Source organism: Brenneria alni (assembly GCF_003666245.1).
In the GTDB taxonomy this organism is placed as follows: Bacteria; Pseudomonadota; Gammaproteobacteria; order Enterobacterales; family Enterobacteriaceae; genus Brenneria; species Brenneria alni.
The window spans coordinates 115,344-208,280 of record NZ_MJLZ01000002.1; the positions used below are offsets into that span (position 1 = coordinate 115,344).

Genomic DNA, 92,937 nt, shown 5'->3' on the forward strand with positions numbered 1-92,937 from the left:
TCGAGTGCGTATTAAAAAAGCCTCCTTGCTTGAAAAGCATGGCTAATGGCCAGGGAGGCATTAATTCAGCAAAAGCATTTATCGACACTGGATTACGTGGCGCTTTTAATAAATCGGATTTAAGTCATTTGCTGGTGTGGCCAGAAGCGGTACAGCAGTAGCGCAATCAAGAACGTCACCGGCGCGGAAAACGATTGCAGTACGGCACTGCCGTGCATCAGTGTAATACCTGCGGCCACGCTTAAAAACCAGGCGCTAAGTCCACGCAGGCTAAAGGTTTGTTCGGTATATTGAGGCGACGCCTGACTGGCAGGAAAAATGTGCCCCAGCGCCACACCGACCCAGGCCACCACGAATACGCCCTGATAAGCCAACGCTTGCAGAATGTAGGCAAAAATATCCGCCAGCATCAGCACATAAACCACCGCGCCGACAATGCACGCCCATACGATTTTGCGACAGCGGATACGGAACAAGCGGTCGAAAAACACCTGCATATTCACCGTCGCCAGATAGTAATTGGCGGTATTGATGCGTGTCTGAGTGACCCAGACAAACAGCAATCCCCATAACCCCAGTAAGTTCAGAATCGCCACCACCACCGCGACTTCACTCACGTCCCCCTGATGCTGAAAGTTGCTGACCAGATAAATACCGGCCACGCCGTTGAGCAGGAAGGTGATCAGATAGAACGGCATACCAAAGTTAAATTGCGCGTGATAATTGCTGTCTTTCTGTTTACCAAAGCGGGCGTAGTCGAAGGTATACATCATCAAGATCCACACCCCCATATAGTAAGTGAAGCAGTTCCACCAGCCGTATGCCGGGGGGATTGCGGGCCAAAATCCAGCCATTGCGGCTGATAGCCATAATGGTTAATCGCCACCAATACGGTGATCAACAGGCCAATCAGATAGAATGGCAGCAAAACGCCGTTACATCATTTGCTGACGATCGCCGCCATGAACCACCAGTTTCGCCAGCAGGGAGTCGTAATAAGGCGGGATGCGATAACCGCTGAACAGGTGGCTATCAATACGGATCCCATCACCCTGCGGCCATACCAGCTTTTCCACCACGCCAGGGCAGGGGAAAAAATTGCGATCCGGATCTTCGGCATTGATGCGCATTTCGCAGGCGTTGCCACTGAGGGTAATATCTTGCTGACGCAGGCTGAGTTTTTCGCCCCGTGCAATACGCAACATCCATTGCACCAGATCGACGCCGGTAACCATCTCCGTCACCGGGTGTTCCACCTGAATACGGGTGTTCCACCTGAATACGGGTGTTCATTTCAATGAAATAGAATTCACCGGTATCCCCATCAAACAGATATTCCAGCGTACCCGCTCCGCGATAACCCAACTGTTGCGCCAGTTGCAGGGCGCTATGGCAAATGGCTTCGCGCTGAGTAGGGGAGAGCGCCGGCGATGGCGCTTCTTCAAATATCTTCTGCCGCCGCCGTTGTAATGAGCACTTCCGCTCATACAGATGTATGGCTCGTTCACCGTCACCGAGTATTTGCACTTCAATGTGCCGGGCATGTTGAATAAAACGTTTCAGATACACATCACCACAGCCAAACGCGGCGTTGGACTCGTTCTGCGCAATGGGGAACTCACGCGTCAGTTCCGCCGCATTGGCGGCGATACGGATACCTCGTCCCCCGCCTCCCGCCGCCGCTTTAATCAACAGCGGATAGCCAATCTCTTCTGCGCAGCGCACGGCTTCATCAATGTTGCCCAACGCGGCGGCAGAACCGTGCACCACCGGAACGCCCGCCGCCTGCGCGGTACGCCGGGCAACGGCTTTGTCTCCCATCATGCGGATGGTTTGCGGCGTGGGGCCGACAAACAGTAACCCTGCCTGTTCAACCGCCTGCGCAAAGTCAGCATTTTCAGAAAGGAAACCATACCCTGGATGCAGGGCATTGGCGCCGCAGTAGCGGGCTCCCTGGAGCAGCGCATCAACATTCAAATAGCTTTGATCTACTGTGTTTTCAGTAACGATCGTTTTCCTCAATGAAAACGGCTGCATCCGGTGCGGGTTGCCGATAAAAAATACCGGGTAAAGGAGAGTAAACCTCATATTCTTTCATCTCAAAATTCCCTTATATTTTTTACTCTGTTGGATAAGAAATTATTCTGGCTGGCGATTTAACCTTAATATCAGCATCAGTAAGCTGTTCGCGTGTGGTTTTAATTAACGTCAGCGCCCCCGGCGTATCACTATGAATACAGACCGAATCAAATACCACGGTAATGTCGTCACCTTCAACGGTACGGACTTTCCCTTCCTGACAGGCGCGTAAAACTTTCTGCGCCACCCGCTCAGGATCGAGCGGGCCAACCCGGCGGGTAAACACAATCGACCCGCTGCGGTCATAATCCCTGTCGGCGTAAAATTCACAAATAACAGGGTGTTGCTGTTTTTTTTGCCGCCTGCCATACCGCAGAGCCATGCAGGCAGAACAGCAACAAATCAGGTGTCAATGCATGTAGTGTTTCCACAAATATCTGTGCGGCGGACTGATCCCGCGCAAGGTGCATATACAGTGCGCCGTGCGGTTTATATGTTGTAACGGTAATTGATGAAGACTGGCGAATTCACGCAAGGCACCTAACTGATAAATAATGTCATTAGTCAATTCTTGCGGTTGAATATTAATATGACGTCGCCCGAAACCCAGGGTGTGCTCCAATCGCCAACCATGATATTTTGCCAGTTCAATTGTCCGGCTCATGGTATTGGGGTCGCCAGCATGAAAGCCGGTGGCAATATTGGCGGAACTTATATAAGACATGATTTCCTTATCAACATTATCGCCTATTATCCACGGACCGAAATTCTCACCCATATCGGAATTCAGATCGATTTCATATTTCATAATTATTTCTTATTTGTGATGGCTTTGTTTAAAAATAATATAGAGTGAATTTTTTCCATTCGGAAAGACGTATTTTCAGATGGCAGAATATCTGAAAAACAGAATCCTTAAACAATAAGAGAACGATATGATTACATTGCGTCAGATCCGGTATTTTGTGGCAACCGCCGAGATGGGGCAAATATCTCAGGCCGCCATTCACTTGAGTATTTCACAGTCGGCAGTCACCACGGCTATTCAGGAGTTGGAAAGCATGTTGGGAAAACCGCTCCCTGAAAGATACCGTACACCCGATGAGCGTCGGCCTGGCCTGGCACCGTGACGCTGAATTTACCCCGCCGATGCAGGCTATTCGTGAATATTTCCGTAATGCCTTTCTGACACCACAGCTTAATTTTTCACGGCGCTGAATAGAAGCGCTTTCCCACTAACCGCTCACCCGGCGATTCTAACCGCTTATCACGCTATTTTACCGGCTAGCGGAATACCGATAGCCCGTCTCCAGAGGCTGACGTAATGTCCTGCCACTTGGTGATGGTTCGGTAGAACACGATGACAGTTCATTTTCACTTATCCGCAATGTTGTCACCGATCTGGCAGGTACGTTGGCGCAGGCCTGCCTGTTGCTCAGTGTACTGTCACCGTTGCCGTATTCGCATCATTCCCATTTATCTGACCCTATACGTAATGACCCACATACCGCGCAAGTTTTTTAATAAACATCAAAATCAAATGATTATGAATTTTTAATGAAGGATGTCTTATGAAGAGCAACACCATTCTTAAACACATCCCCTGGCTGATCCTGGGGATCATCGGGGCGGCTTGCCTGGGCGTAGTCGCACTACGCCGTGGCGAGCATGTCAGTGCATTATGGATTATTGTCGCGTCCGTCGCCGTTTACCTGGTGGCTTATCGATACTACAGCCTGTATATCGCGCAGAAGGTAATGAGGCTGGATCCGACCAGGGCGACGCCAGCCGTGGTAAATAATGACGGCCTCAATTATGTTCCGACTAACCGCAACGTGCTGTTCGGCCATCATTTTGCCGCTATCGCCGGTGCGGGGCCGCTGGTTGGGCCGGTATTGGCGGCGCAGATAGGCTACCTGCCGGGTACGCTGTGGCTGCTGGGCGGGGTGGTGCTGGCCGGGGCGGTGCAGGACTTTATGGTGCTGTTCCTGTCCACGCGCCGTAATGGCGCCTCGCTGGGTGAAATGATTAAGAAGGAATTGGGGCGGGTGCCGGGCACCATCGCGCTGTTCGGCTGTTTCTTAATTATGATCATCATCCTGGCCGTATTGGCGCTGATTGTGGTGAAAGCGCTGGCGGAAAGTCCGTGGGGCGTGTTTACCGTCTGCTCCACGGTGCCAATCGCCCTGTTTATGGGCATCTACATGCGTTATCTCCGCCCCGGACGCGTGGGCGAAGTATCGGTCATCGGTATTGTGTTGCTGGTGCTGTCTATCTGGTTTGGCGGCATTGTAGCGCACGATCCGTACTGGGGACCGGCGCTGACCTTTAAAGACACCACCATTACCTATACGCTGATTGGCTATGCCTTTATCTCTGCCCTGTTGCCGGTATGGCTGATTCTGGCGCCGCGTGACTATCTGGCGACCTTCCTGAAAATCGGGGTGATCGTCGGTCTGGCTATCGGCATCGTTATCTTAAACCCGGATCTGAAAATGCCAGCGGTCACGCAGTTCGTCGACGGCACCGGCCCGGTATGGAAAGGTACGCTGTTCCCCTTCCTGTTTATCACCATTGCCTGTGGCGCCGTTTCCGGCTTCCATGCATTGATTGCGTCCGGCACTACGCCGAAACTGCTGGCTAATGAAACCGATGCGCGTTTCATTGGTTACGGCGCTATGCTGATGGAGTCGTTTGTTGCGGTGATGGCGCTGGTTGCCGCTTCTATTATCGAACCCGGTTTATATTTCGCCATGAACACCCCGCCGGCGGCGCTGGGTATTACCATGCCGGATCTGCACAGATTGGGTACGGCTGACGCGCCGATGATTCTGGCGCAGTTGCAGGATGTATCCGTACAAGCGGCGGCGGCGGTCAGTTCATGGGGCTTTGTGATTTCTCCTGAGCAGATCCTGCAAACGGCGAAAGACATTGGCGAACCTTCGGTTCTGAACCGTGCCGGTGGCGCACCGACGCTGGCGGTAGGGATCGCGCACGTTTTCCACCAGATCATTCCGGGCGCGGATATGGGCTTCTGGTATCACTTCGGTATCCTGTTTGAAGCGTTGTTTATTCTGACCGCGCTGGATGCGGGGACGCGTGCCGGACGCTTTATGTTGCAGGATTTGCTGGGCAACTTTGTGCCATTCCTGAAGAAAACCGACTCGCTGGTGGCCGGGATCATCGGTACTGCCGGGTGTGTCGGCCTGTGGGGTTATCTGCTCTATCAGGGCGTGGTGGATCCGCTGGGCGGCGTGAAGAGCCTGTGGCCGCTGTTCGGCATCTCCAACCAGATGCTGGCTGCCGTGGCGCTGGTGCTGGGTACGGTGGTGTTAATCAAGATGAAACGCACCCAATATATCTGGGTAACGCTGGTGCCGGCGATTTGGTTGTTGATCTGCACCACCTGGGCGTTGGGGCTTAAACTGTTCAGCGATAACCCGCAATTGGAAGGTTTCTTCTATATGGCGAACATGTTCAAGGGCAAAATTGCTGAAGCTGGCGCTGACTTAACCGCACAGCAGATTGCCGACATGAACCATATCGTGACGAATAACTATACCAACGCCGGTCTGAGCATCCTGTTCCTGATCGTGGTGTACAGCATTATTGCTTACGGCATCAAGGCGGCATTGGAAGCGCGTAAAGTGTCCGAGCGTTCGGATGAAGAAACGCCTTATGTGCCGGTGCCGGAAGGCGGCGTGAAACTCTCTTCCGGCCACTAAGCCGGCGATATCGCCCGTCGGATTTCGCGAGGCCGCCAACACGACCGAGCTGTGAAAGATGACGGGCACAAATACCCCCTATAATATATAAATGTTATGCGGGGTATTTTTTTATAAAACGGCCGATGGCCCGGAGGTGATTATGTTCGGTAATCTGGGAAAGGCGGGCAAATATTTAGGCCAGGCGGCGCGTATGCTGGTTGGTATGCCCGACTACGATACCTATGTCGCGCATATGCAGACCAATCATCCGGATAAGCCGATGATGACTTATGAAGAATTTTTCCGCGAGCGCCAGCAGGCGCGCTATGGCGGCGACGGCAAAGGCGGAATGCGCTGCTGTTAGCCAATGGAGCAGTTATGACTCAACCACTTTGTGTAACCATTTTGTCTGGGTTTCTGGGCGCGGGTAAAACCACTTTATTGCGGCATATGCTCAATGCCGACCACGGTTATAAGATTGCCGTTATTGAAAACGAATTTGGCGAAGTACCGATTGATAATGCGCTGATTGGCGAACGGGCAAGCAAAATCACCACCCTGAGCAATGGCTGCATCTGCTGTAGTCAGGCCAATGAACTGGCTGACGCGCTGCTGGATTTACTGGACGGCATTGACGACGGTTCGCTGGATTTTGATCATGTGGTGATTGAGTGTACCGGTATGGCCGATCCCGGCCCGGTGGCGCAGACCTTCTTTTCCCATGAAGTTATCTGCGAACGTTTTGTTCTGGATGGCATTATTACGCTGGTGGACGCGGTACACGCCCCACAGCAGCTTGATCAGTTCACCATTGCACAGTCACAGATCGGTTATGCCGACCGCATTCTGCTGACCAAAACCGATATCGTGGGTGAAAACGAGGCGTTGATCCAGCGTCTTCAACGCATTAATGCCAGAGCGCCGGTTTATCCCGTGGTGAACGGGGACATTGATTTAAGCGTCTTGTTCAATATTGAAGGTTTTATCCTTAACGATAAGCTGGCGGTGAAGACGCCGGTGTTTCGCTTTATCGCGCCAGCGCAAAATAATATCCAATCTATCGTTGTTCATCTTGATACGCCGGTTGAACTTGCCGCCGTGTCCGATCTGATGGAAAGTTTCCTGGTGAATCACGCCGATAATTTATTGCGTTACAAAGGCATTCTAGCGATTAAAGACGACGCGCGCCGTCTGCTGTTTCAGGGCGTGCAGCGGCTTTACAGCGCCGACTGGGACAGAGAATGGCGGGATGATGAAGAAAGAAAAAGCGTATTGGTTTTCATCGGCAGGGATCTGCCTGAGCAGGATATACGGGATGGTTTTGCCCGTCTGGCTGAGTGATGCCTGCCTGGATTTTCCTGGCTGCCCAAAGGGCAGCCTCAGACCATTGACAAACCGATTCGCTTATCCACAGGATTCAACCTTCATGTTTGGCAATGTCTGCGAAGGTGGCTTGCAACAGACGGGCTAAATCCTCTGCCGCCAGTTCGATATCCAGCCCGCGCTTGCCGCCGGAAATAAAAATGGTGTTGAACTGTTGCGCGGTTTCGTCAATCACCGTCGGCAAGCGTTTTTTCTGCCCCAGCGGGCTGATCCCGCCCACCAGATAACCGGTTACCCGTTGAGCAATGGCAGGATCGGCCATATCGGCTTTTTTGGCCGCCAGCGCACGGGCTACTTTCTTTAAATCCAGCATCCCGGCGACCGGCGTCACCGCCACGGCAAGGTTCCTGGCATCGCCATTCAATGAAACCAATAGCGTTTTGTAAACCTGCTCTTTGTTAAGTCCAAGCTTTCTGGCCGCTTCCTCGCCAAAATTAGTTTCGTCGCTGTCGTGGTGATAGCTGTGTAACGTAAATGCGGTCTTGTTTTTCTCAAGCAGTTTCACTGCGGGTGTCATGATTCCACTATTCCTTACGCGATGTTTCGCTCAATTTGCCTGTAATAATGCCGGGAGGTTGTCATCACCATATAAATGCAACGCCCCGACTGCAACCACATAGTTTCCCGGCGGCAGGGCCTTGAGTTGCTGCTGCCAGCGGCGGTTGCGCTGGTTCATCAGCAGGTTGGTCATTTCATTACTGAAGGTGGCGGGGATGCGCGGGGCCAGCTTGCCGGGTTTGCTGTCCAGCCACCAGCCCACCATAGTTTGCAGCAGCCGGGCATTGGTATGCCAGTGCCTGATGGTATCTTCCAAAAGCGGCAGACCGCCTTGTGGCAGTTGTTGCAACAAATCGACCTGCGTTTGCTGCCCCTCAAGCTCAATGATGTTCAGCCCCTGCGCCTTTGCCGCGTTAATCAACTGATAGTCGATACCGTAATCCGGGCGCAGCCCCAGCAATTGAGCCTGGCGGGCCTGTAGCATCAGGGCGGCCTGCCAGGCGGGAACGTGGTCAATGTTGCTTTGGCTGAAGGACAGCGTTGCGCAGATTTGCTGTAACTGACGATAATCTTGCGGGCTGAGGCGTTCCGAAAGTAGCGGTTCAGACGCCGTATGCGCAAAAGGCGAAGCGGTATCGGAGATATCGGCTTCGACGATTAATGCCGTCGCCCGTTGTAACTGTTTAAGCAATTCATCGGGCAGGGGAGCCATATCCATGCTGCCCATATGGATACTGCCAACCAGATGAAACTGGCGCTGATCCGCCAGTTGAACATCCACCGCCGGATAGGCGTAAGTCAGCGGCGAGATAAACCCAAGGAAAGTCGCAATTCGACGCAGCAGTTGCCCCATAGATCCTGTCTCCTGATATCAAGCGTTCTATGCTAAACGTTAAGCGGGACAAGTTGTACTGCTGATCGGATGAAAAATGCCGATGCCTGTCAGAACAGGCAGCGGCTTTATCGCGCTTTCGGCTTAAAACGCAGCAGGCGATTGGCGTTGCTGACGACGGTGATAGACGACAGCGCCATCGCGGCGCCTGCCACCACCGGGCTTAACAATGTTCCGGTCAGCGGATAGAGTAAGCCTGCCGCAATCGGGATACCCAGTGAGTTATACACAAAAGCGCCCAGCAGGTTCTGTTTCATATTGCGCAGCGTGGCGTTGGAAAGTTCCAACGCATCGGCCACGCTGTGCAGGCTGTGGCGCATCAGCGTAATGGCCGCGGTTTCGATAGCGATATCACTGCCGCCGCCCATAGCGATCCCCACATCGGCCTGCGCCAGCGCCGGGGCATCATTGATACCGTCACCAATCATCGCCACGCGTTTTCCCTTTGCCTGAAGCGCCTTGATGGCCTCTGCTTTGCCATCCGGCAATACGCCGGCAATCACCTGATCGATACCCGCCTCTTTGGCTACCGCTCTGGCGGTCAGCGGGTTATCACCGGTTAACATCACCAGTTGATAACCTTGCCGATGCAAGCGTTGCAGGGCAGTCACGCTATCTTCGCGCAGGGGATCGTGAATGGAGAACAGCGCGGCAATATGCCCGTCAGCCGCCAGTAATACTGGCGTGATGCCACGTTGCGCCTGTTCATTGATCAATGCTTCTGCCGCATCGATAGCAATCTGGTGCTGTTTCAGCAGCGCCGGGTTGCCGAGCAGCAACGATACGTCACCACTCTGTCCGCTGACGCCCAGACCGGGTAAGGTGCGGAACTGATTGATCGGCGCGAGGGTCAGGCCTTTCGCCCGACTGACGATCGATCTCGCCAGCGGATGGTTTGCCCCCTGTTCCAGCGAGGCCGCCCAGCATAGCGCCTGATGTTCTGTCACTGCGCCAAAGGTGTGCACCTCTATCACGCACGGCTGGCCTTCCGTCAGCGTGCCGGTTTTATCGAACACCAGAATATCCAGCTTGCTGGCCTGCTGTAAGGCATCGGCATCCCGTACCAACACGCCAAGTTCGGCCGCACGGCCTACCCCGGAAATAATCGACATCGGCGTGGCCAGCCCAAGTGCGCAAGGGCATGCGATAATCAGTACGGTGGTGGCGATCACCAGCGTGTAGACAATTTGCGGCGGCGGGCCGACAAAGAACCAGACAGCGCCGCTGATGATGGCGATAGCCACCACCACCGGCACAAACACGGCGGAAATGCGATCCGCCAGTTGGCCGATAGCCGGTTTACTGCTCTGCGCCTGCCTGACCAGACGGATGATGCGCGACAGCGTCGTCTGGTTGCCGATGGCGTCCGCACGAAACAACGCGCTGCCATCAGTAACCAGCGTACCGGCGTGCACCGCATTACCGCACGCTTTTTGCTGGGGCAGCGGCTCCCCGGTCAGCATCGCTTCATCTACCCACAATTCCCCCTGTAGGATCTCGCCGTCGACGGGAATACGGTCGCCGGTGGTCAGGCGTAAGGTCATGCCGGATTGTACATCAGACAGCGGCAGCGTTTTCTCTCCATCCTGAGTGATAACGCGGGCGGTGGGCGGCGTGAGATCCAACAGTTTTTCCAGCGCACGTGACGAGCGCTGGCGGGCGCGCTGTTCCAGTGCGTGACCGAGGTTGATTAAACCGATGATCATCGCGCTGGCTTCATAATAAAGATGGCGGGCGGGCATCGGAAACATATCTGGCCACAGATTGACGGTAATGGAATAGAGCCAGGCGGCGCCGGTGCCGAGTGCAATCAACGTATCCATTGTGGCGCCGCCATTCTTCAGGCTGCGCCAGGCGTTGCGGTAAAAATGGCCGCCGGCGAAAATCATGACGGCCAGCGTCAATGCGCCGATAACCAGCCACGGCGTGCGGCTTTCGGGCGTCAGCGTCATACTGCCGCCCATCACCCCCCACAGCATGAGCGGCACCCCCAGCAGCAGACCAAGCGCGGCTTGCCACTGAAAGCGCCGGATGCTTTGTTGTGCGGTTTGTTGCTGACGAGCGCGGCGTTGGTCTTCATCCTGAATGATTTCAGCACCGTAGCCAGCCTGTTCAACAGCGGCAATCAGCGCGGCATGTGCGGCATGTCCGCTCACCAGCGCACTACGTTCAGCCAGGTTAACCCGCGCCTGCGTCACGCCTTCGACGCCCTGTAGCGCATTCTGTACGCGATTGACGCAACTGGCGCAGCTCATACCCTGAAGCAAAATCTGTACGCTATCATCTTCAACGGAGGTAGCCGGAAAATCATTCTGGGCCGCTGGCAGCGTTTCCGGCGTGGTCGCTACCTGTGCCAGCGGCTCAGTTTTTGGGTAATCCGCCTCCTGTGATACGCTGGCCTGATAGCCAGCCTGTTCAATGCAGTCGATCAGCGTCTGTGCTGCTGCTTCACCAGTGACTCTGGCATAATTCAGCGTGACGTCTGTCTGTACAACATCCGGCAGCGCCTCCAGCGTTTTTTTAACCCGCTGCACACAATGCCCGCAGGTGAGTCCTTGCAATGACAAAACGGTAGTTTGCGACATGATAATCTTCTCCTGTGATCACAACCGATGGCCAAATACGTTGACCGACTGCCTGATTTCGACTAGTTATTAAGCAGGTTAAACCTTCCATCAAGGGGAAGGTCAAGGGGGAAATGATGAATATCAGCGATGTCGCCAAAAAAACCGGTCTCACCAGTAAAACGATTCGCTTTTACGAAGAGAAAGCGTTGCTGACCGCGCCATTACGTTCTGAAAACGGCTACCGCAGTTATAATGCTCATCATATCGAGGAACTGACTCTGCTGCGTCAGGCTCGTCAGGTTGGGTTTACACTGGATGAGTGCCGGGAACTGGTGGCGTTGTTTAACGATCCTTTACGGCACAGCGCGGATGTGAAAGCCCGTACCATGCAAAAAGTAAAGGAAATTGAAGTACATATTGAAGAGCTAAAAGAGATGCGCCAGCGTTTGCTGGCGCTGGCGGAACAATGTCCGGGAGACAGCGGCGCGGATTGCCCGATTATCAATAATCTTGCCGGTTGCTGTCATTCAGAGACGGCGACTCCCTTGAACGACGCGCCGCATGTTAAAGCGTAATCGGGCGCACGTGCAGCGTAATGCCTTCAACGGCGACCACTTCAATCTGCGTTCCGGCAGCCAGATCCTGTTCTGATTTAACCCGCCAGGTACTGTCGCCAATTCTGACGCGGCCAAAACCGTCCACCACGGGTTCGGTCAGCGTGGCGCGCAGCCCGACCAACTGCTGCCCACGCTGGTTGAGTGTAGACGGCGGGCGGGCAAGCGTTCGCTTACGCAGCCAGTACCACCACAGCAAGGCGGTGACAATGGTCAGCACGGCAAACACCATACCCTGCCACGGCCATGCCATTGGCGCCAGCCAGACCAGCAGCCCAACCAGTACTGCGGAGATCCCGCTCCATAACAGGTAACCACTGGCGCCTAGCATCTCAGCCGCCAGCAGCAGGCCGCCGAGCGACAGCCAGAACCAGTGCGCATTTTCCATCACCAGTTCAATACCCATTATTGACTCCGATTATTTTGGCTATCTTTAATCAACTCGGTAATGCCGCCGATGGCGCCCATCAGGTTGCTGGCTTCCAGCGGCATCATGATGACCTTGCTGTTGGTGGAGGAACCGATCTGTTGCAGCGCGTCGGTATATTTCTGCGCCACGAAATAGTTGATGGCCTGAATGTTGCCCGCCGCAATAGCCTCAGAGACCATTTTTGTCGCCTGCGCTTCAGCTTCTGCCGCACGTTCACGCGCTTCGGCTTCTAAAAAGGCAGACTGACGCTGGCCTTCCGCTTTCAGGATCTGCGACTGTTTCTCCCCCTCGGCGCGCAGAATGGCGGCCTGACGAACCCCCTCGGCTTCAAGAATATCGGCACGTTTGTTACGTTCCGCTTTCATCTGCGCGTTCATTGCCGCAATCAGCTCGGCAGGCGGGCGCACGTCGCGGATCTCAATACGGGTAATCTTGACGCCCCACGGGTTGGTCGCTTCATCGACAATATGCAGCAACCGGCTGTTGATACTGTCGCGCTGGGAGAGCATTTCATCCAGCTCCATCGAACCCAAAACCGTACGAAAATTAGTCATGGTGAGATTAACTATCGCCTGTTCCAGGTTGCTGACTTCATAAGCGGCACGTGCAGGATCGATAACCTGAATGAAGCAGACCGCATCGATCGCCACGTTGGCGTTGTCGCGTGAAATGACTTCCTGCGACGGGATATCCAGCACCTGTTCCATCATATTGATTTTGCGGCCAATACGATCCATGAACGGCACCACCAGATTAAGCCCCGGCATCAGGGTTTTGGTATAGCGGCCAAAGCGCTCAACGGTCCATTGATAGCCCTGCGGTACGATTTTAATGCCGGACCAGACGAGGATTAGCGCCACGAAGATGACAACGGGAATGAACGTTAGCATGACATTACCTTCTCTTTAGTATTTTGACTATTTTAGTGTAAGTGATTGAACGCGGTATGGAGAGTGTTTTTACCCGGGAGTGTGCGCTAAAGATGAGGATCGTAATGCAGCGGTATGTCGGCAAAGACCGAATGGATGGATATCCATTCAGTCGATAAGTGATAACTAGCTCTTTTGATACGTTCTGTAACTCTCTGACAGCGACTCCATGTGTGAAATCAGGGTATCCGTTTTGGCAATAAGATCGTGGTGTGGGCCGTTGTACTCTGGGTTCAGTTTGCCTCTTTGCAACTGATCGATGATAACGTTGGCGTTGTTGGTTGCTTGATAAATATCTCTGTTAAGTTGCATGGCATCGTTGGCGAATTGTTGAATAATTGGATCGGGTGATTTGGCCGCGCGGTTAGTCGCCAACAAGGATAATGATTTTTGTAATTCACTTAATTCATTCAGGTTTTTGTTAATTCTGTCGACGGTTCCCTGTGCTTTCTGCTGGGAACCGGAAGCGCCTGCGGAAGAACTGGAAGAGGTATGTGAACTTGAACTGATATATGGAATTTTCATCAGTAACTGACCTTATAATGTTGTGAATGAAAAGTGTTTGCGGTTAATAAACTGAATGCATTTAGATGACTAGTGCGCGGTAGTATTGATGAGTAGCCCTAAACCGTCGGCAGTTCCCTCAAAGACCAGGTTATCTTTATTTCATGCTAATCATGGAACCGTCACAGAACGGATTTTCAGCCCATCACATCGATCCCCCCGATTAAAACGCAGTAAGTGGAAAGCCGACAGCCAGGAAACTTTGATAAGTTTGATAAGTTTGTCATATTAGACAAGTTTGAAAAGTTTCTGTTACGGTGATTCTGCGCAATCGACTTGCTTCATTCTTGGTCTATATCCGGCGATGCGCCCGTGCTATGGCAATGGCGTCTCTGGAATGCTGTTAATCAGGAGTATGTGATGAGCCTTTCACCTGCAATAAACAAGACACCGACGACCGCTTCCGCGTCGCCACCGGTTGCTATCTCTATGAGAGGCGTAAAAAAGCAGTTTCTCGATCACGATGAAAACGTGGTGGACGTGATTAAAGACATCTCAATTGATATTTATCACCACGAATTTATCAGTATCGTCGGCCCCAGCGGATGCGGCAAAAGCACCATGTTCAATATGATTGCCGGCCTGTTGGCGCCTACCGCCGGTGAAATTCAGGTCTTTGATCAATATTACGCCATTCCCAAGAAAGGCCGGGTGGGTTACATGCTGCAAAAGGATCTGCTGTTTCCCTGGCGCACCATCCTCGATAACGTCTGCCTGGGTCTGGAAATCAGCGAAGTGCCGAAGAAAGAACGTCATAAACGGGCGATGGACTACCTGGTGAAATATGGTCTGGGGGATTTCGCCCATGCCTATCCCGCCACGCTTTCCGGCGGGATGCGCCAGAGGGCCGCACTGATCCGCACGCTGGTGATCGATCCGGACATCATTCTGCTCGATGAGCCGTTCTCCGCGCTGGATTATCAAACCCGGTTGGTGCTGGAAGAAGAGATCCTGTCGATTCTTAATGAATACGGCAAAACGGTGGTGCTGATCACGCACGATATCGGCGAGGCCATTTCCATGTCCGATCGTATCGTGGTGATGTCGCAGCGGCCTACGTGGAATAAAAAGACCTATGACGTTGGTCTGGCCAAGCAACACGGTTCTGCTTTAGGCGCCCGGAAAGATGCGCGCTATCAACAATTTTTCGATGCGATATGGGCCGACATGGATATTCAACTGGGAGGCAGGCTATGAATACGCCAATTACCGCTGCGGATAAAAACCGTTCCCGTTTGTCGGCCCTGAGCCGTCGGCGCAAAAAGAAGTTTCAGTCTCTGCTGAAAGATAATAGCTGGCGGGCGCTGATCCTTATCGCAATCGTGGCGCTATGGCAGTACGGCGTAGACGCTGGCATGGTTAATGCTTTTCTGATGGGCTCCCCAGTGGGGATTTGGCATGAGTTTGTCCGGTTGCTGGCGAACGGTGAACTGCTGACCAATACCTATTTCACGGTCTACGCCACGGTGATCGGCTTTGTGCTGGGCAGTCTGATGGGGTCGTTGTCCGGGCTGCTGCTGTGGTATTCCCCGGCGCTGGCGCGCATCCTCGATCCGTTTTTTATTGCCCTGAACGGGCTGCCGAAAATCGCGCTGGCTCCGATCATTATCATTTGGTTCGGCTCCGGGCTGTTTTCCAAAATCGCCCTGGCATTTATCGCCACTTATATCGTGGCGCTGTTGTCAGCGTGGCAGGGAACGCACCAGATTGATGACAATCAGGTGAATTTGATGCGTTCGCTCGGCGCTAATAAGAATCAGATTTTCCGCAAAGTGGTGATCCCGTCCACGCTGCCGTGGATCATCTCCGCCTTCCGTCTGAACATTGGTTTCGCGCTGATTGCCGATATCGGCGGGGAATTTATCTCCTCTGATTATGGTCTGGGCAAAATGATTTTCGTCGCCGGTAACCTGTTCAACCTCAATGTGGTGTGGGTCGGCGTCTTTACCCTGTTGTTTGTCGCTATTGTGCTTTATCTGCTGGTTATTCAGTTACAGCGTTGGTTGCTGCCCTGGGAACGCCAGTCCGTTAATCGTTAGTCGTGCCGTTCGCTTGTTCCGTAACCCATTAATCGAAGGAATTCAACAATGAATAAATTTGTTTCATGGCTGTGCGCCGCTGCCTTTACCCTTGGCTCCGCTGGCAGCTTTGCCGCTGATGGCAAGGCCGATCGCGTGCTGGTAACTGAGGCGTTTCACTCGTTGCTGTATCTGCCGGTCTATGTGGCAAAACATCAGGGAATATTCGCTCAGAATCAGATTGATGTGGCGACAATCCGATCGGCTGGTTCCGGCCCCACTGCGCTGGCGGCCGTACTGTCCGGCGAGGCACAGTTCTCGGTTCACGGCCCTGAACATGTAGGATTTGCTCAACAGAAAGGCGGCGCAGCCAAGGCTGTCAGCGCCGTCGCCAACAGCGCGCCGGTGTGGATACTGGCCAAGCCGGACTTTACCTTTAATTCGCCTGCCGATCTGAAGGGGAAACGCCTGGTTTCCGGTCTGGCTCCTGGCACGTCCAACACGCTGCTGCTGCGTTTGCTGCAACAACATGGGTTGGATGCCAAGAAAGACGTCACGATTAACGAAGTCCAGAATGGATCGGAACTGGGGCCGTTGCTGGCCGGCAGAGCGGATGTGGCGGTGGTTTATGAGCCTCAGGCCGATCAGGGGGTAGGGCAGGGGCTGAAGGTGATTTATGACTTTACCCGCGACTACCCGGAATATGCTTTCTCCACCATTAATACTTCAGAGAAAACCATCACCGACAATCCGCAACTGGTCGCACGTTTCGTCAAATCCATCAACCAGTCGCTGGCCTTTATTCACCAGCAGCCTGATGAAGCGAAAAAGGTGGCCCGTCTGGAGTTCGCCTCCCTGGACGCCAAGGTGGTGGATGCGGCGGTGCAGCGCATGATCGACAGCAATGTCTATCCCGCTAACGCGGTTATTTCTCCTTTGGCATTCACAACCGCTATCGATATCCAGAAATTCGTCGGCAATATCACGCAGGATATGCCTTATGAACAGGTTGTCGATGGTCAGTTCGCCAGCAAACCCTGATAAGGAAAAGCTTTATGAAAAACACGTTGGATCATTCGCCTTTTGCCACTATCGCCGCCACCCGGCGAATGTTGGCGGAGCGTAAAGTTTCGCCTGGGGAGTTGCTGAGTCATTTTCTGGCCCGTATCGATGAGCGTGATGGTCAGATCAACGCCTGGCGCTATCTCGACCGGGACGGCGCCAAACGGCGGGCGGCGGAGCTGGACCGGCAGATGGCGGCGATTGCTTGTAAGCCAGCGCTATTTGGCATTCCCTATGGCGCCAAGGATATCTTCCATACCCGCGGGCTGCCCACCGAGGGCGGTTCCAAAGTCTGTCAGGGGATGATCTCCAGCGAAAATGCCAGCGTTATCGATAGGCTTGATGAGATGGGCGCGTTGCTGCTGGGCAAACTGACGACGACGGAGTTCGCCAATTTAGGCACGCCGCCCGAGACGGGCAACGCCTGGAATCCTCAGCATACGCCCGGCGGCTCCAGCAGCGGTTCTGCCGCCGCGCTTGGCGCACGTATGGCGCTGATGACGCTGGGAACGCAGACTGCTGGGTCACTATCCCGTCCGGCGGCGTTTAACGGGGTCACAGTGCTGAAAGCGACCTATGGGCGCATCAGTAAAGCCGGGGTTATCCCCGCCAGTTGGTCGTTGGATCATGTCGGCGCTTTTACTCACACGGTTGAGGATGCGGTACTGGTGTATAACGCGCTGTCAGGCCCGGACTCACGGGATGAGGCCACCCAGCCGCTGGCTTACTCGCCGCTGCAATTAAGGGAGAAGCACGATTATACTGTCGGCATCGTGGCACATCCGTGGTTTGCCGACGTGGATGATGAAATCGGCGTTGCCTGCCAGCGGGCGATGGATGAACTGGCCGGACGCGGCGTTCAATTGCAACGTATCGGGTTGCCGGAAAGTTTCGATGCGGCCTGTCAGGCGCATCAGATTGTAATGCAGGCTGAATGCGCCGCCTATCATCGTCTTAATTTCCTGAAAACGCCTATGTTGTTCGGCGCCTATTTACAGGAGTTCCTGCAACAAGGCCTGGCTGTTTCCGCCCATGAGTATCTGCAAGCCCAGCAGACTCGGGCTCGTTACCGCGCAGAGCTGGCGGCGTTGTTTGATGGGGTGGATATCCTGATGACGCCCGCCACGCCGACGCTGGCGCCGTATAGCCTGGCGCTTACCGGTTCGCCGGCGTTCAATATGCCGTTTACCAACGCCGGGGTGCCGACGCTGACGCTACCGGTCGGTTTTTCCCGTTCGGGATTGCCTATCGGTATGCAATGGGTTGCCCGACACGGTAATGAACAGGCGTTGGCGGATCTGGGATTGTACTATCAGCAGATGACCGACTGGCATCGCTATTTACCTCCGGTCTGCTATCAATGAAAATAAACCGCCCGCCAGTCAATGCGACGGGCGGAAGATAAGTGCTCCGGGCAGTAGGGTGGTTTTTTCCGGTTAACCAGGATGGCGTGTTATGTACGATAAATTATTGACGGTTTCTGATGCGGCGAAAATGCTGGGGATCTCCGCCAGCACCTTGAGGCGTCTGGAGGAAAATGGCGAGGTGAAAACCTATGGCCTTAAGGTGGTTTACACCCCCGGCGGCCAGCGGCGCTATCTGGCCGATGAAATCCAGCTCATTTATTCACAGACCGGGTTTGCCAGTAAAATCGGTTTTGGCTCGAAGGCGGCGGTTCTGATACGGGACGTGACCTATGCCTTTATGGATTCGGGCTCCACGCTGGCGATCAATACGTCGTTTAATAAAGCTGCGCTGCGTCAGTTGCTGGAACAGGCCAGGCAACATCAATTGCCGACGGTATTCAGCCGTACGATTTATCAGGAAGAGCACCACTTTTCCCGTATGTGGGGGAAAAAGTTCTCCTCTATCACGGCGCTGACGGAGGATGCCTACCTTAATCAGATTGATGCGGAGCTGGAAGGTATCGCCTTCGATCGGATGCAATCCACCTGTTATATCTCCGATTTGCACGGCCACGATCTGACGACGTGGCTGAAACGGCAGGGCGTGGATACGCTCATTCTGGGCGGGGTAACCGCTAGCGGCAGTTTGCGCGCCACAGCGATTGAAGCGTTCCAGGATGGGTTTCACGTGGTATTACCACGCGAGATTGCCGGTGATAGAAGTCAGTCCGTGTTGGATTTTACGCTGTTGGATCTCAACGCCCGTTATGCGGATGTGCTTGGCATTGACGAGGTATTCGGCTGGCTGGCCGAACAGCCGGTTGCGGCGCAATCGGAGCAGGCGTAACACCTCGCGCCGCCTTACATATCCAGTTCAATATCGTCCAGCGGCATACAGCAGCAGGGCAGGATTTCGTCTTGCTGAATGCAGGCCAGCGGTGTCTGACGGTAGGCCACCTTGCCCTTGAGCAAGCGGATACGGCATGAACCGCAATAGCCGGAACGGCACTGATATTCGACGTTGACCCGATTAAACTCCAGCACGTCCAGCAGTGAGCGCCCGGCATCTGAGCAGGCGAACTGCGCACCGGATGTGCGCAGTGTAATGGTTGATATGGTCATGACTACAGTTGGAAATCACTCAGGTCATCGGCATTGATTTCGGAATCAATCTGGCCCACCAGATAAGAACTGACTTCCACTTCCTGCGGGGCAACCTGTACGTTATCGGAAACCAGCCAGGCGTTAATCCACGGAATAGGGTTAGTGCGTGTTGTGAACGGTAGCGCCAGACCCACCGCCTGCATACGAATATTGGTAATGTATTCAATATACTGGCACAGGATATCTTTGTTCAGGCCAATCATCGAGCCATCACGGAACAGGTATTCAGCCCACTCTTTTTCCTGCTGGGCGGCGAGTACGAACAGGTCGTAGCACTCTTGCTGACACTCTTGCGCAATGCCAGCCATGTCCGGATCGTCATTACCTGATCGCATCAGGTTCAGCATATGTTGAGTACCCGTCAGGTGCAGGGCTTCATCACGGGCAATCAGCTTGATGATTTTGGCGTTGCCTTCCATCAGTTCACGCTCGGCAAAGGCGAACGAGCAGGCAAAGCTGACGTAGAAACGGATCGCTTCCAGCGCGTTAACGCTCATCAGGCACAGATAAAGTTTCTTTTTCAGCTCATACAAATTGACGGTTATGGTTTTACCATTCACCTGATGGGTGCCTTCACCCAGCAGGTGATAGTAGCTGGTCATTTCGATCAGTGTGTCGTAGTAACCGGAAATGTCCTTGGCACGTTTGAGGATCTCTTCATTGGTGACGATGTCATCAAACACCAGTGACGGGTCGTTAACAATGTTACGGATAATATGGGTGTAGGAACGTGAGTGGATGGTTTCTGAAAACGCCCAGGTTTCCACCCATGTTTCCAATTCTGGAATGGAAATCAGCGGTAGCAGCGCCACATTCGGGCTACGACCCTGAATGGAATCCAGCAAAGTCTGGTATTTCAGATTGCTGATAAATATGTGTTTTTCATGATCAGGCAACGCCTGGTAATCGATACGATCACGGGAAACATCAACCTCTTCCGGACGCCAGAAAAAAGAGAGTTGTTTCTCAATGAGTTTCTCAAAAATTTCGTATTTTTGCTGATCGAAACGAGCAACGTTAACCGACTGACCAAAGAACATCGGTTCAAGGAGCTGGTCGTTTTTATTCTGTGAAAAAGTGGTATAAGCCATTGTTCTCTCCAAAAAAATGCCGGGAGCATTTTTTAACGCCGCTTGCGGCGGCCCGAAAGGGGGCGGGCAGGGATAGCCCGCCATAAAAAAATGCCGGGAGCATTTTTTAACGCCGCTTGCGGCGGCCTGCCATAAAAGTATTAAGCTGCCATTACAGCCTCAGACCATTGACAAAGCTCTTTACTAGGGAGAGCGTACTGAGGGGTCGTAGCGGCGTAAGCCGCCGGAGCGCCCCTCGGTACGGTAGGCCCGTGTATCTCAGGCTTACAAGCGGCTTTGTCAGAACATTAGGCTGCCATTACAGCCTTAATACGGGCTTAAATCTTACAGGCTCCGCCTTCGCAACCGTCGTCCTGCGATTCTGCCAACAGGTCGCCCTGCGCATCTTCCGCACCATCACGGGTGTTTTGGTAGTAGAGCGTTTTTACGCCGAGTTTATACGCTGTCAGCAAATCTTTCAGTAATTGCTTCATCGGCACTTTGCCAGACGCAAAACGAGACGGATCGTAGTTGGTATTGGACGAAATCGCCTGATCGACAAATTTCTGCATTAAGCCGACCAGTTGCAGATAGCCATCATTGTTGGGCATTTCCCACAACAGTTCGTAAGCGTCTTTCAGCGTTTCATATTCCGGCACCACCTGACGCAGAATACCGTCTTTAGACGCCTTGACGCTGATGTGACCACGCGGCGGCTCAATACCATTGGTGGCATTGGATATCTGCGAAGAGGTTTCAGACGGCATCAATGCGGACAACGTCGAGTTGCGCAGGCCGTGTTGTTTAATCTCGTGACGCAGCGTTTCCCAGTCGTAATGCAGCGGTTCGTTACAAACCGCGTCAAGATCGCGTTTGTAAGTATCAATCGGCAACACACCCTGCGAGTAGGTGGTTTCGTTGAACCACGGGCAGGCGCCTTGCTCACGCGCCAATACGTTAGAGGCTTTCAGCAGATAATACTGAATGGCTTCAAACGTTCTGTGGGTCAGGTTGTTGGCGCTGCCGTCGGAATAGCGCACGCCGTTTTTTGCCAGATAGTAGGCGAAATTGATCACGCCGATGCCCAGGGTACGACGCCCCATCGCGCCGCGCTGGGCGGCTGGGATCGGATAGTCCTGATAATCGAGCAGGGCATCCAGTGCGCGAACCGCCAATGTCGCCAGTTCTTCCAGATCGTCAAGGCTGTTGATGGCGCCGAGGTTAAAGGCGGATAGCGTACACAGCGCGATTTCGCCGTTTTCGTCGTTAACGTCTTCCAGCGGTTTGGTGGGCAAGGCAATTTCCAGACACAGGTTGGACTGACGAACCGGGGCGATTTGGGCGTCAAACGGGCTGTGGGTATTGCAGTGATCCACATTCTGGATATAAATACGACCGGTTGAGGCGCGTTCCTGCATCATCAGGGAAAACAGCTCCACCGCTTTAATACGCTGCTTGCGGATGCCGTCATCCTGCTCATATTTCACGTACAGGCGTTCAAATTCCTCCTGATCGGCAAAGAAAGCATCATACAGCCCCGGTACATCGGACGGGCTGAACAGCGTGATATCTTCGCTTTTAACCAAACGCTGGTACATCAGCTTATTAATCTGTACGCCATAGTCGAGGTGACGGACGCGGTTGCCTTCCACGCCACGGTTGTTTTTCAGCACCAGCAGACTTTCCACTTCCAGATGCCACATCGGGTAGAACAGCGTGGCCGCTCCCCCGCGCACACCACCCTGAGAGCAGGATTTCACTGCCGTCTGGAAGTGTTTGTAAAAGGGAATACAGCCGGTATGGAAGGCCTCGCCGCCGCGGATCGGGCTGCCCAGTGCGCGAATGCGACCGGCATTGATACCGATACCGGCGCGCTGGGAAACGTATTTCACGATAGCGCTGGAGGTGGCGTTGATGGAATCCAGGCTATCGCCGCATTCGATCAGCACACAGGAACTGAACTGACGGGTCGGGGTACGCACGCCGGACATAATCGGCGTCGGCAGCGAGATTTTGAACGTGGAGACGGCATCATAAAAACGCTTTACGTAATCCAGACGGGTTTCACGCGGATAGCCGGAGAACAGGCAGGCCGCCACCAGAATATACAGGAACTGGGCGCTTTCATAGATATCGCCGGTCACGCGGTTCTGAACCAGATATTTCCCTTCGAGCTGCTTAACCGCCGCATAGGAAAAATTCATGTCGCGCCAGTGGTCGATGAACGTATCCATTTCGGCAAACTCTTCCGGGCTATAGTCTTCCAGCAGATGTTTGTCGTATTTACCCATGTCGACCATTTTGCTGACGTGAGCCAGCAGTGCAGGCGGTTCAAACTGACCGTAGGCTTTTTTACGCAGATGGAAAATGGCCAGACGTGCGGCCAGAAACTGGTAATCCGGACTTTCACGGGAGATCAGATCCGCTGCCGCTTTAATGATGGTTTCGTGGATATCCGCAGTGCGGATGCCGTCATAAAACTGAATGTGAGAGCGCAGTTCCACCTGAGAAACAGAGACATTGTGCAATCCTTCCGCAGCCCAGGTAATGACCCGGTGGATTTTATCCAGATTGATTCTTTCTTTACTGCCATCGCGCTTGGTAACGAGCAAGCTCTGGTTCATGTTGGGATTTACCTGTGGGTGAAATAAAAATGCCCCTGTTTATTCACGATCCTGCTGTGGTTAACTCTGTGCATAAATACTACATATAGGGGATTTTTGATAAAGGAATCACTATATGGTGAGTATTGTAGTTAGGATTCTTTTAAGAACAAGAGTTGATTTTGGCGTGAAATTAAGGTTCTGAAACGCCGTGTTTTACTTAGGTCTTGTTTTGTAAGGGCTGAAGACGATGTCAACAATCTGGAAAAAAAAGAAAATCTGGATAAGACGGCGATTTTCTCGTCGATGGGAAGAAATTGCGCAACAAGGTGTTACGCAATGTTTAAGATTATTCTTAATTGGCAGGATTGGCAGGATTGGCAGGATTGGCAGGATTGGCGGATTGCGTATGCAACATATAGTTCACATCCACATTCGAACCGAGTTTAAAGCGGTCTGTCAGCGGGTTGTAGTGTAATCCGATGATGTGCTTTTCGTGCAGCGGGGTGGCGTCAATCCAGCCAATCAGTTCGGCAGGGCGGATGAACTTTTTAATATCGTGCGTGCCACGCGGTAGTATCTTCAGAAGGTATTCGGCGCCGACGACGGCCATTATCCAGGCTTTGGCGTTGCGGTTAATGGTGGAGAAGAAAACATGGCCGCCCGGTTTAACCAGATTTGCACAGGCCTGAACCACTGATTGCGGGTCGGGAACGTGTTCCAGCATTTCCATACAGGTAACGACATCATATTCACCGCTGTGCGCCTGAGCGTGCGCCTCGACGGTTTGCTGAATGTAATTCACCGCCATACCGCTTTCCAGCGCGTGTAAACGGGCCACCTGCAACGGCTCGGCCCCCATATCCAGACCGGTGACATCCGCGCCTTCCCGCGCCATGCTTTCGGCCAGAATGCCGCCGCCGCAGCCCACATCCAGCACTTTCTTGCCAAACAGCCCTTCGGTATGCTGCGCAATGTAGCCCAGCCGCAGCGGGTTGATGCGGTGTAATGGTTTGAACTCGCCTTCCAGATCCCACCAGCGTGAAGCAATGGCTTCAAATTTGGCAATTTCCTGCTGGTCGACGTTCGGTGTTTGATTTTCTGCATTCATGTGCAATCACGACCTTTGGTTATCTTCGTCTCCCGCGAGTATATCGTCAGCGCCTGCGATGTTATAGCGATCATCGATTTTCTAATCTTGCGCTTAAGCGACCATCCCTGGTTGATTGGCAGGAGTTTCCCCCGAAACTGCGCTTTGTGATATACTTTTCCACCTTTTGAACTCGGGTAGATGCATAAATAGAGGGATAGCGGCTCCATGAGCGACCTTGCCAGAGAAATCACACCGGTCAACATTGAAGAAGAGCTGAAAAGCTCGTATCTGGACTATGCCATGTCCGTTATTGTCGGGCGTGCGTTACCAGATGTTCGTGATGGACTAAAACCGGTACATCGTCGCGTACTGTACGCGATGAGCGTATTGGGGAACGACTGGAACAAACCGTATAAAAAATCAGCCCGTGTTGTCGGGGACGTGATCGGTAAATATCACCCGCACGGCGACGCCGCCGTTTATGAAACCATCGTGCGTATGGCGCAGCCGTTCTCACTGCGTTACATGCTGGTTGACGGGCAGGGCAACTTTGGTTCAATTGACGGCGACTCCGCTGCGGCAATGCGTTACACCGAAATACGCATGTCGAAAATTGCCCATGAACTGTTGGCCGACCTGGAAAAAGACACGGTTGATTTTGTGCCGAACTATGATGGCACGGAGCAAATTCCTGAGGTCATGCCAACCCGCATACCCAACCTGTTAGTCAACGGGTCTTCCGGTATTGCCGTCGGGATGGCGACCAACATTCCACCGCATAACCTGACGGAAGTGGTGAACGGTTGTCTGGCCTATATCGACGATGAAAATATCAGCCTTGAAGGGTTGATGGAGCACATTAAAGGGCCGGACTTTCCGACCGCCGCCATCATTAATGGCCGGCGTGGTATTGAAGAGGCGTACCGCACCGGGCGTGGCAAAATTTATATTCGCGCCCGCGCCGAAGTGGAAACTGACGCCAAAACCGGGCGTGAAACCATTATCGTGCATGAAATTCCTTATCAGGTGAACAAAGCGCGCCTGATTGAAAAAATTGCCGAACTGGTGAAAGACAAGCGTATTGAAGGCATCAGTGCGCTGCGTGACGAGTCCGATAAAGACGGTATGCGCATCGTCATTGAGATTAAACGTGACGCGGTGGGTGAGGTGGTGCTGAACAACCTTTATTCCCAGACTCAGTTGCAAACCTCTTTCGGCATCAACATGGTGGCGCTGCATCAGGGCCAGCCGAAAATCATGCCGCTAAAAGATATTCTTTCAGCGTTTGTGCGCCACCGCCGTGAAGTGGTCACTCGCCGGACTATTTTTGAACTGCGTAAAGCCCGCGATCGTGCGCACATTTTGGAAGGCCTGGCGATTGCGCTGGCGAATATCGATCCGATCATTGAATTGATTCGCCGTGCTCAGTCACCGGCGGAAGCAAAAGCCGGATTAATTGCCCAATCATGGGCGCTGGGCACGGTTTCCGCCATGCTGGAGCGTGCGGGTGATGACGCCGCACGCCCTGAATGGCTGGAGCCGGAGTTCGGTATCCGCGAGGGGCGTTACTATCTGACAGAGCAACAGGCTCAGGCGATTCTGGATCTGCGTTTGCAGAAACTGACCGGTCTGGAGCATGAAAGGCTGCTGGATGAATATAAAGAGTTGCTGGCGCAGATTGCCGAACTGCTTTATATCCTGGAAAGCCCGGAACGTCTGATGGAAGTGATCCGCGAAGAGCTGGAAGCCATCAAAGCGCAATACAGCGACGAACGTCGTACTGAAATCACCGTTAATACCGCTGACATCAACATCGAAGATCTGATTAATCAGGAAGATGTGGTCGTGACCTTGTCGCACCAGGGCTACGTTAAGTATCAGCCGCTGAGTGACTATGAAGCGCAGCGTCGTGGCGGGCGGGGTAAGTCAGCGGCGCGTATTAAAGAAGAAGACTTCATTGATCGTCTGCTGGTGGCCAACACCCACGATACGATCCTGTGTTTCTCCAGCCGTGGCCGTCTGTACTGGATGAAAGTTTATCAGCTACCGGAAGCCAGCCGTGGTGCGCGTGGTCGCCCCATCGTTAACCTGTTGCCGCTTGAACCGGATGAACGCATTACGGCGATCCTGCCGGTGCGGGAATACGAAGAAGGCCGCCATGTCTTTATGGCAACCGCCAGCGGCACGGTGAAGAAAACCGCACTGACTGAATTCAGCCGTCCGCGTAGTGCCGGTATTATTGCTGTTAATCTGAATGACGGTGATGAACTGATTGGCGTCGATCTGACCGACGGCAGCGATGAAGTGATGTTGTTCTCGGCGGAAGGGAAAGTGGTTCGCTTCTCTGAAAGCGCGGTTCGCTCTATGGGCCGAACGGCAACCGGAGTTCGCGGCATCAATCTGCAAGGCGAAGATCGTGTTGTTTCCCTGATCATTCCACGCGGTGAAGGGGATATTCTTACGGTTACGCAGAACGGCTACGGCAAGCGTACCGCCGTCAGCGAATATCCAACCAAGTCCCGTGCCACCAAAGGGGTCATCTCCATTAAGGTGAGCGAGCGGAATGGTAAAGTTGTCGGCGCCGTTCAGGTCGATGCCGCCGACCAGATCATGATGATCACCGATGCGGGAACGCTGGTTCGTACCCGTGTTTCTGAAGTCAGTATTGTGGGGCGTAACACCCAGGGCGTTACGCTGATCCGTACGGCAGAGGATGAGCATGTGGTTGGTCTGCAACGTGTTGCTGAACCGGTGGAAGATGAAGAGTTGGACGGTGTCGTGCCGGTTGACGGTGAAATTGCCGAAGACGACGACGTTGCCGACGACATCGATACCGATGATGACGTGGCGGAAGACGACGCATAAACTTAGGGTAAATGTCAGGCCAGCGTGTGATGCGCTGGCTTTTTTTATGCAGTATAGGTAGTGTGTACGCAGGTTTGCGCATCTTTTTCGGCTTTCTTAAGTCCAACGGTATCCACTTGAAATATCTCGCCTCTTTCCATACAACCTTAAAAGTTTCCCGTTATTTGTTTCGGGTGCTGGCAATGATGCTGTGGGTGCTCGGCGCGCTGATATCCGTTTTTTATATCAGCAAGATACTAAATGAAAAGGAGTCGGAACTGCGCCAGGAGTATAACCTGAGTTTTGATCAGTCTCAGGGGTATATTCGTCACGCCGCCGATATTGTTCGTGAGCTTAAATATTTAGCCGCCAACCGGCTGATGAACTCTGCCGGTATTCAACGTCAACCGACAGATGACGATCCTGCGTTATCTATTTATCCGTTATATCCCGGTGCAAATTGTTCGGTTAATTACGGGGAAAGTAATACTCCCTTGGCGTTGTTAAATGATTTTTTTTATGGCTGGCGTGAAAATTTTTCTGCGGTATACGACCTTAATCGGGTTTTTTTTGTTGGCGGCGATCGTCGGTGTATGGTGGATTTTGGTATCCGCAACCCGTCGCTTGACCGCGATAACCTGCTTAAAAATGTTCAGGATCGCTTTCTGGAGCAAAAAAATGCCGTCCAGTCAGTCGTGCGGGATGAAACCGTTTACTGGATTACGCCGGCATCAATACCGGATGTCGGTTATTTGTATGCCCTGACGCCAATTTATGCCGGTAATAAGCTGGAAGTGATTATGGGGATTGAGCAGACAATCCGCCTTGATGATTTCGTGACCTTAGGGAAATTCCCGATAAGTGTAAAGTTGCTCAATCAATATAACCAGACTGTTTTGCAGTTTTCTGAGGGGGCTGGTCGCTACACCTCTTCTGTGAGCAATTATCCGGCAGACCATAATTACTTTGGTTACGTGAATGGCTATGATGAAATTATTCTGAAAAAAAACCTGCCGCCCACCTCTTTCAGCATCGTTTATTCGCTGCCGCTAAAAGTATTACTGTCCCATATTGGTACGCTGATCGTTAATATGGTGGTGCTTAACGCACTGTCTGCCATATTGCTGTTTGTGCTTGCATGGCTCTTTGAGCGGAAAATGTTGTTGCCTGCTGAAGTCAATGCTTTCCAGTTAGGAGAAAACGAACAGTTCAATCGCAAAATTGTGGCATCTGCGCCTGTGGGTATTTGTATTTTGCGGATCAATGACGGCACCAATATTCTCAGTAATGAGTTGGCGCATAATTACCTGAATTTGCTTACCCATGAGGATCGTCTGCGTATTACCCGCATTATCTGCGAGCAGCAATCTAAATTTGTCGATGTGATGACCAGCAGAAACCATCACCTGCAAATCAGCTTTGTACACTCCCGTTATCGTAATGAGAACGTGGCAATTTGTGTGCTGTTGGATGTCAGCGCCCGTGTCAAAATGGAAGAGTCGCTACAGGAAATGGCCAATGCCGCGGAACAGGCGAGCCAGTCTAAATCGATGTTTCTGGCAACGGTAAGCCATGAATTGCGCACGCCGCTCTATGGCATTATCGGTAATCTGGACTTGTTACAAACCAAAGCCTTACCCAGGGATGCGAACCGTCTGGTTGCGGCGATGAATAATTCATCCTCGTTACTGCTGAAAATTATCAGCGACATCCTCGATTTTTCCAAGATTGAATCTGAACAGTTGAAAATTGAATCCTGTGAATTTGCCCCACATGAGGTCATCAGCCATATCACCAGTAATTACTTACCGCTGGTGGTGAAAAAACGTCTTTCGTTGTACTGCTTTATTGACCCGAATGTGCCGGTGAGCCTGTCTGGCGATCCGGTGCGTTTACAACAGGTTCTCTCTAATCTGTTGAGCAATGCCATCAAATTTACCGATACCGGATGCATTATCTTCCAGGTGGGCTGTCGAGATGGTTACCTGGAATTCCAGGTGCGTGATACCGGGGTGGGGATCCCGTCCCGCGAAACCGTGAAACTGTTTGATCCGTTCTTTCAGGCGGGGAGCGGCGTTCAGCGTCATTTCCAGGGCACGGGGCTTGGGCTGGCCATCTGTGAAAAATTGGTCAACTTAATGGATGGCGATATCACCATTGAATCAGATCCTGGGTTGGGCAGTCTGTTTGGTATCAGGCTTCCCCTCTATAAAGCACGTTATGTCCCGGTGGCGATTAATGCCGGTTTGCAGGGAAAAAGGTGCTGGCTTATGGTGCGCAATGCTCGGTTGGAGTCTTATCTGCTGGCGCTTTTATCGGCGCACGGCTTACAGGCTTGCCGCTATCAGCGCCAGACGATCGCCATAGATGATGTGATCATCAGTGATTATACGGTTTCGCTGGCATTTGAGGTGCGGGCGCATATTTTGATTAGTGGTTCGCATACCGGATCAGCACAGGAAATCCGCCACGGACATTGGGTGCATAGCACCTCTACGCCACATCATTTGCCTGATTTGTTGGAGAAAATTTACCGCTCGGATACCAATGACACATCGCATTCAACACTCTCAACACCGTTGACCAATTATGGCCGTATCGAGAATGGCGACATCATGATTCTGGTGGTGGATGACCATCCGATTAACCGGCGTTTGCTGGCGGATCAGCTTGGATCGTTGGGATATAAGGCGATGACGGCCAATGATGGTGTAGATGCATTGAGCGTATTGAGTAAAAATAAAATTGATATTGTGCTGACAGACGTCAACATGCCGAATATGGATGGTTACCGATTAACCCAACGGTTACGTGAATTAGGGCAGACTTTCCCGGTTATTGGCGTTACGGCGAATGCGCTGGCGGAAGAAAGGCAGCGCTGTTTACAGTCGGGTATGGATAATTGTTTATCAAAACCGGTGACGCTGGATATCTTGCAGCAGACATTGTCTGATTACAGTAATACGGTGCGTCAGGCCAGAGAGGCTTCAGCAACCTGAATGCCCTCGACTGGTAAGGGGCAGGGGCTAACCCATTGAAGATTTTGTCTCACTCCCCCCCTGAGAAGGGGAGGGAGTCTGTCATGGGGTTTTACTCACTCTTTTTCTGTTTGCGTTGAGTTGCCGTTAACCGAAGAGAGGTAGTTCAGCAGCGCAATATCGTTATCCACACCTAATTTTGTCATGGCGGATTTTTTCTGGCTGCTGATGGTTTTGATACTGCGGTTAAGTTTCTTGGCAATTTCGGTTACCAGAAAACCTTCGGCAAATAAGCGTAAGACTTCGCTTTCTTTCGGCGACAGGCGTTTGTCGCCATAACCGCTGGCGCTGATTTTTTCCAACACTTTGGAAACGCTGTCCGGCGTAAACTTTTTACCTTTCTGCAAAGCGGCCAATGCCTTGGGTAAATCGGTCGGTGCGCCCTGTTTTAGTACAATACCTTCAATATCCAAATCCAGCACGGCGCTCAGAATGGCCGGGTTATTGTTCATGGTCAGAACAATAATCGAGAGGTGTGGGAAATGACGTTTAATATATTTAATTAAAGTAATGCCATCGCCGTATTTATCTCCCGGCATCGACAAATCTGTGATTAAAACGTTGGCGTCCAGTTTCGGCAGGTTATTGATCAATGCTGTCGAGTTTTCAAATTCACCAACCACATTGACCCATTCAATTTGTTCAAGCGACTTTCTGATGCCAAAAAGGACAATAGGATGGTCGTCGGCAATAATTACGTTTAGGTTACTCATCGTTTAGGTTACTCATAGGTTGGCTACCTTGCTGCATCCCTTCTCCGTTCAAGTCGCTGGTGTGTTGGCTGCGCTTACTTACCCGAATCACTTCTGATGTAAGCTCATCGGGATTCGCCCGCTTGCCGCTTTCCTGCACCTTGAAATCTACTGGATGCAATAATGCACTGACAAATCCTCCAATTTCATGGAGGTTATTTTCGATCTGTACACTGTCGTGCGCGGTAATATGCTGTTCAAGCTGCTCACACAGTTGTTTGCCGGGATGCAGGTTTAACATGGCAAACACGCCTTTCAGCCGATGTGCCGTTTGTGCAAGTGACAAAAAATCGCCCTCTTGCGCCTCAGTATACAGTCTCTTTAAATCATCCGGTACTGTCTCAACAAACAGGGCATAATAATCACTTGATGCCAGTTGGTCGGCGTAAAAGCCGATATCGTGACTATCCCCTGTCGGCGCCGTATCCACTGGCGTTTCCAACTGTTGCTCAATCAACTTAAGCAATGCTTCCAGCAATAGCTGGCTGATATTATAATTCACCCGCAACCGATCGGGCCCCAGAGGAATTAACGCGGTATCATCGCCACTGAGCAATATAGAAGAGTTCGCCGTTCTTTGCGGATCGTCCGTGATGCACAGGTCTGCTTGTTGATTGATCTGACGGTCATCAACAAGCAGATAGTTGGCCCCCCAGCCAGTAAGCAGATGGCTGACAATGTGCCGTACTTCATCTGACGTGATATCCAGCAATACAGTGATGCCCTCCAGCAGTTTCTCTTCTTCAACCGGGAGGGCTTCCGGCTCCAGTTTTACCGTCAGAATATAGTGTGTTCCAAGCCCGGTTTTACTGTGGATATTCAACTTGCCGCCAAGTTTATGGCAGAGCTTATTGCACAGGAATAGGGTCAATCCTGAATTTTGACTGAAGCGATCGGATGTTGTTGGATTTAAAAAGGGGTAATTAAGATTATCCTGCTCGCTTCCCGCTATATCGGCGCCGGTATCGCTGACCCGAACAATCAGTTTTTCTGGCGCATTGCTATCATGATCGACGGAAACCGTAATCTTGCCGTAGTCGGTATTGGTAATCGCATAATTTAGCAGCAGCGACAGTATTTTTTTCAGCAGTTCACTATCGCCCAGATAGGTTTGATTAATATCCAGTTTGTAGTGATTAATCAGGCAAAGCCCTTTTTGATTAATTCTTGGCAATAGCTCCAGTAATAGATTATCGACTATTGCCAATGGGGAGAAACTGTCGTTGGCAGGCTTCCATTCCTGCGTTTCCAGTTTTTCCTGCAAAGCGATATTCTCCAACAATTCAAGGGACTGGCCTGCCTCTGTCAAGAGTTGCTGAATGATCTGCTGTTGTTCGGCAATATCATCGGTATGGCGAATGGAAAGTATATTTTGACGCAGAGAAAGCAGCGGCTGTTTGAATTCATTGAGTAGATTTCTGAACAGATGTCTCCTGGCCTGGACATTTTTCTCATATTCACGCTGGGCCAACTGAAGCTTTTTATTAACCAGAATCTCTTTATCCTGTTCACGCAGCAGAAATAGACAATAGTCCGGTGAATATTGACTGCGGAACTGACGTATTTCATACATCTCATTATTCACCGTGACCTGAACAACGCCCTGATGCTCATCGGCCATATTAGTGATTTTTTGCAGACTGAGATGTGGCAACAAATTCTCTGCCTGCTCGTTCTGCATAATAACTTTGTTGCTGCTAAAGTCATAAATCAGTATGCCCAGAGGAATTTGACCAAGCGCTTCATCATAGATATTTATCTGCTTGCGCAGGCGTTGTGATAAATCTTCGCCAGGGTGAGCATATTTGTGACGGAAAATATAAAAGCCGGAAAGGGTCAGGATCAGTAATGCCAGATTCAGTAATAGCAGCCAGACATTATTATGCAGCATATCAATGACCAGCGATTTTATTGGGATCTGGAACACCATTTTTACCGGTGCATTGACCAGCTGAGAAGATATCTCAAGCAATGAACCATTCAACTGGGCAACGGCCATATCTTCATTACTGTTATTGGTGTCAAGACCGGTTGGCGTGTCTTGCCGCAGAATGAAGTTTTCACGCGGCATATTGTCTGGGATCAAATCGTCAATAGGTAAATCGAAAGCAATAATGGTTGCCAGATGACCGGGCTGATTAAATGTGGTGCGCAGGGTGAAATAATAATCGTTGTAAAAACGCAGCTTACGGATAGGGGAGAAACTTTCACGCTCGTCTAATACATTAGCCTGTTGCAGCATTTCTGTCCGGCGCGCTTCGGCAATCGCGGTGATATAACTGCCCCGAAACTGGGATGAGATGTCTTTCAGCGTCTGGGTTGAAATCATCGTCAGACTGTTATCGATGCCGTTAAGATAGTACATGGAATAGACATCGTTTTCCGCGCCCCACAGAATGTCCAGATAGCGTGATATTTGGCGTACGGAATTTAAGGTCGCTTTATCATGTTGGCCGAATATCAGGGCATCGGTTTTTTGACCGTTTTTCTCCACGTAAAAAACATTCGGCATCAGATTAATGGAGTTTATATTAGGCTCACTGGCAGGCGTATCGCCATTCAGATTGCCATAAATCTGATAAGTAAAAAAACGATAAGTATCGATGCGTTTTTGTACACCCCGAGCAATATCCGTTAATGCGTGTTTTTTATATGTCAGCCAGTTACTGAGGTAGTTATAGCCAAGCATGCCGGTTATAAGGAGCAATAGCATGATAAACAGGGCAAAATAACGAATTATTATTGCGGGCATTGATTAACGCTCCTGATTAACGGATAACAGCACGCGCACTGGCGCTGACAAGCAATAATAATAGCGCGACGCAGCCAAATGCCACCGCCAGGCTACTTGCCTGCGCGATAAAGCCCAGTAGCGTCGGGCCAACCAGAATACCAGCGTAACCGACGGTAGTAATAGAGGCGATAGCCAGATTCGCCGGCATGATTTTTTGATTACCCGCTGCACTAAAAAGGATAGGAACCACGTTTGATGCGCCGATCCCTACCATCACGAAACCCAGAATAGCCGCCGCCGCGTGGTCGATGCTAATGGTCAACAGCAGGCCCAATGCCGCGCACAGGCTGCCGCCGGTAAGGATGGCATAACGTCCCAGCGCATTGACGATGCGATCGCCATTCAGTCTGCCCACCGTCATCGCGACGGAAAACGCCGCATAGCCGATACCTGCCTGCGCACTGTTCAGGTTGCGCTCTACGGTTAAAAACAGCGCGCTCCAGTCCAGTATGGCGCCCTCGGCCAGAAACATAATGAAGCACAGCAGACCGATAAACATCACCCAGCCGCGTGGGATCACAAATAGCGGGCCGCCCTCAGCCTGATTGGTGGTACGCAGCAGATGACGTTGCGCCAGAGACAGCAGCATCAGGAACAGGGCGACAATAATCAGAATCGCCGCCACGGGGGACAACCCCAACCACAGCAGAACGCTGACGCCACCTGCGCCCGCTATCCCGCCAATGCTGAAAAATCCGTGAAAGCCGGACATCATTGCCCGGCCACTGGCCTGTTCAACAGTGATCGCCTGAATATTCATTGATACGTCAATCATGCCGATGGTCGCGCCGAAAAAGAACAGTGTGATCGCCATCAGCGGCAGCGTGTCTGCTTGTGTCAGCATAGGCAACACCAGACAAAGCAAGGCGCTGGCCAGTAATATCACGGTTCGGCATCCCAGTTTGCTGGTTAACAATCCGGTAAGCGGCATTGCCAGTAACGAACCTATGCCAAGAGCAAGCAACAACATCCCTAATGAAGCGTCACTGATTGCCAGGCGATTTTTGACAAAAGGCACCAGCGGCGCCCAGGAGGCCATAGCAAAACCCGCGACAAAAAAAGTGATGCGCGTGGCTGCCTGCGCCTTTCTGCCTGGCTGTTGTTGTTTTATGCCGGATTCTTCAGAATTCAGTGTGGTACTCATAACCTGAACGACACTACCTAATGGACGTTATAAGGGCTTCTTTCTACCATAATTGCGTTGCTGAATCGAAGAGTTCGTGACTTCAAGCCGTCCGATGGCCGGATTATCAGATAAGGGAACGCAAGTTGTGTAAAAGATGAGCGGCGAGTTATCCGCTTTATCCTGCATAACCTCTCACCCACAGCGCCTTTTTTTCCCGTATAATCCCGTGCTTTACGTTAGGATACCGGGGTTACGGTGAAACAGCTTTCCGACCTGTTGCGGCATATGCAGCAGGATTTGCGCCAACCACAGCCTGCAAGCGCTGGTTTCAGACAGATAACACGTTCATTGACTATCAGCGAACCGTCTGAACTGTTGCCGTGGCTGGCAACACAACCCGTCTATCCGCAGTTTTACTGGCGGCATCGTCAGGAAAGTGAAGAGGCGGCGGTTTGTGGGCGGGTGTGTGGTTTTCAGCATATTCAGGCTGCCGAAGCGTTTCTTTTGCAGCAAGGTTGTGGCCGCAACGTGCGGATCTGGGGGATGAATGCCTTTAACCAGACACCCGGAGAGAGAGGACCGGCCGTATCTCCCAGCTATCTTTTTTTGCCTCGCGTCGAGTGGCGGCGGCAGGGCAATAAACTTAGCCTGCAAATTAATTTATTCAGTGAAACCTCATTACAGCAGGATGCGGATGAAGCGTCGGCATTCGTCAATTTGCTGCTGCCGGGGCGTCCACTGTTACCCTTGCAGGCCGAAATTAGAACGGTTGATCATCTGCCGGATCGCCAGAACTGGATCAATCTGCTACAGCAGACGCTGCTGGATATTGCCGCCGGGGAGCTGAAAAAGGTCGTTCTGGCAAGAGCAACGACGTTAACTCTGAAACAGCCGTTGCCGGCAACAACCTTGATGGCGGCCAGTCGTGCGGCCAATCACCATTGTTTTCATTTTATGCTGGCGCATGATGCCCGGCAGGCGTTTCTCGGTTCCAGTCCTGAGCGGCTTTATCGTCGCAAGGATACGCAGCTCGAAACCGAGGCGCTGGCAGGCACGGTGGCGAGCGATAAAGATGAGAGTAGGGCCGCAGCCCTTGCCAATTGGCTAATGAAAGATACGAAAAACCAGTGCGAAAATAGACTGGTGGTGGAAGATATTTGTCAGCGCTTGCGGCAGTCGGCATTATCACTGAATGTGATGCCGCCGGAAATTGTTCGTCTGCGCAAAGTGCAGCATCTGCGTCGTACCATTCAGGCGGTGCTGAGGGAAAGGTCAGATGTCGTTTGTTTCAATAATTTGCACCCCACAGCGGCGGTGGCCGGTTTTCCCAGAGCTGTTGCCCGTCGTTTCATTGCCGGGCATGAGCCGTTCGATCGCGGCTGGTATGCCGGTTCCGCCGGTTATCTCTCCCGCCAGCAGTCAGAGTTTTGTGTGGCATTGCGTTCGGCTGAAATCAGCGACAATGTCTTGAAGCTGTATGCCGGTGCCGGAATTGTGGCCGGTTCTGATCCAGAACAGGAATGGCAGGAACTGGAAAATAAGGCTGCCGGGTTAAAATCCCTGTTAGAGGGTGATATATCATAGTTTTGTTTTATGTCTGTTGTGCCCGGCGACGCTTTATATCAAAGTCGGCACTGTGAAAAAATATCATCATTACAAAAATCTGCCACCTAGAGCTGTTGAGTGAAGAATGTCAACAAGTGTATTTAATCGTCGCTGGGCCATGTTGCTGCTTGAAGCGTTGACCCGTCATGGTGTCCGCCATATCTGTATCGCGCCCGGCTCCCGTTCGACTCCGCTGACGTTGTCGGCGGTCGAACATGGCGCGCTGATTTGCCATACCCATTTTGACGAACGGGGATTAGGGCATTTGGCTTTGGGGTTGGCAAAAACCGCCCATGAGCCGGTGGCTATTGTGGTGACATCCGGCACGGCGGCGGCGAATCTTTATCCGGCGATCATTGAGGCAGGGTTGACCGGCGAGCGCCTGATCGTGCTAACAGCCGATCGGCCTCCCGAATTGATTGACTGTGGCGCCAATCAGGCTATTCGCCAGCATGGGCTTTATGCGTCCCACCCCATGCTGGCGCTGAATCTGCCGCGGCCTACGCCGGATATTCCGGCCCGCTGGCTGGTTTCTGCGCTGGATAGCGTCATGTCTCGGCTTACTCAGGGTGTGTTACACATTAATTGTCCGTTTGCGGAACCGTTATATGGCGATGATGATGGAGCCGTTTACCGTGACTGGCTGATGACGCTGGGCGACTGGTGGCAAAACCGCGAACCCTGGCTGCGTGAAATGCAACAGACAAGGTTAGTGGTTCAGCCTGACTGGGATGAATGGCGGCAAAAGCGCGGCGTGGCGATTGTCGGGCATGTCAGCCCGCAACAAGGGGCGCAAATTGCGCAATGGGCGAGCACACTTGGCTGGCCGCTGATTGGTGACGTGTTGTCGCAAAGCGGTCAGCCGTTACCCTGTGCCGATGTCTGGCTGGCATCTCCTGCGGCGCTCGAACGGCTGCGACAGGCTGAGATTGTGGTGCAATTTGGCGGTACTCTAACCGGGAAACGGCTGCTGCAATGGCAGGAACAGTGCCGGCCACGGGAATTTTGGCTGGTTGATGCGCTGCCTGGCCGTCTGGATCCGGCTCATCATCGTGGTCGCCGTCTGATTGCCGATATCAGTGACTGGCTTGCCGCGCACCCGCCCCTGGCGCAAGTTCCCTGGGCTGACGATCTGATCGCGGTCGCCCATCATACCCAACAGCAGGTTATAACCTATCTGGCACACCGTTTTGGTGAGGCGCAACTGGCGCACCGGATACCTGAACTGCTGCCGCCGGGAGGGCAGTTGTTCGTCGGCAACAGTCTGGTGATTCGCCTGATTGATGCGCTGGCGCAGCTACCGGCGGAATACCCGGTGTACGGCAACCGGGGAGCCAGCGGCATCGACGGGCTAATATCCACACTGGCTGGCGTTCAGCGAGGAAATAACAAGGCTACGCTTGGGATCGTGGGCGATCTTTCCGCATTGTACGATCTTAATGCGTTAGCGTTGCTGCGCCAGGCGCCTGCGCCGCTGGTGTTGATCGTAGTTAACAATAATGGCGGTCAGATCTTCTCATTGCTGCCGACGCCAGCAGAGCAGCGGGAAGCATTTTACTGTATGCCGCAAAATGTAGAATTTGGTCATGCGGCGGCGATGTTCGGCCTTAACTATGTCCGGGCCGACAATTGGCAGCAGATAGCCGATTCCGTCGCCAGTTGCTGGGATCGCGGCGGCGTCACGCTGCTGGAGGTGGTGGTGCCGCCGAAAGAGGGCGCCCAAACGCTGAACGCGTTAGTGTCGCAGGCGGCGGCGTGGTAATGCTGCACTGTCGGAAAATCACCCAGGCGGGCGTTTCTTCCTCACGGCCCTGGCTGGTGTGTTTGCACGGTCTGTTAGGCAGCGGTGAAGACTGGCAACCGATAGCGCCTTTTTTCCATGACTGGCCTTTACTGCTGGTGGATTGGCCAGGACACGGCGGTTCGCTCGGCGTGACGTCCAGCGGTTTTGCCCAGGTCAGCCAGCAGTTAACCGCCGCGCTGCAACAGCAGGGCGTTGAGAATTATTGGCTGCTGGGGTACTCGCTGGGTGGCCGTATTGCCATGTATCATGCCTGTTACGGGCAAAATAAAGGCATGAGAGGGTTGCTGGTGGAAGGGGGAAACCCCGGTTTGACGCAGCCGCAATGGCGTGAAGAGCGCCTATTACATGATGCCCGCTGGGCGCGGCGTTTTCGCCGTGAACCGATAGACGAGGTATTGAACGATTGGTATCAACAGGCGGTGTTTGCCGATCTAAACGCGGTTCAGCGCGCCGGACTGGTTGCCCGGCGCTGCCATAATCATGGCGCGGCGGTGGCGGATATGCTGGAGGCCACCTCACTTGGCCGGCAGCCCTGGCTGGGAGATAAACTCCGGCAACTGGCTTTCCCTTTTGCTTATCTGTGCGGCCTCGAAGACGCTAAATTTCAGACGCTGGCCGAGCAGCATAACTTGCCGTTATTGAGTGTGGCTCAGGCCGGTCACAATGCGCATCAGGCGAATCCGGCGGAGTTTGCCGCACGGATACTTTCTTTTATTTCGTCCCCCGTTAAGGATTAATCATTATGCTTTATCCCAGTGAAGAACTGCTTTACGCCCCGGTAGCATGGCACGATTGCAGCGGCGATTTCGTCGATATTCTCTATCATAAATCCACTGATGGCATCGCCAAAATCACCATTAATCGTCCTCAGGTGCGCAATGCGTTTCGCCCGCAAACGGTGAAAGAGATGATCCACGCCCTGGACAATGCCCGCCACGACGACGGTATCGGCGTTATTATCCTGACCGGCGCTGGAGAGAAGGCATTCTGTTCCGGCGGCGATCAGAAAGTGCGTGGCGATTACGGCGGTTATCAGGATGACAGCGGCGTGCATCACCTGAACGTGCTGGATTTTCAGCGTCAAATCCGTACCTGCCCCAAACCGGTGGTGGCGATGGTGGCGGGCTACTCCATCGGCGGCGGACATGTGCTGCATATGATGTGCGATCTGACTATCGCGGCGGAAAATGCCATCTTCGGCCAGACTGGGCCGCGTGTCGGGTCGTTTGACGGCGGCTGGGGGGCATCTTATATGGCGCGTATCGTCGGACAGAAAAAAGCCCGCGAAATCTGGTTCCTGTGCCGTCAGTACGATGCCGCGCAAGCGCTGGATATGGGGTTGGTCAATACCGTGGTGCCGTTGGCCGAGCTTGAAAAAGAGACGGTGCGCTGGTGTCGTGAAATGTTGCAGAACAGCCCGATGGCGCTGCGTTGCCTGAAAGCCGCGCTGAATGCCGACTGTGATGGACAGGCGGGTCTGCAGGAGTTGGCCGGTAACGCCACCATGCTGTTCTACATGACCGACGAAGGGCAGGAAGGCCGTAATGCCTTTAATGAAAAACGCCAGCCCGATTTCAGTAAATTCAAACGGAACCCGTAATGCGCCAGGTTGAGGTTTATCGCTACAGTGTGCCGATGGAAGCCGGGGTGGTGCTGCGTAATCAGCGTCTGAAAACCCGTGATGGCCTGATCGTTGTTCTGCAACAGGCCGGGCGGCAGGGCTGGGGCGAGATAGCGCCATTGCCTGAGTTCAGTGCGGAAACGCTGGCGCAGGCCGAATCGGCAACCCTTGAACAGTTACAACGCTGGGTGGCGGGCGACGCGCTGGCGGATGACCTTCCGCCATCCGTCGCTTTTGGCCTGAGCTGTGCTCAGGCTGAACTGGATCAACGTTTGCCAGAGGCGGCGGATTATCGCAAAGCGCCGCTGTGCAACGGCGATCCTGACGAGCTGTTTGCCATGCTTGAGGGGCTGCCGGGTGAAAAGGTCGCTAAAGTCAAAGTCGGGCTGTATGAAGCCGTGCGAGATGGCATGATCGTCAATGTCTTGCTGGAGGCCTTGCCGAGCCTGAAGCTGCGGCTGGATGCCAACCGTAGCTGGACACGCGCCAAAGCCGATGGTTTTGCCCGCTACGTTGCGCCCTCGCTGCGTTCGCGTATCGCTTTTCTGGAAGAACCCTGTAAAACCCGTCAGGAATCCCGCGAGTTTGCGCGGGAAACCGGCATCAATATCGCCTGGGATGAAAGCGTGCGTGAAGCCGATTTTCAAGTTGAAGCGGAGCCGGGCGTCAGCGCCATTGTGATAAAACCGACGCTGGTCGGCAGCCTTGCGCGCTGTCGGCAACTGGTTCAGCAAGCCCATCAGGCTGGGTTGAGCGCGGTTATCAGCTCCAGTATTGAATCCAGTCTGGGGTTAACTCAACTGGCGCGGTTGGCGCACTGGCTGACGCCGGAAACAATCCCAGGTCTGGACACACTGGATTTGATGCAGGCTCAGGTGGTAAGGCGCTGGCCGGCAAGTCAATTACCGCTATTGACGTGCGATCAACTGGAACGGATATGGCAATCCTGAGCGATTGGCCCTGGCATTACTGGGCCATGCACGCGCCGCAGCGCGTCGCGTTGATTGAAAACGATACCTGCTGGAACTGGCGGCAGGTGGCCTGCCGGGTGGATCAACTGGCGGCCAGTTTTGCGCAACAAGGCGTGACGCCGGGTTGCGGCGTGGTGCTGCGCGGCAAGAACAGTGTGTCGATGCTGCTGTGTTATCTGTCGCTGTTACAGTGCGGCGCCCGTTTGTTGCCACTGAATCCGCAACTGCCTGAATCGTTAACCGACTCTCTGCTGTGTTCGCTGGATGTCGCCTGCGGGCTGTGCCTGAACGGGCAACCGTGGCCGTCAGGCGTGGTTGCATTGCGGCATAAACCCGCCGAACGATTGCCTGCTTGCCCCCCTGCGCTGCGCTGGCAGGCAGCGCGGCTGGCTACGCTGACGTTAACCTCTGGTTCGAGTGGAATGCCAAAAGCCGCAGCGCATACCTTTGCTGCTCATCTTGCCAGCGCGCAAGGCGTATTGCAGATGATGGCTTTCGCCGCCGACGATAGCTGGCTGCTGTCATTACCGTTGTTTCATGTTTCGGGGCAAGGCATCGTGTGGCGCTGGCTGGCCTCTGGCGCCGCCATTGTTGTGCGCGTCAATCAGCCTTTGGCATCTGCACTACAGGGCTGCACCCACGCCTCATTGGTGCCGACCCAGCTCTGGCGGCTGTTATCGCAAAACAGGGTGCCAGCCACGCTGAAAGCGGTATTGCTGGGCGGCGCGACGATCCCGCAGGCATTAACGCGTCAGGCCGAGGATCGCGGCGTGAGCTGCTGGTGCGGGTACGGCTTAACCGAACTGGCGTCAACGGTGTGCGCCAAGCGCGCCGATGGACGGGCTGGCGTGGGGCTGCCGTTGCGCGGGCGGGAAATTCGTTTGATGGGTGAGGAAGTGCTGCTGCGCGGCAGTACGCTGGCTTGCGGTTACTGGCGCGACGGGCGGCTTTTTCCGTTGGTTGACGAAGACGGATGGTTTCACACCCGCGATCGCGGCAGCTTCAAGGACGGCGAGTGGCACATTCTGGGACGTCTGGATAACCTGTTTTTCAGCGGCGGCGAAGGTATTCAACCGGAAAATATTGAGTCCCTGTTATTGACGCACCCTGATGTTCAGCAGGCCTGTGTGGTGCCGGTTGATGATGTGGAATTTGGTCAGCGTCCCGTTGTGGTAATCGAAATAACAGGAACAACCGTGCTGGATGATATCCGGGACTGGCTGTTGCCGCAATTAGCGGGGTTTCAGCGTCCGGTCGCCTATTATCGCCTGCCGGAAGCATTGAAAACCGGCGGGATTAAAATCTCCCGCCAACAGGTAAAAACGTGGGTTGATAGCCTGATCGATAAGAAAAATCGTGAGGGGTGACCTCACGCCTGCCCGATTATCTGCCCAGCGCTTTCGCCACGCCTGCGCCATAAGCAGGATCAACGAGGTTGAACAATGCGATCTGACGATCCTGAATAAATTCAGGCACCTGAGAAAGTTCACCGGCGATGCGCTCGAACATGCGCTGATGTTCTTCTTCACTCAGCAGATTAAACAAGGCCCGTGGCTGGCTGTAATAGTCGTTATCCTCACGGTGATTCCAGTGATCGGCGGCGCCTTCCAGCGTTAACGGCGGTTCGCTGAAATCAGGCTGTTCCTGGAATACGCCAAAACTGTTGGGTTCATAAGTCGCGCCGTTGCCGCTGTTGCCGTCAATACGCATCGCGCCGTCGCGGTGATAGTTATGGAACGGGCATTTCGGCGCGTTAACCGGGATCTGGTGATGGTTAACCCCCAACCGGTAACGTGCTGCATCACCATAGGAGAACAGACGGCCTTGCAGCATTTTATCCGGTGAAAAACTGACACCGGGAACGGTGTGCGCCGGGTTAAAGGCGACCTGCTCCACTTCGGAGAAATAGTTATCCGGGTTGCGGTTCAGCTCAATAAAACCGACATCGATCAGCGGATAATCACCATGCGGCCAGACTTTGGTCAGATCGAACGGATTGTAGGGAACCTGTGAGGCTTCCGCTTCCGGCATGATCTGTATCTGCAAGTTCCAGCGCGGGAAATCACCGTTTTCGATGGCGTCGAACAGATCGCGCTGTGAGCTTTCGCGATCTTTACCAATCAGCGCTTCCGCTTCGTCATCCATCATATTTTCGATGCCCTGCTGGCAACGGAAATGGAATTTCACCCAGAAACGTTCATTGAACTCGTTGATAAAACTGTAGGTGTGGCTGCCAAAACCATGAATGTGACGGAAAGACTTGGGCAAGCCCCGGTCGCTGAAATCGATCGTCAATTGATGCAGTGATTCCGGCAACTGGGAGAAGAAATCCCATTTGTAAACCGGATTACGCAGGTTGGTGCGAGGGTCGCGTTTGACAATGTGGTTGAGATCGGGAAACTTTAGCGGATCGCGCAGATAGAACACCGGGGTATTGTTACCCACCAGATCCCAGTTGCCCTCTTCGGTATAGAATTTCATGGCGAAACCCCGGATATCCCGTTCGGCATCGGCGGCGCCGCGCTCACCCGCTACGGTAGAAAAACGCAGGAACATATCGGTTTTTTTGCCTATTTCAGCGAAAATTTTCGCACGGGTATAGCGGGTGATATCGTGGGTGACGGTAAAGGTGCCGTAAGCGCCGGAGCCTTTGGCGTGCATCCGTCGTTCTGGAATGACCTCACGATCGAAATGCGCCAGCTTTTCCAGAAACCAGACGTCCTGCATTAACATGGGGCCACGCCGTCCGGCGGTTATGACATTGTTATTATCCACAACCGGCGTACCGGCTACGGTTGTCAGTTTTTTCTTGCTCATCATTGCTTCCTTAATATTATCGCTATAGGTATTTACCTTAAATACTATTGTTCATTATGTGGTTTTTAGGCAAATAGGCGGCGCTTATCATTATTAATATTAGCGGCGTGACAAAAGCCGCTTGCAGCGGCCCGAACACACTTACGGCTTGAAAGACGGCGGGTATAAATAACGTTTTAAGATAACGTCGTACTGGAGTACCTATATGATTCGCGTAGAATCGGCGACGATGCCAACCTGTGTTTGCAGGTGCGTTAATAATTGCTTTGAAGGAAATTAAAAATGAAAAAGTTTGTGATTGCCTGTGCGGGAAGTTTGCTGCTTGCAGCATCCTCTGTGTACGCCATTGGCATTTCCGGGGAGGCCGGGCGTGACTACGCAGGCGCAAATGTTGGTTTTGGCCTGCTGGTTCCTGGGCTATCCGGTAATGTCAGCTATGCTCATGGCGATAATAATAACGATGTTTACGGTTTCGGACTGGGCTACGCTATCCCGGTTGGGCCACTGAAAGTAACGCTTGGCGGCAAGGCGCTGTATCTGAATCAGGATCGCGGCTCAGACGGTCATGCGCTGGCGCTGGGCGGTGGTCTGCAATGGCCCATCAACCGTTACTTTTCCCTTTATGGCGAAGGCTATTACTCACCGGACGCGTTCTCCAGCCATGTAGATTATTACGTTGAAGGAAAGGCGGGCGTTCGCTGGCAGGTCTTTGGCCCATTAAATGTGGATGTGGGTTACCGCTATATCAATATGGCTGGCGAGAACGGTCGTTCAGATAACAAACTCGCGGATTCCGCCTATATTGGCGTGGGTCTGAATTTCTGATTGCGGGCAGGATAACCATCACGGGATCGGATGTTGTAACGGGCGCGAGCGATCGCGCCCGTTTGCCATTAACAGGGGTGAAAAATGCTTAGGGTCGAGATGTTATGTACCGGCGATGAAGTGCTGCATGGTCAGATTATTGATACCAATGCGGCCTGGCTGGCGGATTATCTGTTCCAGCAGGGGTTGCCGATGACCAGTCGTATGACGGTGGGGGACGACCTCGACGCGTTGGTCACTGCCATTACCCAGCGTAGCCAGATTGCCGATATCCTGATTGTTAATGGCGGGCTGGGGCCGACCAGTGATGACCTCAGTGCGCTGGCGGCGGCCACCGCAGCCGGAGAAGGATTGGTTGAACATGCGCAGTGGCTCGCACGGATGGAGGCCTTCTTTACAGAGCGTGGCCGGGTTATGGCGCCCAGCAATCGTAAGCAGGCGCAGATTCCCGCCAGCGCGGAAATGGTCGATAATCCGGTCGGAACGGCCTGTGGTTTTGCATTGCGGCTAAATAAGTGTCTGATGTTTTTTACTCCGGGCGTACCTTCCGAATTTAAAGTTATGGTGGATCAGCAAATCATGCCGCGTCTGCGCGATCGTTTCGCTATCGCCCAACCACCGCTGTGTTTGCGTTTAACCACCTTCGGGCGTTCGGAAAGTGACCTCGCCAGCCAGTTGGATGGTTTGGTTCTTCCTCCGGGCGTGGTGCTGGGCTACCGCTCCGCTATGCCCATTATTGAGCTGAAACTGACCGGGCCTGCCGCACAACAGGCGGCGATGGAACAGCTTTGGCAACAGGTTCGCATGGTAGCAGGGGAAAATGCGCTATTTGAAGGAACGGAAGGACTCCCTGTGCAACTGGCGCGTCGACTGGTTGAACGCGATCTGCAACTGGCGGTGAGTGAACACTTTACCGCTGGCCTGCTGAACTGGCAGTTGCAATCGGCAAAGACGCCGCTGGCAGGGGGCGAGTTACTGGCAAAAACAACCTCGCAGGATTTGCCTCAACTGGCCGCTTATACCCGTCAACTGGCGGAACATCACCAGGCTCCGCTGGCGCTGATGGTGGGCGCCAGGCAAAACGATCGTCTGGCGATTGCGTTGCATACGCCGCAAGGCGCTTTTGCACAGGCGATAGAGTTTAACGTGGCGCGTTATAGCTTGCAGACGCATCAGGAAGTGGTGGCGATGCTGGCGATGAATATGCTGCGCCGCTGGCTGAATGGCTGGCCGGTATATGGCGGCCACGGCTGGATCCCGGTGCTGGAGACGCTGGGCTGATTATTTTGTCATTCCCGACGCGGCACTGGCTTGAGCAGCATTCATGCTGCTCATGCGCGGGGCCGCTCACCTCAGCGCAATTTCTCATGCCATGGGGTGAACGGCATAAAAACTAAATTTATATTTAATATCAGTATCTTACATATAAAAATACAAACAAGATATTTTTATGGGGAACCCTCAGCACCTGCTCGGGGATAACAGTGTCGACCGGCGTCAATACAACAGCGAGTAGAGCTGGCGACGGTATCGGGCGGCAAGGGCGTCGCCGGTGCCGAGGGCGGCCATGATATCCATCAGCGTCTTGCGGGCGTTGCCTTGCGCCGCGCCCAGATCTTTTTTCAGAAAGCCCATCAGCAGCTCAAGCGCTTCTTCGTTACGCCCCACCTGATGCAATTGTAACGCCAGTTGAACAGCCAGTTCCGCATTCTGCGGGTCGGTTTCCAACTGTTGTTGCAACTGCTGAATCTCCGGGGTGTCGGCGGCCTGCTTCAATAATTCAATCTGCGCCACCAGACTGTGGTAGCGGGTATCCTGATCTTGCAACGGGATGGTCGTCAGCACGGCTTCCGCGTCTTCACTGCGGTTTAGCTGAATCTGAATCTCTGCCAGCATCAGGCCAATGTCGCTGCGTTGTTGGCTAAGTTGCCAGGCGTCTTTCAGCAACACCAGCGCTTCCGGCAGTTTGCCTTCCTGAATCAACTGTTGAGCTGCGGCGACTTTTAGTTCTTCTTCTTTCGGCAGTACACGCTGCAACAGCTCACGAATAGCGTCTTCCGGCTGCGGCCCCTGGAATCCATCCAACGGCTGGCCGTCTTTGAATAGATAAACGGTTGGGATTGCGCGCAGGCCGAATTGCGCCGCAACGCGTTGCTCGGCATCACAATCCACTCTGGCAAGGACAAATTGGCCGGCGTATTCCTGCGCCAGTTTATTCAGCACCGGCTCCAGTTGCTGGCAGTGCTGACTACGCGCCGACCAGAAGTAAAACAGCACCGGCAGCGACGCAGACTGTTCCAGAACCTGATGCAGGTTGGATTCGTTGATATCAATAATGTTGGCTTGTTGTTCTAGCATGGGGTTCTCTCTCATCCGTTTTAACTTAAAGTGGGGGCGGAATGCGCCGCTTCAAGAACGGGTACGTAATAGATTATCCAGATAGCGTCCGGGCAGCAGACGACGTAACCATGATAAACTGTGTGCAACCAGCGTCACCGGGTAGCGAAGTTTGGGCCGTGAACTCTCCAGCGCATGATGCAGTTTAGGCAATACGGCTTCCGGTGGCAGCGTAAAGCGTTTGGCAATACCGGGATTGGTGACGGGCTTATCTGTCCGGGTCTGGTTGACATTTTCGGTGAAGCGGGTGGTGAGTGGGCCGGGTTCGATCAAACTGACGTGCAAACCGCTGCCGTGAAGTTCCATGCGCAGCGCATCCGACCAGGCTTCAAGCGCGAATTTACTGGCGGCATAGGCGCCTCGTCCTGGCGTGGAAACCAACCCCATCACCGAACTGGTTTGAATAATGCGGCCTTCACCGTGCGGCAACATGGCAGGCAGCAGCAACTGCGTCAACTGATGCGTACCAAACAGGTTACTGGAAAACTGATGCTCCAACTGTTGGCGCGAGATATCGCTTAACGGCCCGTATAAGCCATATCCGGCGTTATTGAACAAGGCGTACAGGCGGTTGCCGGTTAGCTCAATCACCTCGGCGGCGGCTCTTTCAACGCAGTCGGCGTCATCAAGGTTAAGCGCAATGCCTTCCAGACCCAGCGTCGCCATACGAGCGACATCATCGGGACGACGACAGGCCGCCAATACGCGGTAGCCGCGTTTTTGCAGATCCTGCGCCGCAATCAAACCAATACCGCTGGAACAACCGGTAATCAACACCGTTTTTTGCATAACTTTACCTAATTCAAAAGCCCGGTTTATCAAGACTCATGCTTAACTAAGGGAGCCAGTTGCTGCGCCATCCAGTCAGCAATAAACGGTTGGGCGTCGCGGGTAGGGTGAATGCCATCCTCCAGTATCCACGTCGGTTTAAGATACACCTGCTCCATAAAAAACGGCACCAGGGGAATTGCAAACTGTTTTGCCAACCGTGGATAGATATTGCTGAATGACTCTGTGTAGCGTCGGCCATAATTGGTTGGCAGGCGGATTTGCATCAGCAGCGGTTGGGCTTTCGCCTGCGTGACCAGCGTAATGATTTTAGCCAGATCCTGTTCGATGTTTTGCGGCGGAAAGCCCCGCAGCCCATCGTTGCCGCCAAGCTCGATCAGTACCCAGCGTGGCTGATGCTGTTGCAATAACGCCGGAAGACGCGCCAGTCCCTGGGCGGCGGTGTCGCCGCTGATACTGGCGTTAATGACTTTTGCGCCTTCCGGCAGCGCCTGCCATTTCTGATTCAGCAAGGCCGGCCAGGCGTTGGCGGCAGGCATCTGATAGCCCGCGCTGAGGCTATCGCCCAGTATCAGTAAAGTATCCGCCGCGAAAGCGCGTACACTGAATAATCCCAGAAGCAAAAGGATGAAAACATGTTTGCAAAGACCCGTCCGGCGAGTGCTGTGCCAACCCATATTGTAACCACGAAAAACATTCTTGAAGTTCATCATCTTAGTAAACACGTTGGTCAAGGGGAACATCGGCTTTCCATCCTTACCGGAGTTGAGCTGATTGTCAAACCCGCACAGACCATTGCCCTGATTGGGGAGTCCGGTTCCGGCAAGTCAACCCTGCTGGGTATTCTGGCCGGTCTGGATGACGGTAGTGAGGGTGAGGTCAGCCTGATGGGCGAACCGTTAAACCAACTGGACGAAGAGGGTCGTGCCGCGCTGCGAGCCAGAGATGTGGGGTTTGTTTTTCAGGCGTTTATGCTGGTGCCGACGCTGAATGCGCTGGAAAATGTCCAGCTACCGGCTTTGCTGCGCGGCGAAAGCGACAGTCACAGCCGGGGACAGGCAGAACAATTGTTGCAACAACTGGGGTTGGGCGGGCGCTTGCATCATCTTCCCGCCCAGCTTTCCGGCGGAGAGCAACAACGGGTAGCGCTGGCGCGGGCTTTCAGCGGGCGTCCCAAAGTGCTGTTCGCCGATGAACCGACCGGTAATCTGGACCGCAAAACCGGTGAGCGGATCGTCGATCTGCTGTTTTCCCTTAACCGTGATTACGCCACGACGTTGATTCTGGTCACCCATGATGAACAACTGGCGGCGCGTTGTGAGCGGCGTTTGCGGCTGGTGGACGGTAAATTGCGGGAGGACGCATGATCTGGCGGTGGTTCTGGCGTGAATGGCGCTCTCCCTCATTATTGATTGTCTGGCTGGCATTAACGCTGGCGGTGGCCTGCGTACTGGCGCTGGGCAATATCAGCGACCGGATGGAAAAAGGGCTGAGTCAGCAAAGCCGTGATTTTCTGGCGGGCGATCGGGTGCTGCGTGCGGCGCGCCCGGTGGATGAGGCGTGGCTTCAGACGGCGCAGCAACAAGGATTGACGTTGAGTCGGCAGATTTCATTTATGACCATGACCTTTGCCGGAGATACGCCGCAACTGGCGCGTGTCAAAGCCACCGATCAACGCTATCCGTTATACGGTGATCTACAGACGCGACCGCCTGGGCTGAAAGCGGAGGAGGGAACCGTACTGGTCGCCCCGCGCTTGCTGGCGCTGCTGGGGTTAAAGGTCGGAGATAGTCTGGAGGTGGGCGACACGTCGCTGCGTATTAACGGCGAACTGATTCAGGAACCTGATTCCGGTTTTAACCCGTTTGATACCGCGCCGCGTGTTTTGATGAATCTGGCCGATGTGGAAAAAACCGGCGCCATACAGCCCGGTGGCCGCATCACCTGGCGCTATATGTTTGCTGGCAGTGAGCAACAAATCAGCGAATTCAGTGACTTCATCGAGCCGCAATTAAAACCCGATCAGCGTTGGTATGGCATGGAGGATTCACAAGGCGCGCTGAGTCAGTCGTTGCAACGTTCACAACAGTTTCTGTTGCTGTCGGCGTTGCTGACGCTGTTGTTGTCTATCGCTGCGGTCGCCGTCTCTATGGGGCACTATTGCCGCAGTCGTTATGACCTGGTGGCAGTGTTGAAAACGTTGGGCGCCGGGCGTCAGGCTTTGCGGCGGCTGATTGTCGGGCAGTGGCTGTCGGTGCTGGGGCTGGCGGCGCTGTGCGGCAGCCTTGCCGGGCTGGCCTTTGAAGCGCTGCTGATAAAAATGCTGGCCCCGGTTTTGCCCGCCGCGCTACCGGCTTCGGGACTGTGGCCGTGGTTGTGGGCGCTGGGGTCGCTGATGCTTATTTCATTGCTGGTCGGGCTGCGTCCTTATCGTTTGCTGCTGGCGACACAGCCGCTGCGAGTATTACGTCAGGATGCGGTGGCGAATGTCTGGCCGTTACGCTACTACTTGCCAGCCGTGCTGGTCATTGTAGTGGGGTTGCTTACCGTACTGTCCGGCGGCAGTTCCCTGTTGTGGTCGTTGCTGGGCGGCATGGTCGTGCTGTCATTGTTATTGGGGGTTATCGGCTGGGGTGGATTGTTGCTGCTGCGGCGTTTGACGGTTAAACAACTGGCGATGCGGCTGGCGATTAACCGCTTGTTGCGCCAGCCGTGGTCAACACTCAGCCAACTGGCGGCCTTTTCGCTGTCGTTTATGCTGCTGGCCCTGCTGTTGGTGATGCGCGGTGATTTGCTGGAGCGGTGGCAACAACAACTTCCGCCGGGCAGCCCGAACTATTTTCTCTTAAATATAACTGCGGAGCAGGTTCCGCAAGTGAAAACGTTCCTTGAGCAGCATCAGGTTAAGCCGGAGCTGTTCTATCCCATCATCCGGGCGCGACTGACGGAAATTAATCAGCAGGTGGCAACGGAAATCATTCATGAGGACGATCCGGGCGGCAACACGGTAAACCGTGAGCTGAATCTGACCTGGATGAATGGTATACCGGAACACAATATTCTGGTTGAGGGGCAAGCGCCTAAAGCGGGTGAAGTCTCGATGGAAGAGAAAGAGGCCAAAGAGATGGGGATTAAGATCGGTGATACGCTGACTTTTACCGGGGATACGCAGCCATTCAGCGCTAAAGTCACCAGTTTCCGCCGGGTGGATTGGGAGAGTTTGCGCCCGAACTTTTTCTTTATCTTCCCCGCCGGGGCATTGGATAACCAGCCTCAGTCCTGGCTGACCAGCTTTCGGTATGACGGTGATGAGAAGATGATCACTCAGTTGAACCGCCAGTTTCCAACATTGAGCGTGATGGATGTCGGCAGCATTCTGCGTCAGGTTGGGCAGGTATTGCAGCAGGTGAGTCGGGCGCTGGAGATTATGGTGATTCTGGTGCTGTTCTGCGGCGTGTTGCTGCTGCTGGCGCAGATTCAGGTTGGGATGCGCCAGCGCCGACAGGAACTGATGGTGTACCGCACGTTAGGGGCCGGGATGCGTTTATTGCGTACCACCCTGTGGTGTGAATTCGCCGTATTGGGGCTGGTGGCCGGTATTGCCGCCGCTATCGGTGCGGAAGCGGCGCTGTGGCTGTTGCAGAGCCAGGTTTTCAATTTCCCGTGGCAGCCGAATCTGCTGATGTGGGGTGCGTTGCCGTTGTCAGCGGCGTTGTTGCTATCGCTGTGCGGCGGCTGGCTGGGGCTGCGCTTACTGCGCGGCAAAGCACTATTCCGGCAGTTCGCCGGGTAGGATAAGAGGCCGGAGGCGGCGGCCTCTCTACGGTTATTGACTGATTGGGCCGCCAGGGGCCGGGCCACCCGTCCCCGTCACGGTTTTGTGTTTCGCCAGATATTGCTGCTGGAAAATGCACATGCGGATGGTATTGCGGTACTCGCCGTTGATGAAGAACTCGTGGATCAGCTCGCCTTCCACTTCAAATCCCAGCTTGCTGTAAATGTGTATCGCCCTGTTATTTTCCTTATCGACAATCAAATACAGCTTATACAGATTCAGCACCGAAAAGCCGTAATCCATCGCCAGCTTCGCCGCCTCGCTGGCGTAGCCTTGTCCCTGATAGGCGGGATCGATAATGATTTGAAATTCGGCCCGGCGGTGAATATGGTTGATTTCCACCAACTCCACCAGCCCGACTTTGGTCTGCTCATGTTCGATGATAAAGCGCCGTTCACTTTGGTCGTGAATGTGTTTGTCATACAGGTCGCTAAGTTCAACAAAGGCTTCGTAGGGTTCTTCAAACCAGTAGCGCATAACACTGGCGTTATTATCCAACTGATGGACAAAGGTTAGATCGTCCCGTTCCAGCGGTCGTAACCGAACGGTATTGCTCGTACCAGACATGGTTAATCCTTAATTGATGAAATAATCAGACGCTATCCTGTTTTGGTCGGATAGCGCCAGCAAAAAATATGACGTAGCGAATTATAGAGGCTGGAAGAATAGGCAACCGTCGATTTCTTAGCGTAACGGGACGCCGGAGAATGGTGCACCGCGCTGTTCTGCTGACTCAGAACAGCGCGGTGGACGATTAGAAATCTACGCTGGCGCGCAGCACGAACTGGCGCGGTTCGCCGATGGCGACACGCAGGTTGTTGCCGCTGGATGGATAATAGGTTTTATCGAACAGATTCTTCACGTTGAGTTGCCATTTCACCTTATAGCCATTAAGCGGCAGGCTGTAAGCCACAAACGCGTCGGCCACCGTGTAATCATCCAGATAGAAACTGTTTGCCGCATCACCCGTACGACGGCCTACGTAACGCGCCCCAGCGCCGGCACGCAGGTTATCACCCGATTTGATCCCGATGGCGCCGAAATCCTGAGTCAGAAACAGCGAAGCGGTATGACGCGCCGCGTTGGTCAGTTCATTGCCGTTATTTTTCGGGTCAGCCGTTACACGGGCATCGGTATAGGCGTAGGAGCCGATCAAACTAAGCGAATCGGTCAGCTTGCCGGCCATATCCAGCTCAACGCCCTGCGAGCGTACTTTGCCAGCAGTGCGCGTCACCGTATCTCCATTGCTGTCGAGTTCATCAACCATCACATTGCGCTTTTCGATATCAAATAGCGCCAGGTTGGCGGTAATCCGATTGGGAAGATCCAGTTTAGCGCCAATCTCGTAGGATTTGCCGATTTCCGGCGGCAGCGCGTCGATTTGCGACCCAATTGATGAGTTGGGCTTAAAGGATTCGCTATAGCTGGCATAGAGCGAGGAGTAAGAGGTCAGACTATAAATCACTCCTGCGCGCGGCACGACGCGATTGTATGAACTATCGGTATTGGTCTTGAATGGACGCCCTTTGCCCGCCATTACATCAAAGCTGTCATAACGCAGGCCACCCAGCAGTTGCCAGCGATCGTTGAGGCGAATCACGTCCTGCATAAAGAAGCCGGTGCTGTCGATATTTTCCCGATGATCACTGTCCGATGCGATCACATTGGTGGACGCAGCCAACTGACCGTACACCGGATTATAAATGTTAAAATCCGTTCTGTTATTCGTCCCCCGGATCATATCGCTACGGAAGGTGCGATCGGCCTCATAATCAAAGCCAAATAGCAGTTGATGGTTGATGCTTCCCCAGTCAATGTCGCCGTTGAGCGTAAGCTGAACCACTTGGGTTTGCGCGTGCGCATAGCCTGTGGCGTCGGGGCGGCGGGTTAATATCCCGCTATCGGGATTATAGCTCATCGCCCGCGCCTGATTATCGCTATAACGGTTGCGGTTATAGGAGTAGGTCAGGCTGCTTTTCCAGCGGTCGGTCAGGTTGCGATCAACCTGCATGGTAATACTGTCCTGATCGCCGCGAGTGGCGTTGTAATGCTCATCGAAACGGCGCTTGCGCGGGGTATTCACCGGCTTGCCGGTATTGGTGTCGATGACGGTGCCGCGATCGAACGGCGTCAGGTATTCCATATGTTCATAGGCGACACGTATTGTGGTGTCTTCGCCGTACCACATCAGGGATGGCGCAATGGTGGTTTGACGGTTGCGGCCAAAATTACGCCAGTAGTCGGTTTCATCGTGATCGACCACCATACGGTAAGCCAGCCCGGAAGCGCCCAGCGGCCCGGTTACATCCAACTGGCCGCCGCCGCCGTTAAAACTGCTGCCCCAGCCTTCAACGTGCGTCTTTTGAACTAATTCTGGTTTTTTGCTGATGATATTAATCACGCCGCCGGGTTCGCCCATGCCATACAACATCGACGCCGGGCCTTTCAGCACTTCGACGCGTTCGCTGGTCGGGGTGAAGTTACGGGCCTGAATCGAACGAACGCCGTCACGAAAGATGGAGCCGTCGCGGTTGTCGCCAAAGCCGCGTTTGATCAGCGCATCCTGAGTGCCGCCGAGCGTGTTGGATTGGGTAATGCCACTGACGTTATACAACGCTTCATCTATATTACGTACCGCACGGTCTTCAAGCACCTGTTTGGGCACTACATTGACCGCCTGCGGCACGTCAAGCAGCCGGCTTTCGGTACGGGTGCCGGTAATGGTTTTATGCGGCTGATAGCCGGTTTCGGTCTGCGATTGTTCCCCTGCGCTTGCGATAACTTCCAGCGTGTCATTTGGGGCTTCGGTCGCCGCCTGAATACTGAAAGGCAGCAGCGCCAGTAACGGCCAGCCGTTACGTGGTGATTTGTTACTCATGTGCAAGTTGACTCCAATAGGTCCCTGAAAAATTAATAGGTAAAAACTTCTGATAAAGTTCTTGTAGTGTGTGTTGCGGATCGAGTTCGGCAAACAGGTCGGGATAGAGCGCTTTGGCGAACATCTCTACCATCACCACGTGGTAGGGACTAAGGTAAAAGTTGTGCCACATACTCCATGCCCGTCCTTGTCGCACCGCCTTAAGATGAGACAAAATAGGGTCCTGACGTATCAGTGCGCTGAAGCTGCCCTGTGCCTGCTGTTGATTGACCGACGGGCCAAGCATCAGGCTGGAAACACGTTTGCCTTGCGGCCCGGCCATGCCGGTGGTGATGTAAACATCGGGGTTGGCGGCCAGTACCCGTTCCGGGCTAAGTTCGCCATACACGCTGCTGATGGTTCCGGCGGCAATATTTTCCCCACCAGCGAATCTCAGCAGATCACCCAGATTGCCGCCGACGGCGGTGGTGCAGCAGGTATCGCGGCGGCCAAGGTGCAGGTGCAGCATCACCGTGGTCTTTTTGCCCTGATAGCGGGCAATCCGCTGGCGAACGACCTCCATGTGTTGCTGATAAAAGGCGCTGAAAGCGGCAGCCCGCTGCGGCTGGTTCAGCACCTCCCCCAACAGCCGGATACTGGGTAAGGTGTTATTGAGTAAATCAACGCGTAAATCGACATAGATAACCGGAACGCCCGCGCTGGCCAGCGTCTGTTGCAGTTGGTTTTCATTGTCGGCGCCTTTGGCCAGACGCGGCAAAATAACCAGATCGGGCTTTAACGGCAGTACGATTTCCGCGTTCAGACTGTGCAAATTGCCGTTGCCTAACTGCGGGATCTGGCCGATTGACGGAAATTTTTCCGTATAGCGTTGCCAACTCTGCGCATCGTAACGCGCCATATCTCCCGGCCAGCCCACGACGTGTTTTGCCGGATTTCCCGGCTCAATCAAGGCCAGCGTATAGAGCATACGGCTTTCGCCGAGGATGATGCGCTGCGGGTTGTCCGGGATGTCGACCTGACGGCCAAGAATATCAGTGACGGTTTTTGCCAGTGATAAGGGGCTTAGAAGGGATAGAAGAACGAGTATGACAATACGCATGATTAACTCTGTAAAAAATTAGCGCACAAAGATAATCATTATCATTGTTATTTTCAACTGACTGTAAGCAGGGTTAATTCGCGCTGGCGATAGATAGCTTTATAGAACTGAAAGTTAAGGTTAATTAAATAAATAATAAAAGGGAAAGGCGGTGGAAAACGCAGAAGTGACAATCATGTTACGGTTAGTCTTAATATAAGATTATTCCTATAGCAAGTGAAAATTTCACGGCCAGGCGATATGATATGACACGGAAATCGCCTTACAAGGAAAAAGGGAATGAGAGCACACCATCAGGCGGAGAATAAGCATCAGGGCCTTGTTACATCCGACACTGGTCAAAAGTCAGGCCGACTGATTGTGCTGGGCTGTGCTTGTGACGGGGTGGATCTGTCTGAATGCTGTCAATCCTCGCTGACGCTGGTACGCTGCGCCACGTTGGAACAGTTGCCGGAACCTGACGGTAACGGCGATCTCTTGTTTACCTCTCTAAGCTGGATGAGCGAACTTGCAGCCGCGCAGCGTGATGAACTGTCGCGCTACGGGCGCGTTGTGGCCGAGTGGATTGCTTTTACCGATGGCTCGAGCTGTATCGGTGCGCAGCTCAATTGGCAAAGGGAAGGCGTCGGTTATTTTTTCCCTGTGCTGCAAAATCGGGAAGAGCTAACGCTGCTGCTTGACACGCTATGCCCTCAACGGATCTGGTGCAAAAAAGACGCCAGGGCCGCAGACTCAGGCAGCTTGTTGCAATCCATACTCGATCACCTGCCAGCCGGCGTATTCTGGAAAGATCCCGCCTCGCGCTATCTTGGCGCGAACCGCCATTTTACCCGTGATATCGGGCGAGACGATCCGAGCGAACTCATCGGACGCGATGATTTTGAACTGATTGAACCAGCGCTGGCCGAGAAATTTCGCCAGGACGATCTGGCGGTGCTGAACAGTGGGCAGCCCAGGATGAATTCCCTTGAGTCTGTCGAATTGCAAACAGGCGGGCGGCGTTGGTTAAGCGTGAGCAAGGTTCCGCTGCGTGATGCGCAGGGCGGACTAGCCGGGCTGCTGGGCTTGTACCTTGATATCACCCGGTTCAAGGAGGCGGAGCGGGAACTGATCGAGAGCGAAGCGCGTTTCCGTTTCTTTTTGGATAACGTAGACGAAGGGGTAGTGGTGTTCGACCTGCAGGGCATCATCGTTGATGTCAGTTCGCGCTGGCTTGAGTTGTTCCGCTGCCGGCGCGAGGAGGCCCTCGGTCAGCCGGTTCTCGATTTTACCAGCCCGATGGCCGTGCCTATGGCCACACAGTTGATTGGTGAAAAGTGGTCTGAATCCTATGAATCCGAAATGCTTAGAAAAGACGGCACGACTTTTCCGGCCATTGTGCGCGGCAGAGATCAAGATTTTGGTGGCCGGGGTCTGCGTCTGACGACCATCCTTGACATCACCCGGCAGAAAGAAGGGGAGCGGGCGCTGAAAACCGCCAAGATTGAAGCGGAACGCGCCAATCAGGCTAAATCAGAATTTCTCTCCAGCATGAGTCATGAGTTGCGTACGCCGATGAATGCCATTCTGGGTTTTTCTCAAATTCTGGCGTTCGATGAGCGCTTGAACGACGATCAATTAGACAATGTGACTGAAATCCTCAAGGCCGGTCGACATTTGCTGGGGTTGATCAACGAGGTGCTTGATCTTGCCAGGATCGAATCCGGCGCGGTGACGCTGTCAATCGAAGCAGTGGAACTCTCTGAACTGATCCGGGATTGCCGGCAACTGATCCAACCGTTGGCTACGGACAGGCAAATATCCCTGTGTCTGGTGGTTCCTGAGGGGCTGGCGGTCAGCGCCGATCGGATTCGCTTCAAACAGGTGCTGCTCAATCTGTTGTCCAATGCCATCAAATACAACCGTACCGGGGGTGAAGTGTGTATCGCTCTGGAAACGCGGGGAAAATGGTTGCGCATTGCCGTTGTCGATACCGGCAACGGCATTGCCCGCGAGCGCCTGAACGAGTTGTTTCAACCCTTCAACCGGCTTGAGGCGGAGCATAGCACTATTGAGGGAACCGGCATCGGTCTGGTGATCACCCGCAAACTGACTGAAGCCATGGGGGGAAGGATTGGTGTGGAAAGCGAGCCGGGTAAAGGGAGTAGTTTCTGGGTGGAGTTGCCACTGACCGACCTGGCGGCGCAAGAACAGGAAGTGAGGAAAGCGACGCCTGATTTTATGCCGTTAACCCGCAGCCAACAGCAACATTGTATCCTGTATATCGACGATAATCCGGTGAATCTCAAGTTAGTGGCGCAGATTCTGGATAAGTTGCGCCGCATTCAACTGGTAACGGTGCACACCCCCGAGTTGGGGATCGAGTACGCTATTGTGCACCGCCCTGATTTGATTTTGCTTGATATCAATCTGCCGGGCATGGATGGCTATGAAGTACTGGAGGTGCTTAAGTCTGATGTCCGGTTACGGCATGTTCCGGTGATTGCCGTATCAGCCAATGTGATGCCAAAGGATATTGAGCGCGGCATGGCGGCAGGTTTTGATGATTATCTGACCAAACCGTTGGATATTGGCCGGTTTTTGACCAGTATCGACGCTCATCTGTACCATGACAAAGGGAATTTACACCATGATGAACAAGCATGATGATGCACGTATTCTTATTGTTGACGATGAATCGGCCAACCTTAAGGTGCTGGAAAAACTGTTGGTCAGTGAAGGTTATTATCGTCTGGTCAGCGTTCAGGATCCGCGGTTGGTGCTGCGTAACTATCTTGAAGCCCGCCCGGATCTGATCCTGCTGGATATCAATATGCCGAATCTTGACGGCTATCAGATTATGCAGCAGTTGAAAGCGCTAAACGATCCGCTGTTGCCGCCGATCATGGTGCTGACGGCGGAACATGGTCGTGACAGGTTGTTGAAAGCGCTGGGGGTCGGGGCGCGGGACTATGTCAGTAAACCTTTCGATCGCACCGAACTGCTGATGCGGGTGCGTAATCTGCTCGATGCCCACCTTGCTCACCGGCTAATGTATGAGCAAAAAGATGTGCTGGAAAAGATGGTTCGCTTGCGTACCCGTGAACTGCTTGATACGCGCTTGCAGGTGGTGCGTCGTCTTGGGCGGGCGGCAGAGTATCGTGACAGCGAAACCGGCCAGCATATTATGCGTATGAGCCATTCCTCGGCATTGCTGGCGCGCCAGATGGGGTGGAGTGAAAGTGATATTGAGCTTATTTTGCATTCGAGCCCAATGCATGATGTCGGAAAAATAGGTATTCCAGACGCGATCCTGCTCAAACCCGGCAAACTTGATGCCGCTGAATGGGATGTTATGCGCCAGCACACCGTTATTGGCGCCGAATTACTGGCTGGCGATGATTCCATGCTAATGGTGATGTCGCGTGAGATAGCGCTGACGCACCATGAAAAATGGGACGGTAGCGGTTATCCCCGTGGCCTGTCGGGCGAAGATATTCCGCTGTCAGGCCGTATTGTCGCCGTGGCGGATGTATTCGATGCGCTGACGTCCGTGCGGCCATATAAACAGGCCTGGTCGCGGGAACAGGCCATTGCCTATATCCAGTCAGAATCAGGTTCCCATTTCGATCCCGACGTTGTCAGCGCTTTTATGAATGTTCTGGACGATGTGATAAGAATTCAGAACACCTATCGTGAACTTGTGTGAGGGTTAAAAAAAGAACGCTGCCGTCGGTTCGGCATGGGAGATAATGCTGTGGCGGGGTAAAAGTCGTAGATGCACACCCTGGCTGGTTATCGGTATGGGTGTGCAATATAAGCCATTATTCAGCGGCATAACCCTGGGCAGGGATCCGCACGCCATCCAACCAGGCCTGATTGTCCCGCATGTTCAGCCGGCCAGAAAGAAACCAGCCAACCACCATCGGGTAAATGGCGTGTTCCTGTGTCTGGACGCGTATCTTCAGGCTTTCTTCCGTATCATCGGTGAAGACAGGGACTTTGGCCTGTAGGACTATCGGCCCGCCGTCCAGTTCGTCGGTTACAAAATGCACTGACGTGCCATGCACCGCATCACCGCTTTCCAGCGCTTTACGATGGGTGTGCAGACCGGGGTATTTAGGTAACAACGAGGGATGGATATTGAGCATTTTACCGGCGAACTGCGCGACAAAATCGGGGCTGAGAACCCGCATATAGCCTGCCAGTACGATAAGCGCCGGTTCATATTGTTCTATTTCCTGCGCCATCGCCGCGTCATAGGCGGCCCGATCGGCAAACCCTTCCGGGCTAATGGCATGTACCGGTATATCCGCATCCTGAGCAAGCTGCAAGCCGTGGGCTTCAGGATTGTCGCTGAACACGGCCGCCAACTTTCCTTTAATACGCCCGCGCTTGCAGGCGTCTATCAACGCCTGCAGGTTGCTTCCTTGTCCTGATATCAAAATAACGAAATTTTTCATCAGCTAATGACCACTGTATCTCCGGTATCGGTGTGGTTAATGATACCGATTTTCCATGCCGTTTCGCCACTGCCGTTTAGCAGAGCAACGGCCTCATCTGCCTGTGCGGCCGGCAGCGCGATGATCATACCCACGCCACAGTTAAAAGTACGATACATTTCGTGACGGCTGACATTACCCGCCTGTTGCAACCAGTCAAAGACCGCTGGCCACTGCCAGCTCGATTCGTCAATCGTTGCCTGCATACCTTCTGGCAGCACGCGTGGGATATTTTCCCAGAAACCGCCGCCCGTCAGGTGAGAAATGGCGTGAACTTCAACCTTTTCAATCAGTGACAGAATTGACTTAACGTAGATTTTAGTCGGCGCCAGTAAGTGATCAGCCAGAGGTTTTCCTTCCAGCTTAACCTGAGCCGGGTCAGTTTTGCTGACTTCCAGAATTTTGCGCACCAGAGAGTAGCCGTTTGAATGGGGGCCACTGGAAGCAAGGGCAACCAGCGTGTCGCCCGACTGCACTTTGCTGCCGTCAATGATTTCAGATTTCTCGACCACGCCAACACAGAAACCGGCAACGTCATAATCTTCGCCGTGATACATGCCCGGCATTTCCGCTGTTTCGCCCCCCACCAGAGCACAACCGGATTGCTTACAGCCTTCTGCGATACCGGCAATCACGCTGGCGGCGGTGTCGACATCCAGCTTGCCCGTCGCGTAATAATCCAGAAAGAATAAGGGTTCAGCGCCTTGAACCACCAGATCATTAACGCACATGGCGACCAGATCAATACCAATGGTGTCGTGACGTTTGAGATCCATTGCCAGACGTAGCTTGGTGCCGACTCCGTCAGTGCCGGAAACCAGGATCGGTTCACGGTATTTTTGCGGTAAGGCGCACAAGGCGCCGAAACCACCCAGACCACCCATGACTTCCGGGCGGCGGGTCTGTTTCACTACACCTTTGATGCGGTCTACCAATGCATTGCCAGCATCAATATCCACGCCTGCGTCTTTATAGCTGAGAGAGGTTTTGTCGGTCACTGCGGAGTCCCCACGGAGGTTACAATTTGTGGTTAAAAACAAGGGTGGTTAAATATTGGAGCGCGCTAATTCTAACAGCGAGAGCAAACGTTTGCGAGTAATGTGTCGTCGCGCTTCCATTTTTCCTTCTACCCGCCACCTTTCAAGTTGTCCCTTTCCCGCACCTCGAAATCTATTGGCTGCATCACGCGTGGGTTGATCTGGATCAGGCTTAATCGTATGCCTCTGCGCCAAAAAAGCGGTATAATCCGGCGATTTTTTTATGGTGGGCGTCCTGCCCGCCACCCTGCGGGCCGTCACTTCGTGACGTTAAAAAACGCTCCCGGTGTTTTTTTTATGGCGGGCGTCCTGCCCACCACCTGCGGGCCGCCGCAAACGGCGTTTTTTTGACCGTCCACTTTCTAGGGAGAATACTGATGAAGATCGTTGAGGTAAAGCACCCGCTCGTCAAACATAAACTGGGACTGATGCGTGAGCACGATATTAGTACCAAACGTTTTCGTGAGTTGGCTTCCGAAGTGGGAAGTTTGTTGACTTATGAAGCAACAGCTGGCTTGGCGACTGAAAAAGTGACCATTAATGGTTGGTGTGGCCCGGTTGAAGTCGATCAAATCAAAGGCAAAAAAATTACCGTTGTGCCGATCCTACGCGCCGGTTTGGGGATGATGGACGGCGTGCTGGAAAATGTGCCCAGCGCCCGTATCAGCGTTGTCGGTATCTACCGTAACGAGGAGACGCTGGAACCTGTGCCGTACTTCCAAAAGCTGGTTTCTAATATTGAAGAACGGATGGCGCTGGTGGTTGACCCGATGCTGGCCACCGGCGGTTCAATGATTGCCACTATCGACCTGCTGAAAAAAGCGGGTTGCCGCAGCATTAAGGTACTGGTGCTGGTTGCGGCTCCCGAAGGGATTGCTGCGCTGGAAAAAGCGCACCCGGATATCGAACTCTACACTGCGGCGATCGATAAAGGCCTCAATGAACAGGGTTATATCATGCCGGGCCTGGGCGACGCGGGCGATAAGATATTTGGTACCAAATAACCGCCAGGCTGCAAATAGCCACTTTACAGAGGATACAAAGATGACTCGTCGCGCCATCGGGGTAAGCGAACGTCCACCCTTATTACAAACCATCCCACTGAGCTTCCAACATCTGTTTGCGATGTTTGGCGCCACCGTATTAGTACCAATTCTGTTCAAAATTAACCCGGCTACCGTACTGTTGTTTAACGGTATTGGTACTTTGATCTATTTGTTTATCTGTAAAGGGAAAATTCCCGCCTATCTGGGATCCAGTTTTGCATTTATTTCGCCGGTATTGTTGCTGTTGCCTCTGGGCTACGAGGTGGCGCTGGGCGGCTTTATTATGTGCGGCCTGCTGTTCTGTCTGGTGGCGCTGATCGTCAAAAAAGCAGGTACAGGCTGGCTGGATATCTTGTTCCCCCCGGCGGCGATGGGGGCGATTGTTGCCGTTATCGGTCTGGAGCTGGCTGGCGTGGCTGCGGGCATGGCCGGGTTATTACCTGCTGACGGCGCGTCTGTAGATAGCACCGCGGTGACGATTTCACTGGTTACGCTGGTGGTGACGATTTTGGGCTCAGTGTTGTTTCGGGGTTTTCTGGCCATTATCCCGATCCTGATTGGCGTGCTGGCGGGTTATGCGCTGTCATTTGCGATGGGTGTGGTGGATTTTGCGCCGATCGGTCAGGCGCACTGGTTTGCACTACCGACGTTTTATACCCCGCGTTTTGAATGGTTTGCCATTCTGACCATATTACCGGCTGCGCTGGTGGTGATCGCTGAACATGTCGGGCATCTGGTGGTGACGGCCAACATTGTGAAGAAAGATTTAATGCGTGAACCGGGGTTACACCGCTCGATGTTTGCCAATGGTATTTCTACCGTGTTGTCGGGCTTCTTCGGTTCTACACCAAATACCACCTACGGTGAAAACATCGGCGTACTGGCCATCACCAAAGTGTACAGCACCTGGGTTATCGGCGGCGCGGCGATTCTGGCGATCCTGCTTTCCTGCGTCGGCAAACTGGCGGCGGCTATTCAGGCCGTACCGGTTCCGGTCATGGGGGGAGTATCGTTGCTGCTGTATGGAGTGATTGGCGCTTCCGGCATCCGTGTGCTGATTGAATCCAAAGTCGATTATAACAAGGCTCAAAACCTGATTTTGACCTCTGTTATCCTGATTATTGGCGTCAGCGGCGCTAAAGTTCATCTGGGGGCGGCTGAACTGAAAGGCATGGCGCTGGCGACGGTGGTGGGTATCGGTATGAGTCTGCTGTTTAAGGTGATTAGCCTATTGCGCAGCGAAGAAGTGATTCTTGATGCGCCGGAAACGGATCAACTGACCCGGCGTTAATGCGGGGGTTCATCGCTTTCAGTCTGCTGATCGTCATCCTGTTGGGCCGTTACTGGCGTGCTCAACAGGCCCAGGTTTCTGTGGTAGACTCAATTCGTTTCCTGCCAGTTTGCAAGAGGTGCTTCTGAACACGCCGGCACAGCTTTCATTGCCACTTTATTTACCTGATGACGAAACGTTTTCCAGTTTCTATCCGGGAGAAAACACGTCTCTCCTCGCCGCGATGACCAGTGCTTTGCGTCAGGAGCATGGCAGTTATATTTACTTCTGGTCGCGGGAAGGGGGCGGGCGCAGCCACCTGCTGCACGCGGCATGTGCCGATTTATCCCGTCACGGTCAGGCGGTTGGCTATGTGCCTCTCGATAAACGCGCCTATTTCGTGCCTGAAGTGCTGGATGGTATGGAACAACTGGCGTTGGTTTGTATCGACAACATCGAATCAATCGCGGGTGATGAAGCCTGGGAAATGTCGCTGTTCAATCTCTATAACCGCATTCAGGAAACCGGGCATACCCGTTTGTTTATCACGGGTGATCGTCCTCCCCGTCAGCTCAATCTGCATTTGCCCGATCTCTCTTCCCGGCTTGACTGGGGGCAGATTTATAAGCTCCAGCCGTTGTCAGATGAAGAAAAAGGCGAAGCGTTGCAATTGAGGGCCAAACTGCGCGGGTTCGAGCTACCTGAAGACGTCAGCCGTTTTCTGCTTAAACGTCTGGATCGTGAAATGCGCACGCTTTTCATGACGCTGGATCAGCTCGATCATGCGTCAATCACTGCCCAACGCAAATTGACCATTCCCTTTGTGAAAGAGATCCTCGGGTTGTAAGCCGGGGATCTTAACGCATCCCCATTGCCTGTTCAGGCAGACGCGATAGAGGCACTAAATCATCGCCCTGAAAAGAGACGATGATTTATTGGTGGGTAGGTTTTTATGAAGCGAAGAACTGCGATCGGTCGTTAAAATCGAGGCTTTCCGGCAGTATCTGCCCGCCGTCCACCACAATAGTTGTGCCGGTTATATAGGATGCGCTATCTGAAGCCAGGAAAAGCGCCGCACCGGCGACGTCATCGGGTTTTCCCAACCGGCCCAGTGGAATGGATTTTTCCATATTACTGATAAACTCCGGGCTACGTCCGTCGGTCAGGCCTTCGGTGATGATATTGCCCGGTTCAATACCGTTAACCGTAATACCATAAGGCGCGAACTCAAGCGCGGCGGAGCGGATAAGCCCATTGATGCCGGCTTTGCTCGCCGCATAAGCCCCGACGCCGGGGTTGGCCACTTTCGGGCCGGTAATGGACGAGGTGAAAATCATCTTTCCGCCGTGGCCTGCACGCATAGCTGGCAAACAGGCCTGCATTGCCAGAAAGGTGCCGGTTAAATTCACGGCTAAAACATGCTGCCATTGCTCCAGCGACAGATCTTCGAGCAGGCAGGAAGGGTAGATGCCCGCGTTTTGCACCAGAATATCCAATCGGCCATAGCGGCTGATCGCCAACTCGGCCAGACTGTCCATATCCTGTTTGCTTGCAACATCGGCATACTGAAATACTGCTTTATCGTTGCCTAATATTTGGGCAGTCCTTTGCCCGCGTTCGGAATCAATATCACCAAGGATAATTGACGCGCCTTGCTCGACAAAACGACGAGCGACAGCTTCGCCAATACCTTTGGCCGCACCGACAATAATAGCAACACGATTATTTAAACTACTTTCCATTTTAGAGTTCCCTGGTGAGGACGCAAAAATTAGCATTATTATTTTTTATTAAAAACTGACGATCTCTTTCTTATTTTTTACAACTTACTTGGTAAAAATATTTACTAACTTCAGGGTCTTGCATATTTTCTCTTGTCGCAATGACAAAAGGCAGCAAGTTGTCATGAGGGACGGCGTCGCGGTTAATTTGCTTACGTACCAGTTGTGCCGCAAGTTTCACCGCCTGATAACCCATTTCGTAAGGTTGCTGGATTATCAGCGCATCATAGATCCCATCTTTTAAATCACGGATCTGTTGTGGATCGCCGTCGAACGAAATCAGTTTTACCGTACCGCGCTTACCGGCTTCTATAATGGCCGAGGATGCGCCTGTCGCCGCAGCAGAGTGGGTAACATAAATCCCTTTTAAATCCGGGTTGGCCTGCAAGGCCGCAGCAACTTGCTGGGCCGCCTTGGTCGAACTGGTCTCCGGGTAAATCACCGGCAGCAGCTTGGCGTTGGAAAATTCTTTGCCGTAGGTATCGACAAACCCTTTCACTCTGGCATCAATATCCGGCAGGCCGGGCCTCATTCCAACGGCCAGAAAGGCCCCGCTTGTACCGGCGATTTCCGACATGGCTTTGGCCGCCGCAACGCCGCCCAGATAGTGATTGGACTGGATGCTTTGCGTTTCTACCGGCATATTCAGCGGCGCATCAACGGTAATCACTGGCGTACCTTTGGCTTCCAGGTTTTTGACCTGATTTATCAAGGCATTTCCATCGGTGGGCGCAAGGACAATGGCGTTGGGATTGAGTTGCAGCGCCGCATCGATAAACGGCTGTTGCAACGAGATATCCCAATCCGGCGGCCCGTTCCAGCTTAATTTAACGTTAAATTCCTTTGCTGCGTTTTCGGCGCCGCACTGCATGGTGGAATAGAATGGGATCCCTACCTGTCCGGGCAAAAATGCCACCGAAACCGGTTGTTCCGCCAGGGCGGATACCGATAAAGACGCTAATAATGCAGCAAGTGGCGTAGCTAAACGAATATTCATTGCTGACTTCCTTATGCGTGACGATAAATAAGTTAAAGACTGCGCTGACGATTACGTTGATCGATATAAACGGCCACAATGACTATGAACCCGACAACAATTAACTGATAAAAGGAATCCAGTCCCATAATGACGAGCCCTGTACTTAATACCACCGGGATCAGGGTTCCGATAAGGGTTCCCTGCACCGAGGCAATGCCGCCAAACAGGCTGGTTCCGCCAATAACCGCAGCGGCTATGGCCTGTAAGCTATCGGTCTGGTGTCCGCCGATATTGGTGGTGGCGAATCGGGAAATATCCAACATGGCGGCAATACCGCACAGCAGCCCCATTAAGCTGAATAAGACCAGCTTGTGACTCATGACATCAATCCCCGCCCGCTGGGCTGCATTCGCCGAAGAGCCTACCGCCAGCGTATGTATGCCAAAGCGGGTTTTCGCCAACACAAACCAGAGTAAGAACACAATGGTTAACGATAACACCACTGGCAGCGGGATCAGGCCAGCGATGCGATAGGTCGCAAAAGAAGTCTGCAACGTACGCGGGATATTGGGCACGTTCGCGCCGTGGGTTATCACCAGCGCAATGCCCAGCCCGATAGTCGTCGTGGCCAGCGTAACCAAAAACGAACTCAGCTTAAGGCGGGTTACCAGTAGCCCATTGACAGTACCAAATATTACTCCGCTCAGTATGGCGACCAAAATGCTGCAGACGATAGCCACAGGCAGATGTGGATACTCGCCCATGGCCACCTCATCAGCGCTTCCAGCGAGAGCGGTAATAGTTTTTGCCGCTAAAATCGAAGAAAGCACAACATTGGCGCCGATCGACAGGTCAAATTCACGTGCGCCCAATAGAAAGGTCATTCCCACCGCCAGCAGCACCAACTGTGACGCATTCAGGGCGATAGTGAAAAAATTGCTCACGCTAAAAAAAGCATTATTGGGGGAAATCAGCGAAAAAACCGCCACCATACTCAATAATATCAATAACATCCAAAAGGAGGTCGCATCAGTCAACCGCGAAAACCAGGTTGAGTTGTCACCGTGATCATGCTGTGGCGCAGCGGGTGGGTGCTGCTCGGGAACCGTACTCATATTGTGCTCTCCTTTGCGCCAAGCATAACGTCAACAATATCGCGTACCGTGACCTGAGACGGCGTCAGGTTGGCAATGGCTACTCCCTGGCGCATAACGACAATACGGTCAGCAATTTCCAGCACCTGCGGCAAATCATGCGAAATCAGCAGAACGGCAAGATTGCGACCGGCGGCGACCCGAATCGCCTGATAAACCATATCGCGCTGACGGGAACCCAACGCCGCGGTAGGCTCATCGAGCAAAATCGCGTGGCGTGCCCATTTTATCGCCCTGGCAATGGCAACGCCCTGACGCTGCCCGCCGGAAAGGCTTTGCGCGGTTGCCCGGTAGGTTTTCAGCTTCACGCCCAATTCACTGAGCGTATCCGTCGTGCTGTCGAGCATGGATTTGCGGTCCAACATGCCAAGCACGCCGCGCCAGCCGGGGGCTTTCAACTCACGGCCCAGAAAGACGTTTTCCGCCACCGACAGATCAGGCGCCAGCGCCAGATCCTGATAAACCGTTTCGATGCCATAATGTTGAGCATCTTGCGTGGAGCGCAGCCGGACTTCTTTGCCATTGATGCACAGTTGTCCCTGGTCGGGAATATGCTCGCCACACAGAACCTTCATGAAGGTTGATTTCCCTGCGCCGTTATCTCCGACCACTGCGGTGATTTCACCGCGAAACAAGGATATCGATACGCCGCGTAGTACGTTTAAGGAACCGAAATTCTTAACGATATTGATGGCTTCCAGAGCAGTTTGCCGCTGCTGCGTCAGACCGAAAGTATCACCCGCTGCTAACGATGATGACAGTTCAGTGTGGTCGTTTTGCATTTTCAGGCCCCTGTACTGGTGGGTGAAAAAGTCTGAAAGAAACACCGTTAAGAACATCGATTAACGTAATCGATTACGTTACTATAATTACTGACGGGAAATTGAACTGTCAAGCATTATTATAATTTATGTATTGGACTCGTTCGGTTTGCCGATTTTAGGTTTGCCACGCTGTGACGTTAATTCACACAGGAGACATTGAGTGAAGGGGCAAAAGAAAATTACCATGCAGGATGTCGCCAGGGAAGCCGCGGTATCGTCGGCTACCGTATCCCGTGTATTGGCGGGATTTAAAGGCGCGACGTCGGAAGCCACCGCCGAGCGTGTGTTGCAAGCGGCCAGGCGTCTGGGCTATGTGGTCAATTCCGTAGCGGCCAGTCTGCGCAAAGAGAAAACCTTTTCGGTAGGTCTGATTCTGGCCGATATTTCCAACCCTTTTTTCGGCGGTCTGGCGCGGGGCGTGGAAAATACTCTGAAATCTGAGGGTTTCAGCGTGTTATTGGCCAATACCGACAACGACGTTACGGAAGAAAAAAGACTGCTGCGACTGATGATGGAAAAACAGGTCGACGCGGTGATTATGTCCAGTTCAGCCAGCAAGAATGACCATATCCTCGATGCCGTAGCGCGGGGTATGCATATCGTACTGGTTGATACTGAGCTTAAAGATGTCCCGGTTGATACCGTTGTGGTGGATAACCAGCAGGCCGCCAAAAAAGCAGTAGATTATCTGATTGATCTCGGCCACAGGAATATCGCCATCATCACCGGTAAACAGCAGGCTTCGTTCGATCAGGAGCGGCTTGAGGGATACCGGGAAGCGTTTAATGCCAGGGGCATCGCGATTTGCGAGGATCTTATCTTTTCCAGTGATTCCACCTATTTGGGTGGACGCCATGCCATTAAAACGCTTATCAGGCAGGCCCCCTCCATCACTGCCTTTTTCGCCACCAACAATCTGATGACCATCGGCGCGCTGAGTGAAATTCTGGCGCAGGGATTCACTATTCCGCAGGATTTTTCGCTAATCGGCTTTGATGACATGGAATGGTATCCGATTTTTAAACCAGCCATTACCGCCATCAGCCAACCGATATATCAACTGGGCATCATTGCGGCGCAACGTTTACTGAATACATTGCTAAGTGAACAACCTTTATCGCCGGAGAGGATCGTACTCAACACAGAATTGATTATTCGGGACAGCGCATCTCCACCTTCGCTATCAATACCTTCCGTGACGGAGAGAAAATAATGCCCAATTTTCCACTGGTTGATGCCCATGTGCATTTTTACGATCAACAGCAACTCAATTATCCCTGGCTTACCGCTGTACCGGCGATTCAGGGAAGTTATCTGCCTGATGATTTTACCCGCGCCAGCCGGGGCGTCGACGTGGAGAAACTGGTGTTTGTCGAGGTGGACGTCGCAGACGAACAACGGCTGGATGAGGTTCGGTTTGTTGAAAAACTCATTGGTTCGGAACCGCGTATAGCGGCGCTGGTGGCGTCGGCGGCGGTGGAAAGCGGGGCTGCTGTGGAAGCGGAGCTGGAACGTCTGTCGGCAATCGGCACGGTGCATGGCATCCGTCGTCTTATTCAGTATCACCGGGATGCCGATTATTGTTTGCGCCCGGGTTTTATTAAAGGCGTCCGGCGTCTGGCACGTTTTGACCTGAGTTTTGATCTGTGTATCCGCCACGATCAACTGGCCAGCGCAACCGAACTGGTGCGGCGCTGCCCAGAGGTGAATTTTATCCTTGATCATATTGCCAAGCCGGGTATTGCCACGGGTTTGAAAGAACCCTGGATGAGTGAAATCAAAGCGATAGCGGCATTGCCGAATGTTGTGTGCAAAATTACCGGCGTGGCGACCGAAGCCCATCACCAGAACTGGACGGTGGATGAAATCCGACCCTATATCGCCCACGTGATTGAGCATTTTGGTTTTGAAAAAATCATCTTCGCCAGTGACTGGCCGGTGATGAATATGGCTATCGATTATAGCCGCTGGGTCAATATCATGGATGAGATATTACGCGGTAGCAGCGAGCATGAGCTTCGACAATTTTATTGCGAAAATGCCACGCGCACATACCGTCTGGGGTAAGCACGCATTAGCCGGGCAGAGCGGTGAATAACGATGATGGAAGCACTCACGGGAATTAGCGGCGGTAGGCGGCGCGTAGCGACATCAGTATATGCCCCAGCCTGTTATCGCCTTCACCCTGATATTCCCCCCAAAAACGGGCAATTTCGTTATCCACCGGCGACCATTCCACTAATCGACGTTCGCCGGTGGACAATAGCAGATCTTTAAAATCCGGCGACTGGTCAAATTTAGCCTGTACCAGTGCGGTCATTAACGAAATATGATGTTCAGCCCAACCGGGAACGGTTTCCTGCTCGGTTAGCGCATCGCCGCAAATCGCCGCCATCTCCGGGGTTGGCGCCTGCATCAACCAACGACGCATTACCGGATGCCGTGCTTTTGCCGCCTGATAGGCATGTTCGGGCGTGGCATACTCCTCGCCATTAAATACCACGGGACGGGGATGTAAGTTGCTGAATATGCAATATTCTCCGTGGCGGGGATCATAAAAATGGATATCATTCATTAGGTTTACCTGACTTATTGATTATTAAAATAAATTAATGCTGGCGAAAATTTTCCCTGGATGTGGGTCATTGTTGCAACCATTGAAGAGAATGTGCATCGTACTTGTCAACACTTCTGATTCTATGCATAAATGAGGCAACGTAATCGATTACTTTCCCATAAGGGTACAGAATGATTTCTCTTTCCGATATAAAAAATGCGGCTGAACGTATTGCGCCATACATCAGACAAACCCCTTTGTTGCAAGCGACTTGCGTATCGAAAAAAATCACCGAGGCGGAACTGTGGCTTAAACTTGAATGCCTGCAACCTACAGGTTCATTTAAGGTTCGCGGGGCAACCAACTGTTTACTGACGACGCCTGATACGGAAATACAACGCGGTATCGTTACCGCATCCGGCGGCAATCATGGCCTGGCGGTGGCGCGTGCCGCATCTATGGCTGGCGTGCCGGCGACTATTTTTGTTCCCCGCACCACCAGTGAGGCAAAATTAATCAAACTCGCCGCGTGGGGAGCGACGGTAAAAGTGGAGGGCAGCGTCTGGGACGAGGCCAACAACAGCGCACTGGCATTTGCCGCCGAACATCAATGCGCCTATTTTCATCCTTTTGCCAATCCGGCGGTAATGGCTGGTCAGGGGACTCTGGCGCTTGAAATACTCAACGAATTGCCGGATTTGGATGTGATTCTGGTGGCTATCGGCGGCGGTGGGCTGATATCGGGGATAGCGTCCGCCTTAAAGGCGTTAAAACCCGCCGTGCGCATTATCGGCATTGAACCGGAAGGGGCGCCGACTTTGTACGCCAGTTTGCAGGCCGGGCAGGTTGTTACTCTGCCTGAGATTACGACGGCTGTCGCCACGATGGCTTGTGGTCGTACCGATCAGTCTATCTTTGACGTGGTGCGGCAATCGGTGGATGAGATCGTACTGGTTTCGGATCAGGAAATGCTTGAGGCCGCTCGCTGGTTGTGGTTTGAAACCGGTCTGGCCGCCGACCTCAGCGGAGCGGCAGCGGCAGCGGCGTTACGTGCCGGTAAAGTCCGTCAGCAACCTGGTATTAAGGCCTGCGCCCTGGTATGCGGTTCGGGTCAGGAAGGGATCGGCTGATTATGATTTTCCTGCCGATATCGGAGGACAGTTATCCGCAGCGTCAGGATTTTTGGTACTGACGGAAGCGTTGCTGCAACTGGCGCAGTTGATCGATACGGGCGTCGTAGCGTGCCTGTTCCAGACTACCGAGTTTTACCAGTGAGCTGGCGTTGCTCAGTAAACGAATAGACTGATCGAGCTGCCCGTTCAACGCCAGGCTTTCAGCACGGGCGGATAATTCTTCCGCACGCGATCCCTGAGCGGCTGAGGCCTGAGCCAGCAAATCCCAGCCGTTGGGATCGTCTGCATGGGCGTAGGTGTAGCGATAGAGAATTTTGCTTGCGGCGGCAGGTTGTTTCCCTTCAACGTAGGCGTTGGCCAGATTGAGCTGGAGCACAGGGTTAGTCTGTACCCCCGGTGCTTTTTGCAGCCGGGCGATCGCCTGTGCGGCGCGGTTCTGCCCCAGATCGATGTCGGTCATTAAATCCAGGAACCAGGGGTTGTCAGGGGCGCTGTCCAGCAAGGGCTGCAACACCTTGCGCGCCTCATCGTATTTTTTGGCCTGATAAAAACGGATCGCCTGACCGTATTTGGCCGCCAGTTGCTCACGTACGTTTCCCTTTGCCCAGGCATCCAGTAAGTCATCGCTCAACGGTCTTTCTGCTGAACCATACATGCCAAAGGTGCGCACTTTGGCAAACAGGAAATCCTGCGAGGATTGCACCGGCGTGGCGCGCATCTGATTGGCGCGGTTGCGGGCATCGGACAGACGGCTTTCAGGCAAGGGGTGAGTGAGCAATATTTCCGGTGGTTTCGATGTATATCGTGACTGATCAGCCAGTTTTTGCAGGAAATTCGGCATGGCATGTGGGTCGAAGCCAGCACGCTGTAGCACCTGAAGGCCAATACGATCCGCTTCCTGTTCGTTGGCCTGCGTGAAGGTAATCATTCCCTGCTGCGCGCCCGCTATCGTTCCGCTAAGGGCCGCCATACCCAACTGAGGATTGGCCATTGCCAGCAGAATAGCGCCCAGCGCGCCTACCCAGGCCAGCGGCGCATTACGCTGTTGTGACTCCATGGTGCGTGCCAGATGGCGTTGCGTTACGTGCGAAATTTCATGCGCTAATACGGAAGCCAGCTCGCTTTCATTGTCCGCGTAGCGAAATAGGGCTGAGTGCAGCACCACGTTGCCGCCGAAGAAGGCAAAGGCGTTGATATCATCGTTGCGGATCAGGAAAAAGTGAAACGGGGTGCGTACAGAATCAGCCTGTTTTACCAGCCGATTGCCTAATTGATTGATGTAATTAGTCAGTAGGGGATCGTTGATCAGCGGTGCGCCTGATCGCAATTGACGGACATAAAAATCCCCCATGGCGAGTTCCTGATTGATACTGAGGGTGCCGCCGGCAGTCGTGCCGATATCTGGCAGCCGATCCTGGATCTCGGCCTGTACAGGAAGCATATTACCGGTCAGCATCGTTCCTAACAGGACGGAAATGACCGTTTTTCTTAACCGGTTAGACATGACGGAAAACGACCTTATCAACAACCAACAGTGAAGCGCTTTGCTAACCATCTTAGCCAGCAGTGGCGCACAAAGAAATATTTATACGGGAAAATCGTGGTGCAGGCAGGGGATATAGCCTTTTGGGCGCCCAGAAAGGCGAACATGCAAACCGACACCTTAATACAAGGTGCCGGTGATATTGTTGGAACGACAACTCAGGCCGTTTTCAGGTAATCCAGAACGATGTCATGGTGATTGCTGGTTTTGAAATCATCAAACACCTTTTCCACTTTGCCATTTTCATCAATCAGGAAGCTGATGCGGTGAATACCATCATACGTTTTCCCCATGAAGGTTTTTTCACCCCATACGCCAAACCCTTCTGAAACCTGATGATCTTCGTCAGATAACAACATGAAGTTCAATAACTCTTTTTCGGCGAAGCGGGACAGCTTCTCTGGTTTGTCGGTGCTGATGCCAATGACTTCTACGCCATATTTTTTCAGATCGTCCATATTGTCGCGCAGACCGCAGGCCTGGACGGTACACCCTGGCGTCATGGCTTTAGGGTAGAAATACACCAACACTTTCTGTCCCTGGAAGTCGGTTAAATTTACTTGTTCGCCATCCTGATCGGGCAAGCTAAATTTCGGTGCGATATCACCGGCTTTCAGTGTATTCATCACTCTCTCCATCTTTCTCTTCATGCTGTGGATAGTTCACGACGCTAATACTGCCTTGTGCATTCAATTCTGTACATAGCTGATCAAAGGCTGGCTCAATAATTGAACTGTCCAACATGGCAGGGCTGTGCGCGGTGATTTGAACATACAACTGCGGTGGTTGCCCCCCCTCGGCGGGTTGAGTTTTAGAGACTAATTCGGCAATGTTCATCTGGTGAGAGTCAAACAGATCGGTGAAACGCTCAATGATGTGTGGTGAATCGATCACCTCCACTTTGACCCAAACGGTGGATGGCATCGGTGGACGAGCCTGTGACTCCGTTCGTTTCATCACGATCAGTAAATCCATTTCCGCCCCTTTCAGCGGCAGGGTAGATTCAATCAGTGTAATAGCGTTCCAACTGCCGGAAAGCAACATGATAAACGTAAATTCCTCGCCCAGCATGGCAAGACGGCTATCTTCGATATTACAGCCGCAACTGCTGACGTGACGGGTGATCGCATTAACAATTCCTGGGCGATCAGCCCCCACTGCGGTGATAACCAGATAGTGTTCTTGTGAGCTTGGCAAAATTATGCTTCCTGTACTTCTCCGTGAGAGTAACATGGTAAACATAAAAAATTGCCGGGAGCAATTTTTAACGCCGCTTGCGGCGGCCCGGAGGGTGGCGGGCAGGGATAGCCCGCCATAATAAATGCCGGGAGCAATTTTTAACGCCGCTTGCGGTGGCCCGGAGGGTGGCGGGCAGGGATAGCCCGCCATAATAAATGCCGGGAGCAATTTTTAACGCCGCTTGCGGCGGCCCGAAGGGTGCCGGGCAGGGATAGCCCACCATAAAAAACCGGCGCCAAATGCTTACAACACCGTTGTACGCTTGCTTTTGCATAGACGTCAAAAGTACCATGAAGAACTTGTTTGTGGAGGGGATGGCCAATGTTTACGGGAAGTATTGTTGCGCTGGTTACGCCGATGGACGCCAAAGGCGCCGTCGACCGTGCTAGCCTGAAAAAACTTATTGATTATCATGTCGCTAGCGGCACATCGGCGATTGTCTCTGTCGGAACAACAGGCGAGTCCGCCACGTTGAGCCATGAAGAACATGGTGATGTGGTCATGACAACGCTGGAACTGAGCGATGGCCGTATCCCGGTGATTGCCGGAACCGGAGCCAATGCCACCGCAGAAGGCATTTCGCTGACCAAACGGTTTCATGGTTCTGGAGTCGTAGGTTGCCTGACTGTGACGCCATACTACAACAGACCCACCCAGGAAGGGTTGTATCAACACTTTAAGGCGATTGCCGAGCATACCGATCTGCCGCAAATCCTGTATAACGTCCCTTCTCGTACCGGTTGTGACATGTTGCCGGAAACGATCGCACGTCTGTCCGAAGTTAAAAATATTGTGGCTGTTAAAGAAGCGACAGGGAACTTAAGTCGGGTTAGTCAGATCCAAGAGCTGGTTAATGAAGATTTTATTCTGCTGAGTGGCGACGACGCCAGCGGTTTAGACTTTATGCAACTCGGCGGCAAAGGGGTTATTTCCGTTACGGCGAACATTGCCGCACGTGAAATGGCAGAGCTTTGCAAGCTGGCGGCGCAGGGCAATTTTGTTGAAGCGCGTCGTTTAAATCAGCGCCTGATGCCGTTGCATCAGAAATTATTTGTTGAACCCAATCCGATTCCGGTGAAGTGGGCCTGTAAGGCATTGGGACTCATGGCGACCGATACGCTTCGCCTGCCCATGACACCACTGACTGATTCAGGTCGGGCGGTGATGGAGCGCGCACTGAAGCAAGCAGGTTTGCTGTAACCGTTAGGGAGAGTTAATGACTGATTCATTACAAAAGTCGATGGTGGCAAAAGTAGTTGGCATATCGTTAGTGATGTTGCTGGCTGCCTGTTCCAGCGATCAGCGCTATAAGCGTCAGGTGAGTGGCGATGAATCCTATCTGGAGACGCCGGCGCAGAAAGCGCTGAATACGCCGTCCGGTATGATTTTACCGGTGCAGAACGGGGATTATGATATACCGCGAGTCACCCTGAATGGTGCTGTAGGCAAAGAACTGGACATTCGTCCGCCGCTGCAACCATTGGCTTTGTTGAATGGTTCCCGTCCCCAGATCTCGGGTAGCACGGCAACGCTGTTATTGGAAAACAGTGCGCAAAACAGCCAGCTTTGGTCTCAGGTCGTTGGTATTTTACAAGATAAAGGCTTCACCATTGCCAGCCGCCAGGATGCTGACCAGACGTTGACGACGGATTGGATCCCCTGGACGCGTCAGGATGAAGATCTGCAATATCAGGGCCGTTACCAGATAGCCGTTCAGCAGCAAGGGTATCAGATAGCGCTGGTGGTTAAACTGCTGGCGTTACAGCAGCAGAATAATCCGGTCACTGAGCCTGCTCAAATTCAACGCTACACGGGGTTAATGCTGAATACGATTAGTGAGTCATTGGACAGCCAGGCAACCGCACGTGAAAATGCGCTGGCAAACCGTACCAGCGGCACGCTGGATGTACAAAGCGGGGCCGACGATACCGGCTTGCCGCTGTTGGTGGTGCGCGGGCCTTATACTCTGGTATGGGAACGCTTGCCTGCGGCCTTGAACAAAATCGGTATGACGGTTAACGATCGCAGCCGTCCTCAGGGTTCTGTTGCCATCACCTACAAGGAGCCGGGCAGCAGCGCGTGGGATGCGTTAGGCGCGAAAAATCCTGAGCTTCCCAACGGTGATTACAAATTGCAGGTCGGCGATCTTGATAACCGCAGTAGCCTGCAATTTATTGATTCCAAAGGACATACGCTAAGTCAGTCGCAAAACGATGCGCTGGTGTCGGTATTCCAGGCGGCATTCAGTAAGTAACTCAAAAGGGTCGGATTATCCGGCCCTTCTTTATTAAACAATTTTATTAAACAATCTGGGCGTTAAATCTCGGGCCGCGCGCGTTTGGCCCTCACTGTGTGGAGTAATAAAGATGCAAAAGCTAGCTGAGTTGTATCGTGGAAAGGCGAAGACTGTCTACACCACCGAAGATCCTGACCTGCTGGTGCTGGAGTTTCGCAATGATACGTCAGCAGGGGACGGTGCTCGCATTGAGCAGTTTGATCGCAAGGGTATGGTGAATAACAAATTCAACCATTTCATCATGAGCAAACTGGAAGAGGCAGGGATCCCGACCCAAATGGTGAGCCTGCTTTCGGATAATGAAGTGCTGGTGAAAAAACTGGAGATGGTGCCGGTAGAATGTGTTGTGCGTAACCGCGCCGCAGGTTCTCTGGTAAAGCGGCTGGGTATTGAAGAAGGGATTGTACTGAATCCGCCCTTGTTTGACCTGTTTCTGAAAAATGATGCCATGCACGATCCGATGGTCAACGAGTCTTACTGCAAAACATTCGGTTGGGTGAGTGAAGAAAATCTCTCGCGCATGAAAGAACTTAGCTACAAGGCGAATGATGTCCTGAGCAAACTGTTTGACGATGCCGGCCTGATTCTGGTGGATTTCAAACTGGAATTCGGTTTGTTCAACGGTGAAGTGGTGCTGGGTGATGAGTTCTCGCCAGACGGCAGCCGCCTGTGGGATAAAGCCACACTGAATAAAATGGACAAAGATCGTTTCCGCCAAAGCCTCGGCGGCCTGATTGAAGCGTACGAAGAAGTCGCACATCGTCTCGGCGTAAAATTAGACTAACAGCGCAATCGTTTCCGTTCAGGGTTGTCAGATACCAGATAGGTCTGACAACCTATACGTCTTTTCATTCGTGATTAATATTCATGTCCGATATCATCCTGCTCTGACTACCTATTAGTGCTATTATTTCCGCCCTCTAACTCGCTATTTTATTTTCTGCTATACGGGCAAGGATTTTTCATGGCCTATTTTGATCCGACGCTGTTAATTTTATTGGTGCTGGCCGGACTGGGTATCATCAGCCATAACATGACCGTTACGCTGGCCATTCTGGTTTTACTGGCTGTTCGCATTACACCGCTGAATAACTATTTCCCGTGGGTGGAGAAATACGGCCTGAGCATTGGCATCGTCATCCTTACCATTGGCGTAATGGCCCCTATCGCCAGCGGAAAAATCAGCGCCAGTGAGGTGATACAGTCTTTTCTGCACTGGAAATCGCTACTGGCGATTGTTATTGGCATCGTGGTTTCCTGGTTAGGGGGACGAGGCGTTTCCCTGATGAGTAACCAACCGTCTGTGGTTGCCGGACTGCTGGTCGGTACGGTGATGGGCGTTGCGTTGTTCCGCGGCGTTCCGGTCGGGCCATTGATTGCCGCCGGTTTGCTCTCTTTGCTTATCGGCAAAACCTGATCGTCTCCGCTACCGATGGCCAGCGTCTCTTCTGATTTCGTCAACAGCCAGCGCCAACAACTGCGTGACGGCGTTCGCCGTCTGATCGTGTTCAGCGGGGAAGCCGACTGGTGTGAAAGTCAGGCGCTAACCTTCCGCCGTCAACTGGATGGTGACTGGTTATGGATCGGCCCTTATGCGCCGCCCGGTATGACATCATTGCCTGCCAGCAAAGTGCGCACGTTGCTTGGGCGGGAATTCACCCACGCGGTATTTGACGCCCGGCAGGGGCTGGATGTGGAGGCGTGGGCGATGCTGGCGGGTACGCTGCGGGCGGGGAGTTGGTTGATACTGCTGGCGCCTGAATGGCAATCGTGGGTGAATCAACCGGATAAAGACAGCCTGCGCTGGTGCGAGCAGCCTCAGCCCATCTCCACCCCCCGTTTTGTCCGGCATCTTCAGCGGCATTTGCTGACGGATGATGAGGTAACCATTTGGCATCAGGGGGAGAAGTTGGTCATCAGGCCGCTTCATTCCCGAGCGGATTGGCAGCCTGCCTGCGGAGCGCCGACCAACCAGCAACGGCGCATTCTGCAACAATTATGTGTTGCGCCGCCGGGCGTTTATGTGGTCACTGCTCCGCGTGGCCGGGGCAAGTCGGCGCTGGCGGGTATGTTGACGCAGTGCCGGACGGCAACGTGCTGGATCACCGCGCCCTCCCGCTCTGCGGCGGAGGTATTGCAACGCTACGCCTGCGAGGATACGCCATTCTGGGCGCCGGATGCATTGCTGGAATATTGCCGCCTTAATCCGTTGCCTGCGGTTGACTGGCTGTTGATCGATGAGGCGGCGGCTATTCCCTCTTCGGTACTGACGGCGCTGCTACCGCATTTTCCCCGTATTTTGATGACCACCACCGTGCAGGGATATGAAGGCACCGGGCGCGGTTTCTTACTGAAGTTTTGTGCGTCACTGCCGCAATGGCAAGCGTTCACCCTGGATGAACCTTTACGCTGGGCTAAAAACGATCCGCTGGAACGCGTACTGGATAATGCGCTGTTGTTTACCGAGTCATATGACGATGCCAAGCCTGTTCAACCACGCTCTGTACCCGAACTCAGAGAAGAAAGCGCTGACGATTGGCTACGGCAGCCGCAGCGTTTACAGCAGTGCTATGCTTTGTTGTGCAGCGCTCACTATCGCACCTCGCCCCTTGATTTACGCCGCCTGTTGGACGCGCCCGGTATGCAGGTGTGCAGCGCCAGTATATCTGGTGCGTTAAGTGGTGTGGTGTGGATGGTGGAGGAAGGCGGCTTATCCGCAGAGCTGGCGCATGAAGTTTGGGCCGGGCGTCGACGTCCGCGTGGCAATCTGGTGGCGCAATCCCTGGCCGCACATGCCGGGCAATGGACTGCGCCGATGCGCCGTTCCCGCCGCATCAGCCGTATTGCGATAGCGGCTGCTTACCGGCGACAGGGCATAGGGCGTACCTTAATCGAGCACCAAAAACAGTCTGCACAATTACAAGGATTGGACTATCTGTCAGTCAGTTTTGGTTATCAGCCAGATCTGTGGGCATTCTGGCGGTCATGCGGCTTTCAACTGGTGCGCATCGGCAGCCATCTTGAAGCCAGCAGCGGTTGCTACAGTGCAATGGCGTTATTGCCTTTGAGCGCCGAAGGTCAATCGCTGGTGGCGCAGGGCACACGACAACTGGCGCGGGACTGGTTCTGGCTGCGTCAGATGATTGCGCTGGATTTGCCATTACCGCTGGATAAGACGACCGATCTGGATCAGGAGGACTGGCGCACGCTGGCTGGATTTGCTTTTGCCCGTCGACCGATGGAATCAAGTTTTGCCGCGCTGTCCCGGCTGGTGCATGGTTCCGCACAAACGCTGCCTGCGCTAGGTCTGCTGGTTAAGCAACCGCTGAATAGTGAACAGTGCGTGAAAACCCTCGCTCTGCCGGGGAAAAAAGCGTTGTTGCAACGCTGGCGCGAAGAAACCGCCAGCGCCCTGCAACAGTATGATGCACAAGCGTGTTATCACTGGCGGTTATGGGTGGAGAATCGCTTTATTTCGGATAGATAGCGCTAAGTGGTTTACTGTCTGGGATAGGACGTCAACAAAAACCATCCATTAGTATTTTTCTGCAAACCACTCATGAGTCTCTGCAACTAAACCAAATTAGAAGTTTCATCTAGTTGTAAAAACTGGAATATCTTGTTCAAGATAACGGGTGGATTACCAGAGTCAGGCGGTGTTGCCCCTGACTCTGGCGTGAATCGACTGAAAATCATATACGCTCAATAATCATGGCGATACCTTGTCCGCCACCGATACACAACGTTGCCAGCCCCAGCGTTTTATCGTAGCTGTGCAGCGCGTGAACCAGCGTGACCAAAATACGGGCGCCGCTGGCGCCAATAGGGTGGCCTAGTGCAATGGCGCCGCCGTTGACGTTAACTTTTTCTGGATCGAGCTGTAAATCGCGTTGTACCGCCAGATATTGTGCGGCGAAGGCTTCATTGGCTTCGATTAAATCGATGTCGCCAATGGTCAGGCCCGCTTTGATGAGTGCTTTCTGCGTAGCCGGGATCGGGCCTAACCCCATCACTTCGCTCGGTACGCCAGCAGAGGCCCAACTGCGGATCCGCGCCAGCGGTTTAATACCTTGCTGTATTGCCTGTGACTCACGCATCAGTATGAGCGTGGCGGCGGCATCGTTAATACCAGAGGCATTCCCGGCGGTGACGGTGCCGTCGGCAGAGAAGGCCGGACGGAGCTTGGCCAGTGATTCCAGTGTCGTATCGGCACGCGGGAATTCGTCCTGCGCGAAAATACGGATTTCTTTCTTGCTGCGCAGTGATATCGGGGTAATTTCCGCCTTGAAGCGACCGCTTTCAATCGCCGCCACCGCTTTTTGCTGCGATGCCAGCGCGACCTGATCCTGCTCTTCTCGCGTCAGATGGTAGCGCTCCGCGATATTTTCCGCTGTGGTGCCCATGTGGTAATCATTAAAGGCGCACCACAAGCCGTCCTGAATCATGATATCGATCAGTTTGCCGTGGCCCATGCGGTAACCGTGACGCGCTTTTTCCAGCAGATAGGGTGCAGCGCTCATATTTTCCATACCGCCAGTGATACAGACCTGATTATCACCGGACAGAATAGACTGGGCGCCCAGCGCAACCGCTTTCAAGCCGGAGCCACAGACCTTACTGACCGTAAATGACGGGGTTTCTATGGCGATACCCGCGGCAATGCCAGCCTGATGCGCAGGGTTCTGCCCCAGCCCCGCCTGTAGCACGTTACCCAGAATGACTTCATCAATCGTCAGGTTATCCGGTAATACCGACAGACAGTCACGCATGGTGGCGGAAGCCATGTCAATAGCAGACGTATTTGCCAGGCTACCGGCAAATTTGCCAATAGCGGTTCTTTTGGCATTCACAATAACAACGGAATCGTTCATGGTCGCCTCGATTAATCTATTTTCATCGGTTGTAATTCAGGGGAGACAATAAAGTCCGCTTCGGTTTTTTGACGCAATACTTCCACGGAAATATCAGGACTGATTTCACTCAGCACCATTTGTTGCTGAATAAAATGGAATACCGCCAGTTCGGTAACCACCATGCTGACTTTATTTACTGCTGTAAGAGGATAAGTACACTGATGTAATAATTTGGCATCGCCATTTTTGGCGCAGTGCTCCAGAGCGATAATCACTTTCTTCGCACCGACCACCAGATCCATAGCGCCGCCCATACCAGGAACCATTTTCCCCGGCACCATCCAGTTAGCCAGGCTGCCGTGCTCGTCGACCTGTAGGCCGCCCAGCACACAAATATCCACATGGCCGCCGCGGATTAACGCAAAAGAAAACGCGCTGTCGAACATGGCTGCGCCCGGCACCATGCCGCACGGTTGCCCCCCGGCGTTAACCAGATCACTGTCGGGCGTGGTTATGGCGCCTAATCCCAGAAAGCCGTTCTCAGATTGGAAGGTAACCTGAATACCATCTGGAACGTAGTTCGCGACTTTCGTCGGCAGGCCGATGCCTAAATTAACCACATCACCATTTTTCAGTTCTAATGCCACCCGACGGGCGATTAATTCTTTAGCATCCATTATTTTTCTCCCGGATAAAGGTGATCGACCAGTGCGCCAGGGGTGACAATACATTCCGGCGCTAATTGTCCGACCGGAACAACCTGCTCACATTGCGCAATGACTTTGCTGGCAGCGAGTGCAATAAGTGGGTTGAAATTACGTGCGGTGAGTCTGTAAATAAGGTTTCCGCTGGTGTCGGCAATACTGGCTTGTAAAATAGCCAAATCCGCTTTTAACGGCAGTTCTAATAAATAGGCAATATTATCAATTGTTATTTTTTGTTTATTATCTTCGACCACCGTGCCTACGCCGGTAGGCGTTAAAAAACCGCCTAAGCCTGCACCACCGCTGCGAATACGTTCGGCCAGCGTACCCTGCGGCACCAGTTCGACCTCCATTTCGCCGGCAATCATGCGGCGACCGGTTTCCGGGTTAGTGCCGATATGCGAAGCGATGACTTTCTTTACCTGACCATTGGCAATTAACGGGCCGACGCCGGTATCAACGAATCCGGTATCATTACCAATAATGGTTAAATCAGAGACGCCGGATTTAATGATTTCATCTACTAATAATTTCGGTGTTCCGACGCCCATAAAACCACCGAACATAATAGTCATTCCATCATATAAATATGAGCGGAAATGGCTGGCATCAATGATTTTGCTATTCATTGTATTGTAACTCCATGAAAATGGCCGAGAGAGGCCAAAGCGGGTAATAAATTACCCGCCGGTAAACAGAGATGAATGATGATTAAATATCGATATCTAATATTGCGGAGCTTAATCCCTTACCGTGCATATCTAATGCCAATGAACGGGTTACACCCCCGCCCAATGCGCCGTACATAACAAAATTCAATGCCCCGATGGCTGGTAATTCATAGCGGACAACATCACCGGTAACAATATCGGCAAACCACGTTTTGACTTTTTCTGTGGTTATTTTTTCTTTCAGCAATTCATAATCTTCAATATGGTAGGCAATAAGAGAAATATTGGAGGTATTTCCTTTATCCCCGGTACGGGAATGGGCAATTTCACGCAGTTTCATTATTTAATCTCCAGATAATCAGCGGCAGGCGTTACGAGGGCGCGAGACAGTAAAGTGGAATCCATCGCCAAAATCTCTTTTACGGCTTTGTTGACGCCACCCCCGCCAGCAGGGCCGTTGGTATAAAGCGTTTCGACTTCATTACCGATTTTGACGGCCTGCGCTCTTGAGGTGCAACGAGCCGCCACGCGGACTCGCACTTCGTATGGCTGGCTGTCCTGTGAACGCTGGGCGCCATGCAGGGCATCAACGCCGATCAGATCGTAACGAACTTCCTGCGGTTCAAATTGGCAGAGGGCGAAACGGTTTTTAACGATATCCAGCGCCAGACGACCGCGTGCCACAGCGCCAGGGCCGGCATAGGAGATTTCACCTTCGCCAATAAAACCATCCTGATAACCGACGGATACTTTCAACGTGTCGGTTTTTTCCCGACCGGTGGCACCCTGCACACGCACGCGATCCTCGCCATCCTGAGTGAAAGTGACATGGCTGAAATCAGCAATCACATCGGGCGTGGTGTAGCTATCCGGACGGTGGATCTCGTATAGCAACTGCTCTTTACAGGTATCGACGCAGACACATCCGCCGGAACCTTCGACTTTGGTAATTACCGCGCAACCATCTTCGGTGATCTCCGCGATAGGGAAGCCGAGGCGATCCAGATTCGGAATGTCTTTGAAGCCCGGATCGGCGTAATAGCCGCCGGTGATTTGACCGGCACATTCCAGCAGATGACCGATGCAGGTGCCTTTACCCAAACGATCCCAGTCATCGGCAGCCCAGTTGAATTCATACATCATGGCGGACAGGAACAGAGACGGGTCGGAAACACGCCCGGCGATGATGATATCCGCGCCCTGACGCAATGCTTCAACCAGTGCATCCGCCCCCAGATAGGCATTGGCGGAAATAATATCTTTGCCGCATGAGGAAATGGGCTTGCCAATCTCATCCAGACGGGCATCGTGGGTGAGCAGCATGGTATATACATCGTCACCGGTTACAACGGCGATTTTTAACTGTTTTGCCCCCAGTTCCCTGGCGATTTCCAACACACGCTGACCTGCGGCAACCGGGTTGGCGGAACCCATGTTGGTGATAATTTTGATCCCTTTCTCCAGACAGAGTGGCAACACGGCGTGCATTCTGTCAGCCAACAGTTCGTTATAGCCTTTCTGTGGATCCTGCTGTTTCTGTTTCTGGCCGATGGCGATGGTACGTTCCGCCAGACATTCAAAAACCAAATATTGAATGTCACCTTTTTGCGCCAGTTCAACGGCGGGTTCGATACGATCTCCGGCGTAGCCGGCCCCGGAACCAATACGGATAGTTTTCATAGAAATACCTTTTAGTAATTAAACGTGTCTGTTGTCGTAATCTGTTTTAAAAACATTCGGTGTTGATTCTTCTATATTGGGAATACCCCGAAGATTACGCAGGCGAACGTCATGATGACGCTGGCGGCCCAGAGCACAGGAATGGAGAACTTCTGGTGGTCGGCTAAATCTACACCGGCCAGGCTGACCAACAGGAACGTGGCGGGAGTCAACGGGCTAACCGGGAAGCCGGTGGTCATCTGTCCAAGAACAGATGCCTGAGCGACCTGAATAGGCGGTACGCCTAACATATCCACAGTGTGGGCAATGACGGGCATAATGCCGAAGTAGTAGGAATCCGGGTCGAACACCATACTCAGCGGCATGGAAATCAGGCCGACAATGAACGGAATGTGTGAGGCGAACGATTCAGGCACGAAGCCGACGGCGGCCAAAGACATGGCTTTCAGCATACCGGTACCGCTCATGATGCCGGTAAACGCGCCAGCGGCGAACAATATGCTGGCCATCATCAGGGCGGCTTTGGCATGGGCGTTGATCCGCTCTTTTTGCATTTCCACATTGGGGTAGTTGAACATCAGCGCCAGCGTCAGGGCGATCATAAAGGCCACCGTCGGCGAGATTTTGGTAAAGACCATAGTTCCGATAACGGCAATGACCAGCGCAATATTGAGCCAGAAAAGGTGAGGACGGCGTAATGCTTTTTCGGCATCGGTCAGTTGTTTGACATGTTGCTCGCTACCGATGTTGTGGGCACCGTCGGTCAGTGGATTACCAGATGCCAGACCCAGACGTTTTTCCTCTTTTTTACCCCAGTAATAACCCATCAGCACCATGAAAGTCAGTCCACAGAGCTGTGCCGGGATCAAAGGGATGAATAAATCGTGGGTGGAGATGTTCAAGGCCGCCGCCGCACGGATCATTGGGCCGGTCCACGGCAGGAAGTTGACCCCGGCGCTAAGAGCGGTAATCCCCACCAGGATGCGTTTATCCATACCGAGCTTGTTAAACAGCGGCAGCATGGCCGGTATTGTTATCAGGAATGTCACCGCGCCGTTGCCATCCAGGTGGGCAATAAGCGCCAGCACGCCAGTACCAATGATGATTTTGACCGGGTTTGTTCCCACAATCCGTAAAATTACCTTAATGATTGGGTCAAACATGCCCGCATCGGTCACGACGCCGAAAAAGGCAATGGCAAATACAAACATGGCTGCCATAGGCGCTAATTTGGTAATACCATCAACAACATATTTAGCCGTGTCTGTACCACTTCCTGCCACGAGCGCGCCAATTACCGGGATAACAATTAAGGCCACCAACGGTGACATTCGTTTAGTCATGATGAAAAATAGCAGGGTGGCTATAGTAAACACCCCGATTAGGGCCAGCATAAAGAACTCCTCTTTATTTATTATATGTTGCGTATTTGTATCATTTACAATAAATTAAACCACTCAATAAATCTTCATCGAATAACTAACAAATATAAAATGAATACATAACCCAGAGTCGTTTGATTTTTTGTCTGTGCTATTTTTATCATTATGCCGAAAATCATACTAACTGGTAATCAAAATGGTGTTATTCATAAAATCGATAAATCTATTTAATTTGCTAACTCGATAAATTATATTGATTTATTTATATATAGATAATTATATGTTTTTGAATACAATTTTTATTTTTAATGCGGTGTGGTTATGTTTTGAATTGTGATGTCAGTTGGGATTGATTCGTCACGCCGGGAAATAGCAGAAGAAAAGAGAGATAAATAATTGCGGAGTAGATCATAAAAATAAACCAAGAGAGTTGTTTTACGTTGAGTTTGGCCTTTTTTTACATAACACTCCTTTTCTATTTATGCATTTAAGGCCGTTTATGAATTTATCCATAAAACAACTGCGGGCATTTGTTGCGTTAACGGAAACCGATAATTTCACACGTGCGGCGCAGAAAATAAATCTTTCTCAACCGGCGTTCAGCGCGTTAATCGCCGGTTTAGAGGAAGAGGTTGGTTACCGGTTATTTGATCGGGATACGCGCAAGGTACAACTAAATGCGGACGGCATTCAGTTCATTGATATCGCCCGACGGTTGATTCAAACCCATGACGACGCCGTTGATGAAATCAAGTCTTATGCCACGGGTTATAAAGGAAAAATAGTGTTGGCGGTATTACCATCAATGGCTGTGGAGTGGTTGCCACAGGTACTGGCGCAATATCACCATGCCTACCCTAAAATTAAGGTTGAACTGCTGGACACCCAGTGGGATCGCTGTTTAAAAGCGGTATTGGACGGACAAGCCGATTTAGCATTAACTGCGGGACAGCCGTCACCGGGTACTTTTAGTTCCAGAATGCTGTTCGCGGATAACTTTTATCTGATTTGCCATAAAGATCACCCACTGGCCAGGCAGAGCACCGTGGATGTCGCGGAAGTGGCTGAACACGCCTTTGTCGGTTTTTGTCAAGGCACCAGTATCCGGCAATATACCGACCAGCTCATGGAGCCGCACGGTTTTAAGTATGTGCTGGAAGTGCGCCAGTTGACGACCATGATGGGGCTGGTGGCCGCCAATTATGGTGTCAGCATCGTAACCGGATTGACGTTATTTCAGTTTCAGCACAAAGATATTGCGATTATTCCTTTCAGGGATTTATCACTGAAGCGGGGCATCTATCTGGTGACAGACAAAGAGCGGCAGCTTTCTGTCTGTGCCAAAGAATTCTATGACTTTCTTCAAGAGCGGGCTGAAAGTTTTGTTCCTAAATCGTGAGGCGGATGGAATCGTTAAGGTTATTTTTTCAGGGTTTCTTCTGCGGCCAGTCGTCTTCCTCATCCCATTTATCGTTGTTGTCCCGATGGGGAGGAAGTTTCGGCTTATGAAGAAGAAAACGTTTATGATCGACATTCCTCAGTTCTTTAATGCCGTTTAACAGCATTCCGAACAGAATAATCAGGATTATCCACCAGTAATCAGCCAGCCATGCCATGATTATGCTCCATCAATGTTGTGTATAAAGCGGGTAAACAGGTGCGGCAGATGTTGGCACAACCAGTTAAAGCCTGCGATATCCTCTCCTTGCCATGCCGACAGAATAATACCGGACGTGAGCTGTTTTTCCGCGTGCTGTGCCAGAGGATAATAGCTGATATGCCAGGGTTCTGCTGCGACGCCGCCGAGGTCGTGCTCATAAGGGCGATAAAACCCGAATTCATGCATGTGCTCACTCAACCAGGCGTTCAGGTCAGCGAAGTAACCGCCGTGTTCGTATTCCCAGGGTTCCAATTGTAGCCTTTCCCCTTCCGGCAGACGGGTCGGGTCATAGATATCGAGATCGCTGCCCCAGTGGTGGCGGCTGGCGCCCGGCATAGCCGACCAGCGTAAAATCGCCTTACAGCGCTCACCGTCATCCAGCGACAGGATATCCAGTGGTTGACCATGCTTACCCATCACCGGGCGTTCTCCCCTGAATTTTTCATTCCAGATTAAACGCTGACGGTTAAAGTCGCGAAACGTGCTGGCAGGCTGAACCGTCAATCCATCTTTTTCCGCTGCACGTTGTAAAGCCTGAAACGCCAGAACCGCTTCAGGCTGAAGGCGATGATGGCCACTGAGCGTGACTAAATGACTGTCGTTTTTCCCGGTTAACATAGCATGAGTAATCATGCGATCAATTGCTCCATAATACGTTGATACATGCGGCTTAACAGTTGTAAGTCCGCCGCGTTGACGCACTCATCCACTTTATGAATGGTGGCGTTCACCGGCCCAAGCTCCACAACCTGAGCCCCCATTCGGGCGATAAAGCGTCCGTCCGATGTACCGCCGTTGGTTAACAACTGTGGTGTAATTTCGTTGTAATGCTCTACGGCATTAACCACCGCATCCACAAGCTCGCCTCGTGCGGTCAGAAACGGCTGGCCGGAAAGCTGCCAGTCGATAGTGTAGCGTAGCTGATGGCGGTCCAGCAGCTCTGCAACCCGTTGCTTAATGATCTCATCCGTCAGTTCGGTGCTGAAACGGAAATTGAACTGTACCAACAGTTCACCGGGAATGACGTTATTACTGCCGGTGCCTGCCTGAACGTTGGCGATTTGCATACTGGTCGGGGGAAAGAATTCATTACCCTGATCCCATTCTGTCGCCACCAGCTCATTTAGTACCGGTATGGCTCGGTGTACCGGATTGTCTGCAAGATGCGGGTAGGCGACGTGACCTTGAATACCCTGTACGCGCAGATTGGCGGTAATGGAGCCCCGGCGGCCATTTTTCACTACGTCACCGACGACATGGGTGCTTGAAGGTTCACCCACCAGGCAATAATCCACTTGTTCGTTACGCGCCATCAGGGCTTCAACCACTTTTACCGTGCCATTAACGGTACTGGCTTCTTCATCAGAGGTTATCAGGAAGGCTAACCGTCCCTGATGGTGGGGGGTGGCGGCGACAAAACGTTCGGCGGCGACAATCATTGCCGCCAGTGAGCCTTTCATATCTGCCGCCCCGCGCCCATATAACATGCCATCGCGGATGGTGGGTTCAAAAGGTGGATACTGCCAGCGGCTTTCATCGCCGCTTGGCACGACATCGGTATGTCCGGCAAACGCCAGCGTTTTCCCGGTACCGCGCCACGCCCAGACGTTTTGAGTATCACCGAAATTCATCGGTTCAATGGTGAAGCCAATGGCTTTCAGGCGCTCAGTCATTAATTCCTGACAGCCTTCATCATTCGGACTTAGGGAAGGGCGTTTGATTAGCTGTTGGGCAAGTTCGATAACCGGACAAGACACGTTATTTGTTCTCCGCAATAAATTCCTGATAGCTGTCTGCGCTGAAGCCAAGCAGCGCTTTTCCATCGTTTGTCACTAACAGCGGTCGTTTAATCAACGCGGGCTGTGCAAGCATAAGCGCTTTCGCCGTGGCTTCACTGCTGGCGGTGTCGCTATTGATAATGTTGCGCTGTTCTTCGCTTAGTTTACGCCAGGTCGTGCCGCGAGTGTTGATTAATGGTTGCCAGCCCAGTTGATCAATAAAACGCTGAAGGTGCTGCTCATCGAGACCGTCGGCGCGATAATCATGAAAGCGGTAATCAATCTGTTGTTCTTCAAGCCAACGGCGGGCTTTCTTTATGGTGTCGCAATTTTTGATACCGTACATGGTCAGCGTCATTGTTATTAATGTCCTTTCTGTTTTATGGGTTACGTGATGGTTGTCGAGCGGCGCAACATAGGGGAATGGGCCTGGCATCGTATTGTCCCAGAATGCCGAAAAAAAACGGTGAGATCTACTGTGAACTGAGAGAGGGAAATGAGAAATAGCCTGATTTTTATACTTTCATAACTATTCCGCCTGCTTAAAAAACGTGCATATAATATTCGCAGTTAATGGTCAAGAGGTTAGCATGATCGAAGTAGAAGTGAGTAATTGGAAGGATTTTATTGAAGCAATGTTACGCAAATAATAATTAAAAGTTATATTTGTCATTGCATACCAGGGGTAAGAACGACAAAAGCAGTAATCAGCGCGTTACTGCTTTTTTTTGTTAAAAATAAGGAAACCTGACTAAATAAAAGAGGGTATTATTTTTCCTGTCGGGATTTTGTTTTAACATGTTGTTATTTATTGTGAAATTTGTCTTTCAGTGGCCAATGTAGATAAAATTCTGGAGTAAAAAAGGGGATCTTCCGCATCATATAATGGACAAAAGAGGAAGTTTACGGGTGTTCTCTATGTCGTGGAAATCGACGCTGTGCAATATCAGTTTGGCCGAGTGCAGCCCGCCGAGTTGGTTTTTTACGCATTCATTAATTGTACGGTAGTAAGGGATCGTCGACTCCCGGTTCATTCCCCCAATAAGGCCTAATGTTTTCATCGCTATTTTCTTTGGGCAATTGATACCATAAAAAGTCATCAGGAATGTTTAACGTACCAGACTAAAACATGAATGCTGTTAAAATTTGTCTGCGCAGCCGTCCAGCAGACTTTTTTAGCGGTTTTTATCACTTTTTACCCATCTTCAACTGGACAAATGCGCCATCTATTGCTGTACTGTATCCGACACAGATTTTGTGTCTTTCATTCATGTTAAAGGTAAGTTTGATGTCTAAGATTAAAGGTAGCGTTAAGTGGTTTAATGAGTCCAAAGGATTCGGTTTCATTACTCCTGAAGATGGTAGCAAAGACGTATTCGTACATTTCTCTGCCATCCAGAGCAATGGATTTAAAACTCTGGCTGAAGGTCAGCGTGTAGAGTTTGAAATCACCAGCGGAGCGAAAGGTCCGTCAGCTGCTAACGTTATCGCTATTTAATTATACCGATTTCTTGAAAAACCCGCCGCAAGGCGGGTTTTTTTTTACGGCTATCATTTTGGTCTTGCATAATGCTTAGTGTGCTGTCAGCCAGGTCACCAGGGTGAAAGCCAATGCCGTCAGCAACAGCGATCCCGTCAGATTCAACAATACATGCAGGCCTGCCGCGGCCAGATGCCCTGTTTGCAGGAGCATGACCACTTCTGCCGAAAATGTCGAGAACGTGGTTAATCCACCGCAAAGCCCGGTGGTGATCAGTGTTTTCCAATGCTGATCCAGGTGAGGGTGACGCAGAAAATAAGCTAATGCGCCACCGATGATAAATGCGCCAATCAAATTAGCGAGCAATGTGCCTACCGGCATTGTCGGGTTGGCGCCGTTAAACCTGATGCCCAGTTGCCAGCGCGCAACGCTTCCTATCCCACCACCAATAAATACAACCAGTAATGTACTAAGCATATAGGCACCTTTTATCTAATGTGTCTCAGGAGTTCCCCGCAGAGGACAGATGCTCTTTGAGGCGTGCGCAGACCTCATCAGCCGAATGGCGGTTAGAGAGGAATGTCATCTCCGTTATTTGCAGAAAAAAGTTTACGCTTTCCTGCCGTATTTTTATAGCTCCCCCACCAGTGGAAATGGTAAATCGATTTGAAGTGAACGATGGAAGTTGTGCCGGTGGTTATCGAGACGTCTTACTTTGTTACAGATGGCGATTGCGTTGTTGCCTGTAAGGCTTTACATAGAGGTAATGTTATCTATTCGCTGGTTTATCCAGTATCTGTAATCAGGTAGGTAAGTATGGAAGGTATCAGTATTGCCAAACTGTTGGTTATCGGCGCATTGATCATTTTGCTGTTCGGAACTAATAAATTACGCAGTTTGGGAGGCGATCTCGGTGCGGCTATTAAAGGTTTTAAGAAAGCGATGAATGATGATCAATCGTCTAAACCGCCTGCTGTTGACGAGTCTGCGGCGCTGAACGATACGCACCGTAAAGAGTCATAATCCGCTGATGGAAAGCAAACAAACGGACGGAATTTTGCCGTCCGTTTGTTATTATCCATCCATACTCATTATGTAACTAAATTTAAGCTCTTATCAGCGGTTTATTTCACTTCAATCCCTTTTGCCTGCAAATCAGCATGATAGGACGAACGCACAAACGGGCCACAGGCCGCATGAGTAAAGCCCATCGCCATCGCTTCGGCTTTCATTTCATCAAACTCGTCTGGACTGACATAGCGCTGTACCGGGAGGTGGTGGCGGCTTGGTTGCAGGTATTGTCCCAGCGTCAGCATGGTAACGCCGTGGCGGCGTAGATCGCGCATCACCTCTACAATCTCGACATTGGTTTCGCCAAGACCCACCATCAAGCCGGATTTTGTCGGGATGGTCGGGTGAGCATTTTTGAAGTTTTCCAGCAGTTTCAGCGACCATTCATAATTGGCGCCAGGGCGAACCTGACGATAAACCCGTGGTACGTTTTCAAGGTTATGGTTGAAAACATCCGGCGGTGTTGCTGTCAGAATATCTAATGCCCGATCCATACGTCCACGGAAGTCTGGAACCAGTGTTTCGATGCGGATTTGCGGATTCTTGCGGCGGATGGCGCTGATGCAGTCAGCAAAATGCTGGGCGCCGCCATCACGCAGGTCATCACGGTCAACCGAGGTGATAACCACATAGCGCAGCCCCATATCATGGATGGTTTGCGCCAGCTTTTCTGGTTCGTTGGCATCCGGCGTCAGTGGTCTGCCGTGGGCGACGTCACAAAACGGACAGCGGCGAGTACAGATCGCGCCCAGGATCATGAAAGTGGCCGTGCCGTGATTAAAGCACTCCGCCAGATTTGGGCAGGAAGCCTCTTCGCAAACCGAGTGCAATCCGTTTTTACGCATCGCGGCTTTGATACCCTGAATTCGGCTGGAGTCAGCCGGAAGTTTGATTCTCATCCATTCAGGTTTACGTAATATTTCCTGGCGTTCAGTGACGACAGTACGCACCGGGATTAACGCCATTTTATCGGCATCGCGGTATTTTACGCCGCGTTCGATCTGAATCGGTTTACTCATGTTTGCGTAAGTTCCAGTTCTGAAT

Annotated in this window: 82 protein-coding genes, 4 pseudogenes and 1 riboswitch; of the genes and pseudogenes, 39 read left to right on the forward strand and 47 right to left on the reverse strand. The window is 52.6% G+C overall.

Annotated elements, in window-relative coordinates; all coding sequences use genetic code 11:
* Positions 1-119: 119 nt before the first annotated feature.
* From BIY29_RS01635 to BIY29_RS20955, 4 genes and pseudogenes are all read right to left on the reverse strand, one after another.
* Positions 120-773: a purine-cytosine permease family protein gene (locus tag BIY29_RS01635; RefSeq protein WP_240629908.1), complete on the reverse strand. Its 654-nt coding sequence runs from the start codon at positions 771-773 to the stop codon at positions 120-122.
* Positions 774-938: 165 nt separating this feature from the next.
* Positions 939-1,989, reverse strand: a pseudogene (locus BIY29_RS01640) (ATP-binding protein); the annotation flags it as partial.
* 130 nt (positions 1,990-2,119) lie between these two features.
* Positions 2,120-2,461, reverse strand: a complete 342-nt coding sequence (locus BIY29_RS20950; protein ID WP_420808398.1) for a LamB/YcsF family protein — start codon at positions 2,459-2,461, stop codon at positions 2,120-2,122.
* Positions 2,406-2,887: pseudogene (locus BIY29_RS20955) on the reverse strand (LamB/YcsF family protein). Before BIY29_RS20955 ends, BIY29_RS20950 begins: the two are co-directional and overlap by 56 nt.
* Before the next feature lie 127 nt (positions 2,888-3,014).
* Between BIY29_RS20955 and BIY29_RS01650 the strand changes: the two are divergent.
* The 4 genes and pseudogenes from BIY29_RS01650 to yjiA all read left to right on the forward strand — a co-directional run.
* Positions 3,015-3,158 (forward strand): annotated as a pseudogene (locus BIY29_RS01650) (helix-turn-helix domain-containing protein); the annotation flags it as partial.
* Positions 3,159-3,650: 492 nt separating this feature from the next.
* Positions 3,651-5,804, forward strand: coding sequence for a carbon starvation CstA family protein (locus BIY29_RS01660; RefSeq protein ID WP_121573168.1), 2,154 nt, complete (start codon positions 3,651-3,653; stop codon positions 5,802-5,804).
* Positions 5,805-5,946: 142 nt separating this feature from the next.
* Complete coding sequence (locus BIY29_RS01665) at positions 5,947-6,150, forward strand: YbdD/YjiX family protein (protein ID WP_121573326.1); 204 nt, start codon at positions 5,947-5,949, stop codon at positions 6,148-6,150.
* A 14-nt stretch (positions 6,151-6,164) separates the two neighbouring features.
* The gene (gene yjiA, locus BIY29_RS01670; protein WP_121573170.1) at positions 6,165-7,127 is read left to right on the forward strand and encodes a GTPase; all 963 of its coding nucleotides are present in this window, start codon (positions 6,165-6,167) and stop codon (positions 7,125-7,127) included.
* Positions 7,128-7,203: 76 nt separating this feature from the next.
* Here yjiA and ybaK read toward each other — a convergent pair whose 3' ends face one another.
* The 3 genes from ybaK to copA all read right to left on the reverse strand — a co-directional run bounded on the left by ybaK (position 7,204) and on the right by copA (position 11,144).
* The gene (gene ybaK / locus BIY29_RS01675; RefSeq protein WP_121573172.1) at positions 7,204-7,686 is read right to left on the reverse strand and encodes a Cys-tRNA(Pro)/Cys-tRNA(Cys) deacylase YbaK; all 483 of its coding nucleotides are present in this window, start codon (positions 7,684-7,686) and stop codon (positions 7,204-7,206) included.
* A gap of 30 nt (positions 7,687-7,716) precedes the next feature.
* Entirely contained in the window at positions 7,717-8,520 is an 804-nt protein-coding gene (locus BIY29_RS01680) for a TraB/GumN family protein (RefSeq protein WP_121573174.1), read from the reverse strand.
* Positions 8,521-8,627: 107 nt separating this feature from the next.
* Positions 8,628-11,144 carry a copper-exporting P-type ATPase CopA gene (gene copA, locus BIY29_RS01685; protein ID WP_121573176.1) on the reverse strand — a complete coding sequence of 839 codons (2,517 nt, stop codon included), beginning with the start codon at positions 11,142-11,144 and terminating at the stop codon, positions 8,628-8,630.
* Positions 11,145-11,260: 116 nt separating this feature from the next.
* Between copA and cueR the strand changes: the two genes are divergently transcribed.
* A complete protein-coding gene (gene cueR / locus BIY29_RS01690; RefSeq protein WP_121573178.1) occupies positions 11,261-11,701 on the forward strand; it encodes a Cu(I)-responsive transcriptional regulator in 441 nt (146 codons plus the stop codon).
* Here cueR and BIY29_RS01695 read toward each other — a convergent pair.
* From BIY29_RS01695 to BIY29_RS01705, 3 genes are all read right to left on the reverse strand, one after another.
* Positions 11,691-12,146: an NfeD family protein gene (locus BIY29_RS01695; protein ID WP_121573180.1), complete on the reverse strand. Its 456-nt coding sequence runs from the start codon at positions 12,144-12,146 to the stop codon at positions 11,691-11,693. The genes cueR and BIY29_RS01695 overlap by 11 nt on opposite strands.
* Positions 12,146-13,060 (reverse strand): SPFH domain-containing protein, encoded by a 915-nt coding sequence (locus BIY29_RS01700; protein WP_121573182.1) that lies wholly within the window; start codon positions 13,058-13,060, stop codon positions 12,146-12,148. The genes BIY29_RS01695 and BIY29_RS01700 overlap by 1 nt, the downstream gene beginning before the upstream one ends.
* A 165-nt stretch (positions 13,061-13,225) precedes the next feature.
* Positions 13,226-13,624, reverse strand: coding sequence for a hypothetical protein (locus tag BIY29_RS01705; RefSeq protein ID WP_121573184.1), 399 nt, complete (start codon positions 13,622-13,624; stop codon positions 13,226-13,228).
* A 399-nt stretch (positions 13,625-14,023) separates the two neighbouring features.
* On the opposite strand from BIY29_RS01705, the gene BIY29_RS01710 reads away from it, so the two are divergent.
* The 5 genes from BIY29_RS01710 (at position 14,024) to BIY29_RS01730 (ending at position 18,996) form a co-directional block, all read left to right on the forward strand.
* Positions 14,024-14,860, forward strand: a complete 837-nt coding sequence (locus tag BIY29_RS01710; RefSeq protein WP_121573186.1) for an ABC transporter ATP-binding protein — start codon at positions 14,024-14,026, stop codon at positions 14,858-14,860.
* Positions 14,857-15,702, forward strand: a complete 846-nt coding sequence (locus BIY29_RS01715) for an ABC transporter permease (RefSeq protein WP_121573187.1) — start codon at positions 14,857-14,859, stop codon at positions 15,700-15,702. The genes BIY29_RS01710 and BIY29_RS01715 overlap by 4 nt, the downstream gene beginning before the upstream one ends.
* Before the next feature lie 48 nt (positions 15,703-15,750).
* Positions 15,751-16,722: an ABC transporter substrate-binding protein gene (locus BIY29_RS01720; protein ID WP_121573189.1), complete on the forward strand. Its 972-nt coding sequence runs from the start codon at positions 15,751-15,753 to the stop codon at positions 16,720-16,722.
* 14 nt (positions 16,723-16,736) lie between these two features.
* Positions 16,737-18,107 carry an amidase gene (locus BIY29_RS01725; protein ID WP_121573191.1) on the forward strand — a complete coding sequence of 457 codons (1,371 nt, stop codon included), beginning with the start codon at positions 16,737-16,739 and terminating at the stop codon, positions 18,105-18,107.
* A 91-nt stretch (positions 18,108-18,198) separates the two neighbouring features.
* On the forward strand, positions 18,199-18,996 hold the full coding sequence (locus BIY29_RS01730) for an isochorismatase family protein (RefSeq protein ID WP_121573193.1): 798 nt from the start codon (positions 18,199-18,201) through the stop codon (positions 18,994-18,996).
* A gap of 14 nt (positions 18,997-19,010) precedes the next feature.
* Here the strand turns inward: BIY29_RS01730 and yfaE are convergent, their stop codons facing one another.
* From yfaE to ubiG, 4 genes are all read right to left on the reverse strand, one after another.
* Complete coding sequence (gene yfaE, locus BIY29_RS01735; RefSeq protein WP_121573195.1) at positions 19,011-19,271, reverse strand: class I ribonucleotide reductase maintenance protein YfaE; 261 nt, start codon at positions 19,269-19,271, stop codon at positions 19,011-19,013.
* Positions 19,272-19,273: 2 nt separating this feature from the next.
* Positions 19,274-20,404: a class Ia ribonucleoside-diphosphate reductase subunit beta gene (gene nrdB, locus BIY29_RS01740; RefSeq protein ID WP_121573328.1), complete on the reverse strand. Its 1,131-nt coding sequence runs from the start codon at positions 20,402-20,404 to the stop codon at positions 19,274-19,276.
* Positions 20,405-20,721: 317 nt separating this feature from the next.
* The gene (gene nrdA, locus BIY29_RS01745) at positions 20,722-23,007 is read right to left on the reverse strand and encodes a class 1a ribonucleoside-diphosphate reductase subunit alpha (protein ID WP_121573197.1); all 2,286 of its coding nucleotides are present in this window, start codon (positions 23,005-23,007) and stop codon (positions 20,722-20,724) included.
* Between the two features lie 334 nt (positions 23,008-23,341).
* Complete coding sequence (ubiG, locus tag BIY29_RS01750) at positions 23,342-24,097, reverse strand: bifunctional 2-polyprenyl-6-hydroxyphenol methylase/3-demethylubiquinol 3-O-methyltransferase UbiG (RefSeq protein WP_121573199.1); 756 nt, start codon at positions 24,095-24,097, stop codon at positions 23,342-23,344.
* Positions 24,098-24,304: 207 nt separating this feature from the next.
* On the opposite strand from ubiG, the gene gyrA reads away from it, so the two are divergent.
* Entirely contained in the window at positions 24,305-26,944 is a 2,640-nt protein-coding gene (gene gyrA, locus BIY29_RS01760; protein WP_121573203.1) for a DNA topoisomerase (ATP-hydrolyzing) subunit A, read from the forward strand.
* Between the two features lie 116 nt (positions 26,945-27,060).
* Positions 27,061-29,922, forward strand: a complete 2,862-nt coding sequence (rcsC, locus tag BIY29_RS01765; RefSeq protein ID WP_240629912.1) for a two-component system sensor histidine kinase RcsC — start codon at positions 27,061-27,063, stop codon at positions 29,920-29,922.
* A gap of 95 nt (positions 29,923-30,017) precedes the next feature.
* On the opposite strand, the gene rcsB is transcribed toward rcsC, so the two are convergent.
* From rcsB to BIY29_RS01780, 3 genes are read right to left on the reverse strand one after another with little or no spacing between them, the layout of a single operon-like run.
* Positions 30,018-30,674 carry a response regulator transcription factor RcsB gene (gene rcsB, locus BIY29_RS01770; protein WP_121573205.1) on the reverse strand — a complete coding sequence of 219 codons (657 nt, stop codon included), beginning with the start codon at positions 30,672-30,674 and terminating at the stop codon, positions 30,018-30,020.
* On the reverse strand, positions 30,667-33,465 hold the full coding sequence (gene rcsD / locus BIY29_RS01775) for a phosphotransferase RcsD (protein ID WP_121573207.1): 2,799 nt from the start codon (positions 33,463-33,465) through the stop codon (positions 30,667-30,669). Before rcsD ends, rcsB begins: the two co-directional genes overlap by 8 nt.
* 16 nt (positions 33,466-33,481) lie before the next feature.
* Positions 33,482-34,651 carry an MFS transporter gene (locus BIY29_RS01780; protein ID WP_121573209.1) on the reverse strand — a complete coding sequence of 390 codons (1,170 nt, stop codon included), beginning with the start codon at positions 34,649-34,651 and terminating at the stop codon, positions 33,482-33,484.
* A gap of 237 nt (positions 34,652-34,888) precedes the next feature.
* Between BIY29_RS01780 and menF the strand changes: the two genes are divergently transcribed.
* From menF to menE, 6 genes are all read left to right on the forward strand, one after another.
* On the forward strand, positions 34,889-36,217 hold the full coding sequence (gene menF, locus BIY29_RS01785) for an isochorismate synthase MenF (protein WP_121573211.1): 1,329 nt from the start codon (positions 34,889-34,891) through the stop codon (positions 36,215-36,217).
* A gap of 106 nt (positions 36,218-36,323) precedes the next feature.
* Entirely contained in the window at positions 36,324-38,000 is a 1,677-nt protein-coding gene (menD, locus tag BIY29_RS01790; RefSeq protein ID WP_121573213.1) for a 2-succinyl-5-enolpyruvyl-6-hydroxy-3-cyclohexene-1-carboxylic-acid synthase, read from the forward strand.
* Positions 38,000-38,779: a 2-succinyl-6-hydroxy-2,4-cyclohexadiene-1-carboxylate synthase gene (menH, locus tag BIY29_RS01795; protein WP_121573215.1), complete on the forward strand. Its 780-nt coding sequence runs from the start codon at positions 38,000-38,002 to the stop codon at positions 38,777-38,779. Before menD ends, menH begins: the two co-directional genes overlap by 1 nt.
* A gap of 5 nt (positions 38,780-38,784) precedes the next feature.
* Positions 38,785-39,642, forward strand: coding sequence for a 1,4-dihydroxy-2-naphthoyl-CoA synthase (gene menB / locus BIY29_RS01800; protein WP_121573216.1), 858 nt, complete (start codon positions 38,785-38,787; stop codon positions 39,640-39,642).
* On the forward strand, positions 39,642-40,613 hold the full coding sequence (menC, locus tag BIY29_RS01805; protein WP_121573218.1) for an o-succinylbenzoate synthase: 972 nt from the start codon (positions 39,642-39,644) through the stop codon (positions 40,611-40,613). Before menB ends, menC begins: the two co-directional genes overlap by 1 nt.
* Complete coding sequence (gene menE / locus BIY29_RS01810; RefSeq protein ID WP_121573220.1) at positions 40,601-42,001, forward strand: o-succinylbenzoate--CoA ligase; 1,401 nt, start codon at positions 40,601-40,603, stop codon at positions 41,999-42,001. Before menC ends, menE begins: the two co-directional genes overlap by 13 nt.
* A gap of 16 nt (positions 42,002-42,017) precedes the next feature.
* Here menE and BIY29_RS01815 read toward each other — a convergent pair whose 3' ends face one another.
* Complete coding sequence (locus BIY29_RS01815) at positions 42,018-43,451, reverse strand: catalase (protein WP_170158874.1); 1,434 nt, start codon at positions 43,449-43,451, stop codon at positions 42,018-42,020.
* Between the two features lie 282 nt (positions 43,452-43,733).
* Between BIY29_RS01815 and BIY29_RS01820 the strand changes: the two genes are divergently transcribed.
* A complete protein-coding gene (locus BIY29_RS01820; RefSeq protein ID WP_121573224.1) occupies positions 43,734-44,276 on the forward strand; it encodes a YfaZ family outer membrane protein in 543 nt (180 codons plus the stop codon).
* A gap of 84 nt (positions 44,277-44,360) precedes the next feature.
* Positions 44,361-45,557, forward strand: coding sequence for a nicotinamide mononucleotide deamidase-related protein YfaY (locus BIY29_RS01825; RefSeq protein WP_121573226.1), 1,197 nt, complete (start codon positions 44,361-44,363; stop codon positions 45,555-45,557).
* A 216-nt stretch (positions 45,558-45,773) separates the two neighbouring features.
* On the opposite strand, the gene BIY29_RS01830 is transcribed toward BIY29_RS01825, so the two are convergent.
* From BIY29_RS01830 to tesA, 3 genes are read right to left on the reverse strand one after another with little or no spacing between them, the layout of a single operon-like run.
* Positions 45,774-46,634 (reverse strand): thioredoxin family protein, encoded by an 861-nt coding sequence (locus BIY29_RS01830; protein WP_121573228.1) that lies wholly within the window; start codon positions 46,632-46,634, stop codon positions 45,774-45,776.
* A 51-nt stretch (positions 46,635-46,685) separates the two neighbouring features.
* Positions 46,686-47,462 (reverse strand): SDR family oxidoreductase, encoded by a 777-nt coding sequence (locus tag BIY29_RS01835; protein ID WP_121573230.1) that lies wholly within the window; start codon positions 47,460-47,462, stop codon positions 46,686-46,688.
* Positions 47,463-47,491: 29 nt separating this feature from the next.
* A complete protein-coding gene (gene tesA, locus BIY29_RS01840) occupies positions 47,492-48,172 on the reverse strand; it encodes a multifunctional acyl-CoA thioesterase I/protease I/lysophospholipase L1 (RefSeq protein WP_205680295.1) in 681 nt (226 codons plus the stop codon).
* On the opposite strand from tesA, the gene ybbA reads away from it, so the two are divergent.
* Complete coding sequence (gene ybbA, locus BIY29_RS01845) at positions 48,098-48,829, forward strand: putative ABC transporter ATP-binding protein YbbA (protein ID WP_121573232.1); 732 nt, start codon at positions 48,098-48,100, stop codon at positions 48,827-48,829. The genes tesA and ybbA overlap by 75 nt on opposite strands.
* A complete protein-coding gene (ybbP, locus tag BIY29_RS01850; protein WP_121573234.1) occupies positions 48,826-51,255 on the forward strand; it encodes a putative ABC transporter permease subunit YbbP in 2,430 nt (809 codons plus the stop codon). The genes ybbA and ybbP overlap by 4 nt, the downstream gene beginning before the upstream one ends.
* Positions 51,256-51,288: 33 nt before the next feature.
* On the opposite strand, the gene speG is transcribed toward ybbP, so the two are convergent.
* The 3 genes from speG to BIY29_RS01865 form a co-directional block, all read right to left on the reverse strand.
* Positions 51,289-51,864 carry a spermidine N1-acetyltransferase gene (gene speG / locus BIY29_RS01855; protein ID WP_121573236.1) on the reverse strand — a complete coding sequence of 192 codons (576 nt, stop codon included), beginning with the start codon at positions 51,862-51,864 and terminating at the stop codon, positions 51,289-51,291.
* Between the two features lie 187 nt (positions 51,865-52,051).
* Complete coding sequence (locus tag BIY29_RS01860; protein ID WP_121573238.1) at positions 52,052-54,175, reverse strand: TonB-dependent siderophore receptor; 2,124 nt, start codon at positions 54,173-54,175, stop codon at positions 52,052-52,054.
* On the reverse strand, positions 54,168-55,274 hold the full coding sequence (locus BIY29_RS01865) for an ABC transporter substrate-binding protein (RefSeq protein WP_121573240.1): 1,107 nt from the start codon (positions 55,272-55,274) through the stop codon (positions 54,168-54,170). Before BIY29_RS01865 ends, BIY29_RS01860 begins: the two co-directional genes overlap by 8 nt.
* Before the next feature lie 279 nt (positions 55,275-55,553).
* Here BIY29_RS01865 and BIY29_RS01870 point away from each other — a divergent pair, with 279 nt between their 5' ends.
* Positions 55,554-57,920 (forward strand): PAS domain-containing hybrid sensor histidine kinase/response regulator, encoded by a 2,367-nt coding sequence (locus tag BIY29_RS01870; protein ID WP_121573242.1) that lies wholly within the window; start codon positions 55,554-55,556, stop codon positions 57,918-57,920.
* Positions 57,904-58,962, forward strand: a complete 1,059-nt coding sequence (locus BIY29_RS01875; protein WP_121573244.1) for an HD domain-containing phosphohydrolase — start codon at positions 57,904-57,906, stop codon at positions 58,960-58,962. Before BIY29_RS01870 ends, BIY29_RS01875 begins: the two co-directional genes overlap by 17 nt.
* 115 nt (positions 58,963-59,077) lie before the next feature.
* On the opposite strand, the gene purN is transcribed toward BIY29_RS01875, so the two are convergent.
* Positions 59,078-59,716 (reverse strand): phosphoribosylglycinamide formyltransferase, encoded by a 639-nt coding sequence (purN, locus tag BIY29_RS01880; RefSeq protein WP_121573246.1) that lies wholly within the window; start codon positions 59,714-59,716, stop codon positions 59,078-59,080.
* Positions 59,716-60,753, reverse strand: a complete 1,038-nt coding sequence (gene purM, locus BIY29_RS01885; protein WP_121573248.1) for a phosphoribosylformylglycinamidine cyclo-ligase — start codon at positions 60,751-60,753, stop codon at positions 59,716-59,718. The genes purN and purM overlap by 1 nt, the downstream gene beginning before the upstream one ends.
* Positions 60,754-61,169: 416 nt before the next feature.
* On the opposite strand from purM, the gene upp reads away from it, so the two are divergent.
* The 3 genes from upp (at position 61,170) to hda (ending at position 63,955) form a co-directional block, all read left to right on the forward strand.
* Positions 61,170-61,796 (forward strand): uracil phosphoribosyltransferase, encoded by a 627-nt coding sequence (gene upp / locus BIY29_RS01890; RefSeq protein WP_121573250.1) that lies wholly within the window; start codon positions 61,170-61,172, stop codon positions 61,794-61,796.
* Positions 61,797-61,836: 40 nt separating this feature from the next.
* Positions 61,837-63,129 (forward strand): uracil permease, encoded by a 1,293-nt coding sequence (uraA, locus tag BIY29_RS01895; RefSeq protein WP_121573251.1) that lies wholly within the window; start codon positions 61,837-61,839, stop codon positions 63,127-63,129.
* Positions 63,130-63,247: 118 nt separating this feature from the next.
* On the forward strand, positions 63,248-63,955 hold the full coding sequence (gene hda, locus BIY29_RS01900) for a DnaA inactivator Hda (RefSeq protein ID WP_121573334.1): 708 nt from the start codon (positions 63,248-63,250) through the stop codon (positions 63,953-63,955).
* A 103-nt stretch (positions 63,956-64,058) separates the two neighbouring features.
* Here hda and BIY29_RS01905 read toward each other — a convergent pair whose 3' ends face one another.
* The 4 genes from BIY29_RS01905 to BIY29_RS01920 all read right to left on the reverse strand — a co-directional run bounded on the left by BIY29_RS01905 (position 64,059) and on the right by BIY29_RS01920 (position 67,804).
* The gene (locus BIY29_RS01905) at positions 64,059-64,850 is read right to left on the reverse strand and encodes an SDR family NAD(P)-dependent oxidoreductase (RefSeq protein WP_121573253.1); all 792 of its coding nucleotides are present in this window, start codon (positions 64,848-64,850) and stop codon (positions 64,059-64,061) included.
* Positions 64,851-64,920: 70 nt separating this feature from the next.
* Positions 64,921-65,886, reverse strand: a complete 966-nt coding sequence (locus tag BIY29_RS01910; protein ID WP_121573255.1) for an ABC transporter substrate-binding protein — start codon at positions 65,884-65,886, stop codon at positions 64,921-64,923.
* 32 nt (positions 65,887-65,918) lie between these two features.
* Positions 65,919-66,983, reverse strand: a complete 1,065-nt coding sequence (locus BIY29_RS01915) for an ABC transporter permease (RefSeq protein WP_121573257.1) — start codon at positions 66,981-66,983, stop codon at positions 65,919-65,921.
* Positions 66,980-67,804, reverse strand: coding sequence for an ATP-binding cassette domain-containing protein (locus BIY29_RS01920; protein ID WP_121573259.1), 825 nt, complete (start codon positions 67,802-67,804; stop codon positions 66,980-66,982). Before BIY29_RS01920 ends, BIY29_RS01915 begins: the two co-directional genes overlap by 4 nt.
* A 202-nt stretch (positions 67,805-68,006) precedes the next feature.
* On the opposite strand from BIY29_RS01920, the gene BIY29_RS01925 reads away from it, so the two are divergent.
* Both BIY29_RS01925 and BIY29_RS01930 read left to right on the forward strand, forming a co-directional pair.
* On the forward strand, positions 68,007-69,059 hold the full coding sequence (locus BIY29_RS01925) for a substrate-binding domain-containing protein (protein WP_121573261.1): 1,053 nt from the start codon (positions 68,007-68,009) through the stop codon (positions 69,057-69,059).
* Entirely contained in the window at positions 69,059-69,913 is an 855-nt protein-coding gene (locus BIY29_RS01930; RefSeq protein ID WP_121573263.1) for an amidohydrolase family protein, read from the forward strand. Before BIY29_RS01925 ends, BIY29_RS01930 begins: the two co-directional genes overlap by 1 nt.
* 55 nt (positions 69,914-69,968) lie before the next feature.
* Here BIY29_RS01930 and BIY29_RS01935 read toward each other — a convergent pair whose 3' ends face one another.
* Positions 69,969-70,421, reverse strand: a complete 453-nt coding sequence (locus BIY29_RS01935) for an NADAR family protein (protein WP_121573264.1) — start codon at positions 70,419-70,421, stop codon at positions 69,969-69,971.
* A 173-nt stretch (positions 70,422-70,594) separates the two neighbouring features.
* Here BIY29_RS01935 and BIY29_RS01940 point away from each other — a divergent pair, with 173 nt between their 5' ends.
* Positions 70,595-71,533, forward strand: a complete 939-nt coding sequence (locus BIY29_RS01940) for a threonine ammonia-lyase (protein ID WP_121573266.1) — start codon at positions 70,595-70,597, stop codon at positions 71,531-71,533.
* Between the two features lie 43 nt (positions 71,534-71,576).
* Here the strand turns inward: BIY29_RS01940 and bepA are convergent, their stop codons facing one another.
* The 3 genes from bepA to BIY29_RS01960 all read right to left on the reverse strand — a co-directional run bounded on the left by bepA (position 71,577) and on the right by BIY29_RS01960 (position 74,279).
* On the reverse strand, positions 71,577-73,040 hold the full coding sequence (bepA, locus tag BIY29_RS01945) for a beta-barrel assembly-enhancing protease (RefSeq protein ID WP_121573268.1): 1,464 nt from the start codon (positions 73,038-73,040) through the stop codon (positions 71,577-71,579).
* A 197-nt stretch (positions 73,041-73,237) separates the two neighbouring features.
* Positions 73,238-73,705, reverse strand: a complete 468-nt coding sequence (bcp, locus tag BIY29_RS01955) for a thioredoxin-dependent thiol peroxidase (RefSeq protein ID WP_121573272.1) — start codon at positions 73,703-73,705, stop codon at positions 73,238-73,240.
* Positions 73,683-74,279 carry a glycine cleavage system transcriptional repressor gene (locus BIY29_RS01960; RefSeq protein WP_205680296.1) on the reverse strand — a complete coding sequence of 199 codons (597 nt, stop codon included), beginning with the start codon at positions 74,277-74,279 and terminating at the stop codon, positions 73,683-73,685. The genes bcp and BIY29_RS01960 overlap by 23 nt, the downstream gene beginning before the upstream one ends.
* Before the next feature lie 360 nt (positions 74,280-74,639).
* Here BIY29_RS01960 and dapA point away from each other — a divergent pair, with 360 nt between their 5' ends.
* From dapA to BIY29_RS01985, 5 genes are all read left to right on the forward strand, one after another.
* Positions 74,640-75,518, forward strand: coding sequence for a 4-hydroxy-tetrahydrodipicolinate synthase (dapA, locus tag BIY29_RS01965; RefSeq protein ID WP_121573274.1), 879 nt, complete (start codon positions 74,640-74,642; stop codon positions 75,516-75,518).
* Positions 75,519-75,534: 16 nt separating this feature from the next.
* Positions 75,535-76,572, forward strand: coding sequence for an outer membrane protein assembly factor BamC (gene bamC / locus BIY29_RS01970; protein ID WP_121573276.1), 1,038 nt, complete (start codon positions 75,535-75,537; stop codon positions 76,570-76,572).
* 112 nt (positions 76,573-76,684) lie between these two features.
* Positions 76,685-77,398 (forward strand): phosphoribosylaminoimidazolesuccinocarboxamide synthase, encoded by a 714-nt coding sequence (gene purC, locus BIY29_RS01975; protein WP_121573278.1) that lies wholly within the window; start codon positions 76,685-76,687, stop codon positions 77,396-77,398.
* A 180-nt stretch (positions 77,399-77,578) separates the two neighbouring features.
* Positions 77,579-78,031, forward strand: coding sequence for a DUF441 domain-containing protein (locus tag BIY29_RS01980; RefSeq protein WP_121573280.1), 453 nt, complete (start codon positions 77,579-77,581; stop codon positions 78,029-78,031).
* A gap of 15 nt (positions 78,032-78,046) precedes the next feature.
* Complete coding sequence (locus tag BIY29_RS01985; protein WP_121573282.1) at positions 78,047-80,101, forward strand: tRNA(Met) cytidine acetyltransferase TmcA; 2,055 nt, start codon at positions 78,047-78,049, stop codon at positions 80,099-80,101.
* 205 nt (positions 80,102-80,306) lie between these two features.
* On the opposite strand, the gene BIY29_RS01990 is transcribed toward BIY29_RS01985, so the two are convergent.
* From BIY29_RS01990 to BIY29_RS02015, 6 genes are all read right to left on the reverse strand, one after another.
* The gene (locus tag BIY29_RS01990) at positions 80,307-81,485 is read right to left on the reverse strand and encodes an acetyl-CoA C-acetyltransferase (protein WP_121573284.1); all 1,179 of its coding nucleotides are present in this window, start codon (positions 81,483-81,485) and stop codon (positions 80,307-80,309) included.
* An 11-nt stretch (positions 81,486-81,496) separates the two neighbouring features.
* Complete coding sequence (locus tag BIY29_RS01995) at positions 81,497-82,144, reverse strand: 3-oxoacid CoA-transferase subunit B (RefSeq protein ID WP_121573286.1); 648 nt, start codon at positions 82,142-82,144, stop codon at positions 81,497-81,499.
* The gene (gene atoD / locus BIY29_RS02000; RefSeq protein WP_121573288.1) at positions 82,144-82,800 is read right to left on the reverse strand and encodes an acetate CoA-transferase subunit alpha; all 657 of its coding nucleotides are present in this window, start codon (positions 82,798-82,800) and stop codon (positions 82,144-82,146) included. The genes BIY29_RS01995 and atoD overlap by 1 nt, the downstream gene beginning before the upstream one ends.
* Positions 82,801-82,882: 82 nt before the next feature.
* Positions 82,883-83,182 carry an AtuA-related protein gene (locus BIY29_RS02005; protein WP_121573290.1) on the reverse strand — a complete coding sequence of 100 codons (300 nt, stop codon included), beginning with the start codon at positions 83,180-83,182 and terminating at the stop codon, positions 82,883-82,885.
* On the reverse strand, positions 83,182-84,522 hold the full coding sequence (locus BIY29_RS02010) for an acyclic terpene utilization AtuA family protein (RefSeq protein ID WP_121573292.1): 1,341 nt from the start codon (positions 84,520-84,522) through the stop codon (positions 83,182-83,184). The genes BIY29_RS02005 and BIY29_RS02010 overlap by 1 nt, the downstream gene beginning before the upstream one ends.
* Positions 84,523-84,593: 71 nt before the next feature.
* Entirely contained in the window at positions 84,594-85,916 is a 1,323-nt protein-coding gene (locus BIY29_RS02015) for a CitMHS family transporter (RefSeq protein ID WP_121573294.1), read from the reverse strand.
* A 487-nt stretch (positions 85,917-86,403) separates the two neighbouring features.
* Here BIY29_RS02015 and BIY29_RS02020 point away from each other — a divergent pair, with 487 nt between their 5' ends.
* Positions 86,404-87,303, forward strand: a complete 900-nt coding sequence (locus BIY29_RS02020) for a LysR family transcriptional regulator (protein WP_121573296.1) — start codon at positions 86,404-86,406, stop codon at positions 87,301-87,303.
* Positions 87,304-87,331: 28 nt separating this feature from the next.
* Here the strand turns inward: BIY29_RS02020 and BIY29_RS02025 are convergent, their stop codons facing one another.
* Genes BIY29_RS02025 through BIY29_RS02040 form a run of 4 tightly spaced genes read right to left on the reverse strand, consistent with a single transcriptional unit; the run spans position 87,332 to position 89,700 of the window.
* Positions 87,332-87,520: a YpfN family protein gene (locus BIY29_RS02025; RefSeq protein WP_121573298.1), complete on the reverse strand. Its 189-nt coding sequence runs from the start codon at positions 87,518-87,520 to the stop codon at positions 87,332-87,334.
* A gap of 2 nt (positions 87,521-87,522) precedes the next feature.
* On the reverse strand, positions 87,523-88,197 hold the full coding sequence (locus tag BIY29_RS02030) for a M15 family metallopeptidase (RefSeq protein ID WP_121573300.1): 675 nt from the start codon (positions 88,195-88,197) through the stop codon (positions 87,523-87,525).
* Complete coding sequence (gene dapE, locus BIY29_RS02035; RefSeq protein ID WP_121573302.1) at positions 88,194-89,321, reverse strand: succinyl-diaminopimelate desuccinylase; 1,128 nt, start codon at positions 89,319-89,321, stop codon at positions 88,194-88,196. Before dapE ends, BIY29_RS02030 begins: the two co-directional genes overlap by 4 nt.
* Position 89,322: 1 nt before the next feature.
* Entirely contained in the window at positions 89,323-89,700 is a 378-nt protein-coding gene (locus tag BIY29_RS02040) for an ArsC family reductase (protein WP_121573305.1), read from the reverse strand.
* Positions 89,701-89,932: 232 nt separating this feature from the next.
* Here BIY29_RS02040 and ypfM point away from each other — a divergent pair, with 232 nt between their 5' ends.
* Positions 89,933-89,992 (forward strand): protein YpfM, encoded by a 60-nt coding sequence (ypfM, locus tag BIY29_RS20960; protein WP_109053067.1) that lies wholly within the window; start codon positions 89,933-89,935, stop codon positions 89,990-89,992.
* Between the two features lie 264 nt (positions 89,993-90,256).
* Here ypfM and BIY29_RS02050 read toward each other — a convergent pair.
* A pseudogene (locus BIY29_RS02050) lies at positions 90,257-90,403 on the reverse strand (aspartate racemase); the annotation flags it as partial.
* Between the two features lie 227 nt (positions 90,404-90,630).
* Here BIY29_RS02050 and cspE point away from each other — a divergent pair.
* On the forward strand, positions 90,631-90,840 hold the full coding sequence (cspE, locus tag BIY29_RS02055; RefSeq protein WP_009113827.1) for a transcription antiterminator/RNA stability regulator CspE: 210 nt from the start codon (positions 90,631-90,633) through the stop codon (positions 90,838-90,840).
* A 75-nt stretch (positions 90,841-90,915) separates the two neighbouring features.
* Here the strand turns inward: cspE and crcB are convergent, their stop codons facing one another.
* The gene (gene crcB, locus BIY29_RS02060; RefSeq protein ID WP_121573307.1) at positions 90,916-91,299 is read right to left on the reverse strand and encodes a fluoride efflux transporter CrcB; all 384 of its coding nucleotides are present in this window, start codon (positions 91,297-91,299) and stop codon (positions 90,916-90,918) included.
* A 61-nt stretch (positions 91,300-91,360) separates the two neighbouring features.
* Positions 91,361-91,421: riboswitch (Fluoride riboswitch) on the reverse strand.
* A 217-nt stretch (positions 91,422-91,638) separates the two neighbouring features.
* Between crcB and tatE the strand changes: the two genes are divergently transcribed.
* The gene (tatE, locus tag BIY29_RS02065) at positions 91,639-91,845 is read left to right on the forward strand and encodes a twin-arginine translocase subunit TatE (protein ID WP_121573309.1); all 207 of its coding nucleotides are present in this window, start codon (positions 91,639-91,641) and stop codon (positions 91,843-91,845) included.
* 101 nt (positions 91,846-91,946) lie between these two features.
* Here the strand turns inward: tatE and lipA are convergent, their stop codons facing one another.
* The gene (lipA, locus tag BIY29_RS02070) at positions 91,947-92,912 is read right to left on the reverse strand and encodes a lipoyl synthase (protein ID WP_121573311.1); all 966 of its coding nucleotides are present in this window, start codon (positions 92,910-92,912) and stop codon (positions 91,947-91,949) included.
* Positions 92,913-92,937: the final 25 nt, after the last annotated feature.

What these genes read in the sequence shown, in the direction of transcription:
- BIY29_RS01705 (WP_121573184.1), bottom strand. Translation starts at nt 13,624, where the DNA reads ATGAAAATTCCATATATCAGTTCAAGTTCACATACCTCTTCCAGTTCT.
- BIY29_RS01720 (WP_121573189.1), top strand. Translation starts at nt 15,751, where the DNA reads ATGAATAAATTTGTTTCATGGCTGTGCGCCGCTGCCTTTACCCTTGGC.
- BIY29_RS01830 (WP_121573228.1), bottom strand. Translation starts at nt 46,634, where the DNA reads ATGCTAGAACAACAAGCCAACATTATTGATATCAACGAATCCAACCTG.
- ubiG (WP_121573199.1), bottom strand. Translation starts at nt 24,097, where the DNA reads ATGAATGCAGAAAATCAAACACCGAACGTCGACCAGCAGGAAATTGCC.
- BIY29_RS01980 (WP_121573280.1), top strand. Translation starts at nt 77,579, where the DNA reads ATGGCCTATTTTGATCCGACGCTGTTAATTTTATTGGTGCTGGCCGGA.
- BIY29_RS01780 (WP_121573209.1), bottom strand. Translation starts at nt 34,651, where the DNA reads ATGAGTACCACACTGAATTCTGAAGAATCCGGCATAAAACAACAACAG.
- BIY29_RS01995 (WP_121573286.1), bottom strand. Translation starts at nt 82,144, where the DNA reads ATGGATGCTAAAGAATTAATCGCCCGTCGGGTGGCATTAGAACTGAAA.
- BIY29_RS01725 (WP_121573191.1), top strand. Translation starts at nt 16,737, where the DNA reads ATGAAAAACACGTTGGATCATTCGCCTTTTGCCACTATCGCCGCCACC.
- upp (WP_121573250.1), top strand. Translation starts at nt 61,170, where the DNA reads ATGAAGATCGTTGAGGTAAAGCACCCGCTCGTCAAACATAAACTGGGA.
- BIY29_RS02015 (WP_121573294.1), bottom strand. Translation starts at nt 85,916, where the DNA reads ATGCTGGCCCTAATCGGGGTGTTTACTATAGCCACCCTGCTATTTTTC.
- BIY29_RS01990 (WP_121573284.1), bottom strand. Translation starts at nt 81,485, where the DNA reads ATGAACGATTCCGTTGTTATTGTGAATGCCAAAAGAACCGCTATTGGC.
- BIY29_RS02025 (WP_121573298.1), bottom strand. Translation starts at nt 87,520, where the DNA reads ATGGCATGGCTGGCTGATTACTGGTGGATAATCCTGATTATTCTGTTC.
- BIY29_RS01915 (WP_121573257.1), bottom strand. Translation starts at nt 66,983, where the DNA reads ATGAGTACGGTTCCCGAGCAGCACCCACCCGCTGCGCCACAGCATGAT.
- yjiA (WP_121573170.1), top strand. Translation starts at nt 6,165, where the DNA reads ATGACTCAACCACTTTGTGTAACCATTTTGTCTGGGTTTCTGGGCGCG.
- nrdB (WP_121573328.1), bottom strand. Translation starts at nt 20,404, where the DNA reads ATGGCTTATACCACTTTTTCACAGAATAAAAACGACCAGCTCCTTGAA.
- BIY29_RS01935 (WP_121573264.1), bottom strand. Translation starts at nt 70,421, where the DNA reads ATGAATGATATCCATTTTTATGATCCCCGCCACGGAGAATATTGCATA.
- ybbP (WP_121573234.1), top strand. Translation starts at nt 48,826, where the DNA reads ATGATCTGGCGGTGGTTCTGGCGTGAATGGCGCTCTCCCTCATTATTG.
- speG (WP_121573236.1), bottom strand. Translation starts at nt 51,864, where the DNA reads ATGTCTGGTACGAGCAATACCGTTCGGTTACGACCGCTGGAACGGGAC.
- menB (WP_121573216.1), top strand. Translation starts at nt 38,785, where the DNA reads ATGCTTTATCCCAGTGAAGAACTGCTTTACGCCCCGGTAGCATGGCAC.
- BIY29_RS01835 (WP_121573230.1), bottom strand. Translation starts at nt 47,462, where the DNA reads ATGCAAAAAACGGTGTTGATTACCGGTTGTTCCAGCGGTATTGGTTTG.
- cspE (WP_009113827.1), top strand. Translation starts at nt 90,631, where the DNA reads ATGTCTAAGATTAAAGGTAGCGTTAAGTGGTTTAATGAGTCCAAAGGA.
- BIY29_RS01700 (WP_121573182.1), bottom strand. Translation starts at nt 13,060, where the DNA reads ATGCTAACGTTCATTCCCGTTGTCATCTTCGTGGCGCTAATCCTCGTC.
- BIY29_RS01820 (WP_121573224.1), top strand. Translation starts at nt 43,734, where the DNA reads ATGAAAAAGTTTGTGATTGCCTGTGCGGGAAGTTTGCTGCTTGCAGCA.
- uraA (WP_121573251.1), top strand. Translation starts at nt 61,837, where the DNA reads ATGACTCGTCGCGCCATCGGGGTAAGCGAACGTCCACCCTTATTACAA.
- cueR (WP_121573178.1), top strand. Translation starts at nt 11,261, where the DNA reads ATGAATATCAGCGATGTCGCCAAAAAAACCGGTCTCACCAGTAAAACG.
- BIY29_RS01635 (WP_240629908.1), bottom strand. Translation starts at nt 773, where the DNA reads ATGATGTATACCTTCGACTACGCCCGCTTTGGTAAACAGAAAGACAGC.
- BIY29_RS01920 (WP_121573259.1), bottom strand. Translation starts at nt 67,804, where the DNA reads ATGCAAAACGACCACACTGAACTGTCATCATCGTTAGCAGCGGGTGAT.
- BIY29_RS01875 (WP_121573244.1), top strand. Translation starts at nt 57,904, where the DNA reads ATGATGAACAAGCATGATGATGCACGTATTCTTATTGTTGACGATGAA.
- BIY29_RS01905 (WP_121573253.1), bottom strand. Translation starts at nt 64,850, where the DNA reads ATGGAAAGTAGTTTAAATAATCGTGTTGCTATTATTGTCGGTGCGGCC.
- tatE (WP_121573309.1), top strand. Translation starts at nt 91,639, where the DNA reads ATGGAAGGTATCAGTATTGCCAAACTGTTGGTTATCGGCGCATTGATC.
- BIY29_RS02040 (WP_121573305.1), bottom strand. Translation starts at nt 89,700, where the DNA reads ATGACGCTGACCATGTACGGTATCAAAAATTGCGACACCATAAAGAAA.
- menC (WP_121573218.1), top strand. Translation starts at nt 39,642, where the DNA reads ATGCGCCAGGTTGAGGTTTATCGCTACAGTGTGCCGATGGAAGCCGGG.
- BIY29_RS01865 (WP_121573240.1), bottom strand. Translation starts at nt 55,274, where the DNA reads ATGCGTATTGTCATACTCGTTCTTCTATCCCTTCTAAGCCCCTTATCA.
- BIY29_RS01665 (WP_121573326.1), top strand. Translation starts at nt 5,947, where the DNA reads ATGTTCGGTAATCTGGGAAAGGCGGGCAAATATTTAGGCCAGGCGGCG.
- BIY29_RS01985 (WP_121573282.1), top strand. Translation starts at nt 78,047, where the DNA reads ATGGCCAGCGTCTCTTCTGATTTCGTCAACAGCCAGCGCCAACAACTG.
- purN (WP_121573246.1), bottom strand. Translation starts at nt 59,716, where the DNA reads ATGAAAAATTTCGTTATTTTGATATCAGGACAAGGAAGCAACCTGCAG.
- BIY29_RS01710 (WP_121573186.1), top strand. Translation starts at nt 14,024, where the DNA reads ATGAGCCTTTCACCTGCAATAAACAAGACACCGACGACCGCTTCCGCG.
- tesA (WP_205680295.1), bottom strand. Translation starts at nt 48,172, where the DNA reads ATGAACTTCAAGAATGTTTTTCGTGGTTACAATATGGGTTGGCACAGC.
- BIY29_RS02020 (WP_121573296.1), top strand. Translation starts at nt 86,404, where the DNA reads ATGAATTTATCCATAAAACAACTGCGGGCATTTGTTGCGTTAACGGAA.
- crcB (WP_121573307.1), bottom strand. Translation starts at nt 91,299, where the DNA reads ATGCTTAGTACATTACTGGTTGTATTTATTGGTGGTGGGATAGGAAGC.
- ybaK (WP_121573172.1), bottom strand. Translation starts at nt 7,686, where the DNA reads ATGACACCCGCAGTGAAACTGCTTGAGAAAAACAAGACCGCATTTACG.
- BIY29_RS01730 (WP_121573193.1), top strand. Translation starts at nt 18,199, where the DNA reads ATGTACGATAAATTATTGACGGTTTCTGATGCGGCGAAAATGCTGGGG.
- BIY29_RS01695 (WP_121573180.1), bottom strand. Translation starts at nt 12,146, where the DNA reads ATGGGTATTGAACTGGTGATGGAAAATGCGCACTGGTTCTGGCTGTCG.
- BIY29_RS01680 (WP_121573174.1), bottom strand. Translation starts at nt 8,520, where the DNA reads ATGGGGCAACTGCTGCGTCGAATTGCGACTTTCCTTGGGTTTATCTCG.
- rcsD (WP_121573207.1), bottom strand. Translation starts at nt 33,465, where the DNA reads ATGCCCGCAATAATAATTCGTTATTTTGCCCTGTTTATCATGCTATTG.
- gyrA (WP_121573203.1), top strand. Translation starts at nt 24,305, where the DNA reads ATGAGCGACCTTGCCAGAGAAATCACACCGGTCAACATTGAAGAAGAG.
- BIY29_RS01715 (WP_121573187.1), top strand. Translation starts at nt 14,857, where the DNA reads ATGAATACGCCAATTACCGCTGCGGATAAAAACCGTTCCCGTTTGTCG.
- copA (WP_121573176.1), bottom strand. Translation starts at nt 11,144, where the DNA reads ATGTCGCAAACTACCGTTTTGTCATTGCAAGGACTCACCTGCGGGCAT.
- BIY29_RS01825 (WP_121573226.1), top strand. Translation starts at nt 44,361, where the DNA reads ATGCTTAGGGTCGAGATGTTATGTACCGGCGATGAAGTGCTGCATGGT.
- rcsB (WP_121573205.1), bottom strand. Translation starts at nt 30,674, where the DNA reads ATGAGTAACCTAAACGTAATTATTGCCGACGACCATCCTATTGTCCTT.
- BIY29_RS01910 (WP_121573255.1), bottom strand. Translation starts at nt 65,886, where the DNA reads ATGAATATTCGTTTAGCTACGCCACTTGCTGCATTATTAGCGTCTTTA.
- bamC (WP_121573276.1), top strand. Translation starts at nt 75,535, where the DNA reads ATGACTGATTCATTACAAAAGTCGATGGTGGCAAAAGTAGTTGGCATA.
- menE (WP_121573220.1), top strand. Translation starts at nt 40,601, where the DNA reads ATGGCAATCCTGAGCGATTGGCCCTGGCATTACTGGGCCATGCACGCG.
- bepA (WP_121573268.1), bottom strand. Translation starts at nt 73,040, where the DNA reads ATGTCTAACCGGTTAAGAAAAACGGTCATTTCCGTCCTGTTAGGAACG.
- BIY29_RS01930 (WP_121573263.1), top strand. Translation starts at nt 69,059, where the DNA reads ATGCCCAATTTTCCACTGGTTGATGCCCATGTGCATTTTTACGATCAA.
- BIY29_RS01860 (WP_121573238.1), bottom strand. Translation starts at nt 54,175, where the DNA reads ATGAGTAACAAATCACCACGTAACGGCTGGCCGTTACTGGCGCTGCTG.
- BIY29_RS02030 (WP_121573300.1), bottom strand. Translation starts at nt 88,197, where the DNA reads ATGATTACTCATGCTATGTTAACCGGGAAAAACGACAGTCATTTAGTC.
- BIY29_RS01660 (WP_121573168.1), top strand. Translation starts at nt 3,651, where the DNA reads ATGAAGAGCAACACCATTCTTAAACACATCCCCTGGCTGATCCTGGGG.
- dapA (WP_121573274.1), top strand. Translation starts at nt 74,640, where the DNA reads ATGTTTACGGGAAGTATTGTTGCGCTGGTTACGCCGATGGACGCCAAA.
- BIY29_RS01815 (WP_170158874.1), bottom strand. Translation starts at nt 43,451, where the DNA reads ATGAGCAAGAAAAAACTGACAACCGTAGCCGGTACGCCGGTTGTGGAT.
- BIY29_RS02005 (WP_121573290.1), bottom strand. Translation starts at nt 83,182, where the DNA reads ATGAAACTGCGTGAAATTGCCCATTCCCGTACCGGGGATAAAGGAAAT.
- yfaE (WP_121573195.1), bottom strand. Translation starts at nt 19,271, where the DNA reads ATGACCATATCAACCATTACACTGCGCACATCCGGTGCGCAGTTCGCC.
- atoD (WP_121573288.1), bottom strand. Translation starts at nt 82,800, where the DNA reads ATGAATAGCAAAATCATTGATGCCAGCCATTTCCGCTCATATTTATAT.
- BIY29_RS02010 (WP_121573292.1), bottom strand. Translation starts at nt 84,522, where the DNA reads ATGAAAACTATCCGTATTGGTTCCGGGGCCGGCTACGCCGGAGATCGT.
- lipA (WP_121573311.1), bottom strand. Translation starts at nt 92,912, where the DNA reads ATGAGTAAACCGATTCAGATCGAACGCGGCGTAAAATACCGCGATGCC.
- menH (WP_121573215.1), top strand. Translation starts at nt 38,000, where the DNA reads ATGCTGCACTGTCGGAAAATCACCCAGGCGGGCGTTTCTTCCTCACGG.
- BIY29_RS01870 (WP_121573242.1), top strand. Translation starts at nt 55,554, where the DNA reads ATGAGAGCACACCATCAGGCGGAGAATAAGCATCAGGGCCTTGTTACA.
- nrdA (WP_121573197.1), bottom strand. Translation starts at nt 23,007, where the DNA reads ATGAACCAGAGCTTGCTCGTTACCAAGCGCGATGGCAGTAAAGAAAGA.
- BIY29_RS20950 (WP_420808398.1), bottom strand. Translation starts at nt 2,461, where the DNA reads ATGGCTCTGCGGTATGGCAGGCGGCAAAAAAAACAGCAACACCCTGTT.
- BIY29_RS01940 (WP_121573266.1), top strand. Translation starts at nt 70,595, where the DNA reads ATGATTTCTCTTTCCGATATAAAAAATGCGGCTGAACGTATTGCGCCA.
- ybbA (WP_121573232.1), top strand. Translation starts at nt 48,098, where the DNA reads ATGTTTGCAAAGACCCGTCCGGCGAGTGCTGTGCCAACCCATATTGTA.
- menD (WP_121573213.1), top strand. Translation starts at nt 36,324, where the DNA reads ATGTCAACAAGTGTATTTAATCGTCGCTGGGCCATGTTGCTGCTTGAA.
- purC (WP_121573278.1), top strand. Translation starts at nt 76,685, where the DNA reads ATGCAAAAGCTAGCTGAGTTGTATCGTGGAAAGGCGAAGACTGTCTAC.
- bcp (WP_121573272.1), bottom strand. Translation starts at nt 73,705, where the DNA reads ATGAATACACTGAAAGCCGGTGATATCGCACCGAAATTTAGCTTGCCC.